The organism is Oribacterium sp. oral taxon 102 (assembly GCF_013394775.1).
Lineage (GTDB): Bacteria > Bacillota > Clostridia > Lachnospirales > Lachnospiraceae > Oribacterium.
This window is the reverse complement of record NZ_JABXYT010000001.1, coordinates 780105-895447: the sequence shown is the minus strand read 5'-3', so window position 1 is coordinate 895447 and position 115343 is coordinate 780105. Positions and strand designations below refer to the sequence as shown.

Sequence of the window (115343 nt, the reverse complement as noted above, 5' to 3'; positions counted from 1 at the left end):
CGCAGCGAATCGATGCCCTCGACCTCGCGATGGAAACCATTTCTCTCCTCTCCGAGCGCGTCCGGCTGAGCTTCGGACACTACCTGAACGAGGAGGCGGGCAGGCTGATCGAACGGATCACCGACGGCGCATACCGCTCCGTCTGGATCGATGACCAGCTGCATATCCTGCTGCGCACCGAGCATGGAGAGATACCGCTGGAATCGGTCTCCTCCGGAACGATCGACCAGATCTATCTGGCGCTCCGGCTCGCAACAGCGAGGCTGCTCCTCCGGGATGCACGGGAAAGGCTCCCGCTGACCCTCGACGACAGCTTTGCCTTCTACGACGAGAACCGCCTGCGTGCCGCGCTTCATTTCATTCGGGAGGAATACGACGGACAGATCCTGCTCTACACCTGTCACCGGCGGGAGCAGCAGCTCCTCCGGCGGGCAAAGGAGGACTTCCGCCTGCTAGAGCTCGGCTGAAACTGCCGGAAGCTTGCGCGATGCTGTGCGAGATGCTATGATAAAACCCACACGCCGAAAGCTTCGGCGCTGCCATGTGAGTTCGAGACCTTCCTCACATAAAACAAAACTAAAGGAGAACATTTAAAATGAAAAGACTCGACACGGGCTTCCTCGTACAGGGAGCCGTCATTGCAGCGATCTATGTGGCGCTTACGGTTCTGTTTGCGCCGATCAGCTTCGGGCCGATCCAGTTCCGCGTTTCGGAGGCGCTCTGCGTCCTCCCCTACTTCACGCTCGCCGCGGTTCCCGGTGTCAGCGCAGGCTGCCTGCTCGGAAATATTCTGGGCGGAGCGCCGCTCCCTGATATCCTTTTCGGTTCCCTCGCAACCCTGCTCGGCGCGCTTCTCAGCTACCGTCTCCGCAGCGTTTCGAGGTGGCTGGTCTGCGTTCCGCCGATCCTCACGAACGCGCTGATCATTCCGCTCGTGCTGCGCTATGCCTACGGCGTGCCGGACATGCTCCCGTACCTCGCCCTCACGGTAGGAATCGGAGAGCTTCTCGCTGTCGCAGGACTCGGAAACCTCCTTCTCCTCGCCCTGCTTCCGAATCGGACGCAGATCTTCGGGAAGGCAGACGCTTCCGCAGATCGCCCCCGGGTCTTTCCCAGATAAACTTACGGATCTGTGATTCGTGAGGAACCGCCTTCGTCTCGAGACGCGGCGGTATCCCTGAAGGTAGAGGCAGACTTATGTACCAGATCAATTTCACGCACCCGATCCACATTCATTTCATCGGCATCGGCGGCATTTCTATGAGCGGGCTCGCGGAAATCCTCCTCGACAGGGGCTTCCGGATCTCCGGCTCCGATATGAAGGAATCCAAACTCACCCGTCATCTCGCAGCACTCGGCGCCGAGGTGCATTACCCGCAAAATGCCGAGAATATCCGTCCGGGCATCGAGCTCGTGGTCTACACTGCGGCGATCCACCCGGATAATCCGGAATTTCAGGCAGCGGTTCGCGCCGGCCTTCCGATGATGCGCCGTGCCGACCTGCTCGGTGAAATCATGCAGAATTACCGCCACGCGATCAATGTCGCCGGTACACACGGGAAGACGACGACCACCTCCATGATCACCGAGATCCTGCTCGAGGCGCACTCCGACCCGACTGTGACAGTCGGCGGGATGCTGCAGGACATCGGCGGCAACATCCGTGTCGGCAGGTCCGGACTCTTCGTCGCGGAGGCATGCGAGTACACCAACTCCTTCCTCTCCTTTTTCCCGACCACGGAGATCATCCTGAACGTAGAGGCAGATCATTTGGATTTCTTCAAGGATCTCGACGACATCCGCCATTCCTTCCGGCAGTTCACGGAAAAGCTGCCGGAGGATGGGCTTCTGGTCATCAATCGAGACATCCCGCATTATGAATATTTCACGGAGGGGCTTCACTGCCGGATTCTGACTTTCGGGCATGACAAGGAGGCGGATTATACTGCCAATTTCATCAGCTACGATCACTTCGCACGTCCGAGCTATACGCTCTTCGAAGGGGGGAAGGAGCTCGGCAGGATCTCCCTCGGCGTCACCGGCGAGCACAATATCTACAATTCCCTCTCGGCGATCGCGGTCTGCCGGAGCCTCGGCATCGAGCTTCCGCTCATCGCAGAAGCGCTCCGGAAATTCACCGGAACCGAGCGCCGCTTCCAGAAAAAGGGGAAGGTTCGGGGCTTCACCATCATCGACGACTATGCGCACCATCCGCAGGAGATCGCAGCGACCATAGAGGCGGCGAAGAAGTATCCGCATCGCAAGCTCTGGGTTGCCTTCCAGCCGCATACCTATTCGCGTACTGCGGCGCTGATGGATGACTTCGCGGGCGCGCTTGCCACCGCAGACGAGATCGTACTGGCGGATATCTATGCAGCCAGAGAGCAGAACACGATCGGGATCAGCTCCGACGATCTCCGCCGTCACATGATCGAGCAGAATACGAATGTTTACTACATTCCGAAATTCGCAGAGATCGAAGCATTCCTTCTCTCTCACATGAAGCCGGGAGATCTCCTGATCACAATGGGGGCAGGAGATATCTATGAGGTGGGCGACGATCTCCTCCGGCAGTTCGGAGAAACAGAAGACGAATAAACAGACAGGACGGGGAAGCCATTCCGACCGTCCTGTATTCCTTTTCCAGAATGGAGAATGGAGAAATGCATGAACTACGCAGAAATCAAGGAATATGATATCGCAAACGGCCCGGGGATCCGTCTGAGCCTCTTCGTTTCCGGCTGCACCCACAAGTGCCTCGGCTGCTTCAACGAGATCGCCTGGGACTTTTCCTACGGGCAGGAATTCACCCGGGAAACCGAGGATGATATCCTGCGCGCGCTGGCGGACGAGAGCTATCAGGGCTTGACCCTGCTCGGCGGCGAGCCGCTGGATCCGCGGAACCAGAGCGCCGTGCTCTCTCTCGTCCGTCGTTTCAAGACGAGCTTCCCGAAAAAGGACCTCTGGTGCTTCACCGGCTATCTCTTCGACCGGGACGTCTGCGGCTGGATGTCGAAAACCCTGCCGGAAACCCGGGAGCTGCTGTCCTATCTCGACATCCTCGTGGACGGTCCCTTCGTACTGGAAAAGAAAGACGTGACGCTGCTCTTCAAGGGCTCCTCCAACCAGAGAACCATCGATGTACAGGAGAGCCTGCGACGCGGAGAGATCGTCCTCTGGGAGGCGGGAAACACCTCTATGTCCCCCAATGCAAAAATATAGCAGGCGTTCAGGCAAGCCATTTGCCTGACGGAATTGTTGCTTATAGGAGGTGCTATGGAAATCTACCTGATTCGTCACGGAGAGACGGAATGGAACCGTCTCCGGAAGCTGCAGGGACATACCGACATTCCGCTGAATGATGCCGGGCTCGCCGCAGCGCGGCTTGCCGCGCGAAATATCGAGAACCTGCGGCTCGATCTGGTTCTCCACAGTCCACTGCTCCGCGCCAGAAAAACCGCCGAGCTGCTCCGCGGGAGCCGGAGCTGCCCGATCCGGAAGGAGACGCTGCTGACAGAAATCTCCTTTGGCATCGGGGAGGGACTGAACCTCTATGAGGAGAATCCCGCAGAAAAGACGCTTCGGGAATGCCTGCTCCGCTTCTTTCAGGATCCGGCAAACTATGTCCCTGCAGCGGGCGGAGAGTCCATCCCCCAGCTGAAAAGCCGCGCGCGCCGTGTCCTCACGGACATCCTCTCTCCGCTGGAGCAGAATCCCTCCATGCTGCGTGTGCTGGTCGTCGCGCACGGTGCGATCCTGCGCGCCATCCTTGATGTCATTTCGGATATCCCCGACGCACGCTTCTGGGAAGGGCCGCTCGCCCCGAACTGCGGCGGCAGCATCCTGGAGCTTCGAAACGGCCGCTTCCGGGAGCTTCAGTCCGTAGATCTTCTGAAGCTCCGGTAATACAGCAGGGCGCAGGGAAGGATCAGCAGGACAGATAGCTTATCAAGCAGCCCCGGGATCTGTCCCTCCTGCAATACCGGAGGCAGAGTGGAGAGCAGGTTATTCACCATATGAATCCCGATCGGAAACCACAGACTCCGCGTCCTGTGATACACAAAGGCAACGATGATCCCCATCACGGCGGTGTAAACCGACTGGACGAGATTGCCATGCCAGATCCCGAAGAGCAGCCCGGAGAGCAGAATCGCCGGAAGCGGACTCCGGAAAGCGCGTTCTACACTGTTGTAGATCAGCCCGCGGAACATCAGCTCCTCCAGAATCGGTCCCAGAATGCAGACCGCCGCCAGCTCCCAGAGATAGCTTCCCTCATCCAGTGCCTCCATACTCTGATTGAATTCCGTCATCGCCTGCATCAGTACCGGAATCCCGCTCTGGAGCCTCTCTGCCAGCGTCAGCCAGAGCAGAGAAAGCCCGCCGATTCCGAAAGCGGAGAGCACGATGAAGCCCCCCTTCTTCGCTCTGCTCCACGGAAGCGGCTCCGTTCTTCCGGGAGAAAGCCAGCGAAGATAAATGCCGCCATAGAGCAGTAGTATAACAAGTCCGGTCAGCACATACGCCATATTACTTCTCTGGTCAAAGTAGTCGTAGGGCAGTCCGATTCTTTCGGAAATGAAATACAAGCCGAGCTGCAGAAGCTCCGGCAGCAGATCGGCTGTGAGATAGAATACCGCTGCCAGCAGGCTGTAGCCGAGAATGCGGAAATATTTGCTTTGCATGACCTCTTCTCTCCTTTACCATGCATTTTTGCGCGTAAAGCATAGCACAGAAGCCGTTAAGTTCCTGTTAAGGCAGGAACAGAATTGACTTGATGTTTCCTTTATATGCTGTCTCTCTCCACGGTATGGTCTCCCAGCGTATAGCTGTCCTCTGTCGCAGGACGAAGCTCCCGCAGATCATACGGCGTCTCCTGATAAATAAAATTCAGCCAGTTCGTATAGGTGCAGTTCGAGCTCGAGCGCCATGACAGAAGCGGTGTCTGCAAGGGATCGTCCTCCGGGTAATAATTCTTCGGGAGCGCCGGCGAGAGTCCTCTCCCGAGGTCACGCTTGTATTCCTTGTCGAGGTCATAACGGTCATACTCCGAGTGCCCGGTTACGAAGATCTGCCGGGAGGAGCAGGCAAGGATCAGGTAACTGCCGGTCTCCTCTCCCTCCGCCACGACATAGAGCTCCGGATCGGAATGCACCGCCGCCTCATCCAGTCCCGTATAACGGGAAACCGGAACGAGAAACTCATCGTCCATCCCCCGCATAATCATTTTCTTTCGATGCACGGCGCGCTGCCGGTAAATGCCGCTCAGCTTCTCCGGAAGCAGCCTCTTCCGAATGCCGTAATGATGGTAGAGTCCCGCCTGTGCTCCCCAGCAGATATGGAAGGTGGAAAACACATTCGTTACCGACCAGTCCATGATCTCCCGGAGCTCCTCCCAGTACTCCACCTCCTCGAATGCAAGCTTCTCGACCGGCGCGCCCGTGATAATCAGCCCGTCGAAGCGCTCCTCCCGTACCATGTCGAAGGTCACATAGAACTTATTGAGATGCGAGGGATCCGTATTCTTCGCCTCGTGACTCTTCGTTTTCATAAAGGTGATCTCCACCTGAATCGGGAAATTCGAGAGCACCCGGAGGATGTCCAGCTCGGTGTCCTCCTTCAGCGGCATTAGATTCAGGATCGCGATGCGAAGCGGGCGGATCTCCTGCGCGCTCGCTCTCGTCTCATCCATCACGAAGATATTCTCCGACTCCAGAATATGCTTGGCAGGCAGGTCATTCTGTACTTTTATCGGCATGGCAGCTCCTCCCTCTTTGCGCACCTCCGCTGCTCCTCTTATCGGCCGCAGTGCATTGACAGCAGCTATTATACTGCATTTTACGGGATCTGCCAAACGCTCTCTTTGCAGGCAGGGCATTGGAGGAAATCCAAAAAAACAAAAGCATGCCGGGTGTTTGCCAGAATCATCTTTGGATAAGCATCTTTAATTTTCAGAAGCGGATCATATTCACGCTCGAAGGTTTCCGGTCTGCTGATATCATCACTGACCTGGATATATAGCTTTTCATCGCCGCGAATCGCCACGAAATCTACTTCTTTCTGATACAATTTGCCGACATAAACCTCGTACCCTCTGCGCATCAGCTCAATGCAGACGATGTTCTCGTACATCCTGCCGTAATCAAGGTTTCTCCTGCCAGGCCGTGCGAAACGAATACCGGTATCGCTCAGATAGTATTTCACTGAAGCCTTCAGATCCTTCTTGCCTCGGATATCATATCGCCGGACTCCATAAAACACATAGGCATTACATAGGTATTTGATATAATTGCCTACTGTCTTGTGATTTGTTACGACTACATTGGCCGTCAGCGTATCACTGAGTATCCTCCTCATCGGAATAGTAACGGCAGAACTCAGCAAAACTGAACGGAAATACATGAATTTCGATATAACGCCCCGTAAACAGCGTCGTCAAATCAGAGCTTAGCAGGAATGCGTTGGAGCCAGTTATATACAGATCATGTTTGTCAATGCTGACGCCTATCTCCTTAAAGCTTATAAAATCGCATAAAGAAAGCAACTTGTGTATTGACATCCCCAGAAAAACATGGTAGCGTATAATTCCTAATAAAATTTTATACTTATTCAGAGACGGTGGAGCTACATAGGAGCGTTGAAGCCGCAGCAACCCCAGAGATGGAAGGTGCTAACCTGAGCAAGCATAGCTTGAACGATAAGACCGTACAAAATTCACGACTGTCGAAGCGTTCCGCTATGGCAGTCTCTTTTATTGCAGAAATCGCTGCCGCTCCGGCACATAAGCTTACCGCTAATGGGAAAACTTGTTTTCCGTTCCAGAAAGGAGCTATCATGTTATTTTCATCCGAGCAGGTATCCAACGGACACCCTGACAAGATTTGCGATCAGATTTCCGATGCCATTGTCACCGATATTCTCCGGCATGACCCGGAGGGGCGTATCGCCGCGGAGACCGCCATCAAGGACTACGACATCACCATCCTCGGCGAGGTGACAACGAACTATGAGCCGGATTACGACGCACTGGTGCGCGGCGTACTGCGGGAGATCGGTCTTGCCGACGTAGAAAGGTACGAACTGCGCCTCCTCATTTCCAGACAGTCTCCGGACATTGCCATGGGCGTCGACCGCGACGGCGCCGGTGATCAGGGCATGATGTTCGGTTACGCAACCAACGAGACAGAGGCGCTGCTTCCGATCCCCTATGTCCTCTCCACCCGCGCTCTCCAGAAGCTGCGCGCCTTCAATCTGGAGGACGGCTTCCGCATGCTCCGTCCGGACGCCAAGGCACAGGTCAGCTTCGACTATGCGGCGCACCGCATCGACACCTTCCTCCTCTCCACGCAGCACGCGGAGGAAACCTCCCTTCAGGAGGTGCGGGAGCTCGTAAGCACTGTCATGCGGGAGACTGCCGCAGAACTCGGCTTCAACATTGATTTCCGCGTGCTGGTCAATCCGACCGGCCGCTTCGTGCTCGGCTCCTCCTTCGCGGACTCCGGACTGACCGGCAGGAAGATCATCGCCGATACCTACGGCGGCGCGGCGCATCACGGCGGCGGCGCCTTCTCCGGGAAGGATCCGTCCAAGGTGGATCGTTCCGCCGCTTATATGGCGCGTAAGGTCGCAAGAGATATCGTCAGGAGCGGCAGAGCGGCCCGCTGCGAGGTGCAGCTCGCCTATGCGATCGGTGTCGCCGAGCCGGTTTCCGTCTATGTGGACTGCTTCGGTACGGAGCGTGAGTCGGCAGAGCGGATCTGGCAGTATGTCATGGACAGCTATGACCTGACGCCGAAGGGTATCACAGAGGCACTGCGGCTCCGACAGATCGACTACAATCTGGTCTCCGCCTACGGGCATTTCGGAAAGCCGGAGCTGCCCTGGGAGCAATAAGCAACAAAAAGGCAGCAAAAAGGGGACGGTGCTCTCTGCCAAGTCGTGGCAGAGAGCATCGTCCCCTTTTTCATCCTTGAAGCTTGAATGCTTTCATTTTACTTATTGTAGTTCACAATCTCCGCAAACTCCGCCTTCAGGGAAGCGCCGCCAATCAGACCGCCGTCGATATCCGGCTTCGCGAGAAGCTCCCGGCAGTTTCCGGCGTTCATGGAGCCGCCGTACTGGATGCGGATTGCCTCCGCGGTATCGTCTCCGTAAAGCTCGCGGATACAGTCGCGGATCGCCTTGCAGACCTCCTGCGCCTGCTCTGCCGTCGCGGTCTTGCCGGTTCCGATCGCCCAGATCGGCTCATAGGCGATGACCACTCTCTTCGCGTCCTCCGCGCTCACCCCACGAAAGGCGATCTTGATCTGCATCCGAACCCAGTCGAAGCAGATTCCCTGCTCTCTCTGCTCGAGAGACTCGCCGCAGCAGACGATCGGCGTCAGCCCCTTCTCCAGCGCCTTCCGGAGCTTCCGGTTGATGTCCTCGTCGGTCTCATGAAAATAGCCTCTCCGCTCGGAATGCCCCATGATGACGTGCGTCACACCGCTGTCCAGAAGCATATCCGCCGAGATCTCCCCGGTGTAAGCGCCCTTGTCCTCGAAGTAGAGGTTCTCCGCACCGACATGAATATTCGTCCCCTTCACTTCCTCCGCGACCGGTACGATATCGATCGCCGGCACGCAGAACACGACCTCCGTATCCGCATCCTTCACCAGCGGAAGCAGCGTCCTGCAGAGCTCCCGTGCCTCGGACGGCGTCATATTCATCTTCCAGTTTCCCGCAATGATCTTCTTTCTCACTGTCTCTCCTTTCGGCAGCTGCCCCGCGGCGCGCCGCGGGGCAGCTCTCCCCTCTATGATCGCTTACTTGTCGTCCGCCGCAAATACGCCCGGAAGCGCCTTGCCCTCGAGGAACTCAAGGGATGCGCCGCCGCCCGTGGAGATATGGGACATCTTATCTGCATAGCCGAGCTGATTTACAGCCGCCGCGGAATCGCCGCCGCCAATGATGGTCGTTGCATCGGTCTCTGCCAGTGCGGCTGCAACCGCCTTGGTGCCCGCGGAGAGAACCGGATTCTCAAAGAGTCCCATCGGACCGTTCCATACGACGGTCTTCGCCGTCTTTACCGCCTCTGCGAAGAGCTTCTGCGACTTCGGGCCAATATCCAGCGCCATCTTGTCTGCCGGAATCGCCTCTGTCGCTACCGCCTCTGCCGAAACATTAGGATCGTCGATCGGGGACGGGAAGGCAGGACAAACCATGTGATCCACCGGAAGCAGCAGCTTCTTGCCGAGCTTCTCCGCCTTCTCCATCATTTCCCTGCAGTAGCCGAGCTTCTCGTCATCGCAGAGGGAGGTGCCGATCTCATAGCCCTGTGCCTTAATGAAGGTATACGCCATACCGCCGCCGATGATGAGCGTATCACACTTCTCGAGGAGATTCGAGATGACATTCAGCTTGTCCGCTACCTTCGCGCCGCCGAGGATCGCTACGAACGGGCGCACCGGCGTCTCCACTGCGTTGCCGAGGAACTGAATCTCCTTCTCCATCAGATAGCCGACCGCACAGTTGCCGCCCTTCTCCCGAATATACTTCGTCACGACGGATACGGAGGCATGCGGTCTGTGCGCGGAGCCGAAGGCATCACATACATAATCGTCCGCGAGATCGGCGAGCTCCTTCGCGAAGCCCTCTCCTGCCTCGCCCGGCTTCGTCTCCTCCTTGCCGCGGAAGCGTGTATTCTGCAGGAGAATCACATCGCCATTCCGCATTGCCTCTACCGCCTTCGTGGTCTCTTCTCCGGTCACATTGTAGTTGCCGATGAACTTCACTTCCTTCCCGAGCTTCGCGGAAAGCACCGGCGCCACAGGTGCGAGAGACTCGCCCTCGTTCGGTCCATTCTTTACCTTGCCGAGGTGAGAGCAGAGGATCAGCTTCGCTCCCTCGCCGATCAGCTTCCGAAGGGTCGGAAGCGCTGCGTTGATACGAGTCTCATCCGTGATCCTGCCGTCCTTCAGCGGTACGTTGAAGTCGCATCTCACGAGCACTCTTCTCCCTGCCGCATTGAAATCATCCACACTCTTCTTGTTTAATGCTGCCATATCCTTCTCCTTTTATAAACGCGCCGCCCGTTCGACGATACCGACGGCGGGCTCCCTGCGTAAGCGCCCGCACCTCACGGGAGCGGAAATGAAGAAAGAGGCTCGGTCCATGTAAGGACCGGACCTCTCCGTAAACCTGTATATCAGCCAAGCTCTGCGAAGTACTTGATCGTTCTCACCATCTGAGAGGTGTAGGAATTCTCATTGTCATACCAGGAAACAACCTGTACCTGATAGGTATCCTCTCCGAGCGCCTGCACCATGGTCTGGGTGGCGTCGAAGAGAGAGCCGAATCTCATGCCGATCACATCGGAGGAAACGATCTGATCCTCAGTGTAGCCGAAGGACTCGGAGCCTGCAGCCTTCATCGCCTCGTTGATCATCTCCTTGGTGAGGCCTGCCTTCTTCACAACAGCGGTAAGAATGGTAGTAGAGCCTGTCGGAACCGGAACTCTCTGCGCGGAGCCGATGAGCTTTCCGTTCAGCGCCGGGATAACCAGACCGATCGCCTTCGCAGCGCCGGTGGAGTTCGGTACAATGTTGGCAGCGCCGGCTCTCGCTCTTCTCAGATCGCCCTTTCTGTGCGGTCCGTCGAGGATCATCTGATCGCCGGTATACGCATGAATGGTGCTCATGATACCGGACTGAATCGGCGCCAGCTTGTTCAGCGTATCCGCCATCGGAGCCAGACAGTTCGTGGTGCAGGAGGCTGCGGAAATGATGGTATCCTCCTTCGTGAGGGTCTTCTCATTTACGCTGTATACGATCGTAGGAAGATCATTGCCTGCCGGAGCGGAAATTACAACCTTCTTGGCGCCGGCATCAATATGCGCCTGAGACTTCGCCTTGGAGGTATAGAAGCCGGTGCACTCGAGAACGACATCCACGCCGATCTGTCCCCACGGAAGCTTGGAAGCGTCTGCCTCCTTGTAGATGGTGATCTTCTTTCCGTCTACGACGATATTGTCCTCGCCGGCTGTAACACTGTGCTTGCCCTCGCCCATATGTCCGCAGAAGCCGCCCTGTGCGGTATCATACTTCAGAAGATGTGCCAGCATCTTCGGGTCGGTCAGATCGTTAATCGCAACTACCTCATATCCCTCCGCATCGAACATCTGCCGGAACGCAAGACGACCGATACGTCCAAATCCGTTAATCGCCACTCTAACTGCCATGATTTCTTTCCTCCTACTTTTAGAAACAAGAAATATTTGAAATGCCTCCCCGTGGAAGCACTCTTATTTTAGACCATGTACTGTCTTTTTGCAAGTACATTTTGTTAAAAATTTCACTTATAGGGTTACCTTGACATAGCCCGCAATATTGTCCGCGTGGTCGGAGATCCGCTCAAGGTCGGAGATCACATCCAGAAAGATCACGCCCGCCTGCGGCTCGCACGCTCCGCTCGCGAGACGCTCCAGATGCTGCTCCCGCATCTCCTCCTCCATATCATCCACCTCATCCTCGAGCCGCGCGGTTCGAACCACATCCTCGAGACTCCGGCTGTTCATCGCCGCAATCGAGGCGCGGTAGCTCTCGAGCGTCTTCGCCGAAATCCTGCGGAGATCTGCGACGCCGACCTCCGAAAAGACGATCTTGTGCTCCTGCATGTACTGCGCCTGCTCCGCGATATTGTCCGCATGGTCTCCGACCCGTTCAATGTCGGTGATGCTGTTGAACATATTGGTGACGAGGAACTTCTGACTCTCCGTCAATGAGAGATTGCCGATGCGAATCAGGTAGTCCGTAAGGAGCTTCTGCATATTGTCAATGACCTGCTCCCGTCCGACGGTATCCCGCAGCTTCTGGAGATCGCCGCTAATCAGCAGCTCCATCGCTGCCTCCACATTGGTCGCGGCAAGCGTGCCCATGTTGCAGACCTCCTGATAAGCTGCCTGCAGGGCAATCGCCGGCGACTCGAGAATACGCTTGTCGAGATGTAGAATCAGATTCTTCTCAATCGCAGTGTAGCCGTTCGGGTTCTCCTCCGCCTCTCTGTCTGCACGGCTCTCCGGCACGAGCTTGCCGGAGAGGAATACCAGGAGATCCCCTGCGGGGAATAGTACGATCGTACAGCTTACATTGAAAACGGTGTGAAAAATCGAGATCTCTACCGGTGTCAGCATTCCACTGAAAAAGGATGAAAAAAAGAAAGATGCCGCGAAAATCACACTGCCGAAAAGAACTGCGCCCGCTACATTGAAGAGCAGGTGGATCGCCGCTGCCCGCTTCGCCGTCCGGGACGCGCCGGTCGAGGAAAGCACTGCCGTCACACAGGTCCCGATATTCTGTCCCAGCGTGATATAGAAGCCCGCCGCCCGCGGAACCGCGCCGGAGAGCGCGAGCGTCTGCAGAATCGAAACCGATGCCGCCGAGGACTGGATCAGACCGGTTACGACCGCGCCCGCCAGTACACCGAGCAGCGGATTCCCGCCCATAACCTGAAATGCTCTGGAAAAGACCGGCGAATCCGCATAGGGCGCAACCGCATTCGACATAAATTCCAGTCCGATGAAGATCAATCCGACACCGACGCAGAAAGCACCTGCGATATCATTTTTCCCTTTTTTCCCCAGAAGGAGACGAAACGCGCCAAAGCCCACCAGAAGCGGCGCAAAGAATTCCGGCTTCAGGAAGGCAAGCGCCGAGCTGCTCAGCTGTGTCAGAGAAACCATCCATGCCGTGATCGTTGTCCCGATGTTCGCGCCCATAATGATGCCCACGACCTGTGAAAGGTTCAGCACACCGGCATTGACGAAGCCGACCACCATGACTGTAGTCGCCGAGGAGGACTGCACCAGCGCCGTGATCGCCGCGCCGAGCAGCACCGCGACCACCCGGTTACCCGTCACGAGGCTCAGGAACTTCGACATCCGCGAGCTCGCCGCCTTCTGCATCCCGTCGCTCATCGTCGTCATTCCATAGAGAAACATTCCCAGCCCGCCGAACAGACTGAATATACTCGAGATCAACGCCATTTTCCCCTCCTTAGGCATAACCGTGCTTCTCTGCCGCGAAGCGCCCTGTCCGAAACGCTGCCGCGAAGCGGCCTCTGTCCGGAGCAGCTCTTTCGGAGCGTGCCTGCCATGCCATTTATGAGAATAGCAGATCCCCCTTTTTTGTCAATGAATATTTCTTCCAAAAAAAGAGCCTTGCGGTTTCATCCGAAAAACTCTCATTCAAATGCCCCTCATTCATAGCTTATATCTCATGAAGCAAAGGGAAATGCGGATCCTCAGGCTTTCGAGATTCTCCAAAAGGCGATAAGCAGCAAAAAACCGGGCAGGGGTACGTCTCCCAGCCCGATTTTTCCTTATTCGATGTCAAATGACATCTCGAATATCTTTTATTTTATGCCTTGGCGAGGGCTTCGCCGAGTGCCTTGCAGCTCGCCAGCGCTTCCTCGTCCGGCGCGTTGTTCGCGATCACCGGCTCTGCCGCCAGCACAGCGCCAGCATTCTGCATCCGCTCTGCCCAGGTTCTCATCCACTCGCCGTCGCCCCAGTCATAGGAGCCGAAAAGCCCGATCTTCTTGCCGGATACGAAGCCCTCCAGCTCTGCTACGAAGGGCTCCATGTCGCCCTCCTCGAGCTCCTCCGCTCCCATAGCCGGGCAGCCGAGTGCAAATACCGCCTCATCCTTCAGCGCACTCGCAGAAAGCTCGGAAACCGGCACGAGCTTTGCCTCTCCGCCTGCTGCATTGATCCCCTCGGAAACTGCATTCGCCATTGCCTCTGTGTTTCCGGTTCCGCTGTAATATACTACATAAATCATACCTTACCTCCTGAAGCCTTCCTTATTCTTCGTTTTGGGGTTTCCTTACAGACATTAGTTTATCCTAATTGTCCGCAATCGCTGTTGCGAAAGTCACACTTATGCCACTTCTACGGATCTCTCCGGACAGATATCCAGCAGCCGCTCGATCGGGACACCATGCTGCAGCATCAGACGGAAGCTCTGGATGCTCACATCATACGCCTGAAAGGTTCGGAGCGCCGACGGGAGGTCATGATAGACCTTCCAGTAGCCGGTCACGAGCGCGTCATTTCCCTGCTTCTCGATGTAGGACCGCACGTCCTCCGGCGGATAGCCCAGCAGGATGCCGAGTTCATGCGGAAACGGGATACGCCGCTCCTTAAATGCGCGGAAGCGCTGCCGGAAGGTGCAGAGCACCGATTCCATGTCGAGCTCCTCGTAGCACCTCTCGATTCCGACGAGGAAGCGCCGACGGCCGCAGTCCCGGAGCAGTGCGCGAAGCTTCTCCTCCCGGTACAGAATAAGGCTCACTCTCCCGTCAAAGAAGAGCGGGCGCAGCTTCAGGCTGCTTCCCGTGAACAGACGGCAGAGCAGGCTGTATTCCCGCTCCGACACGTTGATGATCGCGCTCGGCTTCAGCCCGGTCAGTACCGGCGCATTCTGGCAAAGCAGCTCCCGGATCTTCTCTTCAGGGGAATTTTCCCGCAGCTCTCTCATAGTGTTCCTCTTTCGCAAGTTAGCTATTTCTAACCTATTTGCCATTATATTAGCTTTAACTAACTTTGTCCAGAGAAACTTTCTAAATTTCTGCCGCCTGCCGCTCCCCGAATTCTCCCTCCGTCCGGGCATCCTCATACTGTCTCGTATACAGCCTGTAGTAATAGCCTCTCTTCTCCATCAGCTCCCTGTGCGTCCCCGCTTCTACGATATGTCCGTCCCGCACGGCGAGGATTCGGTCCGCATCTATAATCGTGGACAGGCGGTGCGCGATCAAAAAGGAGGTCCGTCCCTCCGTCAGCCGCCTTGCCGCCTCCTGTATCCGCCTCTCCGTCACCGTGTCGACGCTGGAGGTCGCCTCATCCAGCACCAGAATCGCCGGATCTGCCAGAATCGCGCGGGCAAAGCTCAGGAGCTGCTTCTCGCCGGTCGAGAGCAGGTCTCCGCCCTCGCCGACCTCGCTGTCCAGTCCCCTGCCCATCCGCTCTGCCACATCCGCCGCGGAAACGAGACGGAGCGCCTCCCAGATCTCCTCGTCCGTCGCGTCCTCTCTCCCGTAGCGGAGATTATCCCGGATGCTTCCCGAGAAGAGATGCGGTGTCTGGAGCACATAGCCGATATGAGAATGCAGCCAGAGCTGGGAGCGCTCCCGCGCATCCCTGCCGTCGATCAGCACCGCACCGGCTGTCGGCTCGAAGAAGCGGCAGACCAGATTCACCAGCGTGGACTTGCCCGCGCCGGTCTCCCCGACGATCGCAATGCGGGAGCCCTTCTCTACCTTCAGATTGAAGTGCCGAAGCACCTCCTCTTCCCCGTCCGGATAGCGGAAGGAAACGTCCCGGAACGCAACCTCTCCGTAGAGAGGCTCCCAATTTTCCCGCTTCGGGCGAAAGCTGTCCCCATACCGCTCGATGACCGCAGGACTGTCCTTCACATCCGATTCGATATGGAGCAGCGCGGAGAATCTCTCTATATTGACCTGCACATCCAGAAGCGTCGAAAATGCCTCGATGATGTATTGGATCGGCTCCATGATGCCGAGCGCGTAGGACAGAAAGACCGAAAGCGAGCCGATCTCCAGAAGCCGCACCGCCGTCATTTCCCCGCCCCTCCAGAGCACGAGCGCCAGTGCCGCGGAGGACATCATGGTGACCGTCGCCGTGAAAAGGGCAGCGTAATGCGTGGCGTGAATGCTGCGCCGCCGCATCTCCCGCGTATCCTTGCGGAAGTCCGCAGAAATCTTCTCTGCCAGCACCATCGTCCGTATCGTCTTCGCGCCGGTGATGCCCTCATTGAAATCCCCGGTCAGCACGGCGTTCATCTCCCGCACCCTGCGATTCATCCTGAGCACACGCCGCTGAAAAAAGCCAATCGCTGCGGCAGCAAACGGCAGAAGCAGCAGGAGCCGGAGCGCGAGCCGCGGCTGAATCCGAAGCATCACAAGCATCGCGAAGAGAATGTAGGAAAGATTCCATACAAAATCCATCAGCCGCCATGACATCATCGTCGCGATTCGATCGGTATCGCTCATGATGCGCGCATGGATGTAGCCGACATTGTGCGTATTGAAGTAGGAGAAGGACAGCGTCTGCAAGTGGTTAAAGCTCGCATTCTTCAGATCTCTCCCTATAAACAGCTCCACCTTGCAGATGAAATAGCTGCTGATAAAGTTGGCGAGCACCTGCGCCAGCAATACCAGAAAATACAGGGAAAGGAAGGAGGGCAGCGTCTCCAGACGTCCCTCCCCGACGTAACGATTCAGCGCATAGCGGTTGAACAGCGGGTAGATCGCGTCGCAGAGACTGCTCCCGAGTCCCAGCAGCACCATCCCTGCGATTTCCCTGCGGTAGGCGCGCGCATAGGGCAGGATTTCTCCCAGCCCGAAGAAACGGAGCGGCTTTCGATTCCTGTTCTCTTCCATTTCTACCGCTCCTCTCTCTGCTCCGACGAAAGCATCCCCTGATCCGCCGACTGGATCTCGCAAATTCTCCGATAGATGCCGTCTCTCTGCAGCAGCTCCTCGTGCGTTCCCTGCTCCGCGATCCTTCCATGGTTCAGCACAAGGATCTCATCCGCCTGCATCAGCGTCGTGATGCGATGGGAGATCAGGATCACCGTCGCATCCCCCGCCGCCTCGCGGAGTCCGGCGCGGATTTTCGCATCGGTCTCCGCATCCACCGCGGAGAGGGAATCGTCGAAAACCATGATCGGCGTCTCCCGGATCAGCATCTGGGCGATCGCCGTCCGCTGCTTCTGTCCGCCAGAGAGGGTCACGCCCCGCTCTCCCACCAGCGTGTCATAGCCCGCATGGAAATGCGCCACCGTTTCACTGAGACTGGCAGTCCGCGCCGCTCTCTCTATGTCGGCAAAGCCTGCATTTTCCCGTGCAATCGAGATATTCTCCCGAAGAGAGCGGGAAAACAGGTAGGGCTCCTGCAATACCATCCCGATATTCTGCCGGAGCCATTCTCCCCGGATGTCGCGGATGTCCGTATCCCCGATACGGATCCTGCCATCCTTCTCCGGCAGCGTATAGAGACGCGCCAGAAGCAGCATCAGCGTCGTCTTCCCGGAGCCGGTTCCTCCAAGGATGCCGAAGGTCTTCCCCCGCGGAATCGTGAAGCTCACATCCGAGAGAATCTCGGGTGCGTTCTCCTGATAACGAAAGGAAACGTGCTCGAAATGAATGTCCTCCCGCATTGAGGGCTCGTATGCTTCCTCCCGATCCTGCTCCTCCTCCGCATTCATAATATAGCGGATACGATCTGCCGAAACCCCCGCCTTCGACATATCCGAAACCACTCTGCCGAGGGAGCGCACCGGCCAGACCAGCATCGCGTTGTAGGAAATCAAGGCAATGTAGTCTCCGGCACTGAGGCTGCCGTGTACCGCAAGCCATGCGCCGAGCGCAATCATCAGCATCACCTGAAAGCCGGAGATAAACTCTCCGACCGACCAGAAGGCAGAGATCAGCACGGAAAAGCGCATATATGCCGCCGTATAGACCGTATTCTGCCGTTCAAACTTTGCGCTCTCCTCTCTCTCCCTCCCGAATGCGCGCACTACCCGTACGCCGGTCAGGTTCTCCTGCGCAATGGACGAGAGCTTCCCCTCCTCCTCGTCGGCGAGCAGGAAGCTCTCCCCGATCCTCCTGTGAAAGAGAAGAGAATAGCTGAATATGATCGCTACGAAGACTGCCGCCAGTGCCGCGAGCCCCGCATGAATGCGGAACATAAAGCCCAGTGCAATCAGGAGCAGCACTATGATCCGGAATACGCTGGTAAGCTGGGCGGAAAGGAAGTCCTTCACCGTCCCCACGTCGGAGGTGCATCGCTGAATGATATCTCCGGTCGCATTCTCCGTATACCAGCTGTAATGCAGACGCTCGATATGCTCGAAGAGCAGATTCCGCATCCGTTCTACGAGCCGCTCTGCGCCTATGGAATTCCACAGTCTGTAGAGGTAGCGGAAAACCGCGGCACTCAGCGCTGCCGCAGCCACGAAAAGCGCCAGAAGCCAAAGCTGCATCGAAATCCCGCCTGCCGCCATCGCAGGAAAAATCTGCCGAAGCAGCCGCGGAAGGCATCCGGACAGCTCCCCGAAGCCTCGTCCCGACAAAAGATCAATCGAGATGCCGATCAGCTTCGGGTGCAGCAGATCCAGCGCCGAGGTCAGCATCGCGCAGAGAATGCTCAAGCCGAACCAGCGCTTGCTGCCTCGCAGGAAATACAGCAACATCGCGCTCCTTGACGAAAACCTCTCCTTCATGCCCTCTCCCTCCGCCGCCTTTCAATGTGAAAAATAGGGAACCGTTCCGACGAATTGCGAATCGCCTATCGGAACTGTTTTGAAAATAAGGAATAAACGGCAGACCGGAAGCTATGGTCTGCCGTTTATTATTGTAACGTATCGTCCTGTAGAGCTGTCAAGCTCCGTTTCAGCCGTTCCCGTGCAAAAGCGGAGAGAGACGCTTATACAGCAGGAAGGTAATCAGCACGTCAAGCATGCCTTTCACGAAGGTAAACGGCATATTAAAGAGCAGAAGCGAGGTGAAAATGCTCTTCACGCCCGGCAGGATCGCCTGATACGCCGCAAGGATGGTCGCCTCCGGCATGAAATTGTAATATACCGGATAGACGATCAGATAGTTGGACGGAACAGAGAATACTGCCATCGCGAAGGCGCCTGCCACCGCCCCGATCATCGCGCCCCGCTTCGTCTTGTCTTTTCGATAGAGCATGCCGGCGGTTCCGCTGAATACCGCGCCGAGCAGGAAGTTGGAGAGCTCACCGATGCCGAAGCTTCCGGAGAAGAGGCAGTGCAGCAGGTTCTTCACCAGCTCGATCAGGATGCCATACACCGGCCCCAGCGCGAATGCGCCGAGCAGCGCCGGAAAGTCCGAGAAATCAAACTTAATGAAGGTCGGCAGCAGAAACGGGATCGGAAAATCAAAAAGCATCAGCACGAAGGCAGCGGCAGATAAGATTCCCGCGACGGCGACATTTCTTGTATTTTTTACGTTTGACATATAGGTTTTCCTTTCTGCCGGGAGACGGCAATGCGGGAATGCGTCCGCTACAAAAAATACCCCTGAACAGTCCGGTTCAGGGGTACACAAATATGCTCTCTCGCATAGAAGCCGTTTCTTCTTCCATCCAGACTGTACTGTTGGTACCGGAGTCACACCGGTTCAGCTGCTTTCGCAGGTCGCGGACTATACCGCCAGTGGGGAATCGCACCCCGCCCTGAAGAACTATTCGATTACTGCGCCTATTATACGGGAAGACATCGTATTTTGCAAGCGCCGCGTGATAAATTGACTTTCCGTCGGAAAGAAGATATATTTATTAGCAAACACTAACTCTTCTCTCCACAGCGCGGCACTTCCTCTCGGGAGCCTCCGCGACCGGACACCTGTATGCGGGAGCAGAAAGGAAGGGACATTGGATAAAGCGGAGCAGAAACGGCAGCGGGAAAAGGAAATCATCGCTCTGATGATACGGCTCTACTGTAAAAAAAAGCACGGAACAGAGAAAACGCTCTGTCCGGACTGTCAGGCACTGCTCGATTATGCCATGCTTCGCAGCGAGCACTGCCCCTTCATGGAGACAAAGACCTTCTGCTCCAACTGCAGGGTTCACTGCTATCAGCCTGCCATGCGGGAGAGGATCCGGCGGGTCATGCGCTTTTCCGGCCCGCGGATGCTCCTTCACCACCCGATCATGGCTGTCTCGCATGTGATAGAAAGCCATAAGGAAAAGAAGAAATTGTGGAACAGTTCAGATAAGCCATAAAGATCTGCTTCCCTGAACTGTTACGAAATCGGAAAAGTCTGCCGGACGGCGTAAATCGCCGTCCGGCAGACTTTTTTTAATAGCGCTGCATCAAGCTCTGTTTTTCTCCATCTCCATACGGAGCTTCTGCGTGCTTGCCGCCGCCTCGCGTGCACCGGCATTGGACTCTGCATGAAGACAGGGATCCGCCTCCGGGCGCTTCTCAGGCTTCGGCGTCCGGTCGATCGCGGTCGCATCGCCGATCCCGAGCGCTTCTCCGACCAGTCCGAGCTTCGAAACCGCCCCGGCAATGTCCGTCGGCATATAGATCTTCGTCGCGCGTCCGTCTGCCACGGTTTTCAGCGCCTCGAGCCCCTTTAAACGCAGTACGGACTCGGAGACATTCGCATTTTTCAGCTTCTCGAGACCATCCGCCTCCGCCTGATAAACCAGCAGAGTCGCCTTCGCCTTACCCTCTGCCAGTGCGATCTGCGCATCTCTCTCCGCCTCTGCGGCGAGTATCTTCGCTCTCTTGTCGCCCTCTGCACGGGAAACGACTGCCTCCTGATGCGCCTGCGCCTCCAGCACCGTCTGCCGGCGCTCCCGCTCCGCACGCATCTGCTTCGTCATGACCTCCTCGATCTCCTTCGGCGGCTGGATGTTCTTGATCTCCACCCGGGTCACCTTGATGCCCCACTGATCGGTCGCTTCATCGAGAATGACCTGCATTCTGCCGTTGATCGTCTCGCGGGAGGTGAGGGTCTGGTCAAGCTCCATGTCTCCGATGATATTCCGGAGCGTGGTCGCGGAGAGATTCTGCAGGCCGGAGATCGGATTCTCCACGCCATAGGTATAGAGCTGCGGGTCGAAGACACGCATGAACACGACCGAATCGATCTGCATTGTAACATTGTCCTTCGTAATCACCGGCTGCGGCGGGAAATCCAGCACCTGTTCCTTCAGGCTGATACGCTTCACGACGCGCTCCAGCACCGGGATCTTCACATGAAGCCCTGCCTGCCATGTCGCCTTGTACTTGCCGAGATGCTCCAGCACGAAGGAATGTCCCTGCGGCACGATCACGATATTGGCGATCAGAAGCGCAAGAAAAAGGATAAGCAGAATAGGGAATACAAACGGCATACGAACTCCTTTCTTTCGGGAGGGTCACTCAGCCCTCATAAATCGAATACTTCTTTACCAGCATAGCGACAGTGCGGCGGATCTCCTCCTGCGAGCCCTCGAAATCCGTCGCCGCCCTCCAGATGCAATCGGCAATCGGCTCCATATCTTCCTCGCGGAAGCCGCGGGTCGTCACCGCAGCGGTACCGATCCGGACGCCGGAGGTAACAAACGGGGAGCGCGGATCATTCGGAATTGCATTCCGGTTCAAGGTAATGTTGACCTCATCGCAGCGGTTCTGCAGCTCCTTGCCGGATACCTCCAGATTCGTGAGATCCACCAGCATCAGGTGGTTGTCCGTGCCGCCGGAAACGAGACGGAAGCCCTTCTCCTGCATTGCCCCGGCGAGCACCGCACAGTTCTTCACGAGCTGCCGCTGATATGCCTTGAACTCCGGCTTCAGCGCCTCACCGAAGCAGATCGCCTTCGCTGCGATAACGTGCTCGAGCGGACCGCCCTGACAGCCCGGAAAGATCGCCTTGTTGAAATTGTATTTCTCCGCCGCCTCCGCATTGGCGAGGATCAGCCCGCCGCGCGGCCCGCGGAGCGTCTTGTGGGTCGTGGTCGTCACCACGTCCGCATAGGGCATCGGGGACGGATGCAGGCCTGCCGCGACGAGCCCGGCAATGTGCGCCATATCCACCCAGAGTACCGCGCCGCACAGATCCGCGATCTCACGGAAGCGCCGGAAATCGATTACGCGCGGGTAGGCAGAGGCTCCGGCTATGATCATCCGCGGCTTCTCCCGCACGGCAAGCGCCTCGAGCGTGTCATAATCGATATACCCGTCCGCATTCACGCCGTAGGGCACGATCCGGAAATATTTTCCGGAGAAATTCACCGGCGAGCCGTGGGTGAGATGCCCGCCCGCGTCGAGAGACATCCCGAGGATCTTGTCGCCCGGCTCGCAGACCGCCATGGTCACCGCCATATTTGCCTGCGCGCCGGAATGCGGCTGCACATTGGCATAGTCGCAATGAAAGAGCTCCCTGGCGCGCTCGATCGCGATGCTTTCCAGCTCGTCAATATGGGCGCAGCCGCCATAGTAGCGCTTTCCGGGATAGCCCTCCGCGTATTTGTTCGTCAGCACCGTTCCCATCGCGAGCATGGACGCAGGCGAAAGGATATTCTCCGAGGCGATCAGCTCGATATTATGCTGCTGCCTCTCATACTCCCGGAGGATACCCGCTCCGACCTCCGGATCCGCCGCCGCGATGTAATCCATGATTTCTTTTATCATATCTGTTTTTTCTCCCAGCTCTGTCTCCGCTCCGGAGGCCGCTTTCGTCTCCTCACTGCTTCCGGTGCACCCGACTTATGTACCGATTTTATGATATCGCGGAAGCACAGTCAAATAACCCCAGGTTATGATAGTATAAATCTGATTAAAGCAGGCTTCCATCGCGGCAGGTTACGTTGCCGCTCATATTGAGAGAAATGTCTCCTCAGCACAACCGGTAGTCCGAGATCGTGAGCTGCAGCTCTCTCCTCCCCTGATACTCGTGGATGGTCGGGTAATAGGCGATATCCATGCTGCTCCTCCCTGCGAGCTCCTGCCGGAACGCATCCCCGTCGGCGAAGAGCATCGCGGGGAGCTCCCGTCCGCCCGCGGAGCGGAGGCGAAGCTTCACGGCGTTCCGATTCCGCCCGAGTACGTTCACGGAGAGGATGCGGAGCCCCTTGCAGGCGAAGAGCGGCTTCTCATTGCCCGCGCCATAGGGCTCGAGCTTCTCCCACTCCTGCACCAGCTCCTCCCGGATATAATCAATCGGCATCGGGACATCGATCCAGAGCTTCTCCTGCAATGCCTCCTCCGAAAGCTTCGCCAGCCGGTTCAGCTCCTGCCGGAAGCGTTCCAGATTCTCTGTCCGGAGGGAGAAGCCCGCAGCGAGCGGATGCCCGCCGAACTTCGTGAGAAGCTCCGCCGCCTCCGAAAGCCGCTCCGCCATCGGGTAGTCCTCGATCGAGCGTCCGGAGCCCTTCGACATCGGGCTGCCGTCCTCCGCCGGCTCCGCATTCGTAACGACGAAGCTCGGACGGTAATAGCGCTCCCGCACCCGTCCGGCTACAATTCCGGCGAGGCTCTCATGGAGCTCCGGCAGGGAAATCACGAGCACCCGATCCTCCCGGTACCGCTGCTCCACCTGCTCATACGCACGCTCGCACGCCTCCCGCGTCATATCCTTGCGCGCCTCGTTCAGCTCCTTCAGCCGGACGGCATAGGAGGAGGCCTCCGCCTCGTCCTCCGAAAGGAAGAGCCGGAGCGCCGTCTTCGCGCTCTCCAGCCTCCCTCCCGCGTTGATGCAGGGGCCGAGCTGGAAGCCGAGGTGGTAGGCGGAGAGCTTTTCCTGCTCAAGCAGCCCCGTCACCTGAAGGAGCGCACGCAGTCCGCGGTTCTCCGTCCGGAGAATCTGCCGGAGCCCCTCCCGGACAATAATGCGGTTCTCGTCCCGCAGCCGCACCACATCACAGACCGTCGCGATCGCCGCGAACTCCAGCGCGAAGGCAGCGCTCTCCTTCGGGAGGTTCCGCTTCGAATACAGAAGCTCTATGACCTTCCACGCCACGACCGCGCCGCAGATCTCCGGGAAGGGGTAGCGGCTGCCCTGCCGCTTGGCATCCACCACCGCGACAGCAGAAGGCAGTATGTCCCTGCCATGCTCGTCCTGCCGCACATCATGGTGATCGGTCACCAGCACCTGTATCCCCAGCTCCCCGGCATAACGAAGCTCCTCTATCGCAGAGATGCCGTTGTCGCAGGTCAGAAGGAGAGAGATGCCCTCCTCCTTCGCGCGCACAATAATGCTCCGGTTGATCCCATAGCCGTCCCGGATCCGATCCGGAATCTCATAGTCCACACTCGCCCCCAGCTTTTTCAGCCCTGTGTAGAGAATATAGGTCGCGCAGACCCCATCCACATCATAGTCCCCCACGATGCGGATCCGCCGTCCCTCCGAAACCGCCCGATCCAGCAGATTCATGCAGCGAATGCTGTCCGGCAGGAGAAGCGGAGAATACCGATCCTCCATCCTGCCATTCAGATACCTATCGATCTCCTCCTCTGTCCGGAGCTCGCGGTTCCGAAGGATCCGTGCCGTTACCGGGTCGATGGAGAACCGCTTCGCGATCGCGTCGAAATCCGCCTTCTTGCCATATAAAAACCATTTTTTCATGCTGTCTATCCGTCCTCCGCCCATTTGTGCTACAATACCTGATAAGCATCCCTGTATCCCGTGAATGATCTATCTGCTCCCTCGCCTGCGGCGAAGAAAGAACCCCCATGCCCTCACAGCTGAAGCGTTTCGTCAAATCCCATATCAACCGGCTGGCAATCGCCCTCTTTGTCTACGAGCTGATCTTCCAGCTCGGGAGCGCTGTCCTTCTCCTCGCCGGAACCGGACTTTTTCAGAATGAATACTTCGCGATGATCCTCTGCTCCGCCCTCGCGCTGCTCTCCGTCTACCTGATTCTGGGACGCCCCGAGCCTGTTCCTGCACCCGCCGGGCGCTTCTCCCCGCTGAAATACCTCTGGCTTCTGCTGCTCTTCTACGGAATGCAGCTGCTCGCGATCTGTCTGACCCTGCCGGTCGAGAGGCTGCTCCGCGGACTCGGCTTCTCCCTGGAGCAGGCGGCGGAGGCCGCGGGCGGCGGCAGGCTCTCCGACCCGCTGATGCTCTTCTACACCGTGCTCTTCGCACCGCTCTTCGAGGAGCTGCTCTTCCGCTGCTATCTCTACGGAAGCCTCCGGCGCTTCGGCAGAAGCTTCGCGGTCTTCAGCACCGCCTTTCTCTTCGCGCTGATGCACGGAAATATCCTGCAATTCCTCGCCGCCTTCCTGATCGGTCTGCTGCTCGCCGGAATCCGGGAGCGCTGGGGGCTTCGCTATGCGATCCTCCTGCATCTTTCGAACAATGCGCTCGCGATTCTATTCAATAATTACACCGAAAACGCAGCGCCCGTCTACGGGCTGTACCTCTTCCTGCTTTTCGGCGGTACCGCCGCGCTCCTTCTGACCGTGCTCCGCAGCTTCCGCCCATGGCGGGAGCAGCTCCGGCAGGAGCAGAGCCTCCGATCTATGCTCGGCTGCTTCTTCAGCTCTGTCTGTATGCTTATCCTGATCCTCTGCTTCCTCGCCCTCGCGGCACTGAATCTAAATTAGAGAAGCGCTGATGAAATCGGAAAAGTTACGTGCCAACGGGCATGAGTCATGAATAAATCAGTGTTTCCTCAGCCTTTTTCCGTCCAGCACGGTCTCTGTCAGACCTCCCCTTCCGTCGTAGACGAGCTTCAGGGAGAAAAACGGTGCGTCCTCCGCGAGCAGGCGAAGAAAAATCCGATCCCCCTCCCAGAGCGGAAGATCCGGCAGCGCCTCCTTCGGCACCCACCTAAGCTCTCCCTCCGTACAGGAAATCTCCTCCCCGGTGAAGCCGTCCGCCGTAAACAGAGACATATATTCAGTGATGCCGTCTCCGGAGACAAAGGTCACGAGTCCGCGAAAGCGGTAGCTCGTCAGTGTATAGCCGGTCTCCTCCCGCACCTCTCGAAGCACGCAGTCCTCCGGACTCTCCCCCTCCTCGAAATGCCCGCCGACACCGATCCATTTCCCTGCATTGACATCATTTTTCTTTTTATTCCGGTACAGCATCAGATAGCTCCCATTTCTCTCGAGATAGCAGAGCGTGCTCAGCACCCCGTCTGCAAAGCGTTTCATTCCGAAAATGCCTCCTTTACCGAAGCTCTGATCTCCTCCTCCGTACCAAACAGCGTACCCTGCAGCATAGACGGCGCGCCGCCGCCCCTGCCACAGCGCAGGCTGTTCAGCCGCTTTCCGCCCTCACGGAGGTCTATGACGCTGCTCCCGATCACATAGCTGTATTCCGTTTCTCCCCCTGTCTTCTCCCTCATCTTCGGCAGAAAGACAGAAACGAGCTGCGCACCGGAATGCCGCAGCAGAAAATCACAGTATTTCCGAAGCTCCACATTGTTCAGCCCTGTCTCGAAGTCGCAGATCCGGCTGCTGCCCCGGAAGCGCTCCGCCTTCAGACGGAAATACTTCTCATTCAGCGCCCCGATCCGGAGCTCTCTCCGGGCAAGCTCTGCCTGCTGCCTCTCCACCGCCTCCGGAAGTCCGGATACCGGTACGGAAAGACGCTGTGCCGCCGCCGAAGCCGCATCACGCGTCTCCTCATAGTCCCATAGCGCGAGATCCCCGCAGCAGAGCGCCACGCGGCTCCCGCCCCGGTGCCGCAGCACAGAGAGCAGCTTGATCATGCCGATCTCTCCCGTCGTCCGCACATGGGTGCCGCAGCAGGCGCAGAGATCCGCTCCCGGAATTTCCACCAGCCGGACGCTCCCGGAAAGCGCTCTCTTGCTCCGGTAGGGCAGCGCCGAAAGCTCTGCCTCCGACGGGTAGAAGCAGCGAAGCACCCTGTCCTCCCGGACGATGTGGTTCGCCTCTCGCTCGATCTCCAGGAGCATTTCCCAGCTCAGCTCCCCGTCGAAGTCAATGCACATGCCCGGGCGCTCTGCCGGAATCGCCGATCCTACCTCCTCCGGAAGCGTCATCGCCATGTGGAAGCCGACGTTGTGGAAGCCGAAGCGCCGGTGGATCAGACCGGAAATAATGTGCTCTCCGCTGTGGTTCTGCGAGTTCCTGTCCCGCCAAACCCAGTCGATTCGGCAGAGGAAGCACTCCCCGACCGGCAGCGGCTCCGCCAGATAGTGCAGGATCGGCGGCTGCTCCGTCTCGGACACCGCCGTTTCCTGCCGGGCGCCTCGGGAATATGCCGCAGCGGGCTCCTGCTCCTGTACGCTGAGGAGCGGCTCTGTCCCGATCCAGCCGCGGTCGCAGGGCTGTCCGCCGCCCTCCGGGTAGAAGCCCTCGAGATCCAGCGTCACACAATACAGCTTCCCGCTGTGAGAAAGCCCCTCCGGCGCTTTCTCCGCCTCCGTGCAGGAGAGAACCCTCGCCGTAAAATCCGCTCCGCGCGGAATCTCATAGTAATACGCATTTTTCTTCATGTCTTTTCTGTTCCCCAACTTCTTCTGTATATGCACCTGATTCCGATTTTCTTACAGGCAGATTTCGCTTTTTGTAAGAAAGCCTTTCATAGATTTTATTTTATATACATTGCTTCAAGCATAATATCCATACTATAATACAGCCTTGTTTGACAAAGATCTCCATAAAAAACAGCAAGAATAAAGGATACCTTTTATGAATAAAAGTAAATCATTCCTGTTTCTCCTCTCCGCAGCCGCCCTGCTCTGCCTTCCTGTCCCCGCCTACGCGGCTCCCCTGCACAGCGTCCCGCAGGATGTGCTGGAAGCGGCGGAGGCCGGCATCACGGCTCCCGCCCTTTCAGAGGCAGTCGATGCGGAGGAGCCGGACAATGCTGCAGAGGCGGAGGATGCCGCAGAGGCAGACAGCAGCCTCTCCGGAGAAGCCGCTGCTTCGGCAGTTCCTGCCGAAGCGGACAGCAGCGCCCGGGCAGCGCAGCTCGTCGCCTTTGCCTCGCAGTATATCGGCAACCCCTATCGATACGGCGGCGCGAGCCTGACAGGCGGCGCGGACTGCTCCGGCTTCCTGATGGCGGTCTATGCACAGTTCGGCATCGAGCTTCCGCACTCCTCTGCTGCGATGCAGGGGGTCGGCAGCGCGGTGGGAGACCTCGCACAGGCGATCCCGGGAGATATCCTCGTCTATTCCGGCCATGTCGGCATTTACCTCGGAAACGGACAGATGCTGAGCGCGTTGAACCGGAGGGCGGGCATCGCCGTGACCGATGCCCGTTATAAGCGCATCCGCGCGATCCGACGCGTGCTCTGAGCGCGTCACTCTCCCCATGACCGGCAGGATCCCCTCACGGAGACTCTGCCGGTCTTTTATACCAGCCCGAAATGCCGAAGCGCATTCCAGATGCCGTCCTCCCCGATCGGATCCGTCACATAGTCCGCGCAGTCCCGGATCGCCGGAACGGCATTTCCCATGGCGATTCCGTGCGCGACGCCCTCCAGCATGACCCTGTCATTGAAGCTGTCCCCGAAGGCATAGCTCTCCGCCCAGTCGATCCCGAAGCGCTCCGCCAGCACCCGCAGGCCATCCAGCTTGGAATAGCCCACCTCGAAGAGATCCGCGCCGGTGCTCTCGCTGAACATGAAGACATGGAGCTCCGGAAATGCTCTCTGCAGTGCTTCCCCGCCCTCTCTGCCGCCGCAGTAGGCAAGCGCGCGAACTGGAAGGCGCAGGAGCTCTGCCGGATCGCCGAAGCTGCGGTCGCTGCTCCCCCAATAGCGGATATCATGCCGCACGACATCCTCTGTGTGGGTGAAGTAATCCTTGTCCGCGATGCAGGCGCCGACTGCATAGTGATTCTCCTCTGAAAAGCGGAGTATCCTCTGAAGCAGCTCCCGATCCATGAGATGGTCGGTCAGAAGCTCTCCCGGCTGCCAGTCCGGCAGTGCCTGCGCATCCCTAAGCTCCACCCGTGTTCCGTTCATGTGTACCAGCGCGTCGCTCTGAATGACCGACAGATACTTCTCCGAATGCCGGTCATGCATATTCCTGCCGGTGGCGATCGCCGTCAGATAACCGTTCCGGCGAAGCTCCCGGATGCCGCGCACGGCAGAGTCCGGAATCCGCCATGTATTGTGGTCGAGCAGCGTATTATCCACGTCGAAGGCGACCAGTCCTCTGTAGCTCTTCTCTTTCTTCATCCCTTACCCTCATTCCCTCGCCCCGTAGAGGCAGGCCCTCTGTTCCTTTTTTTCGTGCTTAGTGTAGCACAGAATGCCGAATTTCGCCATTTTCGAATCCTCGCCCTAAGAAAGATTTATTCATGACGCACGTGCCATAGGCGTGTAACTTTTCCGATTTCATCGGTGTTTCCCTAAAGAAAGCCTTCTGTTTCAATGTGACAGTACGGCTAAGGAAGCATGGATTCGTTTGCAAGTTTCCACGGAATGGAGTAGACTGGTATCGGTCGGGCGCAGCGCGTCCCGGCAGTGAAACGATTGGCTCTGACCGGTGGTCAGGGCAGTACACAGCTCATTTTGTAACCGTATTTAACCGTATTTTCAGAAAAGAAAAGGACAGGACATGAGAGAACAGCTCAAAGAGCTCCGGGAGCTCATGCGGAAACGGGGGATCGGTCTCTATCTGATCCCCATGGATGACTTCCATCAGAGCGAAAATGTTTCGGATTATTTCAAGACCGTACAGTATATCTCCGGCTTCACCGGAGACAGCTGTCAGCTCGTCGTCACCGAGGAGGAGGCCTGCCTCTTCACCGACGGCAGATACTTCATTCAGGCGGAGAAGGAGCTCCGCGGCAGCGGCATCACGCTGATGCGGCTGGGAGAAAAGGGCGTCCCGACGCTGCTCCAATACATCGACGGCCGGCTGCCGGAGAGCGGTACGCTCGGCTTTGACGGGCGCTGCGTCGACTTCGCGCTCGGAAGCCGTCTCTCGACGCTTGCATTGCGGAAAAATGCCGCCCTGCGCCCGGACCTCGACCTCGCCGGAGAGCTCTGGACAGACCGTCCGGCGCTGCCGGAGAACCGCGTCTGGATCCTCGAGGAGCGCTGGAGCGGACGCTCTTCGGAGGATAAGCTTCGGAGGCTTCGGGAGGAGCTCGCGGAGAATGGCGCGGACATCCATGTGATCTCGAGCCTTGACGACATTGCATGGCTCCTGAACCTGCGCGGCGGAGATATCCCGTGTACGCCGGTCTTCCTCTCCTACCTCCTGCTCGACGCGGACAGCGCCTATCTCTTCGCAAACCGAAAGAGCTTCCCGGAGGAGGTGCGGGACTATCTCCGCGCGCTCGGCGTCAAGCTCTGCGACTACAATGGGATTTACGACGCGATCCGGCAGCTCCGGAACCGGAGCATCCTGCTGGAGAGCGGCAAGACCAACTACGCTATCCTCTCCGGGCTCGATGAGAGCATGCGGGTCATAGACCGTCTCCTGCCCTCAAGCGCCGATAAGGCGGTGAAGAATCCGACGGAGGTCGAGAACGAGCGGCTCGCCCACCTGAAGGACGGCATCGCCGTGACGAAATATTTCTATTTTATGAAGCATGCCTTCGATGCGGAGGGCAGACTCACGGACCGGGCAAAGGAACGGCTCGGTGCCGACCGCCTCACCGAGGTGAACGGCGCGGAGTATCTCGAACGGCTCCGCCGGGAGCTGCCGAACTTCGTCGAGCTTTCGTTCCCGACCATCTCTGCCTACGGTGAGAACGCAGCGCTCCCGCATTATTCTCCGGATACGGAAAATGAGGTTGAGATCCTGCCGCACGGACTCTATCTCGTGGATTCCGGCGGGCATTACTTCGAGGGCACGACCGACATCACCCGCACAATGGCGATGGGGCCTCTCACACCGGAGGAGCGGAAGCACTTTACGATGGTCGCCTGCGCGATGCTCCGCCTCGGCGCGGTACAGTTCCTGCACGGCTCCTGCGGCGTCACCCTCGACTATTCCGCCCGGGAGATCTTCTGGCGGGAGGGGCTGAATTACAACCACGGCACGGGGCATGGCGTCGGCTATCTGCTCGGCGTGCATGAGCGTCCGAACGGCATCCGCTACCGTCTGGTTCCGGAGCGCATGGATTCCGCCGTCCTCGAGCCGGGACACATCACCTCCGACGAGCCGGGACTCTATATCGAGGGCTCTCACGGCATCCGCCTCGAGAATCTGGTCGTCTGCGAGAAGGCGTTTGAAAACGAGTACGGAGAGTTCCTCCGCTTCGACTTCCTGACGATGTGTCCGATCGATCTCGATGCGCTCGACCTCACCCGGATGGAGCCGCGCGATATCGCACTGCTGAACCGCTATCACCAGACCGTCTTCGAGAAGCTCTCCCCATACTTCGAGGGAGAAGAGCTCGCATGGCTCCGGGAAGCGACCCGAAGCGCAGGCATCTGATTTTTTCTTAAAAACATCGCAGCACCGGAAATTCCCGGTGCTGCGGTGTTTTTAGGTACGCCTGACAGGCACACATAGAAAAAGAGCCCGGCAATTTCCGCCGGACTCTCTGTTCACTTTCTTTATGATTATGATTCCTATGCTCTCCGATACTTCTCTTCCATATTCTCAAGAAGCGTCAGGTACTTCTGCTGTACGCCCTTTTCCGTCTGCTCAGACTCGAAGCGCTTGCTGCCTTCATTGACATAGTCGAAGTCCTCTGCCGAGAGGGAGCGCTCCGCGAAGGGATATACCACGCTGTTCTCCTTCTCGGTATGGAGCTGCAGGAGATGCGCATAGCCCATCGCCTCGGTAATGATGTCCAGCCGAAGCTCCGGTGTCTCCCGCTTCTCATATTCATTCAGCGCCGTCTCCAGCGCACGGATATGCCCCCTGCCGAGATCATGCTCCACGAGCATCCCGTGCGTCACGAGATTTTCCGCAATCGCTCCCATTCGCTCCACCATCTTCGGGAAGAGATACCGCTCCTCCTTGCCGTGATGATGCTTATCCGCGTAGTTCCGCACGAAATCGATGATGTGCCGAAAATCCTCTGTCGGCACCTCCGCCCCCTCCATGATCCCGAGACAGATGTTCCGCATCACCAGATTCATGCGGTTGATATCGTCATGCTCCTTTATCATCAGTTCAATGCTGTAATTCATATTCCACCTTTACAGATCCTTAACATCCTGCCGCTCCGCCGTTACCGTGTAAGCGAAATCCTCTGCCTCCGTAAGGTGCAGCCCCGATCGGGAAAGCATGCCCTCCATGAATGCTGTCCGAAGCACATAATAGACCGCTGCATCGCCGCCCGCCGCTGCCCAGTACTGTCCGTGAATGTCGCTGGTCTGCCGCCAGGAGCACCTCCCCGTCTCCTGCTCTGTCAAGACATTGACCCTGTCGCAGGGCATTCCGTTCAGGAGACTGTCCTCGAATGCCTGATAAGCGTCTCTGGCATCCGCATCTGCTGCAACCCCGTGCGCCTCTCCCAGCCTGTAGAGCGTGCTCTTCAGCTCCTGCATACGCTCCGCATGCCCTGTCAGAAGCGCCGTCACGAGACGGGCATAGCGCCCCTCGGCATCATGAATCCGATCCTGCAGCCAGCCGTGAATATTGGCGGTGTCGATCAGCTCCTCCAGCGGCCGAAGCTCTCCGGAGACGGTCTCCGCACGAAGCGCCTCCGTAAGCTCCTGCCAGCCCTGCGCCTCCCCGCACGCCGCTGCGCTCCGGATCATTTCCTCCTGTATTCGGATCTTGCCGTACAGCCAGTAGTGGATCGGCCCCAGAAATGCGCTCATTTACGCCTCCTCTGCAAGCTTCCCATTGAGCATCGTGATAACCTCCTCCGGATTCAGCCCGTGTACCATGCAGGCATCCTGCAGGGACTCCATCTGAGAGCTCGGACAGCCGAGGCAATGCATCCCGACCTCCAGCAGCGCATCGATCAGGTTCGGGTACTGATTAACGATCTCACCAACCAACATTTCACCATGAATCTGTGCCATATCACTTTCCTCCAAATAGACTTTCTCTCAATCGTTCTGCCGCTCTCGCAGCATGTGCTAAGTTATATCACAGATATCCGGAATATAATGTTGCATATGCAACATCTTTCATCCTTTGGAAGAGATAGTCTTGTACTGTCGGAAATACAATTCCTTGACAATCCCCGACAAAATCTGTACTATCTAGTTGGTTAAATCAAGCTAACCAACTGTCAGAGCAGAGCTACGGCAGGCATTTATAAAGAAAGAAAGGTGAATGTATGAAGCATCTTACAATCGAAAAGCTTATCGCCAGAGAGATCATCGACTCCCGCGGCAATCCCACTGTTGAAGCAGAGGTCATCCTCTCCGATGGAACTGTCGGACGGGGCGCTGCGCCGAGCGGGGCGTCCACCGGAGAATTCGAAGCGCTTGAGCTGCGCGACGGAGATAAGGCACGCTACGGCGGAAAGGGTGTCGGCAAGGCAGTGCAGAATGTCAATGAGCTGATCGCTCCGGCTCTCCGCGGCATGGATCCGCAGGATATCTACGCTGTCGATGCGAAAATGATACAGCTGGATGGCACGAAGGACAAGTCGAAGCTCGGCGCCAACGCCATCCTCGCCGTTTCCATCGCGAGCGCCAAGGCAGCCGCAGAGGCGCTCGGTCTGCCGCTCTACCGCTTCCTCGGCGGTGTAAATGGAAATCGTCTGCCGGTTCCGATGATGAACATTCTGAACGGCGGCGCGCACGCCACCAATTCCGTAGATACGCAGGAATTCATGATCATGCCTGCAGGCGCCCCCAGCTTCCGAGAGGGACTGCGCTGGTGTACCGAGGTCTTCCATGCCCTGCAGAAGATCCTGAAGGACGAGGGCAATACCACCGCCGTCGGCGACGAGGGCGGCTTCGCGCCGAATCTTTCGTCCGATGAGGACACGATCGAGCATATCCTCGCGGCGATCCGCATGGCGGGCTATGAGCCGGGCAGAGATTTCGTGCTCGCGATGGATGCCGCCTCCTCCGAGTGGAAGAGCGAAAAGGGAAAGGGCTACTACCATCAGCCGAAGTCCGGCAGAGACTTCACCTCGGACGAGCTGATCGCGCACTGGAAGTCTCTGGTCGAAAAGTATCCGATCTACTCCATCGAGGACGGGCTGGACGAGGAGGACTGGGAAGGCTGGCAGAAGATGACCGCAGAGCTCGGCGGCAGGGTGCAGCTCGTCGGCGACGATCTCTTCGTTACCAATACCGAGCGGCTCGCGAAGGGGATTCAGCTCGGCGCGGGAAACTCCATCCTGATCAAGCTGAACCAGATCGGCTCCGTGTCCGAGACGCTGGAGGCCATCAAGATGGCGCACAAGGCAGGCTATACCGCCATTTCCTCCCACCGCTCCGGAGAGACTGAGGATACCACCATCGCCGATCTCGCCGTGGCGCTGAATACCTGTCAGATCAAGACCGGCGCACCCTCCCGTTCCGAGCGCGTCGCAAAGTACAACCAGCTGCTCCGCATCGAGGAGGAGCTCGGCGCAGCTGCCGTTTACCCCGGCAAGACTGCCTTTAACTTCGCATAATTCCTTTTTATACAAGCGTAGACGACGCTGCAGCAGAAGGGGCTGTCCCGATACGGGACAGCCCCTTCTGCTGTCAGGGCAGCACATTGCCTTATGGATCACACATCCCCTATGTTTCAGCTGACAGCTCCATGGAAATCCGTTATACTGAGGAGGCATCGAAGAGGAGGAGGCTTATGTCTGAAAAAATCACACATTTTACGGAGCGCTGTCCCGATTCAACACCGGAGCGCCGCTTCGCTCCCGTAATAGAGGCGATCGACGCGCTCCTTGCCGGTTCGGAGGAAATCCTGATGGCCGCGATCGACGGAAGGAGCGGCAGCGGCAAGTCTACGCTCGCGAGCTTCCTCCTGCGCCGCTATCCGGATGCGGCGAACCTCTTTCATCTCGACGACTTTTTCCCGCAGGAGGCGCAGCGGAGCGAAGAACGCATGGCAGAGATCGGCGGCAATCTGGACTATGAGCGCTTCCGGGAGGAGGTGCTGATCCCGGTCTGGTACGGAGATCCTGTCATCTACCGTCCCTTCGACTGTCATACGATGCGCTTTCCCAAGGATAGGGAACAGACGATCTCCGCGAAGCGGCTGAATCTCTTCGAGGGCACCTACAGCTGCCACCCCTATTTCGGAAATCCGTACCAGCTTCGAATCTTCCTGACCGTAGACAAAGAAACGCAGCTAAAGAGGCTCCGCGCCCGCGTCGGCGACGAAGGACTCGTCCGCTTCCGGGAGCTCTGGATCCCGAAGGAGGAGGCGTATTTCGAGAGATTCCGCATCATGGAAAACGCTGACCTCGTACTGTGAAGCACCTATCCTGCAATATCCTGAAAGCTTCCAGCTCCGCAACAGTTCAGGTAAGCCATTCGCTGAAGCAGAAACGATTGCCATGAACAGGCTTTCCATTGTCCTATCCGGCATAAAATCGCTTATCTGAACTGTCGGCATAATTCCATGCGCTAAGTCACAGCATCACATAAGCTTCCGCCTCACCTTACTGCGGAAGCTCATACAATAGTAACGAAGGGAAAGAACAACGCAGAATGAACATCACAGAGATACTCAGCCGGGAGCTCGGCATCCGTCCCTCCCAGACCGAATCCGTCATTACCCTCCTCGATGAGGGCAATACCGTTCCGTTTATCGCCCGCTATCGGAAGGAGAAAACCGGCGGGCTGAATGACGAGCTTCTCCGCAGCCTGGAGGAACGCCTCCGTTACCTCCGGAATCTCGAAGAGCGCAAGGCAAGCATTCTGCGCTCCATCGAGGAGCAGGGCAAACTGAGCGAAGCACTCCGGCAGGAAATCAAGGCGGCGGATACCGCCGTAAAGCTGGAGGACATTTACCGCCCCTACAAGCCGAAGCGCCGCACCCGCGCGATGCTCGCCCGAGAGAGGGGGCTCTCGGGACTCTCGGAATACCTGCTCTCCCGCTCTGCCTCCCGCCCTGTCCCGGAGGAGGCAGAGCGCTACCTCGACCCGGAAAAGGGCGTAGACTCCGTAGAGGCAGCGATCGCCGGCGCGAAGGATATCCTCGCCGAGCAGATCGCGGACAATGCCGGCTTCCGCGCGTGGATCCGTCAGAAAAGCTACCGGTACGGGCTGCTGCTCTCCTCCGCACGAGAGGAGAAACGTCCGGAGGCGATGGTCTATGAGAGCTACTTCGCCTACAGCGAGCCGCTCCGCCGGATCCCGGGACATCGCATCCTTGCCCTGAACCGCGGAGAAAAGGAGAAGCTTCTGACGATTCGGATCGAAGTCCCCGAGGAGGAGATCCTCCGCTACCTCAAAGAGCACTGCCATGTCGGGCAAAACGTACTGACCTCCCCCTATCTCGAGGAGACTGTCCGGGATGCCTATCGACGTCTCATTGCGCCCTCCATCGAAACCGAGCTTCGAAACGAGCTTAGCGAAAGAGCGGAGGACGGTGCGATCAAGGTCTTCGGCAGCAACCTGATGCAGCTCCTGATGCAGCCGCCGATCTCCGGCAAGACCGTGCTCGGCTGGGATCCGGGCTTTCGCACCGGCTGCAAGATCGCCATAGTGGACGCGACCGGCAAGGTGCTGGACACCGCCGTCATTTATCCTACCGCGCCCCAGAACCGGGTACGGGAAGCAATGGAACTGATCGAGCGTCTGATCCGGAAGCACCATGTCGACATTATCTCACTGGGCAACGGCACCGCCTCCCGGGAGTCCGAGCAGATCATTGCGGACTTCCTAAGGCGAAGCAGGCTTCCGGTACAGTATGTAATCGTCAATGAAGCGGGGGCCTCTGTCTACTCCGCCTCTCAGCTCGCCACGGAGGAATTCCCGGGGCTGGATGTCGGACAGCGCAGCGCGGTCTCCATGGCGCGGCGGCTGCAGGATCCGCTCGCGGAGCTGGTCAAAATCGACCCGAAGTCAATCGGCGTCGGGCAGTATCAGCACGACATGAACCAGACGAAGCTGAATGCACAGCTCAGCAGCGTCGTTTCGGACTGTGTCAACCGGGTCGGCGTGGATGTGAATACTGCCTCCGCCGCCCTCCTCTCCTATATCTCCGGCATCAGCAGGACGCTCGCGGCAAATATCGTGAAATACCGTGAGGAAAACGGCAGCTTCGAGCGCCGCCGCGACCTGCTCAAGGTACCGAAGCTCGGACCGAAGGCATTCGAGCAATGCGCCGGCTTTCTTCGTATACACGGCGGCAGGGAGCCGCTCGATGCCAGCGCGGTGCATCCGGAGAGCTATGAAAGCGCCAAGGCGCTGCTGCATCTCCTGCACTGCCCGGAGGGCGCGCTTCGAAACGGCGGCATAGCGGATATCGAGAAGAGACGGAAGGAAGCGGGTCTCTCAGTTCAGGAGCTTGCCGCGCAGCTCGGCATCGGAGAATTCACGCTGCAGGACATCCTCGGAGAGCTGCAGAAGCCCGGAAGAGACCCCAGAGAGGATGTCCCCGCCCCGGTGCTCCGCTCCGATGTCCTGCTGCTCGCCGATCTGAAGCCCGGCATGCTTCTCAAGGGAACCGTCCGGAATATCGTCGACTTCGGCGCATTCGTCGATATCGGCGTTCATCAGGACGGTCTGGTACATATCTCCCAGCTCGCCGATCGTTTCGTGAAGCATCCGCTCGATGTCGTAAAGCTCGGCGATATCGTCAGCGTAAGAGTGCTCTCCGTCGATACGGAGAAAAAGAAAATTTCCCTCTCCATGAAGGGCATCCGAGCCTCCCTCTGAAAACGAAATGACGGTTCCGGTGCAAAGATCTATTTTGCAGACCCCCTTACGCGCAATTCACCGAAATACCGTTTCCCGCTCCCACGGCAGGGCGGCGACCGCGTCTCTCAGCCGCACACGCTCCTCCTCTCCGGCGAAGATACTGTCCGCGGCATTTTCCAGAAGCGTACGCTCCATCCGCAGGTCCAGTCCGCAGTATATCCGCAGAAGAGAAAGCTCCCGGGACAGACTCGTGTTTGATACCGTCATATTGTCCGTGTTGACCGTAAGCTTCACGCCCTGCCCGTAAAGCATACGCAGCGGGAAGGTAGATAGCTCCGGAAAGATCCGGGTCTGAAGGTTGCTGCTCGGGCAGAGCTCCAGCGGGATCTGCCGCGCCGCAAGCTCCCGCAGCAGCTCCGGCGATTCTGCCGCGCGGATACCATGCCCGATCCTCTGCGGCTGAAAGGAGAGCGCTGCCCGTATGCTCTCCTCTCCTGCGGCTTCCCCCGCATGAATCGTATACGGAAGCCCCAGTTTGGCGGCTCTTTCAAACAGTTCTCGATAACGTTCGGTCGGGTAGAGCGCCTCCGCCCCCGCCAGATCTACGCCCAGCACGCCTCTCCCGAGGTATTCTGCTGCGAGCTCGAAGCATTCCGTATTTTCCCGCGCATTCTCCCTGCTGTCCCCGCGCATCGCGCAGAGCAGGAAGCCGCTGTGCAGGACAGAATCCGGATGCTCACGGTAGTACCGCTCCCGCCCCCTGAGCGCACTTTGCAGCGCCTCCTCCTGCCGGAGCCCCTGCCCGGTCAGGCCGGAGGGCGCGAAACGCGGCTCCGCATACAAAAGTCCCTGCTGCGCAAGCAGCTCATGGAAGGCGTAGCTGACCGCCTCGATCCCCTCCCGGCTCTGCATCAGCCGGAGCGGCAGGTCAAAAACAGAAAGATACGCATTTAAATCCGGACAGTCCTCCGGCGCCTGCATATTCCGTCGAAGCGCTGCCTCGTCCCATTCCCGGTGAAGTCCCAGACGATGCAGCAGCTTTCCGGCAGTCCGGAGCGGGATCGATCCATCCAGATGTACATGCAGGTCTATGATCGCTGTCTGCATCCTCTCATTCCTCCGTATCTTCTGTCATAAACGTTTCCATCGCCGCACCGATGGCATCGGCGGTGTCCCGCGCCAGTACCGCGTGCTCTCCCTTCTCCCGCGCGGCGATCCGTCCTGCGATAGCATGTACGGACACGGCGAGACAGGCTGCCCGGTACAGAAGCGCCGCCTGTCCCGCGCTGTCTCGCTCCGCGCCGGATTCTGCCCCCTTTCGTGCAGGCTCTTCCGCGACCTCCGCCCTCAGCACCTCATAGAGCCCCGCAATGCAGCCGCTCAGTACGTCTCCGGAGCCTGCCTTGGAAAGTGCAGGAGAGGGCTCCATATTCTGATAGCACTGCCTCTCGTCCAGCACGAGGCTCCGGTGCCCCTTCAGCACCGTGATCGCATGGCTCTGCTCCGTAAACGCCGCAGCAGCACGCTCCGGCGCAGCGACGATCTCCTCCACGCGCCGCCCGAGAAGCCGCGCCATCTCCATCGGATGCGGGGTCACGACCGTCGGATAACGGAGTGCATAGTGCCGAAAGCTCTCCCGCAGGCTCTCCTCCATCGCGAGCAGATTCAGCCCGTCCGCGTCCAGAAGCAGCGGCGCCTGTCCGTATCGAAGCACAGACCGAAGCAGCAGCTGCGCAGCCGCAGCGGTTCCGATCCCCGGCCCTGCTACGAGGAAATCCGCCCGGCCGCATTCCCTCTCGATGAGCCCGGGAAGCTCCGCCGGCTCCCGATAGCAGCGAAGCACCGCCTCCGGCAGCAGCGTCTGCAGAACGATGCGGTTCTGCTCCGGCGAAAGAATACGAACCAGTCCTGCTCCGCTCCGATACGCTGCCAAAGCGGACAGGTACGCCGCACCGCACATCCCCTCGCTCCCGGCGAGAAGCAGCAGCCGCCCGTAGCTCCCCTTATTGGAATCCTCCCTGCGGCGCGGAATGCGAAGCGCCTCCCGCTGAAGCACGCGCCTTCCCTCTCCCGAAGCGTCCTTCCTCACGTCTCCCCTCCCTCCAGTACGGCGAACGCCGTCACAAGCTCTCCGGTATCCGAGATCGAAACATGGATACGGCTCCCTCCCAGTCTCTGGAACAGCGCCTCCGCCGCCCCGTAGAGCTTCACATAGGGTCTGCCGCACGCATCCCGAAGCACCTCGATCTCCGTCAGCGCGAAGCCCCGTACCCCGGTTCCGAAGCACTTCGCTACCGCCTCCTTCACACTAAAATCACCGGCAAGCATGGAAGCTCGTTCCATAGCCTGCCGGCGCTCCTCCTCCGTATAGATCCTGTCGAGCCTGCGCTTCTCCTGCAAATCCCTTATCCGTTTTATCTCCAGAATATCACAGCCGATGCCCAGAATCATCTCCGATATACCTCGCCCACCCGATAGGACAGCCGCATCAGGGACTCGGAAAGGTGTACATTTTCGATCACCACATTCTCGGGAACCTCCAGATCGACATGGGCGAAATTCCAGATTCCCACCACCCCGTTCCGGATCAGCTGCTCGACGACCTCCACCGCAGGTGTCTTCGGAATGCAGATTGCAGCAAGCCTGATCTTATACGTCTGCACGACCTCCTCCATCTTTTCCATCGGCAGGATCTCCACATCCCCTACCTTCTCCCTGTAAAGCTCCGGATTTCTGTCGAAGATCGCACGGATGAAGAAGCCGCGCTTCCGGAAGTTCGTATAATTTGCCAGCGCCTGTCCCAGATGTCCCGCACCGACAATAATCATGCTCTGCGCCTCGTCGATATTCAGAATCTTCGCGATCTCATCATGGAGGTTTCTGATGTTGTAGCCGTATCCCTGCTGTCCGAAGCCGCCGAAATTATTCAGATCCTGCCGGATCTGCGAAGCGGTCAGCTTCATTCGCTTCGAGAGCTCATTGGAGGAAATCCGCTCCACCCCCTGCTCCATCAGATCCTCAAGGTATCTATAGTATCTCGGCAGCCTCTGAATGACTGCCTGCGAGATCTCTCTCTTCACCTTCTTCTCCTCTTTCACCTTTTCGTCCTTCTTTTCTGTCGTTTTATCCCGTCATTTTTCCTCTTCCCGGGTACGAAAATTGTTTCTGTAGTTAAGAATTATACAAATCCGTCAAAAAAATGTCAATAATACTGCCGGACTTATACAAGGTGAAAATGCCGCATTGCCTTCCGGATCCCGTCCGCATCCACGGAATCCGTCACATACTCCGTATACGGCCCGAGCCCTGCACTGTGCTCCCGCATCGCGATCGTGTGCCCCGCATGAAGAAACATATCCAGATCGTTCATGCTGTCCCCGAAGGCAAAGGCATCCTCCCGCTCGATCCCGAGGTGCCGGAGCATCCGATCCACCGCCGCCCCCTTCCCGTGCCCGCAGGGAACCGCCTCATAAAAAAAGCCCCCTCTGTCAATAATATCGAATTTGCCCGCAAGACAGGCGTAAACGCCCGGGATATCGCTGCTCTCCGCGCCAAAAAAGCAGAACTTCGAAATCGGATAAGCGCCGTCATAGTCCCCTGCAGCGAGGCCTCCCTCTGCCTCCACGAAGCCAAGCTCCCGCTCCGCCCGCTCCCGAAGTCCCGGATTCTGCCGGTAAACACTCTCCGGCACCTGAAAATGCGTCCCGTCCCTGCCCTCCAGGAGGCAGGCGATCCCGAAGCGTGCCTGCAGGGTCTTGAGGCGCCGCTTCTCCTCCTCCGATACTGTATAGGAATAGATCCTCTCTCCCCGGAAAAACAGCTCTGTCCCGCAGCCGCAGAGAAATCCGTCTGCAGGAAGCTCCGCCATCAGCCGCTTCAGCAGCCCGCTCGTCCTTCCGGAATTCACAAAAATATAGTTCCCCGCCGCACGGCTCCTCCGAAGCGCATCCAGCGCAGAGTCCGGAATGCGATGCTCCGCATTCATCAGAGTCCCGTCTACGTCAAAAAACAATGCCTTTCTCATAGGATGCCGCGCGCTCCGTCCGCTTACTCGATCCGGAAGCTGTCGAGGCTGCGTCCCGTCCAGATATCATTGCTTCCGTAGAAGCCCTTCACCTTCGCCAGATTCAGCTTCTCCAGGGACTGCCCTACGGCGCTGACCGCAGTATTCATCCTGCCGAGAAGAAGCTCCTGATTCTTTTGCAGGATGGCAGCGGCGATACGGTTGTGTGCCTTCAGCGCCGCATTGAGTCTCGCGAACTGATGCACCTCTCCATCGGCAGTGATCGCCACCAGATAATGCTCCACGCTGAAGCCGGCGAACGCGCCGAACAAAAAGCTGAGGATCGCATGGTATCTCTGCTTATCAAAGCCGTACAGCTCCCGGATCTGATCGATCCTGAACACCTCCAGCCCGTCCTGATAGCTGACGATATACTCTCTCGTAACATAACAGCGGCAGTTTCTGAAGAACTGTGCGTCCGATTCCGTCGTCTGTCCTACGCCGTTCTGATAATCTGCATTGCTCTCATAGAGCATCCTCGCATTGGCGATCTTCCGGTTTTTCTTCCCCTGCCGCCGGATCAGGCGGATGATCTCGACGATCCATACGATGATCAGTCCTGCCATGAAGACGAGCGCAATCCACATTCCGATGCCGAGATCCGCCAGATTATTTCCGGATACCGAATAAACGAGACATACGCTCCCCAGATAGTCTGCCGCCTCCTCCGCGGAATCAAGGCTCAGATACTCTGCAAATGTCTTCTGCGCCAGCTCATCCAAATCACTGGATGTATGCTCCATCGTTCCCTTGATCCGGAGCGGCGCTGCATCGTCCGTATCCCCCTGATTTATCTTGCCCTGAATCTCCGTGCTGTTATAAACCGCCTCCGGAAGGCTGACGATATAGTCATGGTAGCTGCCATCCGCATCAGCGGTCATTGCAAAGAGATATTCATTCCCATCATCGTCCGATCCGAAGGATCCGCTCAGGTAATCCGCGTCTATATATACGAAATCTCCATAGCTGTCCGCATCCAATATCGGGCTTCCGTACAGCGCCGTCCTGAGAATACCGAAAATCATAATACCGAAGAACAACGACATCCCCACCAGCAGGATACATGACACAATCGTCCCCGCTACGCCGCTCCTGAACATTTTCTTTTCCATACGCCTTATAAAATCCTCCTCTTTTTTATAGCAGCATAATACATTATGCATTTATGTTATGAGTATATCTCATTTCTTTTATATTGTCATAATAAAAAGTAAAGAATGTTATGATTTTTTTAATTACAAGACAAGACCCCTTCTCTTATCCTGTCATAGCTACATACAAAAAAGGACTTTTCCGCAGAAAAGCCCTCTTTGCCACGCCGCATTCTATGCCGCATTTTTCCTCCTCTTCCGCTGCTCCGAAAGATACGGCCATACCACGGAGAATACGGCGAGGAGCAGGAACAGGAGAGACAGCGGTCTGGTAAAGAACGGCGCATAGCTTCCGTGTGCGAAGCTGACGCCCTTACGGAAATAGGACTCCAGATCGTCCGAGAGGATGAATGCAAGCACCAGCGGACTCAGCGATATGCCGCTGATGTTCAGGAAGAGCGCAAGTACTGCCCATGCCAGCATAATGAAAATATTGAACTCCGTGTTAGAGACACCGAACGCCCCGATATAGCAGATCGTCAGAATGACGCTGTACAGGAAATGATACGGAATCTTCAGAATGAGCGGGAGCCAGCGCTTAAACACCAGCTCCAGAAGGAAGGTGACGACGGCGCTGATCAGCACGCAGGCAAACATCAGGTAGCATAGCTCCGGCTGCTCGGAAATGAACAGCGGCCCCGCCTGCAGCCCATGGATGGTCAGGCCGGCGATCAGCATTGCCGTGATGCCGTCTCCCGGGATGCCCAGTGCCATCATCGGAATCATGGCGCCACCCAGCGACGCGTTGTTTGCTGTCTCGGATGCCCAAACGCCCTCCGGCGTTCCCCTCCCGAATTCCTCCGGGTGCTTGCTCGCCTGCTGTGCTTGTCCATAGGCGACCATATTGGAGATCCCGGAGCCCATCCCCGGCAGGAAGCCGACCCAGAGCCCGATCAGGAAAGAGCGGACAATGGTTCCCATATTGCCGATAATGTCCCGAGGGCTGATGCCGAGTCCATGGAGGTCGGACTTCTTCACCTCGGGAAGCTTCCCCTCTCCCCTGGCATAATCCAGAATAATACGGCAGAGCGCGAACATCCCAAGCATCTGGCAGACTGTGGACAGTCCGGAATCGAGATAATGGTTCCCGAAGGTATACCTCGCAGAGCCGGTAATGGGGTCAAGTCCCACGCAGCCCAGAAACAGCCCGATGCCCGCGGCGAGAATCCCCTTCCAGATATTGCCCTTGGACAGCGCAGCAACCAGTGTGATGGCACAGAAGCAGAGCGAAAAATACTCCCATGGACCAAGCAGGAGCGCAAGATCCGCGATCAGCGGCGCGACGATGGTTGCAAGGAGCACTGACATGACGGTCGCCATAAAGGACGCGGTCATCCCGATCGCAAGCGCCTTGGACGCCTGCCCCTTCATGGTCATCGGATAGCCGTCGAAGCAGGTTGCGATCGAAGAGCTGGAGCCGGGAATGCCGATCAATACGGCGGAAATAAAGGTTCCCGACACCCCGCCGATCCACATCGCGAGCAGCACGATAAAGGAGGTCGTCGTAGAAAGCCCGAAGGTCACCGGCAGCAGAAGGGAAATCCCCAGCGTGGCGGAAAGTCCCGGAATCGCGCCGAATATAATGCCTACGATTACGACACCCGCGATGAGCAGGAGATTGAGCGGCTGAAGACAGGTCCAAAGTCCCGCAATATAATATGACATATTCTGATCCCCCTCGGATTATCCTAATAAAATGCCGGCAGGCAGCTTGATCTGAAAGCCCATGACAAACAGCGCATACAGACAGGCCGTGACTGCGAGGCTGATGACGACATTCTGCCACCATCTGACCTGTTCCGTGCCCTTCAGCGTATACACGAATACAAACATGGCGATCGGCGTCGTGAGCAGGAAGCCGAAAAGCGTCAGGAGAATACCGTAGAGCACGACCTCCGCATAACCGATCAGCAGTCTCCTGATGCCGCCGGCGGGGAAATAAGCCTTCTGCTCCTTCCGATCACGGATGCCGTGAAGCAGCAGCATCACGGAGCTGAGCAGGATGATGCCGAGCGCCACATAGGGCATCATCCGCGGCCCCGGCTCGATCAGATTCGGCCGCAGCTTGATGCGCTGTGCACCGGCGGCGCCGAGGAGCGCGGCAAGGATGCCGACGATGCCGGTAATGCTTTCTCTCTTCATCTTCATGGCGACTCTCTCTTTCCTCAATCGTTCACTTTCATTCCCATGAAATCCGCTACCTTGACCTCGGCAGCATACTCGGCGTCGCGGATCGCGAGAGAATCCTCGACATTATGCCATTCCGGGATATGTCCGATCGACACCAATCCTGCATGACAGTCCGGATTCTGCTGGAACGCTGACATCGCCGTATTGATCTCTCTGACCTTCGCCGTATCCATGCCCGCCGGACCGTAGACATAGTGCTTCACATTCCAGAAAAGCTCGTCGTAGCCCTGCTCCTGCAGGGTTCTGTAATTGTCCGGAAGCGCTGCGTCATAGTCCGCAATCGTCAGTCCGTCGCCTGCCATCGTGCCGATGACCTTCAGCTTCCCCGCCTTCTCATACTCCTGTGCATTTCCGATCCCGACAAAGCCGAGGTCAATGAAGCCTCCGGCGAGATTTGTGAGACGGTCGGACTCCGAGGATGCCTCGACTGCATTCAGCTGAATGCCGGCGGACTGCTGAATCTTGCCGAAGAGAAAGGTATTGTTCCCGGAGGAGGGCATACCGGCGTTCAGCTTCCCGGGATTCTCCTTCGCATAGGAAACCATTTCCTCAAAGGTATTGAAGGGTGCATTCACCGGCGCGCAGAGCGCGGAGAAGCCGTTGTCATCCATCGCGGCGATCAGGGTGAGATCCTCCTTCGGGTTCACATCGGCATTCCCTGTGATCCACTGAATGTTGAGTGCTGCGGTTGCCAGCATGATGGTCGAGCCATCCGGGCTCGCATTTGCCACCGTCTGATGCCCGACGGTATTGGAATCGTAATTGCTGACTGTATTCGTGATGCCGAGCTCTCTGCTCATCGCCTCGGAGAGGTAACGCGTCGCGAGGTCGGAGCCGCCGCCTGCCTTTCCGGGCACGACCCATGTTATGGTTCCCGCCGGGAAGCCGTAGCGGTCTGCGGCGGCAGCATCAAGGTCTGCCTGCGCAGCGCTCTCCAGCTTCGTATCTGCTGCCGTCTTCCCTGCGGACACGCTTGCTTCCGCTGTGGCGCTTGTTTCCTGCGCACTGCTCGATGCCGCTTCCGCCGTCGTGCTTTCACCGTCCGCCTTTTTCGCTCCGCCGCAGCCGGTGAGTGCGAGCATCATTGCCGCCGTCAGTACCAGTGCCATTGCTTTCTTTTTCTTTTTCATTTTCATTCTCCTTATAATATATAATTAAATCCCGACTAAATTCTGAAATATTGCCGCCAGATCGTTCCGAAGTTTCCTGATGGAAACTTCCGCTCTCTCGTTACGCTCGGCAGGTTGCGCTCTGTCCGGAAGACATCGCGCAATTTCGCTCCGCGAAACAACAGGCTTCGCCTGTCGCCAAATCGTTCCGAAGTTTCCTGATGGAAACTTCTCCACTGATGGCAGACTTCTACGCTCTTAAGAGACTCGGCTTCGCCCGTGTGGCTTCAGCCGACCTCCCTTCGGGAGGCGCATCTCTTCGTGATGCGGTCATGTTCGCTCCGAGTCTGCCTGATGGCAGACTTCTACGCTCTTAAGAGACTCGGCTTCGCCCGTGTGGCTTCAGCCGACCTCCCTTCGGGAGGCGCATCTCTTCGTGATGCGGTCATGTTCGCTCCGAGTCTGCCTGATGGCAGACTTCTACGCTCTCGGCGGAAGATAGATTGTTCTGGACTCCAGATATCCGAGCTTCTCGAGCTTCTCCAGGTCCATCCGGATCGGAATGCCGGGAATATCAGAACGCACGAAGCACCTCCCGTCACGGAACTCGGGGAGGTTCCGCATCAGTGCCTGCACCGGCTCCGAAATCGGCGCATGAAACTCGATCGGCTCCTCCGCACCGTAGAGACAGCCGAAGGTCGCGTTGTAGGCGGTGCGTCCTCCCGACTGAAAGCCCTTCCCGGCTGCTCTCGCCATGTCGCGAATCTTCAGGAGATCATCGATCCGGGTCATTCTGCCGAGAGACGGCTGCACAATATCGAGTCCCTTCTCGAGATAGATCTCGTACATATAGGAGATCCTCATGGATTCCCCCGCAGCGAGCTTTTGCTTCACACCCAGCTCCTTCATCCTTCTGATGCCGTTAAAATCGGCAGAATGAATCGGCTCCTCGAACCAGACGAGACGATACGGCTCCGCCAGCCTCGCAAACTTCACCGCATCCTCCACGCTCCATCTCTGGTTCGCATCGACGGCGATGCCGATCTTCTCTCCGACCGCCTCCCGCACCTTCTCGATCCGACGCAGGTCGCGCTCCATGTTCCTTCCCTTGTCGCTGCCGACCTTGAATTTCACCGTCATGAAGCCCTCAGAGACATAACGACACATCTCCTCCACCAGCTCCGCATCGGAAAGCAGGATAGATCCGCCGCCCTTGTACGCCGCCGCCCAGTCCTTCTCCGCGCCGAGGAAGCGATGCAGCGCCTTCCCGGCTCTCTGCGACAGGATATCCAGCATCAGGAGATCGACGACGCCGACATTGACTGCCTGTCCCGACTGGAAGCCGGCGTTCCGTGCCTGCCAGTAGAGCGTCTCCCGCCAATCATTATAGCTCCGGCTCTCTCCGTTCAGCAGCTTCGGCAGCATTTCCCTGACAAACGCTCTCGTGACCGTATAATGTGCGGTCATTCCGGTATCGTCGGAAAGCTCCAGATATCCCTGCTCCGGGACATTCTGTCCGAACCCTCCCGTCCCGTCCTGAAAGGGTCTGGGAAGCGGAATGGGCCTGAAATTGTAGAAAACAGCCTTGGTAAAGCGGATTTTATCCTTATAATCAAATACGTTCATCATTCCTCCGAATCCTGATATGGTTTTGATCACGGGAAGTATAGATGGATTTCAAGAGGAATGCACCTGAAAGCTGCACAAAAAATACCTGTTTTTCAGATTAAAATGCACAGGTATTTCAAATTTAAATATTTTATGCTAGATTTATTGCAAGCAGTATTTCAAAATGAAAGCAGTCGAGAGGATCCTCCTATTGGCAGATGGCTTATCCGGACTGCACCCAGCCCTGCCGGCCGAGCCCTTCGGCCCGCCAATCCTATACATCTGCGCGGTGATTCCGCGCGAAGGAGCAATGAAATGAAAGCAAAGAGCAGCGACACCCTGCTTCTGCATGGAGACCCCGCGGTTGCCAGCTTCGATATGCTGGACGAGCTCTTCGTCGATCTGCAGCCGGAAATAAAGAAGGCGCGCCTGTACGCGAAATCCTCGAGTCCGGTTCTGATCGAGGCGAGCGCCGGTCCGGAGCTCGAGATGCTCGCGCAGGCAATCCACAACGGCAGCGGGAGGAAAAGCGGCTCCTACGCCGTCGTCTCCCTGTCCGGCACGACGAACGAAGAGCAGAGCCGCGTTCTCTTCGGTGATCCCAGGATGGGACGCAGAGGCGCAATCCTGGACTGCGACCACGGGACGCTGATGATTCAGGGCATCGACAAGCTGACGCTCCCGATCCAGTCGCAGCTTGCCCGTGTCATGCGGACGAAACGCGTCATGAGCCAGGTAAACTATTCGCAGTACAAATATGTCGATATCCGCATCATTGCGAGCACCTCGAAGAACCTGACAGAGCTTCGGAAGCAGTTCCTCTTCCGCTCGGATCTCCTCTTTACGCTCCGCGCGCTGCGTCTCCGCATCCCCAAGCTGAAGGATCGTCCGAACGACATTCAGAATATGTTCCGTTACTATTTTCAGGACTATAACCGCCGGTACCGAACGCAGCATACGCTGACGGAGCAGGCGCTGCAGACGATTGTGCGCTACAGCTGGGACGGCAACATCCTGCAGCTCGCCGCCTTCTGCGAGCGGATGATCCTTACCGCACCGGAACCGCTCATCCATACGGGCTATGTGCAGCAGCTCCTCACAGAGCTCTACGAGAAGGACTCTGCGCTCTATGCGCAGGCGGTATCCGTAAATCAGGAGGATTCCACGGCAGGCGAGGGCGATGCGGCATCCGCTGCCATAAGCACGGCATCCCCCGCGGCAGAATTGCACCCGCAGGTTCCGGAGAGAAGTGATATTTACCGCGACCTGCTCGCCACCTGTCTTCGAAGGAACAAGGGAAGCCGGAAGCGAACCGCACTGGAGCTCGGCATCAGCACCACGACCCTCTGGCGGAAAATACGATACTATCATCTGGATGAGTGATTATTCTCGCTTCGCATCAGATCTCTGAAATATCCGGCAGCCCGCTTCGCCGTCTCCCGTCCGTCCGACCCGGGCAGACATTCTACTGTCACGAAGCCGTGATAGCCCACCGCAGCCAGCTCCGCCGCTATTTCGGGGAAATTCAGGCTGCCGCTCCCCGGACAGCGCCGCGTATTATCCGCAGCGTGAAAATATCCAAGCCGCGCTCCCGCTGTCCGGATCGCCTCGCAGAGACTGTCCTCCTCTATGTTCATGTGGAAGGTATCCAGATGCAGAAGAGTGTTTTCCAGCTCATTCTCCTCTAGAAATTCCAATGTCTCCTTCGTCGTTCGAAAGCTGTCCGTCTCATAACGGTTGATGACCTCCATAAGCAGACGTACCTGTCGGTCTCCCGCATAGATGTCCAGCTCCTTCATGCTCTCCTGCAGCGTTCGGAAATACAGCTCCGGCGGATTGTCCGCCGCGAAACGCCCCCGCACCCAGCCGATGATAAGATCCGTATGCAGCTCTGCCGCCGCTGCGATATATTTTTTCATCTGCATGAGAACCCAGCCGCGCCGCGCCGCCTCCGGCTCCGCCAGAGACAGTCCCGTCTGGGTATAGAGCCGGCCGCTCGCAAGTGCTGCGATCTCTGCCCCGCTCTCTTCGCACAGCCGTTTTATCCGCTCGATGCCTCTTCTGTCAAATTCATATTCCCTGCCGTGAAGCTCGATGCCGTCAAAGCCCGCCTGCCTTGCATCCCTCATCGCCTCCCCCAGCTCTCCGCATAACGGAAGCGGCGCACTCAACGGTCGTTCCTCCGCATAGGAAACTCCCAGTTTGAAATCGTATTTCATACCCTGCTCCCGTTTTTAATACTCCAGTGTATAGATATGTCTTCCGCCCGGCGCGTTCGGCCCCTTGATCACCGCTTCGATATCCTCTCGTCTGCGCTGCGTCATTTTCTCAATCGGCGGCAGCTCTCCCGCCGGATATTTTTCCAGAATATCGTTTACAAGCTTCGTCAGATAGTCCAGCGTTTTTTCGACCCCTGCCTTTGCCTTCTCCCCCTCCGCCTTCCGTGCGTCTCCGATCACGCCCTCCGGCTGGCAGATACATTCCATACCGCAGGAGCCAAATGCATTGTACCACTTGATCGGGCCTGCACCGTCCTCTGCAGAGGTATTGATATGACCGGGCGGGAGCAGGGGCGCCTTATCCACCTTGATCGCATCCTCCATGTGAATGAATTCCGGGAACAGCTCCAGACACCAGCTCTGCTCCACTTCATCCGCATGCACAAAGGGCTCCTCATACGGTCCGCCCTTCTCCTTCGTATACATCTCGCTGCCCGCACAGTTCCAGAAATGCGTATAAAGCACAATGCCCGGCACCTGCCACTTCTTGCCGAAGGTATGAATCGCAAGAGGAATGACATAATCCTGTCCATGCCCGTTGACGATGATGATCTTGCGGAAGCCTGTATTCCAGAAGCCTGCCAATACATAGGCGATGTAATCCGCCAGGATGTTTTCCGGGATCATGATCGTTCCCTTCTGTCCCAAATGGTGGTATGGATGAGAGCCATACCAGACCGGCATCGCAACGGTGCAGCCTGTCCGTTCCGCAACCAGCTCGCAGAGCCGCGTATCCAGATAGGTATCCTCTCCGTATGGCGCAGACGGCCCATGGTTCTCCGTTGAGCCGACCGGGAGCAGCAGCACGTCATTCTTCTTCAGACGTTCCTCCAGCATCTTTGTCGTCATATTCTGATAATAAATTCCATCCTGCGCTTCCATGTGCCCGCCCTTGGCGGGTAAACTCCAGTTCGACATAGGCCTCCTTTCCGCATCCTGCTCTCCGGAACACAGCCCTCTGTTTTTCAGCCTTCTTTCCTCCGCAGGACTGCCTCTGTTTTCATTTTCTTATGGAAAGAGTATAATAAAAGCGTCAGGAAAACTCCTTGACAATCTTGCGGATTTCCGCGTGGAATTCCTCCCGTTTTCCTTCATTCCAAAATATAATTACCGCTTTTTTGCGATTTATTTCATCCACAATCCTGCAGCGGAGAAAACCATGATTCAAAAATATCTGCATCCGTATTTTCAGCCCAGCTTCCCGCAGGGGAAGCAGCCCCGCCTTCTGTCTGTCAGCTACAGTCCTGCCAGCTTTAATAAGGAGCATCCCCGCATCCTGCACCGGCATCCGGATGCCTTCGAGCTGCTGCTCGTCACGCACGGATGCGGTATGTATTATCTCGATACCTCCTATCGTGCTATCAAAGAGGGGGATCTGGTATTCTGCAACAGCGGCATCCTGCATGATGAGCTCTCAGAAAAGAACCATGAGCTGTCCTTCTACAGTCTGCGCATTGCAGGGTTTGCCTTTCAGGATCTCCCTGAAAATCATTTGATTCCTGAATCTATGAATCCGATTCTGCCTCTTAAGGCCGAATACCGTACCTTCCGCGCTCTGTTTGAGGAGCTTTACCGCTATGCAGATCCGAGCCGTCATCTGGAAGAATTCTGCGAACATCTGTCTCAAGCCCTGATCGTTCTCGCGATCTCCCTTCGTTATGCAGAAGCATCCCTGCCTCCGAAGGCTCTTCCAGGCAAAACTGTCTCGGCCGAGTGGCTCTATCAGGTGAAGCATTATATCGATGCGCATTACCATGAAGAGCTCTCTCTGGAGCAGCTCGCCTCCGCGTTTCATCTGAGCCCCTATCACCTCTCCCATGCATTCAAGGCAGCTTACGCACTGTCGCCGATACAATACCTCTGCCGTCGACGGATCGGGGAAGCGCAGTCCCTTCTGACGACGACAGCAGCTTCGATCACCGAAATATCAGGCGCTGTCGGCTTCTCCGACTCCAATTATTTTACTGCGCAGTTCAAGAAATATGTGAGGATGTCTCCCAGTGAATACCGAAGGGTTTATGCGGAATAGATTTCCAGCAAATACATCGAGAGCCTCAGACATTCGCGGATTTCCCTGTCACGGAGCGGAAGCTTCAGCAGCTCCTCCACCTGGTGCAGTCGGTAATATAAGGTGTTTTTATGAATGTGCAGCTCTGCTGCCGTTTTCGCGCTGTCCCCCTCTGACATAAGGTATTCCTTCAGGGTCTGGTAAAGCTCTGTTTTCGTTCCCTTGCTTTGCAGGATTCGGACTGCGGGATAAACCGCAGCACGCTTCTGCTCTATGGATAAATTATTTTTGAGAATATCCCGCAGCATACATCGTTCATATCGAAGCCCTGACAGGATACCCTGTCTCTGTGCCTCCTCTGATGCAAATGCCGCCTGTCTGTACAGTTCCGCAGTCTGTCCGCTCCGGTCGCTTTCATAACTGACTCCAATCCATGCCTCATCATCCGGAAAAACCATATTCACTACGGATCTCAGCGTGGAAGTCCAGTCTGCATCCGCCGCCGCGATCACGCTCAGTCCGTTCTCCTCTGTCAGTACAAGTCCTTTTCTCACCTTGCTTTCGAGCAGTTTTTTTATTTTACATAGGAGCAGCTCCTGTCCCATTCGAAGCCGGTTCTTCATTCGGACATAGGCAACGCAAAAAGCGCTTCCCTCTTTCAGCTTCATCGCCGAAAACAGATCCTGCACTACTGCACCGTCATTGATTTCCCCTTTCAGGATCCTAAGCGCGAGACTTTCTTCCATGCTGAGGCTTCTCATCCTTCCCCGCTGTATCTCAAATGCGCCGGACAGCAGCTTCGAGAAAATCCCTGCTTCATCCATCACAGAACGTCTGTCGATACTGTTTTTTCCGACAATCGTCAGAAGCCCGACCGCTTTTCCATGCAGCCAGATCGTACAATAAACGCTTTCATGCTGTAAAAAATCATAATGATACCGAAACGGTCCCGCATTTCGTTCCATATTTTCCAGAAACGATTTCTGACGGATCATCTGCCGTATATATTCCGGCGAATGTACGCCATATTGACAGATGAATTTTGATTCGGCATCCTCCATCTGCCCGTGATACTCCTTCGTAAATGCGAGCACCTGAAATCCGATATCGCTGACCGCAACCGGATTTCGAAATACCGGAATGCTCAGCTCAACCAGTCTCTGCAGGCTGCCTCCATTCAGAAGCTCCTCCAGTAAAGAAAGATACCAATCCTTATAGAACGCGAAGCAGGACATTGCAGCCCGAAGCGCCTCTTCCCCCGTACAACAGCAGACAATCTCCTCCTGCTCTCCCCGCGTTTCCGAAAACGTATCCTCCTTCACAGCCCGAAGGATACAACAATTTTCTGTTGTCCGAAAATCCCGCCGCCCGACGCAATCTTCCCCCTCTCCCGGAAAGTAAAGCCTTTCCGGATTCGCCTGCTCCGGAAGTCCCATACTGAGACCGGTAAATCTCCACGGCTCCTTCCCCAGGATTTTCACACGGATTCCCGCAGCATCCAGATAGTCGCCTATCATATATTTCGTCAAATACAGCATGCCTCTCTCCTCTGAAAGATTGTGCAGCCGCACAATTCCGCCGCTTTTCTTCGTTCTCCGTTCCATTGTCCCTTGCCAGCTCTTTCCTTATCATCAGACCATGACATTCCACATCTCTATTATGCAAGGAGGCTGCTATGTACGATAAATTCCTTACTACTGACTACCCCAATATCTTTTTTGAAGACACGGCGGTCGGACAGATGAAAAAACGCATCTGGGATGCCGGCGAAGAGGAAGTCGATGAAATTCTCCAAAAATATGAGATTCCGAGCGATTCCGAGCTGGGCAAGGCCGGCTGCTACATCCAAAATACCCCCCGCCAGCACTGCATTGAAAAACGCAGAAAAAACGATATCTGCCTTGTGCCGATCGGATGCACGGAAAACCATGGCCTGCACAACAACAGCGGGCTGGATACCTTTATGTGTACCTCTATCTGTGAGGCTGTCCGCCGTTATACGGCGAAGCTTGACTGCGGAGAGGTTACGCTTGCATTTCCGCCGTTAAACTACGGCGGGCATCCCTATCACCATGTAGCGATGCCGGGAACCGTTATGGTCAGTGAAGAGATCGTGAAAGAAACCATCATCTATACACTGCTCGGTCTGTGGGACGACGGCTATCGAAAAATCATTCTGGTAAACAATCACGGCATGGACTGGATGCTCGAGGATGGCATCCAGGAATTCTTCAAGCGTTACCAGCTGCCGGCCTTCGTCACCATTGTGGAATGGCACCGCGCCGTCCGTGAGTTTTTCTATCCAATCGGCGACAAGCGGCCGGATTTTGTAAGTACCCCGTTTATTCACGCAGATGAAGCCGAAACCTCCGTGGCGCTTCTGATGTTTCGGGAAATGGTCGATATGGGAGTCGTCGTGGATGCCGACCCGAAAAGCTTCGGTTTCCTTGACGATGGCTATTACGACGGTTCCGTAGACAGCTTTCATCGTCCCAACAAGTGGTCCGAGGCAGAAGGGCACCGTGTGATCGAACGGTATGCCACGCCGGAAGGCGTCGTCGGAAAACCGTCTCGCGGTGAAGCCAGAAAGGCAAAGCGAGCCATTGCCTGCATCTGTGAATACCTCACAATGATGGTGCAGGATATCCTGAAAAAATATCCGGCAGGAACGGTTCCCGATCCGGAGAAATTCTCGACACGTCCCTATGAGGAAATCGAGCCCTGTCTCAGAGAGCCTCTCAGCGATGGCTGGAAGAGCGTCCATGAGTTGCCGAAGCGCGGCATTTTCTGAATTCTCTAAGCGGAAAAGCCCATCCGTCCTTCCCGCCTTTATCTGCCCCCGGGCAAAGCTCGGGGGAGCCACGCGGTTTATCGCAGGGCTCGTCCCTGCGATGCCCCTCCGGCGAAGAGCTTTGAGCGCTTCAGAGCAATCGCCTGCGATTGCTTTTTTATTCCGGAGCAGGCTTTATAAATCCAGAACCACCTTCATGCTTTCCTCCGGTTTCCGCGCAGCTTCAAATGCCTCCTTCACCCGCGTCATCGGATAAGAATGACTGATCAGCTTTCGCGCTTCCTCCGGGAAATCATGGATGAATTTCATTGCCGTCGGGAAGTCCCCCGTCCCGCCGATGGAACCGAGCACCGTCAGCGCCTTTGTCACAATCTGCTTTTGCGGGATTTCCACCTTTGCCGCCATGCCGACGCACGCCAGTATCCCCATCGTCTTCAGCAGCGGAAAGGCACTTGCAAAGACCGACGGAACCCCTGTCGTTTCAATCACAATATCATAGCACGCTGCCTGATAGAGCGATGCATAGCTCCCATCCTCCGCCTGCGGATGCAGCGCCTCTGCCGTCGGAATCTCCGCACCCGCGCTCCGTGCGATTTCACAGCGATACCTCGACAGATCATACAGGGCTACCGTCTCACAATGATATATTTTCCGAAGAAGCATCATTGCTCCCATGCCGATCACTCCGCCTCCCAGCACAAGTATATTCCTGTCCTTCAGCGCGCCTTCTGCGGCTCTTGCTGTACGGGAAAGCAGGTGTGCCGCCACCGCCAGCGGCTCGCTCAGCACGAGAAGCTCCTCGCTGAGCCCCTCTCCTCCCTTATAAAGATATTTTTCCTCTCTTGTAATATATTCCGCAGATGCCCCATCGGTCGTGATGCCGAATTTTTCAATGTGCTCGCACAAATTTTTATCCATTTTGCAGGCAGGGCAGCTTCCGCAATAGCGAGAGCAATCGCCTGTTACGATATCTCCCACCGACACCCCCGTCACGCCCTCTCCGATCGCCGTCACCTGCCCTGACCATTCATGCCCGAACAGCATCGGATAATGATGCGGGCCATTGTAGGTTCCTTGAAATAAATGAATATCAGAACCGCAAATACCCACATGCTTTACGCGAATCTGTACCATTCCCGGCTCCGGCTGCAAAACCGGAGCCTCCCTCTCCGTTACCAATCCGGGACTCTCTAAGATATATTCTCTCATTCTCTTTCCTCCTTTTTCCATTTCCTGTAACGTTCCACGCGATCTGCGCCATTGTGCGCTCAGGCAGGCTCCGCAAACGGATGGATCAGTACCTTTACCGCCCCATCCCTTCTGCGGATAAAGGTATCAAACGCCTCCCGCGTCTGATCAATCGGGAAAACATGGGTAATCATATTCTTTAATGTTCCGAGCGAGCCGTTGGATATCATATGCAGTATATGCCGTGAACAGTTCGGATTGGCTCTCGTCCCGTGCAGGCTGATCTGATTCATCACCAGATATTTTCCTGCGATACTCTGCCCGTCCTCAGACGGAATGCTGATAAACGCAACCTGCCCCCCCTTTTTCGCCATTTGTACCGATTCGAGAAACGCCGTGGTATTTCCGGCGGCTTCAATCACCTGATCTGCACCGTATCCTCCGGTCATTCTCCTCACCTCCAAAACCGGATCGCCGGTCTTTTCATAATCGATCAGCTCATCCGCCCCCAGCTTTCCCGCAAACATAAGCCGTTCTCCCCGCCCGACCATAATTACGGAGGAGCCCATCGCCTTTGCGATCAGCATTGCCGAGATCCCCATGGGGCCGGGGCCGATCACGACGGTATTCCCGCCCGGAACCACACCGCACAGCCGCAGCGCGTTCAGCGCCGTTCCCGCTGTATCCACCAGCGTTCCCTCATCAAAGCTTACGTTATCCGGCATTCTGCTGAGTGCCTTCTGGTCGTATACCTGATACTGGGCATAACAGCCCTCCGTATTATGGCCATAATGCCGGTGCCCCGCCTCCTTGTTTCCATAATTCAGGCACAGATTATACATTCCTCTTTTACAGTTTTCACAAACCCCGCAGCCGCAATGCGCCTCGCCCGATACGCGATCCCCGGGCCGCAGCACCGTAACGCTCTCTCCGATCTCTACCACCTCTCCGGCGAATTCATGTCCCGCCACGAAAGGATAACAGGGCGGCCAGCCATTTGCCCGCACTCTTCCCGCGAAAATCCCCGGATCGCTGCCGCAAATCGCGATTGCCCTTATCTTAACCAGCACCTCCCCCCTCTTGGGCTTTGGAATATCGACCTCTTCCAGAGCATATTCTCCCGGCGCATGTATGACGACTGCCTTCATTTTTCCTGCCATCCTTCTCCTCCTTCCGTTTTCCTGCCTTTCAATATAAGAGAACGGGGTCAAATAGCATTTGACCCCAATTCCGCCGCCTCATCTGTGTTTTATTTCTTGAATTCTTCTGCATTATTTCTATCAATGATCGGAGAATCGATGAAGAAATCCTCAGCTTTCTCCCCTTTCAGAATCTTCACGGCGGCATCTACCCCATAATACCCCTGATCATGCGCATTTGCCTCTGCTGTCGCATACATTTTCCCATCCAGAATTGCCTGAATCGCATCCGCATTTCCGTCTGCACCGCCGATCAAAACCTGTCCGGTCTTTCCTGCCGCGTCCACTGCCTCTACCGCCCCCAGCGCCATTTCATCATTGCAGCAGTAAATCGCATTGACATCCGGACTGGTCTGCAAAAGATTCTGCACGACATCCATTGCCGATGCCCGCTTGTACGAGCCGGACTGCTGTGCTGCAATCACAATATCCGGATATTCGGAAAGCGCGGCTTTTGCACCTGCGACACGGTCAATCGAGGTCTGCGCCCCAGGCGTACCTTCAATAATGAAGACCTTACCCTTGCCATTCAGCCCCTCGCAGAGTGTTTTCATAACATGATTCCCCTGCGTGAAGTTTTCCAGTCCGACGAAGCATTCCGTAAGTCCCTCCTCCGCGACCTTCGTATTGCATGCAATCGCCGGAATGCCTGCCTCATTCAGCTTCTTTATCGCCGGAATGATCGCACTTGAGTCTGTCGGTGCAATGACAACAGCCGCCGTCTTATTTGCGATTGCCTGCTCCACCAGCTGCGTCTGCTCCTCATTTCCCGCCCCCTCTTCCGATGAAGTCGGTGCCTGTACCGTTACCTTCACGCCCAGATCCCTTCCGGCGTCCTCCGCGCCCTGCTTCATGGCCAGAAAGAACGGGGTCGTCAGATTCTTGATAATTACGACGACCTCCTTATCCGAAAGCCCGCTCGGCGCCGTGCTGTCCGCGGCCTCGGTCGGGGCAGCCGTACTCTCCGCCTTGGACTGCGGCGAGCACCCGCTCACTGCCATTCCGAAAACTGCCGCTGCCAAAACCATTGCCACCATTTTCTTTTTCATAAGCCTTCTCCTTTTCCTGTGCGTATTACATTATTATTGTTTTACCGCAGCCTTTAATTTTTTCATTTCCGCGTTCAGCATAAATACCTTGATCTGCTCAATGAAGGATTCATAGAAGATAGACAGGATAATCACGAGCCCGATCACGACGGACTGCCAGTTAATAGAGATGTTCATCAGATTCATGCCGTTTCTTATGAATACGATGATCAGCGCCCCGATTACTGCATTTGTAACGGAGCCTTTTCCTCCGCCGAACGAAATGCCCCCTATCAACGCCGCCGCCATGGAATCCAGCGTCAGAGAGCCACTGCTGCCGGGGTCTGCTGCATTTAGCCGCGCCATATATAAGATACCGGTCAGTGCCGCCAGAGCGCCATTGATGCAGTAAATGATCGTAACCGTCCTCTTCGCATTGATTCCGCTCAGTCTCGCCGCCTCAAAATTGAAGCCTGCCGAATACATGCCGCGTCCGAAAATCGTCCTCCTCGTCACAAACCAGAGAAGCAGGAATACAAAAAACGTAATCAACGCTACATTCGGGAGCCCGGGCACCAGCATTCCGTTGGTAATCGCTCTGAACTTTTCCGGAAACGCATAAACATATGTCCCCGTATATACCACATATGCCATACCGCTCGCCACGAAATCGATGCCGAATGTCGCGATGAACGGCGCGACTCCAACCTGCGTTATCAGGATCCCATTCAGCAAACCGCAGCCGATCCCGATGCTCATCGCCAGCAGAAATCCCAGAAAATACTGTTCATTCTTAAAGAAATTCGCACTCATGACCGTCGAAAAAATCATGACGGACGCCATCGACTTGTCGATTCCTTTTGTAAGGATCGCAAGTCCCATTCCCAGACTCATCAGAATTGTAAACGGTGCCTGCTGGAAAATAACCGTAGCCAGATTGTCCGCTGTCAAAAATAATCCGGGTCTGATAATCGTAAGAGTCGCAAATAAAACCAGCAGAAGAAGAATCCGGGAAAGCATATCGATATTGCTCTTTAATCTACTCAGCATTTGCGTACACCCTCCTCAAGCCTTCTCTCCTTTTCATCCTCTCGCTCAGCTGATCCATGACAATCAGCGCCACAATGACAAGGCCAATGATTACCTTCTGCACGACAGAGCTGATGCCCATCATACTCAGCCCGCTTGCCAGCACCCGAAGCAGCAATGTCCCGAGAAACGTTCCTACCAGACCTCCTTTTCCACCATCGAAAGAGGTTCCGCCGATGACGACAGCTGCAATGGCATTAAAGGAATACTCTGTCCCGACAATCGGACTGGCCGAGGTCGTCATTCCCGCGATCAGAATGCCTGCAACCGAAGCGAATATTCCGCTCAAAATATAGACGGCAAAGCGATTTTTCACCGCATCGATTCCGCTGACCCTCGCCACATTCTCCGAGCCGCCGATCGAATAGATATTGTATCCCAGCCGTGTGCGCTTCAAAACGAAAATCATAAGGAGAACCAGTGCTGCCGTAATCCAGATCATGCTGTACACACCGAAAACCTTTCCGTTCCCCAGCCAATCAATAAGGGCGTTTTTTATCGGAATCGTATTGCCGTTCGCGATGACCAGCGCCAATCCGGATCCGACGCTCATTGTCGCAAATGTCGTGATCCAGTAATCAAACTTCTTTTTCGCAATCATGATGCCGTTTACAGAGCCTGTCAAAATGCCGACTGCAAGTGCAGACAAAAGGCACAGCGCTACCGGAAGCCCCTTTTCCAGCGTAAAGCCCAGAACAACAGCACTAAGAGAAATCACCGAACCGACCGACAAATCGATCTGCGATACCAGCACCGCCAGCGTCATCCCGACGGAGGCAAGCAGCAGAATACAGGTATTTCTTCCGATCAGAATCAGATTATATGGTGTCAAAAAGTTTTCCTCCATGAAGCCGAAGAAAATAATCAGCGCCAAAATTCCCCAAAAGATCCCCGGAATGGGAAGTCGTCTGATTTTAGAGAGCACTGTTTTCATTCGTTTTCCTCCCCCCGATTGCCTTTGCCATGATTTTCTGCTGTGTCAGTTCCTCTCTCGACAGCTCTCCCCTGATCTCGCCCTCCTGCATGATATATACGCGGTCGCTCATCCCGATCACTTCATTCAGCTCTGATGAAATCATCAAAATCCCATATCCTTCATTGACCAGTTTATCCATCAGCTGGTAGATTTCAGCCTTTGCGCCGATGTCGATGCCTCGGGTCGGTTCGTCAAAGATAAGGAAGCGGCAGCCCGTATGAAGCCATTTTCCGACTGCGACCTTTTGCTGATTTCCCCCTGACAGCTCGCCGACAAGCTTGTTTACATCCGGCGCGGCGATCCGCAGCATTTCCTTATATTTATTTCCGGCAGCAGTTTCTTTTGCCTCGTCCAGAATACAGTTAGGAAACGTTTTTTTCAGCGACGCGGATACGGTATTCTCCCTGATCGACATGCTCAGGATAAGTCCCTCTGTTTTTCTGTCCTCCGGCAGGAATGCCATCCCGCTTCGGATGCTCTCCTTCGGCGTCGGATGCCCGATTTTCCGATCAAACAGAGAATAGCTTCCCTGCACGATCGGCTCATATCCGAACAGTGCCTTCGCGATCTCCGTTCTGCCGGCTCCGATGAGTCCGGAAAGCGATACGATTTCCCCCTCGCATACGCTAATATTGATATTCCGGAACCGCAGCCCGCACAGATTATCCGTCTTTAATATCGTTTTCCCCGGTTTTCTGTAATTTCGGACATACATCTTGGAAATCTTGCGTCCTACCATCATCGCGACGGCATCATCCAGCTCCATCGTTTTGGCATCCAGCGTCCCGATATATCTGCCATCCCTCATGATCGTTACCTGATCGCCGATTCGCTTGATTTCATCCATACGATGTGAAATATAGATAATCGCAACTCCGTCCTTCTTCAGGCGCTCTACGATCTCAAACAGCTTGTCGATCTCCTTCTGCGTCAGAGACGAGGTCGGCTCATCCATGATCAAAAGCTTAATCTTATTGGAAAGCGCCTTGACGACTTCAACCATTTGCCGCTGTGCGATACTTAATTCCTTCACAAACATATTGGGATCGAGCTCCACCCCCAGATTCCTCAGCAGCGCCTCACTTTCCCGCACCATTTTTTTATAATCGATCAGCCACGGAGCGCCTGTAACCCTTGGCTCATGTCCGATGAATATATTCTGTGCGATCGTTCGTTCCGAAAGGAGGTTCAGCTCCTGATGGATCATACTGATGCCCTTATCGATCGTTTCCCTTACGCCGGAATAGTGAACTGTTTCTCCGTCATACCACATTTCCCCCTCATCCAGGGAATATACTCCTGAAATGATCTTGACAAGCGTGGATTTCCCCGCGCCGTTTTCCCCCAGCAGGACGTGAACCTTTCCCTTTTCACAAACCAGCTGGACATCATCGAGAGCAAGCGTTCCGGGGAAGCGCTTCGTGATATGGCTCATTTTCAAAATAACATTTCCGTCCATTGCCTTCCCTTCTGTTTCTTTCTGTCTCTCTGCAAAACCGCGCCTATGCCCGCGCAATCAGTTCTCCATAGCGCGCCTTTTCCTCCCTGATAAATGCGTCTATCTCTTCCTGCGTCGGCATATCCGCAGAGCACCCGTGGCTTGCCACCAGCATCGAAGCCGATGCGCTCCCGCGCTCCAGGCATTCCATGATGTCGCGCCCTTCCATCAGCCCCGCGATAAAGCTGCTCCCGTATCCGTCTCCGCCGCCGAACGACTTCAGAGCCTTGACAGGAAACGGCTTGACCGCAAACTTCTTTCCATCACAGGTATAAGCTGCCGAGCCCTGCTTCCCATGCTTGATTACGACGAGCTTCGCCTGCTGCCGAAGCCAATACGCCGCCGAAGCCTCATCCGTTCCGTCCAGCCCCAGAAAGGTCTCTGTCAGATCAAACTCCTCTCTCGAACCGATGATCAGATCCGCTTCCCGGGCGACGGACGCATAGTAAATCCCGATCTCGTCCCTGCCCTTCCAGTTGTATGCCCGATAATCGATGTCAAAGATGACCCGGACATCATTTTTCTTCGCCAGGGCGAGTGCCTTCAGCGCCGCCTCGCGGGAGGGGCTCGCCGCCAGCGCCGTGCCGGAGAGCAGGAGCGCCTTTGCAGAGGCGACATAGCTTTCGTCGATGTCGCCCGGCTCCAGGGAAAGATCCGCAATCCTGTTCCGGTACATCAGGATGCTGCTCGTATTCTCATCGAGTATTTCCGTGAAGGTCAGCCCGAGCTTTTCCCCATGCTCGCAGCGGCGGATATGGGAGCAATCGATGCCCTCCTTCTCGAAATACCCCAATACATAATCTCCGAAGCGATCATCCGAAACGCGGGAAAGGAAGCCGCAGCGCTTCCCGAGGCGCGACATCCCGACTGCGATATTTGCCGGCGAACCTCCCACATATTTTCTGAATGTCTCGCTTTCCGCCAGCGTCTTGTAATAATCGATCGGATTAAAATCGATCGCAGCTCTTCCGAGCAGGATCAAATCATACGTTTTATCGGAAGCAAATTCGAAATAATTCATTTCTTCCATCCTCCATTGCCCTGCGCCCTAGATCGTGCCGTCCCATGTGCTTACCCTCGTCGAGGCCGCCTCCTCCTCATCGAACCAGCGTGTCGTCACCACCTTATTCTCTGTGTAGAAGCGGTAGCCATCCTTCCCGAGACAGTGCAGATCCCCGATAAAGGAAAGCTTCCGTCCGTTAAACGGGAACACGCCGACCGGCACCGGAATTCCGACATTGATGCCAACCATCCCCCCATCCGTATGCCGTGCAAATTCTCTCGCATAATGTCCGTTCTGCGTAAAGATCACGGAACCGTTCGCATAAGGATTCCGGTTCATCAAGGAAAGTCCCTCCTCGAAGCCCCCGACGCGTTTCACGCAGAGCACCGGTCCGAAGATCTCCTGTATACCTACCGTCATCTCCGCCGTCACATGGTCAAGAATCGTCGGTCCCAGATAAAAGCCCTTCTCATAGCCCTCTACCTTTATATTCCGCCCGTCGAGCACCACTCTCGCCCCCTCTGCGACGCCGGTTTCGATCCATCTCTCGACCGATCGTTTATGCTCCGCATTTACCACCGGCCCGAGCTTCGTCGTCTTATCGTATGCAGGCCCGACCTTGATCCGCTTCGCCTGTGCCACAAGCTCTCCTACCAGTGCGTCGGCGATCCCCTCCTGCGCTACGACTACCGGCAGCGCCATGCAGCGTTCTCCTGCGCAGCCAAAGGCGGAATTGATGATGCCAGCCGCGACACGCTTTACCGGCGCGTCATTCAGAACCAGTGCATGATTCTTCGCTTCACAGAGCGCCTGCACACGCTTCCCCGTCGATGCCGCTGTCGAATAGATATGCATGCCGACCTTCGTCGAGCCGACGAAGCTGATCCCTGCAATGTCCTTATGCCTCAAAAGGATCTCCGCCTCCTGCCGCGAGCAGGTCACGATATTGATGACACCGTCCGGAAGTCCAGCCTCCTTATAGAGCTCCGCAATACGCATGCAGGTCTGCGGTGTAAAGGTCGCTGCCTTCAGCACGATCGTATTCCCGCAGGCGATGCACATCGGCGTCATCCAGCCCATCGGAATCATCGCCGGAAAATTGAAGGGTACGATCCCTGCGAACACGCCGAGCGGCATGCGGTACAGTACAGTATCATAGCCCGCCGACGCATCCATGAGACTCTCCCCCATCATCAGGGACGGCGCGGAAATCGCCTGCTCCGTCCCTTCCTTCGCCTTCAGAACGTCCCCGTGTGCCTCCTCCCAGTTCTTACCGTTTTCTGTGGCGACGAGCATCGTCAGCTCGTCCATATGCTCTATCATCAGCTCCCGCAGACGATAGAGAATCTGTACCCGCTTGATCACCGGTGTCGACGACCAGCCCGGAAATGCCGCCTTTGCCGCCTGCACTGCCTCCTCAACCTCCTCCGACAGACAGCACGGCACCCTCGCGATCACCTCTCCCGTACTCGGGTTAAATGCGTCGCTGTACTTCTCCGTCTTCGACTGCCTGAAAGCTCCATTGACAAAATACCCGAGTCGCTTTGCTTCTCCCATTTCTCCCTCCTCTGTCTTTTCTTTCGTTTTATCGAATAAAAGCCTTGTACTCCGCTTTTATACGCTTTCCTCCGAGCGATCGCTTCTCTCCATATTAAACACCCGGATATGGTGCGCTGCGACCTGTCTTACCGCCTCTGTCATCGCGCGGTTCAGTCCGTAATAGTCCCCTGACGGCTGCCCACTCGTATAGCTGCCGGCCGCCGCCGTCATCGCATTCAGTCCTGCCGTCGCAATGTTGATTTTCCGGATCCCATTCCGTATGCACTCCTGAAAGTCCGCGTCCGTGATGCCGCTGCCGCCGTGCAGAACCAGAGGCTCCTCCGGTATTTTCCCATGAATCTCCCGCAGAATATCAAAACGCAGCTTCGGCGCCGTAGGGTAATTTCCATGTTGATTTCCGATCGCGACAGCCAGCGCATCCGCTCCGGTTTCCCTCACAAAAAGCGCTGCATCTTCCGGATCTGTGCAGGCGATTCCGTAATCGCGTCCGCCTCCCTCATCTCTGCCGACCAGCCCAAGCTCCGCTTCCATATCCGCTCCATACCACTCCGCCATTCGCTTCACTTCCTTTGTGCGGGCAACATTTTCCGCAAACGGCAGCGCCGACCCATCATACATCACGGAGGTGAAGCCGAGCTCCAGCGCCTGCCGTATCGCCTCGAAGCTCTTCCCATGATCCAGATGCACTGCGAGCTCCACTCCCGCAGATCTTGCCGCACCGAGCATCATCGGCCCCATAAGCTCCAGCGGCGCGGTCGGAAACCTCGCCTCCGCGAGCTGCAATATCACCGGGGTTTCCATTTCCTCTGCCGCCCTCAGTACGCCCATAAGCATTTCCATGCTGTAAACGCTGAAGGATCCGCAGCCTTTTCCCTTCTTTTCCGCACGTGCGAGCAAAGTGCTCATTTTGACTAAGCTCATCGTTTCAGCCTCCCCGTCTGTTTTTATCGTCGATATTCCCTTTCAACCGCCTTATGCGTCTGGCGTTTGTTTTTGTTATATTATGATGATATTCAGAGATGTCCTTTCTGATTTTTATCTCTTTTGTCGTTATTTTATGATTGCATCTTAGTTTATTCTGTAATCCTTGTCAACTATTTTTGATTATATTTTTGTTTATTGTTGATTATTTTTTATTTTATTGTGGAGTTTTTGTGTTATTTTGATTGTTTTAGGCTTGCTTTTTTTTGAAAATTCATTAAGATAAGATCATATATTTGCATAATTTTATATTTTTCATTATTTTGAAGGGAAATCCATGAAAGATCAGCGCTTAGACCAGCTCGAGCAGTATATCGTCAGCAATCGATCTGTTACCATAGACCACTTGTGCGACGAATTTCACATTTCGAAGAATACCGTACGGCGGGATCTCGACACCCTGCTGCCGCGCGGTCGGATCATCAAGGTTTACGGCGGCGCAAAGGCTGTCGAGAATGCACCGCCCGTCAAGATCCCATTGTCCGGCTTCGCAGAGCGTCACACTGCAAACAGCCAGGCAAAGCAGTATATCTGCCGTCTCGCCGCAGACTTCGTCAAGGACGGGGATGTGCTCTATATCGACACCGGCACCACCTGTATTCATCTAGTGGAGGAAATTCGGCATATCCACTGTACAATCATCACCAACAGCCTGCAGGCTGCCGTCCTTGCCGCGCCCTACGAAAACCTGACCGTATTCATGCTCCCCGGGAAGCTGAAACGGGAAACGCTTTCCTTCGTCGGTGTGGAAGCCGCGGAAAACCTCTCGATCTACAACATCGACAAGGCCTTCATGGCTTCCACCGGCGTCACCCTCGAAAACGGTATGACCAACGCGTCTCCCGAGGAATATCTCATCAAGAAAACCGTTATGGAAAAAAGCCGCGAGAAGTATCTGCTCGTAGACCATTCCAAATTCGGCCGCAGCGCCCTGCACACCTACGGCTCGCTCGGAGAGCTGAAGACGCTTGTCACGGATCAGCCTGTACCAGAGAATATCAAGGGCTTCTGCAGCGCACATAAGATCCGTGTTCTGTATTGAGGAAGCACGGATCCATTCATGGCCTATACGCCATTTACATGTAATAGTTCGCTCTCCCTTAGCCCAAGAAAACAGAACGGCATGCTTACCCGAAGCCGGAGAACTCACAAAAAAGCCATGCGACGCGCGTTTTTCGCTGCATCGCATGGCTTTTTCCAATATTTCGCTTTTCTGCTCATACCGGAAGCCGACCGCTCCGGAGCTCGGCATCCGCGCTGCGACCCTCTGACAGAAACTACGTTACTATCATTCGAACGAATGTATGCCGCCTCACTGCACGAGGAAAAACCGATCCATATCCGAGCTGCAGACCGGGCATGTACGGGGCGGTGTATCTCCCTCATAGATATATCCGCAGACCTCACATTTCCAGCGCTTCCTTATGAAGCGTGCTTCTTCCTCATCCTGCTCCTCCGTCTGCCCCGCTCCGAAAACGAGGTCCATGTCCTCTGTGATCTGCGGGTCGATCTTGCCGTCCCGCGCCATCCCCTTCATAAGCCTCATGGTCTTTCTGTGGCTGAGTCCGTCCTTATAGGGTCGTGCCTCTGTGAGTGCCTGATAGATATCGATGCACGCCATGAGTCGATCCTCGAAGGGAAGCTGCACTCCTGACAGCCCCCTCGCATAGCCAGTGCCATCGAGCTTCTCATGGTGATTCGCCGCCCACTCCGCCACATCCTCCAGTCCGTGTATGGAATGGAGAATCTTGTAGGTTTCCGATGCATGATCCTTCATTCTGTCGAACTCATGCACATTCAGCCTATCCGGCTTCTCCAGAATATCGTTCCCCACCACCATCTTTCCGATATCATGCAGTGCCCCCGCAAAGGCAAAGCGAAGCTGCTTCTCCCCGGGAAATCCATAATACTCCGCCATGCGTCTCGCCTTATCCATAACCCCGATGGAATGGTTCCTCGTGAACGCCGACTTGTAGTCCACGATGTCCGCAAAAAAGGAGGAGATGTCACAGATCTGCTTCTCCGTATACTCCTTTATAAAAGCAGGGATATGTTCTCTCAGGAGCTTCTCCGCTCCCTCCTTCTGCATTTTCTCTATCTCCTGAAAGGAAACATTCCGGAGGAAGCAAGCCACCGCCTTATGGGAAAATTGTTTCCCGACATTCCACTCTACATAGCTTCGCAGCTCCCGAAAGCCCTCCTTGGAAAGCTTCGGAAGAGAATACAGGAGATCGAGTCGGTCCGCCAGATGAATGATCTGAGAGCTGATGCAGGTTTCCTTCTCCGTGAGTCCGAAGGGACCGCTGCCGTCCGCCTCCTCATGATGCCAGAGGATAATGTCGCTGACGTCTCCCTCGAAGGGAAGCTTCCGAATATTCCTCGCACCCACATAGATGTGCACGGATTTGCTGCCCCATCTGTTTTTAATCTCCGCATAGCGGTTCTCCGTAAGCCGGCTCTCCGCGTCCCGCTCTTCCCTCAGATACTCCGCGATCGCATTGTCGTGCAGAATCGCGCAGCCGATCAGATTCACAAGCTCCTGATCGCTCATTCCCAGACCCTTCGCACAAAGGTAGGAAATGTAGGCGACCCTTTTCCCATGCCCTGTCTCAGCGCCTGTCGTCTCCCTCTCCGCTGCATCCAGCGCATAGGAAAGCGCATAAAGGAAGTCTGTAAAATCAAGTTTCAAATTTTCTCCTCTCAGAAAGCACGGCGTCCCATATCCTCAGATCTATTATTTTTATCGATGTTTTTCTGATTTTTATAAATAAAAAGAAGCAATCGCAAGCGATTGCTCTGAACCGCTCAAAGCCGCGTGGCTCCCCCGATCTCTGATCGGGGCAGTCGGGAGGCACATCTCTCCGTGATGTGGTCAACTACGCTCCGAGTCTGCCTGATGGCAGACTTCTACGCTCTTATAGGACTCGGCTTCGCCCGGGAGGCTTCAGCCGACCTCCCTATGGGAGGCACATCTCTCCGTGATGTGGTCAGCTACGCTCCGAGTCTGCCTGATGGCAGACTTCTACGTCTTATAGGACTCGGCTTCGCCCGGGAGGCTTCAGCCGACCTCCCTATGGGAGGCACATCTCTCCGTGATGTGGTCAGCTACGCTCCGAGTCTGCCTGATGGCAGACTTCTACGTCTTATAGGACTCGGCTTCGCCCGGGAGGCTTCAGCCGACCTCCCTATGGGAGGCACATCTCTCCGTGATGTGGTCAGCTACGCTCCGAGTCTGCCTGATGGCAGACTTCTACGTCTTATAGGACTCGGCTTCGCCCGGGAGGCTTCAGCCGACCTCCCTATGGGAGGCACATCTCTCCGTGATGTGGTCAACTACGCTCCGAGTCTGCCTGATGGCAGACTTCTACGTCTTATAGGACTCGGCTTCGCCCGGGAGGCTTCAGCCGACCTCCCTATGGGAGGCACATCTCTCCGTGATGTGGTCAGCTACGCTCCGAGTCTGCCTGATGGCAGACTTCTACGCTCTTATAGGACTCGGCTTCGCCCGGGAGGCTTCAGCCGACCTCCCTATGGGAGGCACATCTCTCCGTGATGTGGTCAGCTACGCTCCGAGTCTGCCTGATGGCAGACTTCTACGCTCTCGCCCAGCCAAAAACCGCTTTGATCGCCTGATTCCAGCCTGAAAGCTCCCTCTCTCGTTCCGCCTCCTCCATATTCGGAGTGAAAATCCGGTTCTGCTCCCAGATGCCGCGAATCTCCTGCTGTGATTTCCAGAAGCCGACGGCAAGCCCCGCCAGATAACTAGCTCCCATTGCCGTCGTTTCCACGCACGCCGGACGCACGATCTCCCGGTTCATAATATCCGATTGGAACTGCATCAGGAAATTATTCCGACTCGCACCGCCATCCACCCGGAGCGAACGCAGCTCTATGCCGCAGTCCTGCACCATAGCCCGCAGGACATCATAGGTCTGGAACGCCAGGGATTCCAGCGTCGCACGGATGATGTGATACTTGTTGACACCGCGGGTGAGTCCTGTGATCATCCCCCGGGCATAGGGATCCCAGTAGGGCGCACCGAGTCCGGTAAAGGCCGGAACCACATAACAGCCGTTGGTATCCTCCACGCGGGTGGCAAAATATTCCGAGTCTTCGACAGAATCGAGAAGCTGCAGCTCGTCCCGCAGCCATTGTATCGCCGCTCCTGCCGCGTAGACGGATCCCTCCAGCGCGTAGTTCACTCTTCCATTGAATCCCCATGCAATCGTCGTCAGGAGTCCATGCCGAGAAAATACCGGCTGCTCCCCAGTATTCATCAGCATGAAGCAGCCTGTGCCATAGGTGTTCTTCGCCTGCCCCTCCTCGAAGCAGGTCTGGCCGAAGAGCGCACACTGCTGGTCTCCCGCCACGCCGGCGATCGGAATCGCGCCGCCGAAAAACTCCGGATCACTTTCGCCGAAGAAGCCACAGGAGGGCCGCGTCTCCGGCAGGATTCCCTCTGGAATATTCAGCTCCCGCAGGATGTCCCTGTCCCAGCAAAGGGTCGTGATATTAAAAAGCATGGTACGCGAAGCATTGGAATAGTCCGTTGCATGAACTCTCCTGCCGCTCAGCTTATAGATCAGCCAGCTGTCCACCGTGCCGAACATCAGCTCCCCGCTCTCCGCGCGCGCCTGTGCGCCGGGCACATGGTTCAGAATCCAATGCAGCTTCGTCGCGGAGAAATAGGGGTCTATCCTAAGCCCGGTCTTCCGCTGAATCTCTTCTGTCAGCCCTCTTTGCTTCAGCTCCTCCGCGTAATCTGCGGTACGCCGGCACTGCCAAACAATGGCATTGCAGATCGGCTGCCCTGTCTCCCGCTCCCAGACGATGCTCGTCTCCCGCTGATTGGTGATCCCGATAGCCGCAATCTCGTCAAAGCGCGCACCGAGCCTGTTCTGCGCCTCCCGCGCCACGCTCAGCATAGACTGCCAAAGCTCCTCGGCATCATGCTCCACCCAGCCCGGATGGGGGAAGTATTGGGCAAACTCCCTCTGTGCCACGCTGCATACCCTGCCCCGCCAGTCAAAAAGGATGCAGCGGTTGGAGGTCGTCCCTGCATCCAGCGCCATAATATATTTTTTCATAGCCTGCCCTCCGAAAGCATTCTCTTTAAAAACTCTGATCGGCTTATCTGATCCGGTCTAGGGCTCCGCCAGGATATCCTCTGTGACGGTTTCCCCCGGCCAGGTATTGATCCCGCCGAACTCATAAATATTGGCATAGCCTATATCTGCGAGCTTCTGCGCTGCCTGCTTGCTTCGATTCCCGGATCTGCAGTAAATCAGGATGATCTGCTGCAGGTCCGGCAGCTCCTCTGGCTGCGTGCTGCCGATGCTTTCATTCGGAATCAGAATCGCGCCGGGAATATGACCGCTGTCATACTCCTCCTGCCTTCGCACGTCCACGATGATGTGTCCGTCGTCCTGCTCCATCATTCGCATCGCTTCCTCCTGAGAGATCTGCCGGCAGCTCCCTGTCTCGCCGCCGCTCTCCTCTGCACTCTGCCCCTTCGGAGCGCAGCCTGCCAGAAGCAGAGCCGCCATCAGCCAAATCCATTTCATACGCCGTATTCTGTTGCCTTTCATTCAAACCGCCTTTCGAAGCCCGTCATCCGCCTCATCGAAATCCTACTCTCCCAAGCAGTTCCCCGTGCCGGAAGCAAAGCGGCTCCGCCGGATTTCCGCTCGTTCTGCTTGTGCTGCTTGTTCCGTTTATTCTGCTTGTCAGAAACTCATTATATCTTATTTTTTCAATATAAAAACCTGTTTTTTTTATATTGTGGGCCGTTTTCTGCACCATACCCGTCCCCATCCGCACTTACTTATACATTACATCTTCTGTGACGGCGCAGGGAATTCATCCATGATTCTTCGAAGCAGGGGATCAATGAGAATCCACATCCTAAGGAAACAAAGAAGCTCTGCCGCAGGCCGTTTCCGGTCTGCGGCAGGGCTTGCCTTCGACTGCTTCTCCGTTGTCTGTATTTTCCCCTTTACTGCTGGCTAACGATCTCTACCTCTCTTCTGGAATCATAGCTTCCGGCATCCGCCGCCTCCAGCACCTGATTTCCGAGGATCACGCTCTTGGGAACCGAGCCGCCCTCCAGATAGGTGTGCGCTGCCTCCAGAATCGACACGCCGAGCCCGTAGGGCGGCTCGGAAATGGAAGCCTCAATCTTTCCCTCCTTCATCGCGTCGATGGTGTCGTCAATGCAGTCGCAGCCGATGATCGTGATCTCGTCCAGCCGTCCCGCTGCCTCGATCGCCTCGACTGCGCCCAGCGCCATCTCGTCATTTGCCGCATACAGGCCGTCGATCTCCGGGTTTGCGGAGAGGATATTCTCCATCACGCTCATCGCCGTCGCTCTGTCAAAGTTCGCAACCTCAGACTGCACCACCTCGATCTCCGGATACTTTTTGATCTCGTCCGTGAAGCCCTGATGCCGATCCTGCGCCACGTTGCTGCCCATGATTCCCTGCAGCTCTACCAGCTTTCCCTTCTCTCCGAGCGCCTTCGCAAGATAATCCGCCGCCATTGCGCCCGACTTGATCGCATCATAGCCGATATGTGCCACGACCTCGCCGCCATTCGCCTTTCTGTCCATGGTGAATACCGGGATTCCTGCCTCGTTGCACGACTCGATGGCAGGAATGATGGCATCGGAATCACAGGTGTCTACGATGATCGCCGCCGGCTTCATCGCGATCAGGTTCTCGATGTCCTTTGCCTGTGTCGCAGGATTGTCCTGCGCATCCGTCGCCACGATCTCAATGCCGTACTTCGCCGCCGCATCCTTCACGCCCTGCTGCACCGATACGAAGAAGGGATTGGTCTGCGTATTCATGGAAAGCCCGATCATCATGCCGTTTGATGCACCGCTCCCCTTCATCTCGTCCGTCTTATTCTCCTCTGTCTTGCTTTCCTCCGCCTTGCTCTCGCCCGTCTTGCTTTCTGCCTGCGTCGCGGTTCCTCCGCCCGCGCCGCAGCCGATCAGAGAGACTGCCATGAGCATTGCCGCCGCCGCTGCCGCCATACATCTTTTTTTCATTTTAATCCTCCTTTTTTCTCCTGCTTCCGTCAGGGGCTCTTCTTCGTTTCTTTGCGTTTGACCACAGTCCCCGACTTCTGCGTTTTTGATTTCCTGCTATATGGTTTCCCCGCAGTCTGCGGGATGCAATCACACCTCTGCCCTCGCGGAAAGCTCATTGACCTTCTTATCCACCAGCACCGCCAGCAGAATCACCGCACCCTTTACGATGTTGGTCGCATGCGGGTCGATCTTCATCAGCGTCAGGAGGTTGTCGATGATGCCCATGATGATCGCGCCGACTACAGTGGGGAGAATGAAGCCGCTGCCGCCGCTCAGGCTGGTGCCGCCCAGAATGACCGCCGCGATCGCGTCCATTTCGATCCCCTCGCCTCCGGTGGACTGCGCAGAGGCAAGCCGGGAGGTCAGGACGATCCCCGCAACAGAGCACATGAAGCCGTTTATCGTATACACCGCCCACTCCGTCGCCTTGGTACGGATTCCGGCGAGCCGCGCCGCCTCCCTGCTGCCGCCCAGCGCATATACCGCTCTCCCGAACGGTGTCTGCGTCAGAACATAGTGTCCCAGCAGGAAGAAGAGAATCACGAAGACAATCGGCAGCGGAATGCCGAGCAGGCTTCCCTTCCCGATAAACTTATACGCCGCATTCTTTATCGCGATCGGAGAGCCCTGCGTATACACCAGCACGCAGCCCCGAAGCAATGTCATCATCCCAAGTGTCGCGATAAACGCCGGAATGCCGCAGTATGCGACGAAAAAACCATTCACCATGCCGCAGAGGATCCCCACCGTCACCGCCACGAGGATCGCCAGCAGCATATTCTCCGTCGTTCGCAGGACGCCTGCGGACAGCGCGCCCGTCAGCCCTACGATCGAACCGACAGAGAGGTCTATCCCGCCGGTCAGAATCACGAAGGTCATGCCGCAGGCAACCAGCCCGCCCACCGCTACCTGACGAATCACGTTAAACAGGTTGCTGACGCTCAGGAAGTTTTCCGACAGGATGGTCGCAACGATACAGATGAACAGCAGAATCAATACCGATCGATAGATATTGATCTGCGTTATCAGCACTCTCTTATTTCCCTTATTCATTCCTCGACCCCTCCCGATTCATACGCCAATATCTTCTCCTGGCTCAGCTCTTCCTTTCCCAGCTCCAGCACCCGAACGCCTTCCCGCATGATGACGACTCTGTCGCTCATACCGATCACCTCCGGAAGATCCGTCGAAATCAGGATGATGCTCTTGCCCTCCTTCGTCATCTGATCCATGATGCTGTAGATTTCCGCCTTCGCGCCGACATCCACACCCCGCGTCGGCTCATCCAGAATCAGAATCTCGGTATCCGCCTCCAATACCTTGGCGAATACCACCTTCTGCTGATTGCCTCCGCTCAGCCGTCCCGCAGGCTGTGCGGGGCTGCTGAGTTTGATATTCAGCCTTTTGATTTCCTTCTGCACCGCCTGCTGCTCTTCCCGATTCCGAAGCTGTATGCCTCTCGTGAATTTCTTCAGGGAGGAAAGCGTGATATTTTCACGGATGCTCCGCCCCAGCACCAGCCCTTCATTTTTTCTGTCGTCTGACACGAAACCGATCCCACCCGCGATCGCCCTGTCCGGACTGGAATTGTCGATTCGTTTACCGTGCACCAGCACCGTGCCCGACTTCATCGGGATCGCGCCGTAAATGAGCTTGGACAGCTCTATGGTTCCGGAGCCCATCAAGCCGGAGATTCCGAGGATTTCTCCTCTGTGCAGCTCGATGCTTACGTCATGCACACCTCTTCCGCAGATATTTCTCGCCTCGAATACGATCTCCCCCGGCTGATACGCCCTCTTCGGATACAGGCTGTCCACGCTCCTGCCCACCATGAGGGACACTACCTCGGCATAGTCCGTATCTTCGATCCGCTTCGTGGCAATATAGCAGCCGTCCCGGAAAACCGTCAGCCTGTCCGCGATCTGAAAGATCTCATCCATACGGTGAGAAATATAGAGGATGGATATGCCTCTTTTCTTCAGATCCCCTATGATCTCAAACAGCACCCTGATCTCCTCATCCGTCAGCGCCGCTGTCGGCTCGTCCATAATGATGATCTTCGCGCCGATCGTCAGGCATTTCGCGATTTCCGTCATCTGCGCCTCCGCGACGCTCAGGTTTTTCACCTTCGTCCGGGCATCAATGCGAAGCTTCAGCCGCCGGAGCGTCTCCTCCGCATCCCGGTACAGCCTGTCCCAGTCTACCCTTCCTCCCGCCTTCTCAGGCAGACGCCCCAGATACATATTTTCCGCTACCGTCAGCTCCGGAACCATGTTAAATTCCTGATAAATCATGGCAATGCCGTGCTTTTCCGCATCCCGTGTGGAATGGAATACCGCCTCCTTCCCATCAACGTAGATGTGCCCGGAGCTGTAGGGCTGCGCCCCTGCGATGATCTTCATCAGCGTCGATTTGCCGGCGCCGTTTTCACCGCAGACCGCATGTACCTCTCCTCTGTTGATCTGAAGATGCGCATCCTTCAGCGCGGTCACCCCGGGAAAGGTTTTCACCACCGACTCTATCCTTAATACGCACTCATCCATTCGCAGTTCTCCCGTCAATACGCGCAGCCGCAGGTCAGGATCACATTGGTATAGCCCGTGAACTCCCCTGTCAGAATGATTGCCTTCGCCTGCCCGCTTTCCCGCTTCAGCTCCGAATGCGGAACATAGCGGATCGGCAGCCCCTCCGGAAGCAGCGCAAGCGCCTTTTCGTGAAATGCCGGCGTCACACGCTTCGCCTCCTCTGCAAACAGCGCCTCCTCTACCACAAGATACTTCAACAGCTCCTCCAGTACCTCCAGATAACCGGGGCTTCCCGCCTTCCAGCCCAGATCGATCCGCTCCACGCCCTTGGGAACCGGAAGTCCGGCATCCCCTATCACCAGCGTGTCCCGATGCCGAAGCTCGCCCATGACGCGAAGCAGCTGCGGGTGGAAAATTCCCTTCTTAATCATGCTGTTCCTCCCTGTGTTCCTGTAAAAAAGCGTCAATCTCCGCGCGTACCGGCATGGAGGGCGTGGTTCCTATCCTCTGTACGGATAATGCGGCGAGTGCACTGGCAAAAATCGCCGCCTCCCAGAGATCCTTACCCTCTGCCAGCGCCGTGACGAGCCCTCCATTAAAGGCGTCTCCCGCTCCGGTGGTGTCTACAGCATCGACCCGGAAGGCGGGAAGCATCCCGCGTTTTTCTCTGGTTGCGATATACACGCCCCTTCCGCCCAGCGTAATCATGACTGCCTTTACGCCCTTTTGAAAAAACCAGTCTGCAGCTCTTCCGGCATTCTCCTCATCCGTCACCGCAATCCCGCTCAGCGTCTCTGCCTCTACCTCATTCGGCGTAATCAGATCCACTCTGGAAAGCAGCTGATCGCTGATCGGCTGCACCGGCGCTGTATTCAGGATGACCTTCACACCGCGCTCCTTCGCCATTTCCACCAGCTTCTCCACTGCCGACACATTGGTTTCCAGCTGTGTCAAAAGATATTCCGCACCGGAAAGCAGATCAGACAGGCTCTCCACCTCTGCGTCCGTGATCCTGCTGCATGCCCCCAGAACTACTACGATTTCATTCTGACTGCTCTTCTCCTCCACCATAATAAGCGCGGAGCCTGTCTCCGCTTCCTCTGTCTGGAAGATATGCGACGTATCCATGCCGAGCGTATGCATGGTATCCAGCGCGACATCCGCGAAGCTGTCCTTGCCGAGCTTCGTCACCATAGAGACCTCTGCACCTGCCTTATGCGCCGCGACGCCCTGATTGAAGCCCTTGCCGCCGGGTCCCATTTTAAATACACTGCCCTTCACAGTCTCTCCGGGAACCGGCAGATGCGGCGTCCTGCTCATCAGGTCCACCACGAAGCTCCCAAATACCACAACCCTTCCCATACCGATATCCTCCTATGCCTTACAGCCATGGCTGTTCCTGTTTACAGCAGTGCCAGTCCGTTTCCCGCGCCGAGCCGATCCGCACCCGCCTGAAGCAGCGCCTCCGCCTGCTCCGGCGTCCGGATTCCTCCGCTTGCCTTCACCCTCGCTCTGTCTCCGACGATCTGCTTCATCAGCGTCACATCCTCTACTGTCGCCCCGCCTGTCGAGAAGCCGGTGGAGGTCTTTACAAAATCCGCGCCTGCCTCCACGGAAAGCTCGCAGGCCTTTATGATCTCCTCCCTGCTGAGAAGACAGGTTTCGAGGATCACCTTGACCGTCTTCCCGGCGGCAGCCTCTACGACGCCCCTGATGTCCTCCCTGACAAGCGTATCATCCCGGTCCTTCAGCGCGCCGATGTTGAGAACCATATCCACCTCCTCCGCACCGAGCCGCACTGCCTCCGCCGTCTCAAATGCCTTCGCCGTGGGCAGCATCGCTCCCAGCGGGAACCCCACCACGCAGCAGACCTTTACCGGACTGCCCTTCAGCTCCGCTGCGGCGAGCGGCACCCGGCAGGTATTCACACATACTGACGCGAAGCCGTTCTCCCTTGCCTCCCTGCAGTATCTCCGGATGGTCTCGGCATCCGCGTCCGCCTTCAGCATGGTATGATCGATCTTTCCCGCAAGCTTCATGATTCTCTCCTCTCTTTCTCTTTGGCTTCTCTTTTCTTTCTTATTTTTTCCTGTATTTTTGCAGCTGCTATGATGGTTTCGCACTATCGGAAAATGCGGAACGGCTCCGCTAAGCAGATCTCCATAACCGCTGTGGCAGCGCGAAGGACTTATGTGATTGGCAGCGCCGAAGTTCTCGGCATGTACGTTTCATTTCAAATCCATGGCAATCGTTTCTGTTTCGGCGAATTGCGGATAAATTCCCTGAGCTGCTGCGAAAGTGCCGCGGATCAGGAATGCGAAGCGGCTTGGCGGACACATATGTAACCGGTTACATATCATGGAAAAATAAACGGCTTCGGCGCACTGTTTTCTGATCCGACATACCGGCAGGCACCACACCAGCGCCGGTGCTGTCAGCCCGGCAGCCTGCACTTTTCAGACTGCCGCCCCATAGATAAACAGAACTCACCATCTATAACATCAGCTGCCTGCACTTTTCCGATCCGCGCAGAAACACGCTGTGCGGCACATAAACCTGCTTTCTCTCTCCGGCAGCGCCCCTGTGCTTCAGCTGCCGCAGCAGAAGCCGCATCGCCTCCTGCCCCTGCAGCTGTGCATCGCGCTCTATCGTGGAGAGGGGATAGTCGATCAGCTTCAGCGCATCGATCTGATCGTAGCCGATAATAGAAATATCCCTTCCTATCCGGATACGCTGCTCGGTGAAATATTTCAGCGCACCGAGCGTCGTCTTGTTATTGGAGGTAAAGATCGCTGTCGGCGGCTCCTTCAGTGCCATCAGCGCTTTCGTTCTCTCATAAGCCTTGTCGATCCGGAAATCGCCGAAAACGATGTACTCCTCCCGAAGCGGGATCCTGTAGTGCTCCAGCGCCTGCCGATAGCCCGTCAGTCTGTCTCGCCCCGGCAGAGAGGTGCTCGGTCCCGCGATGATCGCGATCCGTCTGTGTCCCTCCCGGATCAGCGCCTCTACGCCCTCGAAGCTTCCTTTGATATTATCCGTGAAAACGCCGTCCAGCTCCGCACCGGCGATATCCCGATCCGCCAGCACCACCGGGATATTCTTCTCCCGCAGCTCCGTCAGCCTCCGGCTCGTATCGCCGTCCTGCTCTGACACCGGCGTAATGATGACCCCCGCCATATACTGGCTCTCCACACCTGCCAGCGCGTTGTGCTCCCTTTCTCCGGACTCATTGGTATCATACAGCACCAGATTGTAATTCTCCGCCTCCGCCAGCGCACTGATTCCGCTGACCAGACTCGGGAAGAATTCATTGGTGATATCCGGTACAATGACGGCGATGCTCGAGGTCCCTCTGACGCTCAGGCTCCTTGCGATCGCATTCGGCACATAGCCCGTCTCGCTGATCGCCTCCAGAATCTTCTTTCTGGTATCCTCCTTCACATAGCCAGACTGGTTCAGCACTCTGGACACCGTCGTGGAAGAAACGCCGGTTTGTTTTGCAATATCTCTGATATTCATCTTTCTTCTCGTATGTAACCGGTTACATGTATCAGATTACTATATTAGTTCTGATTTGTAAATATATTTTGTATATATTTCTGAAGATTTTTCGTTCTACAGCCGGATATTCAACAATACCCATACAATTTTCTGTACCGAAGCACCAGATAAATCGTCAAAAGCAGAGAGTCAAGCTTCGTGAGCACGACGACCGCCCAGAGAAAACCGGCGCCTCATGCCTCCCCCATTTACGACGGCAATGCCAGTGCCCCGACATTGGACACCATATCCACTTCATCCGCACCGTTTGCAATGGTATCCTTTAGCTCCAGCGTATTCGTGCCAAGTGAAAATACAATTACCATACATACCTTCGGGCTATCTTTGAAAATATCTGCATAGCGCCTAACGTAGCATAGATTCACATAAACAGAGATGCAAAGGACTATTCCCTGGCTTCCTGACAAATCCTTTTTATCTGGTCGGCAGTTGCGTCCTGCCTCAAAAGTCTCAAGAAGGTACGATCAATAATACCGGCAACATTTTCCTGATTGATTTCCAGATTTTTCTCCTTCGTACTTATTCTGACATAACAAACATTTTTCGGAGCCTCTTTTTATAAGCCAGCCATCCATCGTATAACGTTTTAATCTGTAATTTTCCTGTGAACGTTCTTCGGGCTGATCAAAACGCAGCATCAGAATATGCATGGCTTCATACCCCATCTCATAGATCGGCCGATCCACTGCCGTAAGCTGGATATTTGTCGAACGCAATTCTCTGATATCATCAAATCCCACCAGAGAAATATCCTTCCCTATGCACAATCCCTGTTCCCACAGATACCTTAAACACCCTAACGTCGACAGATTATTGGAAGAAAATACAGCGGTGGGGGGATCAGGGAGCTGCATCAGTATTTTAGCGGCTTCATACGATTCTTTTTCATGAAAAAAACCATTTACTATATACTCCTCACGAAGCGCGATCCCGGCTTCTGCGAGCGCTGCCTTATATCCTGTCAATCTGTTTTCCCCCGGCTTTGAGGTTTTGGACCCCGCGATAATCGCAATTTTTTTATGTCCCGCATCAATAAGACAACGTACCGCTTCTTTTGCCGTTTTCTCATCGTTTGAAAAAACGCCGTCGAAATTCATTCCCTGAATGTCCCGATCAACCAGAACAACCGGTATCCCGCTCGCCTTCAGCTCCCGAAGCAGCGACGCTGTCTTTTTATCCATGGCTGAAATGGGCGTAATGATCAGTCCTCTGACAACTCCGGATTTTAACGTTTCTAATATCCTATGCTCCCGCTGCAGATTCTCGTCTGTTCCATACATGGAAACGCTTAAATCATGCTTGTAAGCATAATCCGATATGCCATGAAGAATCTTGGAAAAAAAGGCATTGTCAATATCGGGCGCCAGAAAAGCTATTGTTCTGGAATCACCGGTGCTCAGATGCTGCGCAATCGGATTCGGCCTGTACTCCTTCCCCGCAATTACCGCCAGCACCTTTTGACGGGTGGAATCCTTCACATTATCCTTTTCATTCAGTACCCGGGAAACCGTAGTCGGAGACACCCCGGCTTCCGTTGCAATGTCATATATATTCATCCATTCTCCCTCAGTCTCAGCCCTGTCTAAACGCTAATGACCTTTCTTCGCTTTCATCATATCCATAGATACCGCAAAAATAATCAATATACCGGTGGTAACATCCAGAATATACGGATCAATCTGGAATGCGGTTCCTGCGTTGGTAATAATAACCATCAGCAATGTGCCAAGCAGCGTTCCCGTGACCGCCCCGCGTCCGCCCGCGAGAGAAGCCCCGCCAATCACAGCAGCTGCAATTGCGTTCATATCATATCCTTCCCCGGTTCCCGGCTGCGCCATGCCGACACGCGCCGCCAGCATGAGACCGGCAATTCCATAAATCAGCCCCGCCATGGAATAAACCAGATAATGCATCTTGCGGACATTAATGCCGCTAAGCCTCGCCACCTCAATGCCAGAGCCGATCACAAACATATTCCGTCCGGTAATTCTATAACGAAGCCACAGGAAAATCGCAATAGCCATTACGATCCAGATCAACGTCAACGCCGGCAGGAAGCCGCCGATAAGCGAGGTTCCCAATCCGAGAATCTTTCCCTCCTTGAACGTTACCGGATTTCCATTGCAAAGCAGCTTCACGATCCCCCTGAAGACCGTCTGGGTCCCCAGTGTGGCAATCATCGGAGGAACCTTCAAATCATAGATGATCACAGAATTCATAAAGCCGCATCCCACGGAAACAATCAGGGACAGAACAAGATAAACAGGCAGCGGAAGACTTGTTCTGGTGGAAAGCAGCGCCATTATCATACACGATAGACCAGCGATTGCGCCACCAGAAATATCAATTCCTCCGGTGATAATGATAGCCGTCTGCGCGATAGCAAGAACACCTACTATCGCTCCCTGCTTAAAAAGGTTGGATACATTGTAAAGACTGAAAAAGCTCTTTGTAAAAAAGGAAGCCAGCGCAAAGAGAACCACGATAATTATTCCCAATGTAAACTCCGTACTTGCGAAAACAGATGTCTTATTTAATTTGCTGTTCATTTCTTTTCCTCTCAATCTCCCAGAGATGCCGCTTTCAGCGCCTTTTCCTCCGTCAGCGCTTTCAGCTCTTCCGGTCCAAATACACCGGTTATTTTTCCCTGTCCAAGAATATATAACCTGTCTGCCAGCCCCATGACCTCCGGCAAATACGAAGAAATAACTATCACGCCACGTCCCTGTCCGGTCAGGCTCTCTATGATTTTATAGATTTCCTGCTTAGCTCCGACATCTACGCCTACAGTAGGTTCATCAAATATCAGAATATCCGGATTCCGGCACAAGAGCTTCGCGATCACAACCTTTTGCTGATTCCCTCCAGACAAGTTGCCAACCAGCTGCGCAACACCGGGCGTTTTGATATTGACACGTGCAACAAACTCCTTTGCGCGTTCATCCTCTTTTTTCAAATTGACGCACCCCATACGGCTGATCATATCGAGAGAGCTCATATTAATATTCGTTTTAATGGAAAGCTTCAGCGCACATCCATCTGCTCTTCTATCCTCTGTCAGAAAACCGATTCCCTTTTTTAATGCTTCTGATGGATTTTTTATAACCGTCTTCTCCCCCCGGACATAGACATCTCCTGCCGTAATTTTTTCAACGCCGGTTATTGCCCGCATGATTTCACTCCGTCCGGCCCCGACAAGGCCAAAAAATCCTATGATTTCTCCACGCCGGAGAGAGAAGCTGACATCCTGAAAATGCTTGCCGTCACCGATATGCTCTGCACGCAGCAGTTCATCGCCTGGGGTAAAATGCTGAATATTGTAGATGTCCGTCATTTCACGGCCAACCATCATTGAAATCAGGCTGTCCTTGGTTACTTCCGCAATCGGTTTTGTATCCACATATGTTCCGTCCTTCAGCACCGTGACTGAGTCGCAAATATCCATAATCTCCTCCAGCCGATGGGAGATATAAATGATGCTGGCGCCGGCCCTTTTCAGCTCTGCAATATACCTGTAAAGGATTTCAACCTTCTCATTTTCAAGAAGTGCCGTGGGTTCGTCAAAAATCACCAAACGGATGTCGCTGTTTACGGAGATCTTACTGATCGTCACCATAGCCTGCATGGCAATCGGCAATTCTCTGATCTTCTGCTCCGGACGAATATTCATTTCAAATTTGTCAATAATCCGCTGACTGTCAGACATCATTTTCTTCCAGTCAACAAATGATCCCTTTCTCGGCTGACGACCGAGATAGTAATTCTCTGCTATACTAAGATCTGGGGCGATGTTTACATTCTGATAATTCGCAAATACGCCATGCTCCTGCGCCTGGAGCGCATTTTCATTTACAACCCAGGAACCGTTATAATTCAGCTCGATTTTCCCTTCATCCGGACGCTCCACACCCATAATACATTTGATGAGTGTGGACTTTCCTGCGCCGTTTTCTCCGCAGAGAGCTCTTACCTCTCCTTTTTTTACAGTAAAGCTGACATTTTTGAGTGCCGTAACGCCCGGATAGTATTTGCACACATTATCCACTTTCAGAATGAATTCTTCCTGCAAGTCCGGTACCTTCCTTTCTCCCTGAAGATACTCTGTTTTAAAAAAGGGACTGTGAAAAAAGAAGAGTCCGGCTCATAGATTGCGCTGATATTTGCCGTATCAGTGCGGTGCATGAGATGAACTTCCTGCTTCTTCACATCCCCTTTTTCAGACAAAGCTGTCGCCTGATGGTACTGTATAAGCTCTGAGGCAGCGCTGGGAGCTGCTCCCAGCGCCTGCACAGCACATATCACATGAAACTTTACCGAATGGCGGGGTTCATCATGAACTGCACCTCTTCACTATCAATATTCTCGCTTGTTACGATCGTCGGAGGACAATTGATCTGCTTCTTTTCTTCAGGATTCTTCCCATTCATCACAGTCAGAATTGCATTCATCATACAATTATATCCCTGCGTATAGGCATCCTGAACGATAATGGCATCAAGCGTTCCGCTGCGAAGCGCCGAAACCTCGATATCATCTGAGTCAACACCAACAGATACAAACGATTTGCCAAGATTTGCTGCCGACACCGCCTGGCACACGCCATCCGCTGTAATATTATTTCCGGAGTAAAGACCAATCAGCTTATCTCCGTAGGATGCAATAATATTTTCCGCATTAGTCTGCGCCTTCTCCGTATTGTTGCCATTGTAGTATGTCTCTGTCATTTCAAGACCAGGCGCATTGGCGGAAATGTAATCGCGGAAGGACTGTATTCTGTGTTCAAGCGCTTCATTCTCGGCATTCATATTCACGCCGATTACACCGCCTTCCATAGGGATGTCCTTTGCCTTCATAGCTGCAAGGAATGCCTGTCCCGCCATCTCGCCGATCGTATCGTTAGAGCAGTAGTAGAACTCATTATAGCAATCCTCATTCGCCCCATCATCACCAGTCCCGATACCGCAGTTTACGAAATTAAGAACAATGCCTGCCTGCGTGGCCTCTCTGGCCTTCGGTACGGTTGGGTCAATCGAAAGCGTTGCTGTGACAATCGCATTCGGGTTCAGTGCGATTGTGTTTTCAAACGCCGTGATATATTCCTCGGTCTGCTGTTCCTCCGCCGGACCAGTCAGCGTATAATTGATCGTAATTCCATATTCCTTTTCCGCATCCGTCTTTGCCTGCAGAATGCCTACCTCGACCTGACTCCAGAAATTGGAAGCGGTTGACGGAGAAAGATATACAATGTCATAGCTTTTTCCAGACGCCGAAGCTGTCATTCCCGCCGTTGTTTCCTGTGATGTCGCTCCCGTCGATGCAGTCGTACTGCTCCCCGCGCCGCCGCAAGCTGTCAGAGAAACCGCTATTACCGCCGCCAGTCCTGTTACCATGGATCTTCTTTTCATTTTATCCCTCCCATGTCTATAAGTCGTCCCTGTTTACATAACGCCCTTTTGCATCAGGAAGCAGCCATACGGCTGGACTTCGCTGGTACAAACTGTAAGGAAAGCCCGTCCCGCTTTTTCATAGAATCTGGACCGTTCTATGGCGCTTACAATTTCCCTTTTGTATCCATTGTTTTCCACCGCCACGATGGCATCCTCCCAAACCCTTTGCTTTTCTATATGCATTCCGGAATCCGCATCCGGCACCATATATTCAACCGGATGCGCTTCATACTCAATGTCCAGCGGCATGAGCTTTAAAATCGAGTCAATGATCTCCGCCGCACCGCACCCCTTGGCATCCACCATGATGCCATTCGGCGTCTTACTGTGGGGCGGATAAAAATGATCCGCAATAACCAAAAGATCTCCATGCCCCATATCTGCCAGCGCCTTCAATAAATCAGAGCTGATATTTGAAGGTATTCCTTTTAAATAGCTCATATTCCCTCCTTTTAATGTTCTGCCAGAAATGCTTCGATTTCATCAAATGTCGGCATAGCCGGTGTCGTGCCGATCCTTTGTACAGACAATGCCGCCACAGCCTGCCCAAAACGCACCGCATCAGGAATCGGCTGTCCCTTCGAAAGCGCAGCCAAAAGACCTCCGTTAAAGGCATCGCCCGCTCCTGTTGTATCAACCACCTCCACTTGAAAAGCCGGGATAATGTCTTCGGTCTCTCCATCTGATATAAAAACGCCTCTTGCACCAAGCGTGATGACCACCTTTTTCACGCCTCTGTCCCGGAAGTACGCCGCGGCCCTCTTCGCCCCTTCCAAATCGTTCACCGGAACCCCTGTAATCTCTTCCGCCTCAACCTCATTTGGCGTAACCATATACAGCTTGGAAAGAAATTCATCCGTCATGGGCGCATACGGTGCACTGTTCATAATCACCCTGCAGCCATATCTGTTTGCCATATCTGCGATTCTTTCGTTTGCATCCTGGTTTACCTCCAGCTGAAGCAGGACATATTCGGATCCCTTTATCGTCTCCTCAAGGCTGTCAATATCCTCTTTGGAAATCGTTGCGCATGCGCCGGGAACAATTAAAATTTCATTCTGACTGCTTTTCTCATCAACCAGAATCAGCGCGATTCCTGTCTCCGTCCGCTCCGTGGTGAATACATGATCTTTGTTCATACGGAGACGATCCATGGTCTCCAGTGCGACATTCGCAAAGCTATCCTTTCCAAGCTTTGTAACCATAAGCACATCCGCACCTGCTTTATGCGCCGCTACTCCCTGATTAAACCCCTTTCCGCCTGGCCCCATCTTAAACATAGAGCCCTTTACTGTTTCTCCCGGGATCGGAAGATGCGGACTCCTTGCCATGAGGTCGACTACAAAGCTTCCAAATACCGTTACTTTTCCCATCATTAATCCCTCATTTTCATTTAATGAAAGCACTTTCTATATATCTTGTATCAAGATTATCAGTATTGAGCGAAAATGTCAATTATAAAAGTATATTTTAAATAATATTGTATTACTTGCACAATTTATGTTCTCTTTTTTGGCCATGATACATGTTTCATTTTATGAAACCATTTTCATAATAATATTGTAAAGCTTCTCCATACTTCCGCGTACCGATGTAATAAGGGAAGGATTATGAGGTCAAACTTCCGGATGCTTCATCTGAGACGATGCATCCCAATACCAGCTTCCTGAAATACTTCCCGGAAGCGAAACTTCCGGAAGTCAGTGAAAAAGCTGATCGGAGCATCTGTCTCAGGATCAGAGCATTTATAATGATCCGCAAGATCATTACCGGATATCATCTTGATGAGATCATCGGCCGCCTGATTGGGAAGAACACCAGTCTCTTTCTTGATCTGGCAGCATATTCCATTGTTACGGAAAACAACGCCGGGCAGTACTATCCGGATTATGCCTACACTCATCTACTGTTTACACAGGGGATGAAGCTGTATAGCGGCTCAAAGATCTCTTCTTTATTAATGGTTTTACAAGAGATCAGTGTATTGCTTTTTAAAATGAATGGAACAGCAGCCATAATCACCGTGAAAAGATCTATATCACTTATGATTCGACCAATAAGAATTACCGGGCAGGTGATCTTAAGTGCGTCGAGATCGGACATCCGAAGGATAACAACGGGAAACCGGTCCTGAACTATTCGGTTGCCTATGAAGCAGAACTCGAACAGCCCAATCAGCTGATGAAAAAGCAGAATGAGCGTCACAACAAGGAACTGCTCCAGGCAATCAAACAAAGCAATCCTTCATTTGAGGAGATCATGGAGTTCCTCGGCGCCGTTGTCTCTCAGAAATAAACCCGAAAGCCGTCGAAAGTTAATTTTTCAGGAAGTTCACTATAAACGATCTCAATTTTCCTTTAGAATTCAAGATGCAAAAATAAAAAGAGAATTTTTCTGAATTTGGAAAAGTCCCTGTAAACGGGCTTCATCTAAGGCTCGTCACATTCATCTCCACCGGCACATAATAGGAGACACCGTAAATGTCTGTCAGCTTGAACTGCAGCAGGATATTCATCTCCCCGCTGTCTCTCCCCAACGCCTCGGAGATCGAAATGTACCCGGGCTGGAAGTTCCCATTCCAGATCAGCGCCTCCTCGGAAAGGTAGCGGGCGCCAAGACAGCCGCCGCTCTCATCCGTGAGGATCGCATAGAAGCGCAGCGAATCGCCGTCCTCCAGCTGCCGAAGCCCCTTCGTCGGAACGCCCAGTGCGCTCTCCCTCTCATTTGCCTGCACCCGATCCGCTGTCCTCCGGCAGCCGGGGTGCTCCTCATCCTCGAGCAGCATGAGCTCCACCTGTGTGTCCCCGTTCAGGACGGCAGGGATGTATCCGTACCGATGCCACGCCCCTTCCCTTTGCTCATAGGTATAGTAGTATGCCGCCAGCTGCCCATCCAGCGCCCGCCACCTTCTGTCGAAATCGATGAGCAGATCTCCATCCTCATTCATGCGGTAGCGCACATCGGAGCCCATATCCAGATAGCCGTCACCGAGCTCCACGAAGCAGTCCAGCTCGATGTCCACGATCAGCTCCCACTGTTCTCTCGTCAGATTCAGGATATAGCATCCATCCCCCTGCCGTTCCACCTGAAGGATATGCTGATCCAGCACTGTTCCCTCCGGAATGCGGACCTCCTTCGGTCTGTACCAGTCGCTTCCCTCATACCGCCTGTCCGGCTCCGCGCCCATTTGCTCCGTGACATACTACTGTCCGGTAATCATGGTATTCATAAAGCGGTTGAAAAAGAGAAAATATTCCGAGGGATATCCGATCTCACAGAGCATATCCCGAACCCGATCATAGCTCTCCGGCCGACGGTAAGGGTAGTAGAATGCCAGTCCGCAGGAATTCTCGACCAGGCTTCTGGAATACACGATGGCTGATTCGGCCGCCTGCTCCAGCTCTTTTCTCCCGGAAGTCTCCTCCGGAAAGCGGTCGATATAGTCCAGCAGGTCTATCTGCTCATACTGTCCTTCCCCGAAGCTTTTGGTTTTCGCCGCGTGCTGCACGATCCCTACATATTCCGTTTCGACCTGCTCCGCCTCCCCCTTCAGAATGTCCTGCAGACGATCGACCACGTTCTTCACCGCAGCGAGACGGATCAGTGCAAGGGTATTGAAATCCCAGTAGTTTGCCTCGCTCTCATCTGTGAAATCATCCACGATTTTCCTGCCGAGGAGCTCCGCAGACAGACCGGTATCATGGGAGAGCGCCCGTAAAAATCCGGTGTATTTCCAGCCGGAGCAGGGCTCCGTCTCCTCCGAAGCGATCATGTAGTCTGCATTTTCCGAGAGTGCCGCCGCCGTCTCCAGCGTGCTCATGAGGCAGGCATCGAAGCCCACGAAATCGAAGCGCAGTCCTCCCGCGGCCAATGCCTGCCGAAGCTCGGAAAGCGGCATCATGCACTCCGGATAGTTCTCGTCATGCCCATAGCCCATCAGCGTGCCCGCGCCATGGTTCCAGAGGATCAGTGCATAGCGCTCCGAGGGATAGCTTTCCCTGGCAAACGTAATAAAGTCAGAAAGGGTTTCCCCCTCTGACATATTGCATTCTCCCAGATTTTCCAGCTCCGTGAGCTCGTTTTTCTCTACGAGGAAGCGCCTGCCCGCATGGTCGCCGATCTGAGGATCCTTCCAGCTTTTCGCTCCGCCGGTCTCGATCAGTATCCGGAGCGGCATTTCTGTCTCCGCCGCCAGAATCTCCGCGATATCATTGCTTGCCGCGCCATCCTCCGACTCCAGATCAGAACCGATCATATAGAGCAGGAGCGTGAAGCTCTGTCCATGCTTTCCGGACGGCGGAAGCTCCGTCTCGCGGCGCTCCCCCGCCTTGCCGCCCGCTTCGTCCGATGCCGCAGTGCCTCCTGTCGGGACGGTGCCTCTGTTTGTCCCTCTACAGCTCTGTAAAAGGCAGAGGAAAAAAAGCGCCGTCAGAAGCAGCGCCCCCCTCCAGACTTTTTTTCTTTTCACCGCGCGTCCCCCTTCCTGTCTGTCAGAAGACGCTTAATAGCCGAACTCCTGCGCCCAGTGCCACTATCCGTTTGCTTCAATGATGGAGATTCCGCAGCTTTTGAAGCTTCCGTTCATAATATTCGCCTTGTGGCTGGGAGAGTTCATCCATCCGTTCACGACACCGGAGGCGGAGCTGTAACCCATCGCCGGATTCTCCCCGTACATCAGGCCGCTGTTTACCGTATACCAGTCCGCGCCATTGGGTCTGGTATGCGAAAACACATACACGATTTCCTGCGCGCGCACCGTAGCGCAGTCCGCCAGTCCCTGATTCCATACCAAGGCGCCAAGCCCTGCCGCTGTCCGCTGCTGGTTCACAAGAGAGAGCGCCTCCTGCGCCGCATTGCCTCCTGCCTGCGCGGCATCCCGACGAGAAGAACAGGGATTACCCGGAAATGGGAAAGCTGTCTCGTTTACCATAAAGAGAGTCCGCCAAGAAAAGCCGGACGATATTTTATAGAGCTCGCAGTTCAGTACGGCAAGCAGTTCAGTCTGAAATACCGTAGATGAGCTCTCACAAAAACAACCCTTGCCCATTCAGATAAGGACAAGGGTTGTTTTCATTTGCTTCCCCAAGCTGCTATTTCATTCCATATACCCGCTTCAATCCGTCCAGCCGCGCGAGCGCATTCTCCAGCAGCATATCCGCGATGACGAGCGCCGTCATGCACTCTGCCACGACGGCTGCCCTCTCGACCACGGTAGGGTCATGCCGCCCGCGAATTTCGAGCGATACGCTCTCGCCGCACGCATTCACGGTCTGCTGGGGCTTGGCGATGGAGGGTGTCGGCTTGAAGTAGGCGCGGAGCAGCAGCTCCGAGCCGTCGCTCATTCCTCCGAGTACGCCGCCGGCATGATTCGTCCGCTTCCGGGGAAAGGCTGCACCGTCCTCTGTCTCCGCCATATAAAAGGCGTCGTTATTCTCAGAGCCGCGCAGGCGTGCTGCCCGCGTACCGTCTCCGAACTCCACCGCCTTGACGGCGCCGATGGACATGATCGCCTGTGCAAGCCGCGCATCCAGCTTGTCGAAGACCGGTTCTCCCAGACCCGGGCGAAGCCCCTGTACCCGGCAGCATACGACGCCGCCCGCGGAATCATGCTCCTCCCGGAGCGAGAGGATCCGCTGCTCCGCAGCGCGTTTTCCCGCCTCATTCGTCGTATCGATGCCGGCGAGCTCTATGACCTCTGCCGTGACAAAGATCCCGAACTCCGCGAGGAGCTTCGCCGCCACCGCGCCCGCCGCGACCCTCGCAACCGTCTCCCGTCCGGAGGAACGTCCGCCGCCGCGATAGTCCCGAATCCCGTATTTCTCGAAGAATCCGAGATCCGCGTGCCCCGGACGGAATACATCTTGTATGGAGGAATAGTCGCTGCTCCGCTGATCCGCATTGTACACTGCCATCGCGATCGGCATACCGGTCGTCTTCCCCTCGAACACGCCGGAAAGAATCTCGATCCGATCTGCCTCCTTCCGCGCGGTCGTCCGCAGATTCTGTCCCGGACACCGCCGATCCAGATAGGGTTGGATATCTGCCTCCGAGAGCGGGAGCCCTGCGGGACAGCCGTCTAGAACGACCCCCAGTGCCCTGCCGTGGGACTCTCCGAAGCTGGTGATCCGAAAAAGCTTGCCGAATGTATTGCCGGGCATGACGCCTCCTTATCCGAGCCTTGCCATTGCGATGCAGTTTGGCTCATCCACCTCGATCGAGCGGGCGTTCATGACCAGCATCCCCGTCTCGTAATCGACGGAGAAGAAGCTGATCTCTCCCGAATCGTTGTTGGCGACGGCGACATGCTTCTCATCCGGAAAAATACAAAAGTCCTTCGGATATTCTCCGGAAACCGGCAGACTGTTCTTCATCGTCAGGAGCCCGGTCTCCGGATCTCTATTGTAGACCGTCAGCGTATCGATACCCGCATTGGAGACGAAAAGATGCCGCGCGTCCTTATCCGGAGAGAAACGCATCTGACAGGCAGCGATCAGCGGATTCTCGGGATTGCTGTTGTGGGTGCTGATCGTCTGAATTTTCTCCAGCTCAATGTCATTCTCATCCTTTCCCTCCCGGAAGGTAAAGACATCCACCACATTCTTCACCTCATACATCAGATAGAGGAAACGGCGATCCGGCGAAAAGCGGAAATGCCGCGGCGCAGACTTCAGCTCACAGCGAATCGTATCAATCTGGCGCATCTTGCCGTCTGTCTTGTCGAAACGGAAGATCTTTACCTGGTCAATCCCCAGGTCGGCGACCAGGATATACTTCTGGTCATCCGTCATCCGCGAGCAGGAAACGTGGGGACGAAAGGTTCTCTCCGCGACCGAGCCGATGCCCTTGTCGTAGAAGCCGTCAACGATCGGTCCGACCGAACCGTCCTTCTCCAGCCGGAGAAGCGTCGCCTTGCCGTCATGGTAGCCGGAAACCATCAAATATTCGTCGTCGCGGTCAATCGCGAGGTGACAGCCGCGCATCCCGCGGATATTTCGGGTATTGATCCGGCTGAGTGCACCGTTCTCCAGGATATGGAACGCGACGACCCCCTCGTCCACGATGGAATACAGCGTCTTCTGGTCTCTGGATACCACAAGATAGGAGGAATTGTTAACCTCAATCTCGGTACGCTTCTTGAGGACGCCTCTCTCTACGTCTACATCACAGATTGTGATGCCCTTTGCCGATCCGGTGTAGGAATAGGAGCCGATATACGCTACATACTTTCCTTTCATAGTACCCTCCCGAAGAACTGCTTTTCTAAACATAGATTTTATCACCATATCCGCAAAAAGGACAGCGGATTTCACGGCAGCGCCTACTTCGCCTTGACCGTCTTCCAGCGGTTATTGTATTTCGCATCGTCCTCTTCTCCGAGGTAATGATAGACCTCCCCCTTCTCGAGCACCTGCCGCATATCCGGGAACACCGCCCTGTCCTCGAGATATTCCGGATCCAGCAGCGCCTGCGCGCCGATATTCGGCGTCGAATAGGTTATGTACTCGAAGTTCCGTTTCGCGATATCCGGACGGCAGAGGAAATTGATCCATTTCTCTGCATTCTCTCTGTGCGCAGCGTTCTTCGGGATCACCCAGCCGTCGATCCAGAGATTCGTTCCCTCCTCCGGCACGACATACTCGAGCTCCAGCCCGTTCTCCGCCGCCTCGCCCTGAATATAGAGCATCTCGCCGGAATAGATCACGCCGACCGCCGCCTCTCCGCCGATCATCTTGTCCCGCACCTGATCGACCACATACGCCTGCACGAGCGGCTTCTGCCGGATCAGCTCGTCTCTCGCCTGATCAAGCTCCGCCTCATCCGTCGTATTCATGGAGTGCCCGTCCTTCTTCAGCGCGACCATGAAGGCATCCCGTACGGAATCCTGCATCAGGATCTCTCCCCGCAGACGCTCGTCCCAGAGATCCGCCCAGCGCGTCGGGTACGGCACGCCCAGCTTATCCAGCATTTCCTTATTGTAAATGATGCCGACCGTTCCGGTCGTATAGGGGACGGCATAGACATTGCCCGGATCGAACTCCGCCGAGAGCTTCCAGTATTCCTCCCCGATCTCGCTGCTGTTGGGAATCTGCGAATAATCCAGCGGCGCGAGCAAATCGGTACGGATCATCTTCTCTATCATATAGTCGGAGGGGCAGACTGCATCGTAGACCACGCCGCCCGCCGCGATGACCGGATACATCTCCTCATTGGTCTCGAACATATCGTAAACCACATGAATACCGGTCTCCTCCTCGAAAAGCCCGATCACCTCCGGGTCGATATATTCCCCCCAGTTATAAACATTCAATGTATTGCCGCTGTCCACGCTCTTCTCCGCAGCACTGTCCGCGCAGGCAGACAGCGTCAGGGCGGACAGCAGAAGCGGCACTGCGAAAAAAGCTCTCTTCCTCATTGCTGCGCCTCCTTCCCGCTGCGAAGCCTCGTGAGCCGCTCCGGCGCGAAGTTCGCAAAGAGGAGTACGACGAAGACCGTCACGAAGATCAGGGCGGACAGCGCGTACATGCTCGGATTGATTCCCTTCCGCACCTCGGAATAGACGAGGGTTGAAATCGTATTGATCCCTGCGCCGCGTGTAAAGTGTGTAATGATGAAGTCGTCGAGACTCATCGTGAAGGCAAGCAAGAAGCCCGAGAGCACGCCCGGCATGATATCCGGCAGCACAACTCGGAAAAAGGCATAGATCGGTCCCGCACCCAGATCCTGCGCCGCCTCGAAATTGACCTGCGAGGACTGCCGCAGCTTCGGCAGCACAGACAGGATCACATAGGGGAGATTGAAGGTAATGTGGGCAATCAGGATCGTACGGAAGCCCAGACTGATGCGGAAGGCAATGAAGCAGAGCATCAGTGAAATGCCGGTCACGATATCCGCATTCAGCATCGGGATATTCGTGATGCCGAGAATCAGATTTCTCCGTTTGCGTCCCATTCCCCGGATCGCAATCGCCGCCATCGTCCCGAGAATCGTCGCCGCAAAAGCCGAAATTCCGGCAATCAGCAGGGTATTTTTCAGCGCCAGCAGGATATCCTCATTGGTAAACAGCTCCGCATAGCGGGAGAAGGTGAAGCCGCCCCAGCGCGCCCGCGACTTCGAGGCATTGAAGCTCAGCACAATCAGCACCAGAATCGGTGCATAAAGGAAGAGCACGATCAGAGAGAGATATATGTCGGACAATGCCCGTCTCCATTTTGCCATCAGAACATCGCCCCCTCTCCGTCATCATATTTCGAAAGCACCGCCATGGACAGAACAATGAAAAGCATCAGCACCATGGAGAGACCGGATCCCAGATTCCAGTCCGAGTTCACCGTGAATTCCTGTTCGATCACATTGCCGATCAGGAAGATCTTGCCGCCGCCGAGCATATTGGAGATCGCGAAGGTCGTCAGCGTCGGCACGAATACCATCGTGACGCCGGAGACGATACCCGGAACGGAGAGAGGCACGAGGATACGCCAGAGCGTCGTAAAGAAACTCGCGCCCAGGTCATAGGCAGCATTGATCGTATTGTCGTCGATCTTGATCAGGCTGTTGTAGATCGGCAGGATCATAAACGGCAGGAAGTCGTAGACCATGCCGAGAACGATCGCCCCCGGCGTGTTGATGAGATGCTGGTTCGGCAGATGCAGTGCCGTCAGTATCCCGTTGATCACGCCCTTCCGCTCCAGAAGCGTCTGCCAAGCGAGGATGCGGAGCAGAGAATTCATCCACATCGGAAGAATGAAAATAAATGCGACAAAAGAGCCCTTCCCCAGCTTCCGGTTCCGAAGAATCAAAGCGAGGGGAAACGCCAGAAGAAGACAGAGCAGGGTGCTCGCCGCGGAGAGCCCGAGCGCCAGATACAGCGGACGATAATTCTCCCAGACCAGAATCTCTGCGATATTCGCGAGGGTAAAGGCACCATTCCTGTCTGTAAAGCCGTAATACAGCACCAGAAGCAGGGGGATCACAATAAAGCCCGTCATCCATACCAGATAGGGCAGCGCCAGAAAACCGCTATGCTTACTCTTCAACGCCGATTGCCTCCTCATCCTCAGATGCCGGCTTATTCATGATCTGAATATTCGAGGGGCGGACATAGAGTCCTACCCTCGTGCCCGGCTCATGGAACTCTGTCGAGTGAATCAGCCACTCGAAGCCGTCCGGCGTCGTACATTCCATCTCGTACATCTCTCCCTTGAAGATGATGTGCGTCATCGTCCCTCTGAGGATCGCCCGCGGATCCTCCTCCGCGAGGATCTCCACATCCTCCGGACGGATCACCACATCCACAGGACGGTTCCTGCCGAAGCCCGTATCGACACAGGGGAAGACCGCGCCGAAGATCCGCACCAGCTTATCCTCCAGCATCGTACCCGGGACAATGTTGGCATCTCCGATAAAGTCAGCGACAAACGCATTCTCCGGCTCGTTGTAGATCTGCTCCGGCGTCCCGAGCTGCTGGATATAGCCCTGATTCATCACGACCACATAGTCGGACATCGTCAGCGCCTCCTCCTGATCGTGCGTGACATAAATGAAGGTAATGCCCAGCTCGTTCTTCAGTCGGATCAGCTCATACTGCATCTCCTGCCGAAGCTTCAGATCCAGCGCTCCCAGCGGCTCGTCCAGAAGCAGCAGCCGAGGCTCGTTTACGATCGCCCGCGCGATGGCAATCCGCTGCTGCTGCCCTCCGGAAAGAGAGTCTATGCTCCGTTTCTCGAAACCGTCCAGATTCACCAGCTTCAGCGCATAGCGGATCTTGTCTTGAATATAGGACTCGGATTTCCGCTTGATGCGGAGACCGAAGGCGATATTCTCCGCAATGCTCATATTCGGGAAGAGCGCATATTTCTGAAAAACCGTATTCAGCTGGCGCTTGTTCGACGGCAGATTCGTGATGTCCTGCCCCTCAAATAGAATCCTCCCCTTATCGGGTCTTTCAAAGCCTCCGATGATGCGAAGCGTCGTCGTCTTTCCGCAGCCCGATGGTCCCAGCAGGGTCACGAAGCTGTTTTCGCGTATCGAGAGATCCAGCTCGTCCAGGATCAGCTCTCCGTCAAAGGACTTCGTGATCCCCTTCAAATCAATCAGCGTATTTTCCAACTCCATTGCCTCCTCTATCGGCATTCGACGCGCGATTGGCTGTCCGGTCACAGCGTCCTGCGGCGATATAAGAAGTATTTTACCAAAAGCAGAGTGGAAAGCAAGCTAATTTCTTGTTTTGTTATTGTTCAGCGCCACAGTACGCATCGCGAAGCGATGCGGTGCGAAGTGATGCCGCGCAAAGCCGTAAGCAGTCAGCGCTTTTTCGTATGACGATCCAATATCGCCTGCTCCTCCGCGGTGAGCGCAGGCATCTTCCCAGAATCCAGCTCCTCATGCCCCACGTGGTCGCATTTCCCGCCCTTCGCATAGCTGCAGAAGGCACAGGAGCCGTTCTCCTTATGCTCCTTCCGAAGCGCCCGAATTACCAATGCCACGATCGCAAGCACGAAAAGTCCTACTATCCAGTTTCCCATACAGTTCTCCTTTTGAAAAACAGCCGCAGGGAAGCTCCCGGCGGCTGTCATGCATTTTCTGTTTCGTTTAGCCTATTGCCTTTTCAAACTTATCCGCAGTAAGCTTCGTAGCCTCTCTGTACGGTCTCACAAGTCCCCAGATCGCGAGCACCACCAACGCTATCGCCACGATGGTGAAGAGATTGAAGCCGACTACGCCGGCGAAGAGTCCGCCCAGCTGATAGATCACCAGCGCCGCACAGTACGCCAGTCCGCACTCCCATGCAATCGCAATCATTGTCCAGCGGCCGTTATTCATCTCTCTCCGGATCGCACCGATCGCTGCGAAGCAGGGCGCGCAGAGGAGATTGAAGGTCATGAAGCTGTAGGCGGTGATGCCGCTTCCGAAGTAGAGCCGCACCTGATCCCAGATCTGGTCTCCATTCTCCGCGAGCTCCTCAGCTCCGCTGTAGTGGAAGAGGACGCCGAAGGTACCCACGACATTCTCCTTGGCAATCAGCCCCGTTACCGTCGTGACAGCCGCCTTCCACTCTCCCCAGCCGAGCGGGATAAAGAGCCATGCGAAGGCTCTGCCGATCGCAGCGAGGATGCTGTTGTCCATATCATCATCCGGCAGCAGGTTCATGCCGAAGTCGAAGTGCGAGGTAAACCATACGAGGATCGTCGCGAGAAGGATGATGGTCCCCGCCTTCTTCACGAAGGAGGTCGCTCTCTCCCAGACACTCTTCAGCACATCGATTACTCTCGGCAGATGATATGCCGGAAGCTCCATGACGAACGGCGCCGGATCTCCCGCGAAGAGCTTCGTCTTCTTCAGCACGATGCCGGAGAAAACGATAGCGCAGACCCCCATGAAGTATGCCGACCAGCCTACCCACGCGGAATCATTGAACATCGCGCCGGCAAGCAGTCCGATGATCGGAAGCTTCGCCGAGCAGGGAATGAAGGTCGTCACCATGATGGTCATGCGGCGATCCCGCTCATTCTCTACCGTACGGCTTCCCATGACGCCCGGCACGCCGCAGCCGGTTCCGATCAGCATCGGAATGAAGGACTTGCCGGAAAGCCCGAACTTCCGGAAGATCCGATCCATGATGAACGCAACTCTTGCCATGTACCCGCAGCCCTCAAGAAAGGCAAGGAAGAGGAAGAATACGATCATCTGCGGCAGGAAGCCGAGCACAGCGCCGAGTCCCGCGATAATGCCGTCCAGCACCAGACCTGTGAGCACCTCTCCGGTGCCGAGCGACGCAAGCAGAGATGCGAAGAGCCCCGGAATGGACGGAAGCTCGAAGAGCCCGAAGAAGCTCCACGGATCACTTCCGAAAAGCACGTCATTAACCCAGTCGGTCGCACCGGTACCGATGGTCTGAATCGATACATAATAAACCGCGAACATTACAACCGCGAAGATCGGAAGCGCCAGGAAACGGTTCGTTACGATGGAATCGATCCTGTCCGAAGCCGTCAGGAGCGCCTTGCTCTTCTTCTTGTAGGCACCGCCGATGATGCTCTGAATGTAGCCGTAGCGCTCATTGGTGATAATAGACTCCGCATCGTCGTCCTCCGCCTTCTCCACCTCGGAAATGATGGACTCGACATCGAGCTTCTTCGCCTCCTCCGCCATCTCGCCGCGGATCTTATCATCTCTCTCGAAGAGCTTCACCGCGAAGAAGCGTCTCTGGTTCTCCGGCACATAGGGCGCGATCTTCTCCTCGATCTGACGAACCGCATTCTCCACATTCTCCGCGAAGCAGTGTGCGATCTCATGATTCACGCCGGTCTGCGCCTCATGCACCGCGAGCTCCGCCGCCTCCTTCACATTGGTGCCGCGGAGTGCGGAGATCATGATGACCTTGCAGCCGAGCGCCTCGGAGAGCTTGTCCAGACGGATCTCGTCCCCGTTCTTCTCGACGATATCCAGCATGTTTACTGCCATAACGACCGGGATGCCCAGCTCCTTCAGCTGCGTGGACAGATAGAGGTTTCTCTCCAGATTGGTGCCGTCCACGATGTTCAGGATCGCATCCGGTCTGTTGTTAATGAGGTAGTTTCTCGCCACCACCTCCTCCAGCGTATACGGAGAGAGCGAGTAGATACCCGGAAGGTCTGCGATCGTGACATCCTTATGTCCCCTCAGCTTTCCTTCCTTCTTCTCCACCGTGACGCCAGGCCAGTTTCCCACATACTGGTTGGAGCCGGTGAGCTGGTTAAACAGCGTCGTTTTCCCGCAGTTCGGATTTCCCGCTAGCGCAATCGTAATTGCCATATCCTTCCCCCTCTTGTCTGCTTACTCTGCAATCTCAATCATTTCCGCGTCCGCCTTGCGGATCGAAAGCTCATAGCCTCTTACCGTAAGCTCGATCGGGTCTCCCAGCGGCGCAACCTTCCGTACATGAACCTGCGTCCCCTTGGTGATCCCCATATCCATGATCCGGCGCTTCACAGCGCCTTCGCCGTTCAGCTTCTTCACCACGGCATCCATTCCCGGCTTCAAATCTCTGACTGTCATACTCCCCTCCTTGCTGAAACTGCCGACACTGCGATACGCAGCAAGCCCCACACACCGTTCCGTACAGCCACGGCGGATTTTCTGTCTCCCGGCAGAGGGCTTATACTATGATTTTCGCCGCCATCTCCTTGCTGATCGCGACTCTGGCTTCCTTAACTTTTACGATGAGATTTCCCGCCGAGGTGGAAATCACAGTGACGCTCCCGCCCGGGACGAAGCCCATGTCGCTGAGATGCTGTCTCACTTCACTGCTTCCGCCGATTCTCTGAATCGTTTGCTCTATGCCTGTATCTGCCAATGTCAGCGGCATTGCAAGACACCTCCTTTGCCAAATCTTCCGCAGCAAAAGCTGCGGCAAAAATAGTTTTCTCGAACTAATCTCATAACAGATTAGCACCATCTAACTTTCTTGTCAAGAAAAAAGTCGGTCCCGAAACCGTCCTCCTTCTCCCCCTCCTTCGGAGCAGAAAAACCGCCTGCCAAACGGCAGACGGTTCCCCCTTTGCAGCATTTTGGCGACGGTTCCGTAAGGCATTCGCGCTTGATAAATACGGAAAACCGGGGCAACACTGATTATATGCCAAGGGGCGTGATGAATAAATCAGTGTTTCCCTATGTGCCTTGAAAGCTCACAGCCTGAGCAATTCATACTCCCTCATTCCGAGTCCGATTTTCTCCCCATGCTCCAGTGTCTCACGATAATGCACATTCGGATTGCTGTCGAGGAAGTGGTCATGGTGGTGCTGCCAGTCCGGCTTCGCGAGATTATCGCCGAGCTGGCTGTTCCGGATCGGCTCCGCCTTAAGGCAGAGATCCACGCACGCCTGATCAAGCGCCACTGGATCGAAGCTGGCGAGCATACCGATATCCGGCAGAATCGGGGCATCATTTTCTCCATGGCAGTCGCAGTTCGGTGAAACATCGGTGATCAGACTCACATGGAAGCAGGGTCTGCCGTCGCAGACCGCCTGCGAATACTCTGCGATCTTTCTGCCCAGAATGGCGAAAGCACCCTCTGTATTGTTCTCGATCGCATCGAAGGCGCAGGCTCCGATGCAGCGGCCGCAGCCCTTGCAGATCTCCTGATTGATGTACGCCTTGCCGCTCTCATAGGAGATCGCATCCGAGCCGCACTCCTTCGCGCATCTCTTGCAGTCCCGGCAGAGCTCCGGGATGACATGCGGCTTGCCCTCATTGTGCTGCTGCATCTTGCCTGCGCGGCTCCCGCAGCCCATTCCGATATTCTTCAGCGTGCCGCCGAAGCCCGTCGCCTCATGCCCCTTGAAATGGGTCAAACTAATGAAGATGTCCGCATCCATCACAGCTCGTCCGATATACGCCTCCTGAAAATATTCTCCGTTTCGAACCGGCACCGCGATATCATCCGTCCCGCGCAGCCCGTCACCGATGATCGTCTGACAGCCGGTCGTCATGGGGTTGAAGCCGTTCACCTCCGCACAGTACAGGTGCTCCAGCGCATTTTTGCGGGAACCCGGATAGAGGGTATTGCAGTCCGTGAGAAAGGGCTTGCCTCCCAGCTCCTTCACAACCTCTGCGAGCGCACGCACATAATTCGGGCGCAGATAGGAGATATTCCCCAGCTCTCCGAAATGCAGCTTGATCGCGACGAACTTGCCGTCCATATCAATCTCTCCGATCCCTGCTCTCCGCACCAGCTTCTGCAGCTTTTCCGGAAGGCTCACGCCGATCCGTGTCCTGAAATCCGTAAAATAAACCTTTGCCCTCTCCATGTTTTCCTCCTGTATTCTCCCTTAGACTTCTGCTTAATTATAGCACTTCCCTTGCTCTTTTCCCAAACTATCATTTGCATTTTTATGGAATCTGTGCAAAGATAGGAGCATAGGTTATAGGAGGTTAACGCTATGAAAGCATATGAAACCCATGAATCCGAAGAAAATTATCTGGAAGCGATTCTGATGCTCTCGCAGGATCGGCAGCATGTCCGCGCCATCGATATCGCCAACATGCTCGGCTTCTCGAAGCCCAGCGTCAGTATTGCATTAAAGCGCTTCCGCGAGGAGGGCAAGGTGGATGTCGACGAGAAGGGCTCGCTCAGCCTGACGAAGACCGGCATGGAGATCGCCCGCTCCACCTATGAAAAGCACCTCGTGCTGACGGACGTGCTGGTCGCGCTCGGCGTCAACGCCTACACCGCGTCGCAGGATGCCTGCCGGATGGAGCATGTCCTGAGTCCGGAGTCCTTCGCGAAGATCAAGGAATATTACCAGAAGATGAAGCCCGAAAAGCAGTCTTGAGCCGGCAGTACCACCCATGGTAAATCACGCTGCATCGTGACGCCTTCAGGCAGTTCTGCTCTCGGCAGGCTCCCTCTTCAAAAGGTTCGTCATGCTCTCCATGCCGATCCCCACCGTGGAAATGTTGTGCAGCAGCGCCGAGTTCGCCGGCTGCAGCACAGCCGCCACACCGAGCCCGATCAGGAGCGCATTGAAGCCGATGATGAAGCGGTAATTCTTCTGTATCCGCCCCATCAGCGCATTGCTGAGCTCCTTCAGCACGACAAGGGAATGGAGATCTCCCTCCGAGATCGTGATATCCGCGACCTCCCGTGCGATTGCCGCGCCCTCGCTGATCGCAATCCCCGCATCCGCCTCGGAGAGCGCCGGCGAATCATTCACGCCGTCTCCGATCATGATGACCTTTCTGCCCTGTTCGTGCTCCCTGCGGATGAAGCCTGCCTTGTCTTCCGGCAGCACCTCTGCATAGAACTCATCCAGTCCCAGCCGGAGCGCCACGGCGGATGCCGTCCTCTGACTGTCGCCGGTCATCATTACCGCCTTCTTGATCCCGACATGCCGGAGCGCGGAAATCACTTCCCGTGCCTCCTCCCTAAGCGGATCGGCGATCAGGATCACCGCCGAGAGTCTGCCGTCCACCGCAAGATAAAGATGGGAAAACTCCTCCGGCAGGCTCCGGAATCTCTCCTCCTCGCCCTCCGGGATCACGCAGTGCTCATCCTCGAAGATGAAGTGATAGCTCCCGATCAGGACTCTCCTGTCCTCATAGAAGCTGGAAATCCCGTGCGCTACGATATATTCCACCTTGGTATGCCGCTCCTCATGCCGCAACTCCCGCCGCTTCGCCTCCGCCACGACGGCATTCGCCATGGAATGCGGGTAATGCTCCTCGAGACAGGCAGCGAGACGGAGCATCTCCTCCTCATTCTGCCCATCGAAGCTGACGACACGCTCCACCCTCGGCATCGCATAGGTCAGGGTTCCGGTCTTGTCGAAGACGATGGTCTCCGCGTCGCTCACCGCCTCCAGAAATTTCCCGCCCTTCACGGAAATGTGATAGCGTCCCGCCTCCCGCATCGCGGAGAGCACTGCGAGCGGCATCGAGAGCTTCAGCGCACAGGAGAAGTCTACCATCAGGAAGGCAAGCGCCTTCGTGACATTGCGGGTCAGGAGATAGGTCAGCACCGAGCCGCCGAGGCTGTACGGCACCAGCCGGTCGGCAAGGTGGGAGGCTCTGTCCTCCGTTCCGGATTTCAGCCGCTCGGACTCCTCGATCATATGCACGATCCGATCATAGCGTCCGCTTCCCGCCGCCTTCTCCACGCGGATGCGGCATTCGCCCTCCTCGACCACCGTACCGGCATAAACCACCGAGTCCGCGAGCTTCCGTACCGGCATGGACTCACCTGTCATAGAAGCCTGATTCACCATCGCCTCGCCCGATATGACCTTGCCGTCCAGCGGGATCATATTTCCGGTTCGGACGATCACGATGCTGCCGACCGAGACCTCCGTCACCGGGAGCAGCAGCTCCTCTCCGTCCGACTCGACCCAGACCTTATCTACATTGAGCGACATCGTCCGCGCGAGATCGTCTACCGACTTCTTGTGCGTCCACTCCTCCAGTGTCTCTCCGACCGTGAGCAGGAACATGACAGAGGTCGCTGTATCATGGTCGCCGCGGAGCAGGGATGCCGTAATCGCCGTCGCATCCAGCAGCGCCACCTCGATCCTGCCGTGAAAAATGCTCTTGAGTCCCGCGAGCACAAAGGGAACTGCCTTCACGATCGCCAGCGGCATCCGGAGCGCATGCGGACAGAAAGCAATACTGAGTGCCCGGCGGGCGACGGCGCCGATCAGCCGCTCCTCATACTGCCGGTTCAGCTCCCGTCCGGTATGCTCCGGAACGAGCCCCTCATTCCCTTCATAACGGAAGCGCGCCAGCAGCGAAAGCAGCTGTTCCCGCGCGCCCCCATAGTAAATGATCGCATCGCCGGTTCGCTCATAGACACGCACCTCCCGGATGAAGTCCTTCGATTGCAGATAGTATTGCAGGATATCCGCCTCCTTGACTGTCATCCGTGCCGTAGCGATATGGACGCGCATGCGCCCTCTCGATTCATGGAGAATTTGACATTTCATAGTTTTATTCCTTTACTGTATAAGTCCCCAGCGGCAGCTACAGAAAAGGAGTCAGCTGAACGCTGACTCCCTCCGGCTCACGCTTCCTTCTCCGCCTCGTCGGCAATGACTGCCGCAGCCTTCTTCTCCGCACGCTTCTCATTGATTCTCTTCGCGTCCTCGTAGATGTCGTTCGCATTCTCCCGGATCGAGGTGCTGACCTTCATCACGCACTCCTGTCCGCGAAGCACTGCCGCGGTCGTCTCCGTGTAGACCTTCTTGGCATCATCGCTCGAAAGCACCTTCACGCCCGCTGTCCCGAAGAGTACGCCGCAGGCAAACAAACCGATCTTCTTCCAGTCGCAATTCCAAAAACTCATATTTACTCCTATCTGCTCTCTTCCGAGCGATCTCATTTTTTACTGGGGACACTCTGCGTTCCCTGTCCCTGCAGCCTTATTCTACCCATTCCGAAAAGGAAAAGTCAACACTAATCTCCGCTTTCTTCTGTATTTTATTTGTGCAATTTAGTTAAAATTAACTATCCGTTTTGGATAAGTTTTACAAAACTATCCGTTTATTCTTCGATATGCTCCTTGCCCATCGCGATGATCGCCTTGACATGCTCATCCGCCAGAGAATAGACGATCGTCTTTCCTTCCCGGCGGGCGCGGATCAGCTTCGAGGTTCTGAGGATCTTCAGCTGATGTGAGACCGCAGATTGGTTCATCTCCAGATCCGCGCAGAGCTCCGTTACATTGCGTTCCTGCTCGAAGAGGTCATAGAGAATGCGTATCCTCGTGGAATCTCCGAAGATCTTGAACAGCTCCGCGAGATCGCAGAGCTCTGCCTCCGAGATATTCTGCACGAGATGCTTCACCTTCTTTTCACTAAGCTGCATTTCCTTTGTCATTTCTCCGTCATTTCCTGTCTTTTCCTAATCCAACCCTTCCAAGCCGTTCCGCTGCGCCATCTGCAGTTCCTCGAAGCGGGAAGTACCGCTGAGCGCGCAGCCGCATTACTCCAGATACCGTCCGATGTGCAGCGGCTTCCCGGTCTTTCGCTTGTATTGCCGGAGCTGCAAGCCCAGATGCAGATATACATAGAGCAGCGTGAACAGCGTAGAGAAACGCGGCTCATCCGCACTCAGAATAATCCCCGGAATATAGAAAGCCAGGAGCAGCAGCAGCAGAATCAGATAACGCTCATCCAGAAAGCCGATCGGCTTCCCATAATGATTGATCCCGAGCAGCAGCCCGTAATACAGAATCATCATGACGAGCAGGAAGACCGGCCGCAGCGTGCTGTGCATCCCCTCCCGCGCGAAAAATTCGAGCGCGATCGTCGTCGAATTGATGACAATGATCAGCGGCACATGGAGGAGCAGCATTCCCAGCCCGCTGGTCTTCTTATGATGATCCAGCACGTTATCATAATAAAATCCATAGCTCAGGAACATCCCCGTCGCGATCAGGAAGGCGGAGAGATTGTAATAAATGCTCCCGCCCGGATGAAAATAAGAGCCGATGCCGATCAGCATCTCTCCGAAGGTCAGGATCACGAGCAGCAGGATCCGTTCCGTCAGGTGCGGAAAGTCTGCCGGATGCTGCGTCAGGAAATGATGATTCCGATAACGGATCACAAAGCCGAAGAGCAGGGCAAGCGCAGAAAGAGGGAGCCCGCTCAGCCTGTAAACCGGGATGCAGAGCAGCACCAGAAGCGCCTGCATGCAGAGCCCCTGAAAGGTATAATACAGGATCTGCCGGTCCAGCTCGTCGAGGTGATGCCCGTATTCCCGCTTGTCCCAGTTCCGATAGGCAAGATTCAGGAGAATCCCCGCCCATGCGAGATGATAACGGGCATAATTCTGCATAAGATGCGCTGCGCCGCTCGTCGCCATATAGTAGAGCAGATACATATTCAGCAGGATCGTCAGGTAATCCCGGATCGACTTCCGGCCGTAGCGGTTAAAAAACAGCACGGAAAAGAACCAGACCTGCACCGCGACCGCCATCAGAAAGAAGAAGCTCCCCAGCAGCTCCGCCGACGGAAATCCGCTCTCCATGCCATGGAACAGTCCGTTGATGCTGCGAAAGGTGTAGACAAAAATCAAGTCAAAGAAAAGCTCGATATATTCGACTCTTTTCTCAGGCTGCATCGTATTCTTTTCCGCATCCATGCTTTACCGCCTATTCTGTAATCAGAGCTCCCTGCCGGTGAGCATCGTATACGCCTCCTTGTACAATGCACTGGTCCTCTCCACTACCTCCTCCGGCAGCGTGTTCTGATTGTCCGGATTGGCACGCAGCCAGTCACGGACATACTGCTTGTCGAAGGATGCCTGCGGCTTTCCCGCCTCATATCCCCTAAGCCTCCAGAAGCGGCTGGAATCCGGCGTCAGCACCTCGTCGGCGAGTACGACATTTCCCTCTCTGTCCAGCCCGAACTCGAACTTCGTGTCCGCAATGATGATGCCGCGGGAGAGCGCGTAATCCGCGCATTTCCGATAGACAGCGAGCGTCGCGTCCCGAATCTTCACAGCGAGTGCCTCTCCGCGCCCCGGGAAGGCCTTTTCCAGCACGCCGATGGACTGCTCGAAGCTGATATTCTCATCGTGCTCCCCCAGCTCCGCCTTCGTAGACGGCGTATAGAGCGGCTCCGGCAGCTTCTCGCACTCCTTAAGCCCCTCCGGCAGCTTCCTGCCGCAGATTGTCCCGTCCTTTTTATAATTCTCCCAGCCGGAGCCTGTGATATAGCCGCGCACGATGCACTCGATCGGAATCATCTCCAGCTTCCTGCACAGAGTGGAGCGCCCCTCGAAGCTCTCATTCCGGAAAAATTCCGGCATATCCTTCGTGTCTACGGAGAGCAGATCGTTCGGAATGACGTCCCTCGTAAAATCGAACCAGAACTTCGACATCTGGGTCAGTACCCTGCCCTTGTCGGCAATCCGATTGTTCAGAATGACATCGAACGCGGAAATCCTGTCCGTAGCTACCATCAGCAGGTTTTCTTTGAGATCATAGATCTCACGAACCTTTCCTTCCTTAACTGGAACAAACGCAGTCATGAAATATCCCCTCCATTAGGTTTTGTCGCTATCCGCTCGCCATGCGAGACATCTATTTCAGTATACGATATTTTTGGAAGGACACAAGTGGAAATCTCATTTTTCTCCCTAGAGGCACAGCCTCCTCTCGATCCCGCCGTAGTCGATCCGCCTTTCTGCCCCATTCTTCAGGCGGAGACGAATTGTCCCTGAAGCGCCGCTCCGGTACGGATCCCCATAGTCTATCCCCTCGAGCGGAAAAAGCTCCTCCTCCGAAAAATCCGAGAGCTCCTCCTTCGTGATGACCTGTGAGAGAAGGACATGACTCTCTGACGCATCGTAGCGGCGTGAGAGCCGCATTTCCGCAAGCAAAATCAGGGAAGACGACGAATCCGGATTCGTCCCTCGGCTTTCTACCGTCCTGAGGCTCTCCCAGCCGTCATAAATCGTCATCGCCATCTGCCGGGGACTTCCCTCATGATCCCTTCCCTTCAGAATGACGGCGCAGGCGCCGCTTCCATCCTCTCTCCGGAGAATCTCCGTGCCATTATCCGGGAAGCCATAGGAACCGAGCCGGACAACACAGGGGCGCTGATTGAGGCGGAGCTTGTCCGCCCGGAAAATGCCCAGCGGTACCGGAAAATCTGCGAGATTGACTGCATCGAACCAATGGCATTCCTCCTCCATCCGGTAATCGAAGAACTGCCGCCGGTAGAGGACAGCCTCTCTCTGTCCGCACCAGAATATCACATTCCCGCGGAGCACTCTGCTGTTCCAGAGGCTCTCCACCGTATACTGCTGCGGCTCGATCTGCTCCGAGGCAGCCGCCTCCCACGGAAATTTGCTGTTGTAGCAGAGCTTGCCGTAATTCCACATTCCGTGCAGATCGTCCCTTCGCTTCCGTACCTTGCCAGTCCGGAGGATCGTCTCTCCGGAGGCGCCGTGATTCGTGAAGGCAAGCGCCGGACCGTCCAGAACCGTCTCCTTCACCTCTCCCGCCCGAAGAGCATCGAAGCTGCCGCGCTCCTCCCGCGCCGTCCAGAACGGATGCCCCTTCGGGAGATGCAGGCAGAGAAACGCTTTGCCGAGCCAGAACGGGGACTCCGCGCAGGAATAGCTCTGCACGAGCGGCAGGAACTTCCCATAGAAGCCGAGGGACGGAATTCCCTCCGCAAAGACATCCTCCCTGCCGAGAAACTGCAGGAGCGAGCCCGAAGCGATCTGCCGTGCCCTGCCATAGGAAAGTGACGGACTTTTCAGAAAAAGATTTCCGTCAAATGCGGAGGTCGCTGCATTCCGGTAAATGCAGCTCCGTCCCCACATAGTTGTCCAGCCATCCGCATCGAAAAAGTCCGGATAACTCCGCATCAGCGAATGGGAATGCGCTTCAAACTGCGCGGCGAGCTCCGGCATCCTTTCATAGCCGTACCAGCTGCACCAGAGCGGGCCGTAGACATTGAACGCCCAGCAGGAATAATAGTCGAAGCTTTCCCCGTCGCGATACCAGCCGTCTCCGACGTAATAGTCGAGAATCGCCTGCGCGTGCTCCTGCATGATCGTCTCGTCGATCTCGTAGCCATGCCGGAAGAGAAACGCCATATCCAGCATATTGAAGAGCCGCCAGTTCTGCGGGACAGTGCTGCTCTTCGCCCAATCCCGAAGAAAATCGGCGATCCGATCCTGCTCCACCCGGCTGCAGGTCTCCCAGATCTCTGTCTCCGACAGAGAGAGCCCGATCACCAGCGCACAGGTCTCCACTGTCTGCTGGAACGGCTTGCCGGGATCTATATCCGGCGCGCAGAGCGCCTGCATCTCCCGGTAGCTTCCGGCATAGAGCGGATCTCCCGGTGTCACCGTCCGGAGAATCTGTGTTTTATAATATTCTCGCAGCGGAATGCCGGAGATGCAGAGCTCCGGCTCCTCATGGAGCAGCACCGAAGCAATAAAAAAGGAGCGCGCCAGCCCCTCAAAGGTCTCCGCTCTCCTTTCCCGCTCCTGCTGCGCCGCTGGGGCATAGAGGTGAGGATAGCTCACCTCCGTCTCGGTTCTTGCGAGGACAATCGGATCCTCTGTCCCGGAAAGCTGGCGGAAAATGCCCTCCAGCAGGAACTTCCCCGCCTCGATCCAGCTTTCCCGCGTCAGGCCCGTGTAAGGGCTACGCGTATAGTCAAGATGCTTCGGTATGAATTTCATTACCAGTATATCCTCCATTCCGGTCTGAGCAGTCTCGTCAGCGCTTCCATATAGTAGTAGTCTCCCCATATCACATACTCATCGGTGCCCTCCGGCGTACAGGTATTGTAGGGGCTTTTGTGAGAATAGGTTCCGTGCAGCACCAGTCCGCTGCCGATCTCCCTCTGCTCTGTAATGCAGTGTCGCAGCACGCCCTCCAGAAGCTTCCGTGCAATACTTCGGTAATGCACGCTTTCCGTCCCCCCTAAATGCCCGCTCATTTCCAGCAGCCCGCAGATCACGATCAGGGTCGAGGAGGAATCCCTCGGCTGTACCTGCACATCATAGTCCGTATCGCCGAAGCGATCCTCTCGAAGCGGTTCAATATCTCCCTCTCCAAAGGACAGATCCCAGCAAGGAATCAGATCCTTCGGCAGATGATTCAGAAAATAGCTCGTTACCCGCTGGAAATATCGGATATACTCCTCCCGCTTCGTATAGCGGTATGCCATCGCAGTGCCGTATATCCCCCACGCCTGCCCTCTCGCCCAGGCGGAGCCGTCCCGATAGCCCTGACAGGTCGCGCCATGATCGAACGCGCCGCTCTCCGGATTCATAAAGACCGTATGCCAAGCAGAACCGTCCTCCCGTATGACGTTCGCCATGGCAGTACGGATATGCCGCTCCGCGATTTCCCGGAAGCGCGTCTCCCCCGTTTCTTCGCTCGCCCAATACAGAAGCGGCAGATTCAGGAGACAATCGATGATAAAGCGGTAATTTCCGGCTTCTCCCATCGTTCCCCACGCCTGCAGGAAGCCTCCGACCGGCTGGAAGCGGCGGAGCAGCTGCTCCGCCGCAAGGAGCGCTGCCCGCTTCCCCGTCTCCGATCCGATCAGCTTGTATGCCGCCACGCAGGACGGGCTGTAGAGGAAGCCCATATCATGGTGATCCACATCATAACGCGTCTCAATTCTCCGCAGGAAGGACACCACCTGCCTCTCTCCCGCATGAAGAAGCGCCGCCTTTTTTTTCACTTCCGCTTCCGCCTCATAGGCGAGCCAGATCTCCCCGGTCCAGAAGCCTGTCGTCCAGCCCCGGTTCTCCCCGGGACGGTAGCGGCCGTTTACGCTGTTTGCCCCGGGGAAGGAATCCGTAAAGTCTGCGAGATTCCGCTCAACCTGCTGCACCGCACTGTGCAGCGCCTCTCGGATTTCCCGATCCTGTGCCTCGGGATAGCCCTCGAGCGCGCTTTCCGTGATCCATTTTTCCATCCTCTGTCCCCCTGTCCCTTTCTCTCTTTTATTCCGCGTATATTTCGTTCATTCACAAAACGGATGCCCCTATACGTCTTGACTTCTGCCTTCTTATCCCTTCACGCCGGAGGAGGCGATACCCGCCACGAAGTATTTCTGCAATGCCAAAAATACCGCCAGTACCGGAATCAGTGAAAGCACCGAGGCCGCCATGATCAGCCCATACTCCGCGGAATACTGGGAAATGAACATTTTAAGTCCGATCTGCAGCGTCTTTTTGGATTCGCTTGTCAGATAAATCAACGGGCCAAGGAAGTCGTTCCATGTGTTTACAAAGGTAAAGATCACCAACGTCGAGAGCGCCGGCTTCGAAAGCGGCAGCATGATGCGCGCATAGATCCCATACTCGCTCATTCCGTCGATCCGCGCCGCCTCGCAGAGCGAATCCGGAATGCCCTCATAGAACTGCCGCATCATGAAGACGCCGAAGGCCGAGAATGCCTGCAGGATAATGATGGCAAGGTGCGTATCCGCCAGCCCGAGCGAGCGCATGAACATGAACTGCGGAACCATGTAGACCTGCCACGGTACGGCAATCGTCGCGACATAGGCGAGGAAGAGGAAGTTTCTGCCGCGGAAGCGCAGCTTCGCGAAGGCATACGCCGCGAAGCTGGAGCTCAGAATCTGAAGCACTGTGACAATCAGCGTCAGCTTCACGGTATTCTTCGTGAAGGTGAGGAGCGGGATCTTGGTCCAGATATCGAGGTAATTCCTCCAGCGCGGAGAACGGCTGATCCACGCATAGGGGATCACGAAGATATCCTTATTGAATTTCAGGGAGGCAGAGAGCATCCATACAAAGGGAATCAGCATCAGAAAGGCAAAGATGCAGAGGATCAGGTAAAGTAAGATCCTGCCGAGCAGTCTGTTTTGGCTTTTACGTTTCATCTTCTCTCCCTTCCTCAGTCATTTGCATAATTCTTCTCGCCGCGGAACTGAATCAGCGTGATCGCAAGAACGATACCGAACAGAACGATCGCCGCCGCCGAAGCGGTTCCCAGCTTCCAGTTCCGGAAGGCCTCCTCATAGATATAGTATACCAGCACCATCGCGCTCTGATTCACAACGCCGTTCGAGCCGCCCGCGAGCATATAGACGATGTCATAGACCTTGAAGCAGTTGATCGTCAGCATGATTGTCACAAAGAAGGTTGTCGGGCGAAGCTGCGGCACCGTCACATAGAGAAACTTCTTGAAGGCGCCCGCTCCGTCCAGGCTTGCCGCCTCATAGAGCTCTCCGTTGATGCCCTGTAGTCCGGCAAGATAGATCACCATGTAATAGCCCATATTTTTCCAGATTGAAAAAAGGACGATCGTCAGCAGCACGGTTTTCGGAGATGCCGCCCACTTCAAGGGTGCGGTATGCAGCACGCGGATCAGCAGCTGATTGATGATCCCACCGTTCGCCGGGGTGAAAAGCATATTCCAGACAGCGGAAACCGCCACAAGGGATGCCACATAGGGGAAGAAGGTCACTGTGCGGAAGAAATTTCTCCCCTTGATCGGCTGGTTCAGCAGGATCGCGAGTCCCAGCGCGAGCAGCAGCGTCAGCGGCACGGTGAAAATGCTGTAAAGTATCGTATTTTTCAGAGAAGCAAGGAAACGCGGATTCGAGAAAATATCTGCGAAATTCCGGAGCCCGACGAAGCGCATCGCGTTGCTGCCGTCCCAGCTCGTAAACGCCATGACAAAGGCCAGAATGATCGGCCCCAGCGTGAATACCGCGAAGCCGATAAAGTTCGGTGCGATGAAGGAATACGCCACAAGCGCCCGCCTTCTTTCCCTCCTTTGATTGTTGCTCTCCATATTCTCTCCCCTCTGTATGTCTTCCTGTACGCATCCCTTCTTCGGCAATGGGAGAGCAGCGATACTTCCGCCCTCCCACCTTCTGTTTCAAATCAGCGTCAGTGCAGTACCGCCTGCACGCCGTCATTCATCGCCTGTATTGCATCATCCACCGTCGCAGACTCCGTCATAATCAGATCATGCTGCTCATTGAGCACCGTCTCGATCTCCGAGGACTTGTCATTCGCCGGCATCTCGAGGTAGGTATGGCTGGTTACCAGCGCCGTCTTCGAATCTTCGTCCTGCGGGAAGCCCTCCATACCGGCGATCATTTCCACGATCTTCTCATTTCTCATCGCCGGAATGTTGCCGGTGGATGCCATCACCTGCGCACCCTCCTCACCGCTGACAAACCTCACGAAGTCCCATGCCGCATCCTTGTTCGGTGCACTCACAGGGATTGCCAATGAGGTAATGGTGGCAAGCGTTGATCCCGGCTCCACGCCCTCTGCATGCGGGTACTTCACGATTCCCCAGTTCTGACAGCTCGTGTACTCTCCGCTCTTGATCTTGTTGATCAGGGTCGCAATGAACCACGAGCCCATATTCATCATGCCGATATTCCCCTGTGCGAACGCATCCGAGTAATGCAGTCCCTGCGTCTTCAATGTCGCATAGTCCATGCATACACCGTCTCTCTGCTCTCCGAGCACCATCTCATAGTAGGGCTTCGTAAAGCCGTAATCGCCGTCCACGATGGAATGCTTCCCGTCAAGAATCCCGTCGAGCTGTACCGTAGATCTCCACGTATGATAATGTGCGCCGTAGACCTCCTGCCCCGGCGTCGTATCTGTCAGCGAACGGGCGATACGGTCATACTCCTCCCAGCTTATATCGTTTGTCGGGTAGGCAACCCCCGCCTTGTCGAAGATATCCTTATTATAGTAGATCACCCATACGTCAGAACGGAACGGCAGCTCATAGAGCTTGCCCTCGATCTTCACCTGATCCGTCACACCGCCGTAGAGGGCGGTATCCACCTGATCCGCCGCGATCCGCTCATCCAGCGGCTCCAACACGCCCTTGTTCACGAGCGTCATATAACCCGGCATATCCTTAATGGTGACCACATCGAAGTCAGAACCGGAGCCGGAAAGCTGAGTGCCCAGCACCGTACTGTAGTCTGTGGAGCCGAGATCCACCATCTCCACCTTTACATCCGGATGCGCCGCTTCAAAGGCATCGATCAACGGCTGATAGTAAACGGTGCTGGAAATGTCCCAGAGTGCCCATTTGATCGTCTTCGCGCCTCCCTCTGTCTGCCCGCTTCCGGATGCCGCTTCGCTCGCCTTCGTCCCGCTGTCTCCTGCCGGCGCGCTGCTGCTGCAGCCGGAGAGATTCGCGGCAAGCAGACTCATCACAACTGCAGCACCAATTGCTTTTTTCTTCATACCTTCCTCCTTTTATCCGGCAGCAAGAGCTGCCGGTCTCCTTGACTTATTGCCTGCCTCTATTTTATAATCCCTTTGCTTGTAGAAAAATGCGGTTTTTTTCTCAAATCTCATCATTTTTTGTTTGTTTCGACGGATTTTGTCATATTTTTGAATAAAGCTGTCAATTTATTTGAAATCAGTCCTTCAGAAGAGCCTATGAAAAGATACTTCCGTTTCCATTCCCTGCGCGCAAGGATCCTCCTGCTCTCGCTCGGCTTCTCCGCTCTGCTCGCACTCGCTGCCGCTTTCCTTACTTTCGCGTTTTCCCAGCGCTATCTGCAGGAATCCCAGCAGCAGTCCTCCATCATCAATCTGCAGATCCTCGGAGGCGAGCTGGATGCGGATCTGCAGCGGGTGGAGCTCCTCGCTGACTTCATCCAAATCGATCCGTCCATCCGCAACTACCTGAGAACCGTTACCGATCCGACATCCAGCCTCGCTGCCCGCCGGACGCAGGCGCTCAGCAGCTGGAACCGGCTTAACAACCAGTTTCTCAGCAGCGGGGTGCGAAGCAGTCTGAACCGTGCCGTCGTCTCCGTTTCCGACGGAAAAAGCTTCCTTCAGATCATGTCCAGCAACGGACAGCCCAGCAATTTCAATGCGCAGAGGCTCATGGCGGCGCCGTTTTTTAAGCCGCTCTATTCGGCGGAGCGTATCCTTTATCAGGGTCTGCAAGCAAATCCGCTGGACTTCGCCGGCGTGCAGCAGATCATCCCCCTTATCCGTCCGATCCGAAGCAGCAATTCCTCCCGCATCCTCGGCTGGATGTATCTGGAGCTGACGCCGGAGCTGATTCTCCGCAGGATGCGGAGCTTCTCCCTCCCTGCGGATGCCGGTCTCTATGTCTCGATCGGAGAAGGACAATCCTACCTTTACCGCGATGGTACGCTGCTTTGTGCCGTGCCCCCCATAGAGGCGCTCTCCCTCCGTCTCCATACGGAGGGCTGGGCGCTCTCCCTCGTCCCCTCTCGGACAGAGCTCAGGCCCCGCCAGCACTACTTCTACGGCCTCGCCCTGCTCTTCTCCGCGGCTGTCCTCCTGCTCGGCAGCCTGCTCTCCGCCCTGCTCCGAAGAGAGATCAACGCACCGGTCGAACGGCTGCTCGCACGGATCGAAAAGACAGGCGGCGGCGATTTCTCGCAGGATCCGGAGATCGAATGGGATAATGAACTGGGCAGCATAGGGAGGGGGATCAATGCACTCTCCGAAAATATACAAACTCTCCTCAACACCCGTATTCAGGATGAAAAGGCAAAAAAGGAGCTGGAATACCGTATTCTCCAGTCCCAGATCAACCCGCATTTCCTGTACAATACGCTGAATACTGTCAAATGGATGGCGAGCATTCAGGGCGCCGAGGGCATCGCGGAGATCTCTACCGCACTCTCCCGCCTCCTGAAAAATATCGCCAAGGAGCAGAGGGAAATCATCGCTCTCCGGGAGGAGTTTCATTTGGTTGACGATTATTTCACTATTATGAAATATCGATACGGTGGAAATATAGAGCTGGAATACCAGATCGACGAGGAGTGTCTGCTTCTTGCCGGCATTCATCGTTTCTCCCTGCAGCCGATCCTCGAAAACGCGATCTTTCATGGCATAGAACCAAAAGGCGGAGCCGGAAAAATCCGCATCCACGTCTGCCGTGCGCCCGAGGATGCAGACAAACTTCGGATCTCGGTCTATGACGACGGCATCGGGATGCGCGAGGAGCAGATCCGGAGAGCGCTGCTCGGAACCGGAGAAGAAGAAAATGACTTCTTCCGTCATATCGGGGTGTCTAATGTCCGCCAACGTATCCTCTATGCCTTCGGTGAACCCTACGGGCTCTCCATCCGAAGCGCTCCCGGCAGCTTCACAGAGGTCTGCTTCCTTCTGCCGCTGCGCTTTCTCGACACAAATGCAGAAAACGACTGATTTGCTTTCTCAGCTGTATGCTTTTCGGAGGTGCCCCTATGTACAATGTTTTCATCGTTGACGACGAGCCGCTCGTCCAGATCGGACTTCGTTCCATGCTGCAAAGAGACTTCGCTTCGGAGGTTACCGTCTCCGGAAGCGCTTCAAACGGAAAGGACGCGCTCCGTTTCATTACAGAGCAGCGCCCGGACATCGTCTTTGCAGATATCAAGATGCCCCTGATGAGCGGGCTAGAGCTGCAGGAGGAATGCCGGAAGCGCTTCGGCGAGCTGCCGGTCTTTATCATCCTGACCGCCTATGAGGACTTCGCGCTCGCACGCACTGCACTGGCAAACCGTGCGGCGGATTATATCGTAAAAATCGAGCTCAGTACGGAAAATCTCAGGAGGGCGCTGGAGCGTGCTGTGAGGATTCTGCGCGAGCATAAAAAACAATTCTTCCCGGATGCAGCCTCTCCGCAGGACTCTATCGCAGAGCTCAAAAGACGCTTCCTGTCCCGGCTCCTCCGCGGAGAGCTCCGGGAGCGGGAACAGCTCCTGCAGGAGGCGTCAGAGCTTGGCTTCGAGCGCTTCCATGACCGCTATCTCACAGTGTATTGCGAGATCCTCCCACCGATCTCTGTCTCACAGGAGGAAAGTCAGACAAATGACCGGCTCCGACAGCTCTGTACCACCTGCTGCACCATGGCAGAGGAGATCATCCGCCGCAGAACGGAATTCCTCCTCTTTCCCTATGACCTGCGTCACTTCACGCTTCTCTTCTACTTCGAGGAGGGGAGCGCCGTCGCGGATCGAACTGCGGCAATAGACGAGGCCCTCGAAAATGCGCGGGAAATGATCCGCAGCTACTTCAATGCCTCGCTCCGCTTCGGCATCGGCACCGTCGTAAATGATCCGCTGCAGATTTCCGAATCCTTTCAGGAGGCGAAGACTGCGGAGGAGCAGACGAACGAAAGCGCTCCGATCCGCCGCTTCAGCCATATCGTCGGCGCCAACCGCCGTTCCGGAAAGGATCGACTGATCGCGGAAATCCAGCATTATATCGACGAGAATCTGAGCGGGAAGCTGCTGCTGAATGAAATCGCCGAGAGCTTCGGTCTTTCGCCCGCCTACCTCTCCGTCATCTTCAAGAAGAATACCGAGATCGGCTTCTCGGAATACGTCTATACAAAGAAGATCGAGCGGGCGAAGCAGATGCTGCTCTCCGGGGATATGAAGATCTACGAGGTCGCGGACGCGCTGGGCTTCGAGTCCGCCTATTACTTCAGCAAGGTCTTCAAGAAGGTGGACGGACACAGTCCGAGAGAGTATATCCAGCAGAAGTCCGAGGGGTCGGATCCCCCTTGACATCGGATGATAATGCAGAATGACAAGCTTGACCGCTGCGCCAGATTTCGATATTCACTCCGGAAACCATAGCTCGATCCCCTCACCCCGCATCGTGAGAAGGAGTCTCCAGCAGTCCTGCTTCCATTCCCGCCGCAGGCGCGCATCCCGGATTGGGAGACGCTCCTTCTCGATTCGCGACACGCCCTGACAGATGAATGCCGCGTCTCCGACCTGTATCTCCCATGCATCCTCCTTCGCGCCGGGTAGAAGCTCCGGCTCCGTACAGAACATCAGGGTGAGGCGGCATTCCG

General features: G+C 55.7%; 105 protein-coding genes, 1 pseudogene and 2 riboswitches (2 of these 108 cut by a window edge). Of the genes and pseudogenes, 22 read left to right on the top strand and 84 right to left on the bottom strand.

All coding sequences use genetic code 11. The features are described from left to right. The 5 genes from HW273_RS04145 to HW273_RS04125 form a co-directional block, all read left to right on the top strand. A protein-coding gene (locus HW273_RS04145; RefSeq protein WP_179010581.1) for an ATP-binding protein crosses the window boundary here: on the top strand, nucleotides 1-467 show its 3' end. 1258 nt of this gene lie to the left of the window's left edge; only the last 467 of its 1725 coding nucleotides appear in the window; the start codon falls outside the window, past its left edge; its stop codon occupies nucleotides 465-467. A 128-nt stretch (nucleotides 468-595) separates the two neighbouring features. Continuing rightward, the gene (locus HW273_RS04140) at nucleotides 596-1120 is read left to right on the top strand and encodes a QueT transporter family protein (protein WP_179010580.1); all 525 of its coding nucleotides are present in this window, start codon (nucleotides 596-598) and stop codon (nucleotides 1118-1120) included. Nucleotides 1121-1197: 77 nt separating this feature from the next. Then, entirely contained in the window at nucleotides 1198-2598 is a 1401-nt protein-coding gene (murC, locus tag HW273_RS04135) for a UDP-N-acetylmuramate--L-alanine ligase (RefSeq protein WP_179010579.1), read from the top strand. A 69-nt stretch (nucleotides 2599-2667) separates the two neighbouring features. Further along, nucleotides 2668-3222, top strand: a complete 555-nt coding sequence (gene nrdG, locus HW273_RS04130) for an anaerobic ribonucleoside-triphosphate reductase activating protein (protein WP_179010578.1) — start codon at nucleotides 2668-2670, stop codon at nucleotides 3220-3222. A 54-nt stretch (nucleotides 3223-3276) separates the two neighbouring features. Next, the gene (locus HW273_RS04125; RefSeq protein WP_179010577.1) at nucleotides 3277-3906 is read left to right on the top strand and encodes a histidine phosphatase family protein; all 630 of its coding nucleotides are present in this window, start codon (nucleotides 3277-3279) and stop codon (nucleotides 3904-3906) included. Here the strand turns inward: HW273_RS04125 and HW273_RS04120 are convergent. From HW273_RS04120 to HW273_RS04110, 3 genes and pseudogenes are all read right to left on the bottom strand, one after another. Then, the gene (locus tag HW273_RS04120; RefSeq protein ID WP_179010576.1) at nucleotides 3876-4682 is read right to left on the bottom strand and encodes a CPBP family intramembrane glutamic endopeptidase; all 807 of its coding nucleotides are present in this window, start codon (nucleotides 4680-4682) and stop codon (nucleotides 3876-3878) included. The two genes, HW273_RS04125 and HW273_RS04120, sit on opposite strands and share 31 nt — an antisense overlap. 101 nt (nucleotides 4683-4783) lie before the next feature. Beyond that, nucleotides 4784-5755 carry a homoserine O-succinyltransferase gene (locus HW273_RS04115; protein ID WP_179010575.1) on the bottom strand — a complete coding sequence of 324 codons (972 nt, stop codon included), beginning with the start codon at nucleotides 5753-5755 and terminating at the stop codon, nucleotides 4784-4786. Nucleotides 5756-5835: 80 nt separating this feature from the next. Further along, nucleotides 5836-6484, bottom strand: a pseudogene (locus tag HW273_RS04110) (ATP-binding protein); the annotation flags it as partial. 115 nt (nucleotides 6485-6599) lie between these two features. Next, nucleotides 6600-6701: riboswitch (SAM riboswitch) on the top strand. Nucleotides 6702-6831: 130 nt separating this feature from the next. On the opposite strand from HW273_RS04110, the gene metK reads away from it, so the two are divergent. After that, nucleotides 6832-7890, top strand: a complete 1059-nt coding sequence (gene metK / locus HW273_RS04105; RefSeq protein ID WP_179010574.1) for a methionine adenosyltransferase — start codon at nucleotides 6832-6834, stop codon at nucleotides 7888-7890. 98 nt (nucleotides 7891-7988) lie between these two features. On the opposite strand, the gene tpiA is transcribed toward metK, so the two are convergent. From tpiA to HW273_RS04060, 9 genes are all read right to left on the bottom strand, one after another. Next, on the bottom strand, nucleotides 7989-8738 hold the full coding sequence (gene tpiA, locus HW273_RS04100) for a triose-phosphate isomerase (protein ID WP_179010573.1): 750 nt from the start codon (nucleotides 8736-8738) through the stop codon (nucleotides 7989-7991). Nucleotides 8739-8801: 63 nt separating this feature from the next. Further along, complete coding sequence (locus HW273_RS04095) at nucleotides 8802-10040, bottom strand: phosphoglycerate kinase (protein WP_179010572.1); 1239 nt, start codon at nucleotides 10038-10040, stop codon at nucleotides 8802-8804. Nucleotides 10041-10183: 143 nt separating this feature from the next. Continuing rightward, on the bottom strand, nucleotides 10184-11215 hold the full coding sequence (gap, locus tag HW273_RS04090) for a type I glyceraldehyde-3-phosphate dehydrogenase (protein ID WP_179010571.1): 1032 nt from the start codon (nucleotides 11213-11215) through the stop codon (nucleotides 10184-10186). 117 nt (nucleotides 11216-11332) lie between these two features. Further along, nucleotides 11333-13018 carry a Na/Pi cotransporter family protein gene (locus HW273_RS04085; protein WP_179010570.1) on the bottom strand — a complete coding sequence of 562 codons (1686 nt, stop codon included), beginning with the start codon at nucleotides 13016-13018 and terminating at the stop codon, nucleotides 11333-11335. Nucleotides 13019-13391: 373 nt separating this feature from the next. Then, nucleotides 13392-13814, bottom strand: coding sequence for a flavodoxin (locus HW273_RS04080; RefSeq protein WP_179010569.1), 423 nt, complete (start codon nucleotides 13812-13814; stop codon nucleotides 13392-13394). Between the two features lie 99 nt (nucleotides 13815-13913). Then, a complete protein-coding gene (locus HW273_RS04075; protein ID WP_179010568.1) occupies nucleotides 13914-14513 on the bottom strand; it encodes a DUF3793 family protein in 600 nt (199 codons plus the stop codon). An 82-nt stretch (nucleotides 14514-14595) separates the two neighbouring features. Then, nucleotides 14596-16434: an ABC transporter ATP-binding protein gene (locus HW273_RS04070; RefSeq protein WP_179010567.1), complete on the bottom strand. Its 1839-nt coding sequence runs from the start codon at nucleotides 16432-16434 to the stop codon at nucleotides 14596-14598. Nucleotides 16435-16436: 2 nt separating this feature from the next. After that, on the bottom strand, nucleotides 16437-18281 hold the full coding sequence (locus tag HW273_RS04065; RefSeq protein WP_179010566.1) for an ABC transporter ATP-binding protein: 1845 nt from the start codon (nucleotides 18279-18281) through the stop codon (nucleotides 16437-16439). Nucleotides 18282-18450: 169 nt separating this feature from the next. After that, a complete protein-coding gene (locus HW273_RS04060) occupies nucleotides 18451-19041 on the bottom strand; it encodes an ECF transporter S component (RefSeq protein WP_179010565.1) in 591 nt (196 codons plus the stop codon). Between the two features lie 111 nt (nucleotides 19042-19152). After that, a riboswitch (FMN riboswitch) is annotated at nucleotides 19153-19270 on the bottom strand. Nucleotides 19271-19456: 186 nt separating this feature from the next. Here HW273_RS04060 and HW273_RS04055 point away from each other — a divergent pair. Further along, entirely contained in the window at nucleotides 19457-19807 is a 351-nt protein-coding gene (locus HW273_RS04055) for a nitrous oxide-stimulated promoter family protein (protein WP_179010564.1), read from the top strand. Nucleotides 19808-19897: 90 nt separating this feature from the next. Here the strand turns inward: HW273_RS04055 and HW273_RS04050 are convergent, their stop codons facing one another. From HW273_RS04050 to recJ, 3 genes are all read right to left on the bottom strand, one after another. Next, the gene (locus HW273_RS04050; protein WP_179010563.1) at nucleotides 19898-20929 is read right to left on the bottom strand and encodes an SPFH domain-containing protein; all 1032 of its coding nucleotides are present in this window, start codon (nucleotides 20927-20929) and stop codon (nucleotides 19898-19900) included. Nucleotides 20930-20957: 28 nt separating this feature from the next. Next, entirely contained in the window at nucleotides 20958-22208 is a 1251-nt protein-coding gene (gene glyA, locus HW273_RS04045) for a serine hydroxymethyltransferase (RefSeq protein WP_279287553.1), read from the bottom strand. Between the two features lie 205 nt (nucleotides 22209-22413). Further along, the gene (recJ, locus tag HW273_RS04040; RefSeq protein ID WP_243206741.1) at nucleotides 22414-24141 is read right to left on the bottom strand and encodes a single-stranded-DNA-specific exonuclease RecJ; all 1728 of its coding nucleotides are present in this window, start codon (nucleotides 24139-24141) and stop codon (nucleotides 22414-22416) included. 107 nt (nucleotides 24142-24248) lie between these two features. On the opposite strand from recJ, the gene HW273_RS04035 reads away from it, so the two are divergent. Continuing rightward, nucleotides 24249-25127, top strand: a complete 879-nt coding sequence (locus HW273_RS04035; protein WP_179010561.1) for a CPBP family intramembrane glutamic endopeptidase — start codon at nucleotides 24249-24251, stop codon at nucleotides 25125-25127. 57 nt (nucleotides 25128-25184) lie between these two features. Here HW273_RS04035 and HW273_RS04030 read toward each other — a convergent pair whose 3' ends face one another. Continuing rightward, nucleotides 25185-25679 (bottom strand): NUDIX hydrolase, encoded by a 495-nt coding sequence (locus HW273_RS04030; protein ID WP_179010560.1) that lies wholly within the window; start codon nucleotides 25677-25679, stop codon nucleotides 25185-25187. Further along, complete coding sequence (locus HW273_RS04025; RefSeq protein ID WP_179010559.1) at nucleotides 25676-26989, bottom strand: alanyl-tRNA editing protein; 1314 nt, start codon at nucleotides 26987-26989, stop codon at nucleotides 25676-25678. The genes HW273_RS04030 and HW273_RS04025 overlap by 4 nt, the downstream gene beginning before the upstream one ends. A 196-nt stretch (nucleotides 26990-27185) precedes the next feature. Between HW273_RS04025 and HW273_RS04020 the strand changes: the two genes are divergently transcribed. After that, complete coding sequence (locus HW273_RS04020) at nucleotides 27186-27797, top strand: C40 family peptidase (RefSeq protein ID WP_179010558.1); 612 nt, start codon at nucleotides 27186-27188, stop codon at nucleotides 27795-27797. Between the two features lie 56 nt (nucleotides 27798-27853). On the opposite strand, the gene HW273_RS04015 is transcribed toward HW273_RS04020, so the two are convergent. Further along, a complete protein-coding gene (locus HW273_RS04015) occupies nucleotides 27854-28684 on the bottom strand; it encodes an HAD-IIB family hydrolase (protein ID WP_179010557.1) in 831 nt (276 codons plus the stop codon). Between the two features lie 382 nt (nucleotides 28685-29066). Between HW273_RS04015 and HW273_RS04010 the strand changes: the two genes are divergently transcribed. Further along, nucleotides 29067-30899, top strand: a complete 1833-nt coding sequence (locus HW273_RS04010; RefSeq protein ID WP_179010556.1) for an aminopeptidase P family N-terminal domain-containing protein — start codon at nucleotides 29067-29069, stop codon at nucleotides 30897-30899. 137 nt (nucleotides 30900-31036) lie between these two features. Here HW273_RS04010 and HW273_RS04005 read toward each other — a convergent pair whose 3' ends face one another. From HW273_RS04005 to HW273_RS03995, 3 genes are read right to left on the bottom strand one after another with little or no spacing between them, the layout of a single operon-like run. Then, nucleotides 31037-31603, bottom strand: a complete 567-nt coding sequence (locus tag HW273_RS04005) for a hemerythrin domain-containing protein (RefSeq protein WP_179010555.1) — start codon at nucleotides 31601-31603, stop codon at nucleotides 31037-31039. 9 nt (nucleotides 31604-31612) lie between these two features. After that, nucleotides 31613-32239 (bottom strand): hypothetical protein, encoded by a 627-nt coding sequence (locus HW273_RS04000; RefSeq protein ID WP_179010554.1) that lies wholly within the window; start codon nucleotides 32237-32239, stop codon nucleotides 31613-31615. Continuing rightward, nucleotides 32240-32446 (bottom strand): DUF1858 domain-containing protein, encoded by a 207-nt coding sequence (locus HW273_RS03995; protein ID WP_179010553.1) that lies wholly within the window; start codon nucleotides 32444-32446, stop codon nucleotides 32240-32242. A 260-nt stretch (nucleotides 32447-32706) separates the two neighbouring features. Between HW273_RS03995 and eno the strand changes: the two genes are divergently transcribed. From eno to HW273_RS03980, 3 genes are all read left to right on the top strand, one after another. Then, nucleotides 32707-34002, top strand: a complete 1296-nt coding sequence (gene eno, locus HW273_RS03990; protein ID WP_179010552.1) for a phosphopyruvate hydratase — start codon at nucleotides 32707-32709, stop codon at nucleotides 34000-34002. 176 nt (nucleotides 34003-34178) lie between these two features. After that, complete coding sequence (locus HW273_RS03985) at nucleotides 34179-34805, top strand: hypothetical protein (protein ID WP_179010551.1); 627 nt, start codon at nucleotides 34179-34181, stop codon at nucleotides 34803-34805. A gap of 236 nt (nucleotides 34806-35041) precedes the next feature. Then, nucleotides 35042-37216 carry a Tex family protein gene (locus HW273_RS03980; RefSeq protein WP_179010550.1) on the top strand — a complete coding sequence of 725 codons (2175 nt, stop codon included), beginning with the start codon at nucleotides 35042-35044 and terminating at the stop codon, nucleotides 37214-37216. A gap of 57 nt (nucleotides 37217-37273) precedes the next feature. Here HW273_RS03980 and add read toward each other — a convergent pair whose 3' ends face one another. The 10 genes from add to HW273_RS03930 form a co-directional block, all read right to left on the bottom strand. Beyond that, nucleotides 37274-38305, bottom strand: coding sequence for an adenosine deaminase (gene add, locus HW273_RS03975; RefSeq protein WP_179010549.1), 1032 nt, complete (start codon nucleotides 38303-38305; stop codon nucleotides 37274-37276). 4 nt (nucleotides 38306-38309) lie between these two features. After that, entirely contained in the window at nucleotides 38310-39287 is a 978-nt protein-coding gene (locus HW273_RS03970) for an NAD(P)H-hydrate dehydratase (protein ID WP_179010548.1), read from the bottom strand. Next, the gene (gene acpS, locus HW273_RS03965) at nucleotides 39284-39649 is read right to left on the bottom strand and encodes a holo-ACP synthase (RefSeq protein WP_179010547.1); all 366 of its coding nucleotides are present in this window, start codon (nucleotides 39647-39649) and stop codon (nucleotides 39284-39286) included. The genes HW273_RS03970 and acpS overlap by 4 nt, the downstream gene beginning before the upstream one ends. Continuing rightward, nucleotides 39646-40296: a redox-sensing transcriptional repressor Rex gene (locus HW273_RS03960; RefSeq protein ID WP_330603935.1), complete on the bottom strand. Its 651-nt coding sequence runs from the start codon at nucleotides 40294-40296 to the stop codon at nucleotides 39646-39648. Before HW273_RS03960 ends, acpS begins: the two co-directional genes overlap by 4 nt. Before the next feature lie 122 nt (nucleotides 40297-40418). Next, nucleotides 40419-41222, bottom strand: a complete 804-nt coding sequence (locus HW273_RS03955) for an HAD hydrolase family protein (protein WP_179010546.1) — start codon at nucleotides 41220-41222, stop codon at nucleotides 40419-40421. 23 nt (nucleotides 41223-41245) lie between these two features. Continuing rightward, nucleotides 41246-42373, bottom strand: a complete 1128-nt coding sequence (locus HW273_RS03950) for a hypothetical protein (RefSeq protein WP_179010545.1) — start codon at nucleotides 42371-42373, stop codon at nucleotides 41246-41248. A gap of 213 nt (nucleotides 42374-42586) precedes the next feature. Next, nucleotides 42587-44077 carry a tripartite tricarboxylate transporter permease gene (locus tag HW273_RS03945; RefSeq protein WP_179010544.1) on the bottom strand — a complete coding sequence of 497 codons (1491 nt, stop codon included), beginning with the start codon at nucleotides 44075-44077 and terminating at the stop codon, nucleotides 42587-42589. Between the two features lie 18 nt (nucleotides 44078-44095). Further along, nucleotides 44096-44560, bottom strand: a complete 465-nt coding sequence (locus HW273_RS03940) for a tripartite tricarboxylate transporter TctB family protein (RefSeq protein WP_179010543.1) — start codon at nucleotides 44558-44560, stop codon at nucleotides 44096-44098. Between the two features lie 17 nt (nucleotides 44561-44577). After that, a complete protein-coding gene (locus HW273_RS03935) occupies nucleotides 44578-45732 on the bottom strand; it encodes a tripartite tricarboxylate transporter substrate binding protein (RefSeq protein ID WP_179010542.1) in 1155 nt (384 codons plus the stop codon). A 459-nt stretch (nucleotides 45733-46191) separates the two neighbouring features. After that, nucleotides 46192-47337: an enolase C-terminal domain-like protein gene (locus tag HW273_RS03930; protein WP_243206740.1), complete on the bottom strand. Its 1146-nt coding sequence runs from the start codon at nucleotides 47335-47337 to the stop codon at nucleotides 46192-46194. A 297-nt stretch (nucleotides 47338-47634) separates the two neighbouring features. On the opposite strand from HW273_RS03930, the gene HW273_RS03925 reads away from it, so the two are divergent. Next, entirely contained in the window at nucleotides 47635-48702 is a 1068-nt protein-coding gene (locus tag HW273_RS03925) for a sigma 54-interacting transcriptional regulator (protein WP_179010540.1), read from the top strand. Here HW273_RS03925 and HW273_RS03920 read toward each other — a convergent pair. Both HW273_RS03920 and iolN (HW273_RS03915) read right to left on the bottom strand, forming a co-directional pair. Continuing rightward, a complete protein-coding gene (locus HW273_RS03920) occupies nucleotides 48687-49538 on the bottom strand; it encodes a sugar phosphate isomerase/epimerase family protein (RefSeq protein ID WP_179010539.1) in 852 nt (283 codons plus the stop codon). The two genes, HW273_RS03925 and HW273_RS03920, sit on opposite strands and share 16 nt — an antisense overlap. Before the next feature lie 15 nt (nucleotides 49539-49553). Next, nucleotides 49554-50516, bottom strand: coding sequence for a 3-dehydro-scyllo-inosose hydrolase (iolN, locus tag HW273_RS03915; protein WP_179010538.1), 963 nt, complete (start codon nucleotides 50514-50516; stop codon nucleotides 49554-49556). 241 nt (nucleotides 50517-50757) lie between these two features. Here iolN (HW273_RS03915) and HW273_RS03910 point away from each other — a divergent pair, with 241 nt between their 5' ends. Next, nucleotides 50758-51627: an AraC family transcriptional regulator gene (locus HW273_RS03910; protein WP_179010537.1), complete on the top strand. Its 870-nt coding sequence runs from the start codon at nucleotides 50758-50760 to the stop codon at nucleotides 51625-51627. Here HW273_RS03910 and HW273_RS03905 read toward each other — a convergent pair. Beyond that, nucleotides 51615-53144 carry a PucR family transcriptional regulator gene (locus HW273_RS03905; protein WP_179010536.1) on the bottom strand — a complete coding sequence of 510 codons (1530 nt, stop codon included), beginning with the start codon at nucleotides 53142-53144 and terminating at the stop codon, nucleotides 51615-51617. The genes HW273_RS03910 and HW273_RS03905 overlap by 13 nt on opposite strands. A 137-nt stretch (nucleotides 53145-53281) precedes the next feature. On the opposite strand from HW273_RS03905, the gene iolN (HW273_RS03900) reads away from it, so the two are divergent. Beyond that, nucleotides 53282-54397: a 3-dehydro-scyllo-inosose hydrolase gene (iolN, locus tag HW273_RS03900; RefSeq protein ID WP_179010535.1), complete on the top strand. Its 1116-nt coding sequence runs from the start codon at nucleotides 53282-53284 to the stop codon at nucleotides 54395-54397. Nucleotides 54398-54571: 174 nt separating this feature from the next. Here the strand turns inward: iolN (HW273_RS03900) and HW273_RS03895 are convergent, their stop codons facing one another. From HW273_RS03895 to HW273_RS03855, 9 genes are all read right to left on the bottom strand, one after another. Further along, nucleotides 54572-55606, bottom strand: a complete 1035-nt coding sequence (locus HW273_RS03895; protein ID WP_179010534.1) for a zinc-dependent alcohol dehydrogenase — start codon at nucleotides 55604-55606, stop codon at nucleotides 54572-54574. A 59-nt stretch (nucleotides 55607-55665) separates the two neighbouring features. Continuing rightward, entirely contained in the window at nucleotides 55666-56745 is a 1080-nt protein-coding gene (locus tag HW273_RS03890; RefSeq protein ID WP_179010533.1) for a zinc-dependent alcohol dehydrogenase, read from the bottom strand. 89 nt (nucleotides 56746-56834) lie between these two features. After that, complete coding sequence (locus HW273_RS03885) at nucleotides 56835-57833, bottom strand: sugar ABC transporter substrate-binding protein (protein ID WP_179010532.1); 999 nt, start codon at nucleotides 57831-57833, stop codon at nucleotides 56835-56837. Nucleotides 57834-57866: 33 nt separating this feature from the next. Further along, nucleotides 57867-58862: an ABC transporter permease gene (locus HW273_RS03880; protein ID WP_179010531.1), complete on the bottom strand. Its 996-nt coding sequence runs from the start codon at nucleotides 58860-58862 to the stop codon at nucleotides 57867-57869. After that, nucleotides 58852-59775, bottom strand: coding sequence for an ABC transporter permease (locus HW273_RS03875; RefSeq protein ID WP_179010530.1), 924 nt, complete (start codon nucleotides 59773-59775; stop codon nucleotides 58852-58854). Before HW273_RS03875 ends, HW273_RS03880 begins: the two co-directional genes overlap by 11 nt. Nucleotides 59776-59815: 40 nt before the next feature. Next, the gene (locus HW273_RS03870) at nucleotides 59816-61336 is read right to left on the bottom strand and encodes a sugar ABC transporter ATP-binding protein (RefSeq protein WP_179010529.1); all 1521 of its coding nucleotides are present in this window, start codon (nucleotides 61334-61336) and stop codon (nucleotides 59816-59818) included. A gap of 43 nt (nucleotides 61337-61379) precedes the next feature. Next, complete coding sequence (gene iolC / locus HW273_RS03865; protein WP_179010528.1) at nucleotides 61380-62396, bottom strand: 5-dehydro-2-deoxygluconokinase; 1017 nt, start codon at nucleotides 62394-62396, stop codon at nucleotides 61380-61382. Between the two features lie 27 nt (nucleotides 62397-62423). Beyond that, on the bottom strand, nucleotides 62424-63935 hold the full coding sequence (locus HW273_RS03860) for a CoA-acylating methylmalonate-semialdehyde dehydrogenase (RefSeq protein WP_179010527.1): 1512 nt from the start codon (nucleotides 63933-63935) through the stop codon (nucleotides 62424-62426). Nucleotides 63936-63992: 57 nt separating this feature from the next. Next, nucleotides 63993-64859 carry a ketose-bisphosphate aldolase gene (locus tag HW273_RS03855; protein WP_179010526.1) on the bottom strand — a complete coding sequence of 289 codons (867 nt, stop codon included), beginning with the start codon at nucleotides 64857-64859 and terminating at the stop codon, nucleotides 63993-63995. 337 nt (nucleotides 64860-65196) lie between these two features. Here HW273_RS03855 and HW273_RS03850 point away from each other — a divergent pair, with 337 nt between their 5' ends. Next, nucleotides 65197-65961, top strand: coding sequence for a DeoR/GlpR family DNA-binding transcription regulator (locus HW273_RS03850; protein ID WP_179010525.1), 765 nt, complete (start codon nucleotides 65197-65199; stop codon nucleotides 65959-65961). A 270-nt stretch (nucleotides 65962-66231) separates the two neighbouring features. Here HW273_RS03850 and HW273_RS03845 read toward each other — a convergent pair whose 3' ends face one another. Continuing rightward, on the bottom strand, nucleotides 66232-67608 hold the full coding sequence (locus tag HW273_RS03845; RefSeq protein WP_179010524.1) for an HD domain-containing phosphohydrolase: 1377 nt from the start codon (nucleotides 67606-67608) through the stop codon (nucleotides 66232-66234). Between the two features lie 177 nt (nucleotides 67609-67785). Between HW273_RS03845 and HW273_RS03840 the strand changes: the two genes are divergently transcribed. After that, nucleotides 67786-68472 (top strand): hypothetical protein, encoded by a 687-nt coding sequence (locus tag HW273_RS03840; protein ID WP_179010523.1) that lies wholly within the window; start codon nucleotides 67786-67788, stop codon nucleotides 68470-68472. 40 nt (nucleotides 68473-68512) lie between these two features. On the opposite strand, the gene glpK is transcribed toward HW273_RS03840, so the two are convergent. The 15 genes from glpK to rbsK (HW273_RS03765) all read right to left on the bottom strand — a co-directional run bounded on the left by glpK (nucleotide 68513) and on the right by rbsK (HW273_RS03765) (nucleotide 84918). Beyond that, entirely contained in the window at nucleotides 68513-70006 is a 1494-nt protein-coding gene (gene glpK / locus HW273_RS03835) for a glycerol kinase GlpK (protein ID WP_179010522.1), read from the bottom strand. 57 nt (nucleotides 70007-70063) lie between these two features. After that, entirely contained in the window at nucleotides 70064-70483 is a 420-nt protein-coding gene (locus HW273_RS03830; RefSeq protein ID WP_243206739.1) for a rhodanese-like domain-containing protein, read from the bottom strand. A 431-nt stretch (nucleotides 70484-70914) separates the two neighbouring features. After that, entirely contained in the window at nucleotides 70915-71970 is a 1056-nt protein-coding gene (locus HW273_RS03825) for a substrate-binding domain-containing protein (RefSeq protein ID WP_179010520.1), read from the bottom strand. Between the two features lie 129 nt (nucleotides 71971-72099). Next, nucleotides 72100-73065, bottom strand: coding sequence for an ABC transporter permease (locus HW273_RS03820; protein WP_179010519.1), 966 nt, complete (start codon nucleotides 73063-73065; stop codon nucleotides 72100-72102). Further along, the gene (locus HW273_RS03815) at nucleotides 73062-74555 is read right to left on the bottom strand and encodes a sugar ABC transporter ATP-binding protein (protein WP_179010518.1); all 1494 of its coding nucleotides are present in this window, start codon (nucleotides 74553-74555) and stop codon (nucleotides 73062-73064) included. Before HW273_RS03815 ends, HW273_RS03820 begins: the two co-directional genes overlap by 4 nt. Nucleotides 74556-74569: 14 nt before the next feature. Beyond that, on the bottom strand, nucleotides 74570-74968 hold the full coding sequence (rbsD, locus tag HW273_RS03810; protein WP_179010517.1) for a D-ribose pyranase: 399 nt from the start codon (nucleotides 74966-74968) through the stop codon (nucleotides 74570-74572). Continuing rightward, nucleotides 74961-75899: a ribokinase gene (gene rbsK / locus HW273_RS03805; protein ID WP_179010516.1), complete on the bottom strand. Its 939-nt coding sequence runs from the start codon at nucleotides 75897-75899 to the stop codon at nucleotides 74961-74963. The genes rbsD and rbsK (HW273_RS03805) overlap by 8 nt, the downstream gene beginning before the upstream one ends. A gap of 41 nt (nucleotides 75900-75940) precedes the next feature. Further along, nucleotides 75941-76576 (bottom strand): deoxyribose-phosphate aldolase, encoded by a 636-nt coding sequence (gene deoC / locus HW273_RS03800; RefSeq protein WP_179010515.1) that lies wholly within the window; start codon nucleotides 76574-76576, stop codon nucleotides 75941-75943. Nucleotides 76577-77030: 454 nt separating this feature from the next. After that, on the bottom strand, nucleotides 77031-78056 hold the full coding sequence (locus HW273_RS03795; protein WP_179010514.1) for a LacI family DNA-binding transcriptional regulator: 1026 nt from the start codon (nucleotides 78054-78056) through the stop codon (nucleotides 77031-77033). A gap of 506 nt (nucleotides 78057-78562) precedes the next feature. After that, nucleotides 78563-79654 carry a LacI family DNA-binding transcriptional regulator gene (locus tag HW273_RS03790; protein WP_179010513.1) on the bottom strand — a complete coding sequence of 364 codons (1092 nt, stop codon included), beginning with the start codon at nucleotides 79652-79654 and terminating at the stop codon, nucleotides 78563-78565. A 33-nt stretch (nucleotides 79655-79687) separates the two neighbouring features. Further along, a complete protein-coding gene (locus HW273_RS03785) occupies nucleotides 79688-80647 on the bottom strand; it encodes an ABC transporter permease (protein WP_179010512.1) in 960 nt (319 codons plus the stop codon). A gap of 11 nt (nucleotides 80648-80658) precedes the next feature. Beyond that, a complete protein-coding gene (locus tag HW273_RS03780; protein WP_179010511.1) occupies nucleotides 80659-82167 on the bottom strand; it encodes a sugar ABC transporter ATP-binding protein in 1509 nt (502 codons plus the stop codon). Between the two features lie 241 nt (nucleotides 82168-82408). Continuing rightward, the gene (locus HW273_RS03775; protein ID WP_179010510.1) at nucleotides 82409-83503 is read right to left on the bottom strand and encodes a substrate-binding domain-containing protein; all 1095 of its coding nucleotides are present in this window, start codon (nucleotides 83501-83503) and stop codon (nucleotides 82409-82411) included. A gap of 33 nt (nucleotides 83504-83536) precedes the next feature. Then, entirely contained in the window at nucleotides 83537-83986 is a 450-nt protein-coding gene (locus tag HW273_RS03770; RefSeq protein ID WP_179010509.1) for an RbsD/FucU family protein, read from the bottom strand. Nucleotides 83987-83997: 11 nt separating this feature from the next. Further along, entirely contained in the window at nucleotides 83998-84918 is a 921-nt protein-coding gene (rbsK, locus tag HW273_RS03765) for a ribokinase (RefSeq protein ID WP_179012421.1), read from the bottom strand. Between the two features lie 272 nt (nucleotides 84919-85190). Between rbsK (HW273_RS03765) and HW273_RS03760 the strand changes: the two genes are divergently transcribed. Next, complete coding sequence (locus HW273_RS03760) at nucleotides 85191-85679, top strand: hypothetical protein (RefSeq protein WP_179010508.1); 489 nt, start codon at nucleotides 85191-85193, stop codon at nucleotides 85677-85679. A 291-nt stretch (nucleotides 85680-85970) separates the two neighbouring features. Here HW273_RS03760 and HW273_RS03755 read toward each other — a convergent pair whose 3' ends face one another. The 14 genes from HW273_RS03755 to HW273_RS03690 all read right to left on the bottom strand — a co-directional run bounded on the left by HW273_RS03755 (nucleotide 85971) and on the right by HW273_RS03690 (nucleotide 99330). Next, complete coding sequence (locus HW273_RS03755) at nucleotides 85971-86732, bottom strand: hypothetical protein (protein ID WP_179010507.1); 762 nt, start codon at nucleotides 86730-86732, stop codon at nucleotides 85971-85973. A 15-nt stretch (nucleotides 86733-86747) separates the two neighbouring features. Continuing rightward, on the bottom strand, nucleotides 86748-88013 hold the full coding sequence (locus tag HW273_RS03750) for a clostripain-related cysteine peptidase (RefSeq protein ID WP_179010506.1): 1266 nt from the start codon (nucleotides 88011-88013) through the stop codon (nucleotides 86748-86750). Between the two features lie 63 nt (nucleotides 88014-88076). Beyond that, nucleotides 88077-88475 (bottom strand): CAP domain-containing protein, encoded by a 399-nt coding sequence (locus HW273_RS03745; protein ID WP_179010505.1) that lies wholly within the window; start codon nucleotides 88473-88475, stop codon nucleotides 88077-88079. A 160-nt stretch (nucleotides 88476-88635) separates the two neighbouring features. After that, nucleotides 88636-89703 (bottom strand): chorismate synthase, encoded by a 1068-nt coding sequence (gene aroC / locus HW273_RS03740; protein ID WP_179010504.1) that lies wholly within the window; start codon nucleotides 89701-89703, stop codon nucleotides 88636-88638. 9 nt (nucleotides 89704-89712) lie between these two features. Beyond that, nucleotides 89713-90780 (bottom strand): lactonase family protein, encoded by a 1068-nt coding sequence (locus HW273_RS03735; RefSeq protein WP_179010503.1) that lies wholly within the window; start codon nucleotides 90778-90780, stop codon nucleotides 89713-89715. An 83-nt stretch (nucleotides 90781-90863) separates the two neighbouring features. Further along, the gene (locus HW273_RS03730) at nucleotides 90864-91958 is read right to left on the bottom strand and encodes an ABC transporter substrate-binding protein (RefSeq protein ID WP_179010502.1); all 1095 of its coding nucleotides are present in this window, start codon (nucleotides 91956-91958) and stop codon (nucleotides 90864-90866) included. Next, entirely contained in the window at nucleotides 91955-92761 is an 807-nt protein-coding gene (locus HW273_RS03725; protein WP_179010501.1) for an ABC transporter permease, read from the bottom strand. The genes HW273_RS03730 and HW273_RS03725 overlap by 4 nt, the downstream gene beginning before the upstream one ends. After that, on the bottom strand, nucleotides 92761-93531 hold the full coding sequence (locus HW273_RS03720; protein ID WP_442950859.1) for an ABC transporter permease: 771 nt from the start codon (nucleotides 93529-93531) through the stop codon (nucleotides 92761-92763). The genes HW273_RS03725 and HW273_RS03720 overlap by 1 nt, the downstream gene beginning before the upstream one ends. 37 nt (nucleotides 93532-93568) lie before the next feature. Next, nucleotides 93569-94657: an ABC transporter ATP-binding protein gene (locus HW273_RS03715; RefSeq protein ID WP_179010499.1), complete on the bottom strand. Its 1089-nt coding sequence runs from the start codon at nucleotides 94655-94657 to the stop codon at nucleotides 93569-93571. 188 nt (nucleotides 94658-94845) lie between these two features. After that, complete coding sequence (locus HW273_RS03710; protein ID WP_179010498.1) at nucleotides 94846-95067, bottom strand: FeoB-associated Cys-rich membrane protein; 222 nt, start codon at nucleotides 95065-95067, stop codon at nucleotides 94846-94848. Nucleotides 95068-95134: 67 nt separating this feature from the next. Then, the gene (feoB, locus tag HW273_RS03705; RefSeq protein ID WP_179010497.1) at nucleotides 95135-97336 is read right to left on the bottom strand and encodes a ferrous iron transport protein B; all 2202 of its coding nucleotides are present in this window, start codon (nucleotides 97334-97336) and stop codon (nucleotides 95135-95137) included. 21 nt (nucleotides 97337-97357) lie between these two features. After that, nucleotides 97358-97579 (bottom strand): FeoA family protein, encoded by a 222-nt coding sequence (locus HW273_RS03700; RefSeq protein WP_179010496.1) that lies wholly within the window; start codon nucleotides 97577-97579, stop codon nucleotides 97358-97360. Nucleotides 97580-97679: 100 nt separating this feature from the next. After that, entirely contained in the window at nucleotides 97680-97889 is a 210-nt protein-coding gene (locus HW273_RS03695; protein ID WP_179010495.1) for a FeoA family protein, read from the bottom strand. Nucleotides 97890-98208: 319 nt separating this feature from the next. Beyond that, nucleotides 98209-99330 (bottom strand): DUF362 domain-containing protein, encoded by a 1122-nt coding sequence (locus tag HW273_RS03690; RefSeq protein WP_179010494.1) that lies wholly within the window; start codon nucleotides 99328-99330, stop codon nucleotides 98209-98211. Nucleotides 99331-99462: 132 nt separating this feature from the next. On the opposite strand from HW273_RS03690, the gene HW273_RS03685 reads away from it, so the two are divergent. After that, nucleotides 99463-99855 (top strand): metal-dependent transcriptional regulator, encoded by a 393-nt coding sequence (locus tag HW273_RS03685; protein ID WP_179010493.1) that lies wholly within the window; start codon nucleotides 99463-99465, stop codon nucleotides 99853-99855. Between the two features lie 45 nt (nucleotides 99856-99900). Here the strand turns inward: HW273_RS03685 and HW273_RS03680 are convergent, their stop codons facing one another. The 10 genes from HW273_RS03680 to HW273_RS03635 all read right to left on the bottom strand — a co-directional run bounded on the left by HW273_RS03680 (nucleotide 99901) and on the right by HW273_RS03635 (nucleotide 111745). Continuing rightward, complete coding sequence (locus HW273_RS03680; protein ID WP_179010492.1) at nucleotides 99901-101997, bottom strand: heavy metal translocating P-type ATPase; 2097 nt, start codon at nucleotides 101995-101997, stop codon at nucleotides 99901-99903. A gap of 77 nt (nucleotides 101998-102074) precedes the next feature. Beyond that, complete coding sequence (locus HW273_RS03675; RefSeq protein WP_179010491.1) at nucleotides 102075-102356, bottom strand: DUF6110 family protein; 282 nt, start codon at nucleotides 102354-102356, stop codon at nucleotides 102075-102077. A 197-nt stretch (nucleotides 102357-102553) separates the two neighbouring features. Further along, the gene (locus HW273_RS03670; protein ID WP_179010490.1) at nucleotides 102554-102889 is read right to left on the bottom strand and encodes an ArsR/SmtB family transcription factor; all 336 of its coding nucleotides are present in this window, start codon (nucleotides 102887-102889) and stop codon (nucleotides 102554-102556) included. A gap of 105 nt (nucleotides 102890-102994) precedes the next feature. Beyond that, nucleotides 102995-104155 carry a low temperature requirement protein A gene (locus HW273_RS03665; protein WP_179010489.1) on the bottom strand — a complete coding sequence of 387 codons (1161 nt, stop codon included), beginning with the start codon at nucleotides 104153-104155 and terminating at the stop codon, nucleotides 102995-102997. A 21-nt stretch (nucleotides 104156-104176) separates the two neighbouring features. Continuing rightward, a complete protein-coding gene (locus HW273_RS03660) occupies nucleotides 104177-105046 on the bottom strand; it encodes a phosphoribosylaminoimidazolesuccinocarboxamide synthase (protein WP_179010488.1) in 870 nt (289 codons plus the stop codon). 108 nt (nucleotides 105047-105154) lie between these two features. Next, nucleotides 105155-107218, bottom strand: coding sequence for a DUF2264 domain-containing protein (locus HW273_RS03655; RefSeq protein ID WP_179010487.1), 2064 nt, complete (start codon nucleotides 107216-107218; stop codon nucleotides 105155-105157). Further along, a complete protein-coding gene (locus tag HW273_RS03650; protein ID WP_179010486.1) occupies nucleotides 107218-108468 on the bottom strand; it encodes a glycoside hydrolase family 88 protein in 1251 nt (416 codons plus the stop codon). The genes HW273_RS03655 and HW273_RS03650 overlap by 1 nt, the downstream gene beginning before the upstream one ends. A gap of 93 nt (nucleotides 108469-108561) precedes the next feature. Further along, a complete protein-coding gene (locus HW273_RS03645) occupies nucleotides 108562-109398 on the bottom strand; it encodes a carbohydrate ABC transporter permease (RefSeq protein WP_179010485.1) in 837 nt (278 codons plus the stop codon). A gap of 14 nt (nucleotides 109399-109412) precedes the next feature. Beyond that, nucleotides 109413-110315, bottom strand: a complete 903-nt coding sequence (locus HW273_RS03640; RefSeq protein WP_179010484.1) for a carbohydrate ABC transporter permease — start codon at nucleotides 110313-110315, stop codon at nucleotides 109413-109415. Nucleotides 110316-110413: 98 nt separating this feature from the next. Further along, entirely contained in the window at nucleotides 110414-111745 is a 1332-nt protein-coding gene (locus HW273_RS03635; RefSeq protein ID WP_179010483.1) for an ABC transporter substrate-binding protein, read from the bottom strand. A gap of 198 nt (nucleotides 111746-111943) precedes the next feature. On the opposite strand from HW273_RS03635, the gene HW273_RS03630 reads away from it, so the two are divergent. Both HW273_RS03630 and HW273_RS03625 read left to right on the top strand, forming a co-directional pair. Beyond that, entirely contained in the window at nucleotides 111944-113704 is a 1761-nt protein-coding gene (locus HW273_RS03630; protein WP_179010482.1) for a sensor histidine kinase, read from the top strand. Nucleotides 113705-113742: 38 nt separating this feature from the next. Beyond that, nucleotides 113743-115050, top strand: a complete 1308-nt coding sequence (locus HW273_RS03625; RefSeq protein WP_179010481.1) for a response regulator — start codon at nucleotides 113743-113745, stop codon at nucleotides 115048-115050. A gap of 54 nt (nucleotides 115051-115104) precedes the next feature. Here HW273_RS03625 and HW273_RS03620 read toward each other — a convergent pair whose 3' ends face one another. Next, a protein-coding gene (locus HW273_RS03620) for a heparinase II/III domain-containing protein (protein ID WP_179010480.1) crosses the window boundary here: on the bottom strand, nucleotides 115105-115343 show its final stretch. The gene runs 1660 nt beyond the window's last position; only the last 239 of its 1899 coding nucleotides appear in the window; the start codon falls outside the window, past its right edge; the stop codon is at nucleotides 115105-115107.

Excerpts from the sequence above, each read along its gene's own strand:
- HW273_RS03895 (WP_179010534.1), bottom strand. The coding sequence starts at position 55,606 with ATGAGAGAATATATCTTAGAGAGTCCCGGATTGGTAACGGAGAGGGAG.
- HW273_RS03905 (WP_179010536.1), bottom strand. The coding sequence starts at position 53,144 with ATGCTGTATTTGACGAAATATATGATAGGCGACTATCTGGATGCTGCG.
- murC (WP_179010579.1), top strand. The coding sequence starts at position 1,198 with ATGTACCAGATCAATTTCACGCACCCGATCCACATTCATTTCATCGGC.
- HW273_RS04050 (WP_179010563.1), bottom strand. The coding sequence starts at position 20,929 with ATGCCGTTTGTATTCCCTATTCTGCTTATCCTTTTTCTTGCGCTTCTG.
- HW273_RS04015 (WP_179010557.1), bottom strand. The coding sequence starts at position 28,684 with ATGAAGAAAGAGAAGAGCTACAGAGGACTGGTCGCCTTCGACGTGGAT.
- feoB (WP_179010497.1), bottom strand. The coding sequence starts at position 97,336 with ATGGCAATTACGATTGCGCTAGCGGGAAATCCGAACTGCGGGAAAACG.
- HW273_RS04010 (WP_179010556.1), top strand. The coding sequence starts at position 29,067 with ATGAGAGAACAGCTCAAAGAGCTCCGGGAGCTCATGCGGAAACGGGGG.
- HW273_RS03935 (WP_179010542.1), bottom strand. The coding sequence starts at position 45,732 with ATGAAAAAGAAAAAGAAAGCAATGGCACTGGTACTGACGGCGGCAATG.
- HW273_RS03940 (WP_179010543.1), bottom strand. The coding sequence starts at position 44,560 with ATGAAGATGAAGAGAGAAAGCATTACCGGCATCGTCGGCATCCTTGCC.
- HW273_RS03675 (WP_179010491.1), bottom strand. The coding sequence starts at position 102,356 with ATGAGTTTTTGGAATTGCGACTGGAAGAAGATCGGTTTGTTTGCCTGC.
- HW273_RS03650 (WP_179010486.1), bottom strand. The coding sequence starts at position 108,468 with ATGGAAAAATGGATCACGGAAAGCGCGCTCGAGGGCTATCCCGAGGCA.
- HW273_RS04000 (WP_179010554.1), bottom strand. The coding sequence starts at position 32,239 with ATGAGCGCATTTCTGGGGCCGATCCACTACTGGCTGTACGGCAAGATC.
- acpS (WP_179010547.1), bottom strand. The coding sequence starts at position 39,649 with ATGATTCTGGGCATCGGCTGTGATATTCTGGAGATAAAACGGATAAGG.
- HW273_RS03890 (WP_179010533.1), bottom strand. The coding sequence starts at position 56,745 with ATGGCAGGAAAAATGAAGGCAGTCGTCATACATGCGCCGGGAGAATAT.
- HW273_RS03840 (WP_179010523.1), top strand. The coding sequence starts at position 67,786 with ATGTGGTCAACTACGCTCCGAGTCTGCCTGATGGCAGACTTCTACGCT.
- HW273_RS03640 (WP_179010484.1), bottom strand. The coding sequence starts at position 110,315 with ATGGAGAGCAACAATCAAAGGAGGGAAAGAAGGCGGGCGCTTGTGGCG.
- HW273_RS03690 (WP_179010494.1), bottom strand. The coding sequence starts at position 99,330 with ATGGAGAGGGCAAAGGTTTATTTTACGGATTTCAGGACACGGATCGGC.
- rbsK (WP_179010516.1), bottom strand. The coding sequence starts at position 75,899 with ATGGGAAGGGTTGTGGTATTTGGGAGCTTCGTGGTGGACCTGATGAGC.
- aroC (WP_179010504.1), bottom strand. The coding sequence starts at position 89,703 with ATGCCCGGCAATACATTCGGCAAGCTTTTTCGGATCACCAGCTTCGGA.
- HW273_RS04120 (WP_179010576.1), bottom strand. The coding sequence starts at position 4,682 with ATGCAAAGCAAATATTTCCGCATTCTCGGCTACAGCCTGCTGGCAGCG.
- HW273_RS03945 (WP_179010544.1), bottom strand. The coding sequence starts at position 44,077 with ATGTCATATTATATTGCGGGACTTTGGACCTGTCTTCAGCCGCTCAAT.
- HW273_RS04115 (WP_179010575.1), bottom strand. The coding sequence starts at position 5,755 with ATGCCGATAAAAGTACAGAATGACCTGCCTGCCAAGCATATTCTGGAG.
- HW273_RS04020 (WP_179010558.1), top strand. The coding sequence starts at position 27,186 with ATGAATAAAAGTAAATCATTCCTGTTTCTCCTCTCCGCAGCCGCCCTG.
- HW273_RS03710 (WP_179010498.1), bottom strand. The coding sequence starts at position 95,067 with ATGGGAAACTGGATAGTAGGACTTTTCGTGCTTGCGATCGTGGCATTG.
- HW273_RS04125 (WP_179010577.1), top strand. The coding sequence starts at position 3,277 with ATGGAAATCTACCTGATTCGTCACGGAGAGACGGAATGGAACCGTCTC.
- HW273_RS03775 (WP_179010510.1), bottom strand. The coding sequence starts at position 83,503 with ATGAAAAGAAGATCCATGGTAACAGGACTGGCGGCGGTAATAGCGGTT.
- HW273_RS03820 (WP_179010519.1), bottom strand. The coding sequence starts at position 73,065 with ATGAATAAGGGAAATAAGAGAGTGCTGATAACGCAGATCAATATCTAT.
- HW273_RS03815 (WP_179010518.1), bottom strand. The coding sequence starts at position 74,555 with ATGGATGAGTGCGTATTAAGGATAGAGTCGGTGGTGAAAACCTTTCCC.
- HW273_RS03670 (WP_179010490.1), bottom strand. The coding sequence starts at position 102,889 with ATGACAAAGGAAATGCAGCTTAGTGAAAAGAAGGTGAAGCATCTCGTG.
- iolC (WP_179010528.1), bottom strand. The coding sequence starts at position 62,396 with ATGAATTATTTCGAATTTGCTTCCGATAAAACGTATGATTTGATCCTG.
- HW273_RS03700 (WP_179010496.1), bottom strand. The coding sequence starts at position 97,579 with ATGACAGTCAGAGATTTGAAGCCGGGAATGGATGCCGTGGTGAAGAAG.
- glpK (WP_179010522.1), bottom strand. The coding sequence starts at position 70,006 with ATGAAAAAATATATTATGGCGCTGGATGCAGGGACGACCTCCAACCGC.
- HW273_RS03665 (WP_179010489.1), bottom strand. The coding sequence starts at position 104,155 with ATGGATGCGGAAAAGAATACGATGCAGCCTGAGAAAAGAGTCGAATAT.
- HW273_RS03830 (WP_243206739.1), bottom strand. The coding sequence starts at position 70,483 with ATGAAATGGATTTGGCTGATGGCGGCTCTGCTTCTGGCAGGCTGCGCT.
- iolN (WP_179010535.1), top strand. The coding sequence starts at position 53,282 with ATGTACGATAAATTCCTTACTACTGACTACCCCAATATCTTTTTTGAA.
- HW273_RS03825 (WP_179010520.1), bottom strand. The coding sequence starts at position 71,970 with ATGAAAAAAAGATGTATGGCGGCAGCGGCGGCGGCAATGCTCATGGCA.
- HW273_RS03735 (WP_179010503.1), bottom strand. The coding sequence starts at position 90,780 with ATGAAAGGAAAGTATGTAGCGTATATCGGCTCCTATTCCTACACCGGA.
- HW273_RS03695 (WP_179010495.1), bottom strand. The coding sequence starts at position 97,889 with ATGCCGCTGACATTGGCAGATACAGGCATAGAGCAAACGATTCAGAGA.
- HW273_RS03630 (WP_179010482.1), top strand. The coding sequence starts at position 111,944 with ATGAAAAGATACTTCCGTTTCCATTCCCTGCGCGCAAGGATCCTCCTG.
- HW273_RS04035 (WP_179010561.1), top strand. The coding sequence starts at position 24,249 with ATGCCCTCACAGCTGAAGCGTTTCGTCAAATCCCATATCAACCGGCTG.
- HW273_RS03980 (WP_179010550.1), top strand. The coding sequence starts at position 35,042 with ATGAACATCACAGAGATACTCAGCCGGGAGCTCGGCATCCGTCCCTCC.
- HW273_RS03930 (WP_243206740.1), bottom strand. The coding sequence starts at position 47,337 with ATGAACGTATTTGATTATAAGGATAAAATCCGCTTTACCAAGGCTGTT.
- HW273_RS03730 (WP_179010502.1), bottom strand. The coding sequence starts at position 91,958 with ATGAGGAAGAGAGCTTTTTTCGCAGTGCCGCTTCTGCTGTCCGCCCTG.
- HW273_RS03925 (WP_179010540.1), top strand. The coding sequence starts at position 47,635 with ATGAAAGCAAAGAGCAGCGACACCCTGCTTCTGCATGGAGACCCCGCG.
- metK (WP_179010574.1), top strand. The coding sequence starts at position 6,832 with ATGTTATTTTCATCCGAGCAGGTATCCAACGGACACCCTGACAAGATT.
- HW273_RS03785 (WP_179010512.1), bottom strand. The coding sequence starts at position 80,647 with ATGAACAGCAAATTAAATAAGACATCTGTTTTCGCAAGTACGGAGTTT.
- HW273_RS03850 (WP_179010525.1), top strand. The coding sequence starts at position 65,197 with ATGAAAGATCAGCGCTTAGACCAGCTCGAGCAGTATATCGTCAGCAAT.
- HW273_RS04030 (WP_179010560.1), bottom strand. The coding sequence starts at position 25,679 with ATGAAACGCTTTGCAGACGGGGTGCTGAGCACGCTCTGCTATCTCGAG.
- HW273_RS03950 (WP_179010545.1), bottom strand. The coding sequence starts at position 42,373 with ATGGAAAAGAAAATGTTCAGGAGCGGCGTAGCGGGGACGATTGTGTCA.
- HW273_RS03995 (WP_179010553.1), bottom strand. The coding sequence starts at position 32,446 with ATGGCACAGATTCATGGTGAAATGTTGGTTGGTGAGATCGTTAATCAG.
- rbsK (WP_179012421.1), bottom strand. The coding sequence starts at position 84,918 with ATGGGAAAAGTAACGGTATTTGGAAGCTTTGTAGTCGACCTCATGGCA.
- HW273_RS03870 (WP_179010529.1), bottom strand. The coding sequence starts at position 61,336 with ATGGACGGAAATGTTATTTTGAAAATGAGCCATATCACGAAGCGCTTC.
- HW273_RS04025 (WP_179010559.1), bottom strand. The coding sequence starts at position 26,989 with ATGAAGAAAAATGCGTATTACTATGAGATTCCGCGCGGAGCGGATTTT.
- eno (WP_179010552.1), top strand. The coding sequence starts at position 32,707 with ATGAAGCATCTTACAATCGAAAAGCTTATCGCCAGAGAGATCATCGAC.
- HW273_RS03920 (WP_179010539.1), bottom strand. The coding sequence starts at position 49,538 with ATGAAATACGATTTCAAACTGGGAGTTTCCTATGCGGAGGAACGACCG.
- HW273_RS03625 (WP_179010481.1), top strand. The coding sequence starts at position 113,743 with ATGTACAATGTTTTCATCGTTGACGACGAGCCGCTCGTCCAGATCGGA.
- HW273_RS03715 (WP_179010499.1), bottom strand. The coding sequence starts at position 94,657 with ATGGAGTTGGAAAATACGCTGATTGATTTGAAGGGGATCACGAAGTCC.
- HW273_RS04065 (WP_179010566.1), bottom strand. The coding sequence starts at position 18,281 with ATGAAGGAGAGGTTTTCGTCAAGGAGCGCGATGTTGCTGTATTTCCTG.
- HW273_RS03755 (WP_179010507.1), bottom strand. The coding sequence starts at position 86,732 with ATGGGCGCGGAGCCGGACAGGCGGTATGAGGGAAGCGACTGGTACAGA.
- HW273_RS03760 (WP_179010508.1), top strand. The coding sequence starts at position 85,191 with ATGCATCCCAATACCAGCTTCCTGAAATACTTCCCGGAAGCGAAACTT.
- HW273_RS03645 (WP_179010485.1), bottom strand. The coding sequence starts at position 109,398 with ATGAAACGTAAAAGCCAAAACAGACTGCTCGGCAGGATCTTACTTTAC.
- HW273_RS03720 (WP_442950859.1), bottom strand. The coding sequence starts at position 93,531 with ATGACGGGCTTTATTGTGATCCCCCTGCTTCTGGTGCTGTATTACGGC.
- HW273_RS03660 (WP_179010488.1), bottom strand. The coding sequence starts at position 105,046 with ATGACTGCGTTTGTTCCAGTTAAGGAAGGAAAGGTTCGTGAGATCTAT.
- HW273_RS03770 (WP_179010509.1), bottom strand. The coding sequence starts at position 83,986 with ATGAGCTATTTAAAAGGAATACCTTCAAATATCAGCTCTGATTTATTG.
- add (WP_179010549.1), bottom strand. The coding sequence starts at position 38,305 with ATGCAGACAGCGATCATAGACCTGCATGTACATCTGGATGGATCGATC.
- HW273_RS04140 (WP_179010580.1), top strand. The coding sequence starts at position 596 with ATGAAAAGACTCGACACGGGCTTCCTCGTACAGGGAGCCGTCATTGCA.
- HW273_RS04060 (WP_179010565.1), bottom strand. The coding sequence starts at position 19,041 with ATGTCAAACGTAAAAAATACAAGAAATGTCGCCGTCGCGGGAATCTTA.
- HW273_RS04070 (WP_179010567.1), bottom strand. The coding sequence starts at position 16,434 with ATGGAAGAGAACAGGAATCGAAAGCCGCTCCGTTTCTTCGGGCTGGGA.
- gap (WP_179010571.1), bottom strand. The coding sequence starts at position 11,215 with ATGGCAGTTAGAGTGGCGATTAACGGATTTGGACGTATCGGTCGTCTT.
- HW273_RS03790 (WP_179010513.1), bottom strand. The coding sequence starts at position 79,654 with ATGAATATATATGACATTGCAACGGAAGCCGGGGTGTCTCCGACTACG.
- HW273_RS03655 (WP_179010487.1), bottom strand. The coding sequence starts at position 107,218 with ATGAAATTCATACCGAAGCATCTTGACTATACGCGTAGCCCTTACACG.
- HW273_RS03680 (WP_179010492.1), bottom strand. The coding sequence starts at position 101,997 with ATGAAATGTCAAATTCTCCATGAATCGAGAGGGCGCATGCGCGTCCAT.
- rbsD (WP_179010517.1), bottom strand. The coding sequence starts at position 74,968 with ATGATTAAGAAGGGAATTTTCCACCCGCAGCTGCTTCGCGTCATGGGC.
- HW273_RS04080 (WP_179010569.1), bottom strand. The coding sequence starts at position 13,814 with ATGATTTATGTAGTATATTACAGCGGAACCGGAAACACAGAGGCAATG.
- HW273_RS04075 (WP_179010568.1), bottom strand. The coding sequence starts at position 14,513 with ATGAGAGAGCTGCGGGAAAATTCCCCTGAAGAGAAGATCCGGGAGCTG.
- HW273_RS03745 (WP_179010505.1), bottom strand. The coding sequence starts at position 88,475 with ATGGTAAACGAGACAGCTTTCCCATTTCCGGGTAATCCCTGTTCTTCT.
- HW273_RS03685 (WP_179010493.1), top strand. The coding sequence starts at position 99,463 with ATGAAAGCATATGAAACCCATGAATCCGAAGAAAATTATCTGGAAGCG.
- nrdG (WP_179010578.1), top strand. The coding sequence starts at position 2,668 with ATGAACTACGCAGAAATCAAGGAATATGATATCGCAAACGGCCCGGGG.
- iolN (WP_179010538.1), bottom strand. The coding sequence starts at position 50,516 with ATGTCGAACTGGAGTTTACCCGCCAAGGGCGGGCACATGGAAGCGCAG.
- HW273_RS03795 (WP_179010514.1), bottom strand. The coding sequence starts at position 78,056 with ATGAATATCAGAGATATTGCAAAACAAACCGGCGTTTCTTCCACGACG.
- HW273_RS03725 (WP_179010501.1), bottom strand. The coding sequence starts at position 92,761 with ATGGCAAAATGGAGACGGGCATTGTCCGACATATATCTCTCTCTGATC.
- HW273_RS03985 (WP_179010551.1), top strand. The coding sequence starts at position 34,179 with ATGTCTGAAAAAATCACACATTTTACGGAGCGCTGTCCCGATTCAACA.
- HW273_RS03885 (WP_179010532.1), bottom strand. The coding sequence starts at position 57,833 with ATGAAAAAGAAAATGGTGGCAATGGTTTTGGCAGCGGCAGTTTTCGGA.
- HW273_RS04095 (WP_179010572.1), bottom strand. The coding sequence starts at position 10,040 with ATGGCAGCATTAAACAAGAAGAGTGTGGATGATTTCAATGCGGCAGGG.
- HW273_RS03955 (WP_179010546.1), bottom strand. The coding sequence starts at position 41,222 with ATGAGAAAGGCATTGTTTTTTGACGTAGACGGGACTCTGATGAATGCG.
- HW273_RS03635 (WP_179010483.1), bottom strand. The coding sequence starts at position 111,745 with ATGAAGAAAAAAGCAATTGGTGCTGCAGTTGTGATGAGTCTGCTTGCC.
- glyA (WP_279287553.1), bottom strand. The coding sequence starts at position 22,208 with ATGATAAAAGAAATCATGGATTACATCGCGGCGGCGGATCCGGAGGTC.
- HW273_RS04005 (WP_179010555.1), bottom strand. The coding sequence starts at position 31,603 with ATGAATTACAGCATTGAACTGATGATAAAGGAGCATGACGATATCAAC.
- HW273_RS04085 (WP_179010570.1), bottom strand. The coding sequence starts at position 13,018 with ATGGCGTTGATCTCGAGTATATTCAGTCTGTTCGGCGGGCTGGGAATG.
- recJ (WP_243206741.1), bottom strand. The coding sequence starts at position 24,141 with ATGAAAAAATGGTTTTTATATGGCAAGAAGGCGGATTTCGACGCGATC.
- HW273_RS03880 (WP_179010531.1), bottom strand. The coding sequence starts at position 58,862 with ATGCTGAGTAGATTAAAGAGCAATATCGATATGCTTTCCCGGATTCTT.
- HW273_RS03860 (WP_179010527.1), bottom strand. The coding sequence starts at position 63,935 with ATGGGAGAAGCAAAGCGACTCGGGTATTTTGTCAATGGAGCTTTCAGG.
- HW273_RS03855 (WP_179010526.1), bottom strand. The coding sequence starts at position 64,859 with ATGAGCTTAGTCAAAATGAGCACTTTGCTCGCACGTGCGGAAAAGAAG.
- deoC (WP_179010515.1), bottom strand. The coding sequence starts at position 76,576 with ATGAAGCTTGCGGGAAAGATCGATCATACCATGCTGAAGGCGGACGCG.
- HW273_RS03910 (WP_179010537.1), top strand. The coding sequence starts at position 50,758 with ATGATTCAAAAATATCTGCATCCGTATTTTCAGCCCAGCTTCCCGCAG.